This window comes from Paenibacillus vortex V453 (assembly GCF_000193415.1).
In the GTDB taxonomy this organism is placed as follows: domain Bacteria; phylum Bacillota; class Bacilli; order Paenibacillales; family Paenibacillaceae; genus Paenibacillus_AQ; species Paenibacillus_AQ glucanolyticus.
The window spans coordinates 57,672-173,014 of the sequence record NZ_ADHJ01000039.1 but is presented as its reverse complement, the minus strand read 5'-3'; the positions used below and the strand labels follow the sequence as shown (position 1 = coordinate 173,014).

Below are 115,343 nucleotides of genomic sequence, written 5' to 3'. Positions count from 1 at the left end.
ACGACCCCTGATGATTATGTTAACCAATTATATCCTGAAGATGAAGAGCTTCAACTTGTGATAGAGGCCATTCGCGAACATGGCATGCCCGAGGTTTCGGTGGCACCGGCTTACGGCCGGCTGCTGACCCTGCTCGTACAGACAGCCGGCGCACGGAATATTCTTGAGATCGGTGCGCTTGGCGGATATAGCGGAATCTGTCTGTGCCGCGGGCTTCCTGCTGACGGTAAACTCACTTCACTGGAATTGAAGGAGGAGTACGCGGCGCTTGCGGGCACTCATCTGGAGAAGGCCGGCTTCAAGGATCGGGTGGAATACCGGATCGGTCCGGCTGCCGATAGCCTGGCAGCTCTGAAGCGGGAAGGGCGGACATTTGATTTTTTCTTTATTGATGCGGATAAGGAGAATTATCCTCTGTACTTGGAATATGCGATGGAGCTTGCAAATCCGGGTGCCCTGATCGCCGGGGATAACTGCTTTTTGCGGGGAAGAACGTTGAATTCGGAGAAAAACGGACCTTCGGTTCAGGCGGTACGCCGCTTTAATGAAATCATTGCCACCGACGAGAGGCTGGTTAGCACGCTGCTGCCTGCCTATGACGGGTTGATCCTTGCACGCGTTAAATGATTAAACACACCATGATGTTGTGTACTGAACGATAAGATGACCATGGGAAGGAGTGCACCCATTGGACTGTCGACTGGAAGTCAGATTTGGGCCAGTGTATGAATTCTTTAACAGTATCCACACCTATATGTGTCCGTATGCCGTGGATATATGCAAACAGCAGATCCCTGATTTCAGGGAGGTTTCCACAGGTCATTTTGCTGCTTGCCATCTGATCTGATTCATAACAAAGGGGCTGTCCTCGGGTCGATTGTGACCACGGACAGCCCCTTGCAATTTGGAGCGATATTGGAGCGGTGCCATCAGGAATTGTATATCTAACGGTACTTGGGCGAGGGTTTGTCTGAGAACAGCTTCCGCCTCACCCAGATCATGTTGATGATCAGCAGGCAGCCTGAAGTAATAAACAGCCCCTCAATTCCGATGAATCCGGACAAGAACCCGCCGATCACTGCTCCGAGCATGTTGCCAAGCGCAAGTGAGCTTGTGTTGAAGCCGAAGGAGCGGCTTTCCATGCCGTCCGGGGTATAGGAGCGAATCAGCGCGTTGACACTCGGCAATAATCCGCCCATAAAGACCCCCATCATAAACCGTACGATGATGAGCTGCCATACGGACTGCACAAAAGCCTGCGGGATCAGCGTAAGTCCCGTTCCGATCAAGGCATATGTCAAGATCCGGTGTGCCCCGACCTTGTCGCTGAGCTTGCCGAGAATCGGCGAGGCGATCATGTTCGAGAGCCCTGTCACCGCTACAACGAACCCGGCCCATATGGCGATATCAACTGCCGACCCATGCAGCTTCTGAACATACAGCGGGAGCAGCGCCATCGGACTGATCATGGCGAATTGAAGCAGGAACGTGACCGCGAACAAGGACGGCAGCTGCGGAATGTGGCTCAGCTCCTTCAGTCCGGCGATAACCGAAGTCTGCGGCGCCCGGGCCGCCTGCTCACGGTTGAAATTCTCTTTGACGAGGAACAAAGCGAGCAGCGAAGCTGCAAATATCAGTCCGCCCGTAATATAGAAGATTGGCCGGAACCCGACCCAACTGGCCATGAGTCCGCCAATTAATGGACCGAGTATCGTGCCGGCAACTTGTCCGGACTGCATGATGCCCATGGCAAATCCCATCCGGTTCTTTGGCGTGGTCCCCGATACGAGGGAGATAGCCGCCGGGTTAAATCCCGATATGGTACCGTTCAGAAGACGGAGAACGAGCAAATGCCACGGATGGGTGGCAAAGCCCATACACGCAATGACAAGCGCCATGCCGAATCCGGAACGCAGCAGCATCAGTTTACGACCGTACTTGTCCGCGACTTTTCCCCAGATCGGCTGAAAAATGAATGAGGTCAGGAAGTTGGCTGCGAATATCAATCCTGCCCATAGTCCTATTTCCCGGTCCCCTACAACATTCAGGTCCTGCGCCAAATACAATGTCAGGAACGGGGTGATCATCGTCATCCCGGAGTTGACCAAAAACTGTCCGAACCAAAGCACAATGAGATTGATTTTCCAATTGGTCAATGTGCCCGTCACTTCCTTTCTAAGCTGTCGAGCCCGGAATGAACCGGACGAATGGAGTCTTACCCTAAAATTGCCGTTCTTCCAGTATAACATATTTGAAAAATGCCAAAAGCTAACAATGTCATAAGATTGTCATGCGATTTTCATAGGATGTCCATGTAAGACGGTTGTTACTTACTTTTAAAAAGGGCATAATGTTCTATAGGAAACTTTATACACTGATGGGGGCCGTAATCATGACCTATAACGATCAATTTATCCGCGCTTGCCGTAAGCAGGCAGTAAGCCATGTTCCTGTGTGGTACATGCGACAAGCGGGACGCTATGACCCGGAGTATCGAAAGATCAAAGAAAAGTACTCCCTTCTGGAAATATGCAGTCAACCGGAGCTGGCGGCTGAAGTAACCTTGATGCCGGTACGGAAGCTCGGTGTGGACGCAGCTATTTTATATTCCGATATTATGAATCCCGTTGCATCGATCGGGGTAGACTTCGATATTGTGAAAAATATCGGGCCTGTGATCGACAATCCGATCCGATCTGCAGCGGACGTAGAGAAGCTTCGCCCTATTGATGTGGAAGGCGATCTTGGACATGTGCTGGAAACAATCCGCATCTTGGACAAGGAGCTTGAAGTGCCGCTGATTACATTTGCCGGTGCTCCGTTTACAATTGCCAGCTATCTGATCGAAGGAAGACCATCCAAGAACTATCTGCGTACGAAAGAGCTCATGTACAGCGAGCCGAAGGTATGGTTCTCCCTGATGGATAAACTCGGAGACATGGTGATTGCTTATTTGCGCGCCCACGTAGCGAACGGAGGGAAAGCGTTTCAATTGTTCGACAGCTGGGTGGGGGCCTTGTCCCCGCAGGATTTCCAAACCTTCGTGCTTCCTACCATCAAGCGTATTTTTGCAGAGCTTCAGGATCTGCACGTTCCGAAAATTTATTTTCCTGGCGTAAGCTCAGGAGAGCTGCTGCCTACGCTAACGGATCTCAGCGTTGATGTGATCGGCCTGGATTGGAGAGTGTCCATTGCGGAAGGACGCCGCCGTTTAGAGCATAAATATGCTGTTCAGGGTAACCTGGACCCGACCGTGCTGACCGGACCGATGCCGGTCATTCAGCAGTATGCGAAGGAGATCATCGATCAAGGGATTCAGGAGCCGGGCTTTGTGTTTAATCTAGGGCACGGTTTATTTCCGGAGGCTTCCCTGGAGAAGCTGCGTGAGCTGACATCCTACATCCATGAGTATTCGGCACAGGCACTACAGGCAGGTGCACAACGTTCTTAAAAGATGAATATTTTATTAGTCAGAGGTGAGATGGTATGAAGAACAAGATTGGTGTATTGGTTATGTCCTATGGCACACCTGAGAACATGGAAGGAATCGAGAGTTATTATACCCATATCCGTCGCGGAAACAAGCCGACGGAGGAGCAGCTTAAGGAGCTGACCGACCGCTATGAGGCGATTGTTGGAGGTGTGTTTCCGCTCCGTGAGAACACAGATCGTCAGGTTCGGACGCTGCAGGATACATTAAATGTAGATCCGCGCAGTGCCGACCTTGAATTTGTATGCTATCAGGGATTGAAGCACGCTGCCCCTTACATTGAAGACGGTGTTGAGCAAATGGTGCAGGACGGCATTAAGGAAGCTTTCGGCATCGTGCTTGCTCCCCATTATTCCACGATGAGTGTGGGTTCCTATGTGAAGCGTGCTCAAGCCAAAGCGGATGAGCTGGGACTTCAGATTTCGTTCGTGGAGAGTTATCACATGCACCCGAAACTGATCGAGGCTTTTGCAGACCGCGTGTCTGCCAAGCTGAATCAGTTCGAAGAGGCAGGCGCTGATCGGGACAGCGTGAGAGTGCTGTTTAGCGCGCACAGTCTTCCTGAGCGTATCTTGTCCGTAGGAGATCCTTATCAGGAGCAGCTGCTTGAGACTTCTAAAGCCGTAGCCGAAAGAGCTGGCGTGAAGAAATGGCAGTTTACTTGGCAAAGTGCGGGCCGGACAGCCGAGCCTTGGCTTGGCCCGGATATTCTGGACACACTGCAAACTCTGAATAAAGAGGAGCAGGTTGAGGATGTACTGGTTGCACCGGTCGGATTCGTATCAGACCATCTTGAGGTATTGTATGATCTGGATATCGAAGCCAAAAGCATTGCCAAGGAAATGGATATGCGGCTTGAGCGTATCGATTCGCTGAACAGCGATCCGCTCTATATGGAAGCGCTCAGTGATTCCGTGATCACACTGATTGGACTGTAAAGCCGTTATTCGCAAAATTTGAATATGAAACATGGATATAGAACTCCCCGGTGACGGGGGGTTCTATTCTTTGCCGGGAAGCTGGTATAATGGGGGGAGCGACTTATTGCGCTATTGCGCGATCTCATAAGTGAATAAAGGAGTGACCTATGCAACTGTCACGATCAGAGAAGAGCAAGGCCGAGAAGAAGGCCCGTAAGCAGCGAACCGGACAGGTTTGGATCATACTCAACCTATGTCTGATTTTGATGATTGCTGCTTTGCTTGTCTATCATTTTAAATTTAGAGAAGATCCTGTTCAGCAAACGGCACATCTGCCTGGTATGCCGGAATTTGGCGTGGAAGGGAACGATCCGGATCAGCCGGGTTCCGGGCAGCAGTCCGGCGGCGAGGGAACGGATTCAGCCCACCCGAATACGGATGAGCCCGATGAACAATGGGATCCCGATACATCCGAACCTGCAGACAGTGGAGCCGATGAACCAGCCGGCACCAATGACAACCAACGGGTGATCATGCATTTTGCCGGGGATACCTTATTCTCTGGTAAAGTGGAGGATGCGCTGAAGAGACATGGGTATGACTATCCATACAAGCACTTGGGCACCGCATTCCTGGAGGATGATTTGACCGTTCTCAATCTGGAGACCCCGGTCACGACCGGGGGAGTTGGCGCGGCCAATAAGAAATTTGTATTCAAGTCCTCGCCTGAGGTTCTGCCTTCCCTTCGAGAAGCAGGGATAGAAGCTGTTAATCTGGCTAACAATCACATTCTCGACCAAGGTCAGGAAGGACTTCTGGATACCTTGAAACATCTGAAGGACCATGATATCCGCTATGTTGGAGCAGGCCGTAATGAAGAAGAAGCCTTTGCGGCACAGTATTTCGAGCTGCAGGGCATGACGGTTGCACTGCTTGGATTCAGCCGTGTCCTCCCGGAGACGTCCTGGTATGCCCTGGAGAACAGGCCGGGCGTAGCGGGGGCCTATGATCACGTTCTGCCGAAGGCGGTTGAAGCGATTCAGGACGCGCGTTCCAAAGCCGATCTGGTCGTTGTGATCGCCCATTGGGGAGAAGAGCTTCACAAGACGCCAAATTCATACCAGATCAATCTGTCGCGTGCGTTCATTGACGGTGGAGCGGATCTGATTATCGGAGGGCATCCGCATGTGCTGCAGGGCTTGGAGCAGTATAAAGGCAAATGGATCGCGTACAGCACCGGCAATTTTATATTTACCAAATCGGGGAATGCCGATACGTGGAGCACTGCCGTATTCCAAGCCTCGTGCAGCCGTCAAGGAGACTGTGACCTGAAGCTGACGCCATACCGAACGGAGATCGGACAGGTCATTCCGCTGGAAGGCGAAGAAGCTCAAGCTTTGCTGCAGGAGGTACAGAAGCGATCCATCGGCGGTGTCAAAATAGCACCGGATGGTGAAGTTATAACAGGTAAAACAGTGGAATAATGTTAATTCGTTAACAGTTACACCAAGGAGGTCCCACCATGAACAATTTATGTGTGGCTCACCGGGGATTTTCCGGTATCGCACCTGAAAATACGCGCGCAGCCATTCAGATGGCGATGGATGAGCCTTTTGTGCACTGGATGGAAATCGATGTGCAGCTGACTCAGGATGGAGTCCCTGTAGTCATACATGATTTCAGCGTAGATCGTACGACAACAGGCCGGGGCAAGGTGAAGGATCTAACTTGGCAGGAAATCCGGAGAATGGACGCTGGAGAATGGAAGGGACGTCAATTCAGGGGGGAGCAGGTTCCTTCACTGGATGAAGTCTTGCAGCTTGTCAAAGGACGATTGAAACTTAATATCGAGCTCAAGACGAGCGGAGATATGTATCCAGGTCTGGAAGAGGCTGTGCTGGAGCGGGTCCATGCTCACCGGATGCTCCCGGATGTGGTGCTCACCTCCTTCGAGCCGAAAGCCTTGATTAAAGCGAAGGAACTGGATCCCGAAGTGAATACAGGACTTATTATCGATGCTCATCCCCGTAATTTGTTATCACGCTTGAAGCAAATGAAATGCTCTTTTTTATCCATCGGTTATTCTCATCTGGATGCAGCCTTTGCGTCGGATTTGGTGAAGAATGGCATCACTCCCATGGCGTGGACGGTGGATGATGCGAAGAGTATGAGATCACTGGCAAGAATGAATCCGGCCATCATGATCTGCACGAACCGGCCCGATACTTGGGGTCAGATTTTTATTCATAAAATTGCACCGAAAGTTCCATTCTGGCGAAGAAAATGGAGGTTTTAATGTATGTGTGCCCTAGTCAATAACGTATATTGCGTTGGTCGTAATTATCAATTGCATGCCGCCGAGCTCGGCAATGCCGTGCCGGAAGAACCGATGATCTTTCTCAAGCCTTCCCATGCGGTCGTTCCGCTGGACGGAAGCGTGCTGCAGCTGCCCCTGGATCGCGGCAGTCTTCATTTTGAAGGGGAGCTTGTCATTCAGCTCGCGGAGGATTACTCTCCAGGGATGACGGTTGATGAGCTTGTAAAAACAATGGCCCTTGGCATTGATTTCACACTGCGTGATGTTCAGACGGTGATTAAGGAGAAGGGGCATCCATGGACCGCGGCGAAAGCCTTCAAATCCTCTGCGCCCCTTACCCCATCCATAACATTCCCGGGAACCGCAAAGCTGGCGGCTACGGATTTCACCGTATTGAAGAATGGCGATGAGGTGCAGCGAGGGAACGTGAAGGATATGATCTTCTCCCTTCAGCGAATTATTGATTATATTGGCGAATTTTATGGTCTTGGCAAAGGGGATTTAATCTTCACGGGAACGCCGGCAGGTGTCGGTCCAACTGAATCGGGGGATGTATTCGAGTTATTCTGGGGAGACATCCGTCTGGGCCGCTGCGAAATCGGGTAATCTGGCAAGCTATCATGGGAGGGATTGCAGATGGATTGGCTGATTGGAGCCGCAGGCGCCATCATTGTTGCGGGAGCGGCCTACCGGAAACGATCGCTATCGGAATCCGGAGCCGCCGCCGCTATTCTGATGGGCACCATATATTATGGAGCAGGGAACGTGTTTTGGTTCGGGACCCTGCTTCTTTTTTTCATTACTTCTACGCTGCTTTCCCGATATGGAAAGAAACGCAAGGCTGATCTGGAGAAATCTTATGCCAAGACCGGCCGGAGGGATGCAGGACAAGTATTCGCCAACGGCGGTATCGGCATGGTGCTGTGTCTGTTAAACGCATGGGCCCCGTCCGAGTTGTGGGTGCTGTTGTTTATAGGGGTCATGGCTACGGTGACGGCAGATACCTGGGCGACGGAGTTAGGAAGCCTCAGCCGGCGGCCGCCGCGTTCTGTCCTTAACGGAAAGGTGCTGACTGCCGGAGAATCGGGAGGCGTATCCTGGGCGGGCTCCATAGCGGCAGCGGCAGGGAGTGTACTGATCGGAGCCGGGGGATGGCTGCTGGCTGAATGGAGCGGTATGAACGCGGAGTTACTCTCATATGTTCTGGCGGCCCTTGCCGGGGGATTGGTCGGTGCATTTGCTGACTCATATCTCGGGGCGGCTGTACAGGTGATGTATCGCTGCCCGGCGTGCGGTAAAACTGTCGAGGTGGCGCAGCACTGCGGACAGGAGACCGAACGCATGCGAGGATATTCGTGGATGTCCAATGATGCCGTCAATCTGCTCAGCTCACTTCTTGGCGGGGCAGCAGCATATGGGACTGCAGTGCTGGTTGCGTTATAATGCAGTTCATTCATCGATTAACGATTAACGAAATCTATAGATGTAAGTAGGGATCAGACCAATGAATATCTTGACCGTAGAGCAGGTAAACAAAAGTTATGGAGATAAAATACTGTTTCAAGATGCATCCTTCGGCATGGAGGATCAGGACAAGATTGGCATCATCGGCGTAAACGGTACAGGAAAATCTACGTTTCTGCGCGTTGTCGCAGGACTTGAGCCGCCTGACTCCGGTAAAATATCGATGGGCAATCGCATCCGGGTGCGCTATCTTGCTCAGAATCCCGAGTTTGATCCGGATAAAACCGTTCTGCAGCAGGTGTTTGAAGGGGATCTCCCCGAGATGAAGGCCGTCCGGGAATATACCGAAACAATGGAGCTGCTGGAGCTCCATCCGGGCCATGAAGAGCTGCAGCAGAAATTGCTGAAGCTCAATCAGACGCTGGATTCGCTGCAGGCATGGCAGCTGGAGAGTGATGCAAAGACCATTCTGTCCAAGCTTGGAATACGCCATTATGAGGCGAGAATGGGGACACTCTCGGGTGGACAGCGCAAGCGGGTGGCTTTAGCCGCTGCCTTGATCCAACCGTCGGATTTACTCATATTGGACGAGCCGACCAACCATATCGACAACGAATCTGTAGCCTGGCTTGAGCAGTATTTGCAGAAGCGCCGCGGCGCCCTGCTTATGATTACGCATGATCGGTATTTTCTGGACCGGGTGGCCAATGTCATGCTGGAGTTGGATCATGGGCGGCTGTTCCGATATGAGGCGAATTACAGCCGTTTCCTGGAGCTGAAGGCAGAGCGCGAGGAGCGGGAAGCCGCATCCGAACAAAAGCGCCAGAATCTGCTGCGGAACGAGCTTGCCTGGATTCGCAGAGGAGCAAAGGCCCGTACGACCAAGCAGAAGGCGAGAATCGACCGTTTCGAGAAACTGAAGGATCAGGAGATCATACAGGGCTCCGGTGATCTGGACGTATCGGTTGCTTCCACCCGTCTCGGCCGCAAAATTCTAGAGATTGAAGGTCTTCGTAAGACGGTCGGCGACAACATATTGATTGAGGATCTATCTTACATCGCCGTGCCCGAGGATCGGATCGGTATCGTGGGTCCGAACGGGAGCGGTAAATCCACGCTGCTGAATCTCATTGCCGGAAGGCTTCAACCGGATGCCGGCGAAGTCGTGCTTGGGCCAACAGTTAAACTGGGATATTTCACCCAAGAGCATCAGGAGATGGATGGCAGTCAGCGCGTGATCGAGTATATCAAGGATGAGGCAGAGGTTGTTCGTACGGCGGACGGCTCTGCCATTACCGCGGCCCAGATGCTGGAACGCTTCCTGTTCCCGCCTGCGCTGCAGTGGACGCCGATAGCGAAATTGTCCGGAGGCGAGAAGCGCCGGTTGTACCTGCTGCGAGTGCTGATGAGTGCGCCGAACGTGCTGCTGCTGGATGAACCGACAAATGATCTGGACATACCGACATTGTCCGTTCTGGAGCAGTATCTAGATGAGTTTCCGGGTGTTGTCATCGTGGTATCCCATGACCGGTTTTTCCTGGATCGAACCATGGATAAAGTCATGGCGTTTGAGGGCATGGGGCAGATTCGTGTCCATGTTGGCTCTTACAGCGAGTACGCAGAGTGGATGCAGCGTCATGGCAGCGAGGCTGCCGGAAGCAAGACGGATGCAGCCGGTGGCAGTAGCGCTAAATCAGCATCGGGAAGCAACACGGTGCCGGGCAGCAGTTCAGGTAAAGATACACCGCGCGAACGTCTGAAATTCAGTTATAAAGAGCAGCGGGAATTTGAGCAGATTGATGGTCTGATCGAAGCTGCCGAGAACAAGCTTGTATCCGTTCAATCGGAGATGGAAACCGCCGGCAGCGACGCAGCCAGGCTTCAGGAGTTGATGCGGGCTCAGGAGGAAACGGAGCGTGAGCTGGAGCATCTGATGGAGCGCTGGACCTATCTGAACGAGCTTGCCGAGAAAATTGAGCAGAGCAAGAAATCCTGATGCGTCAGGCAGGTTCAAAGAGAAAATAAGGGGCGTCCCCAGGCCTTGTGCCTTGGGGACGCCCCTTACCTATAGAATGGATTATTTCACGTAGGCTGCCAGCAGTTTGACGGTGTTAAGAACCGCCTGTTTGTGCGTTCTTTCCATCGCGTGGGATGCATGGACGCCGGGACCGATCAACGCAGCTTTGATGTTGCTGCCTGCGGAGAGCGCCGCCGAAGCATCGGAGCCGTAATGAGGATAAATATCAACGGCATATGCAATGCCTTCGCTCTCGGCCAGTTCAATCAAACGACTGGTCATGTCGTAGTCATAAGGGCCGGACGAGTCCTTGGCACAGATGGACACGTCGGTTTCCTTGCAGCTCAAATCATCGCCGATACAGCCCATATCCACCGCAATCATTTCATTGATGTCGGCAGGAATGTAGGCTGCGCCGTGTCCAACCTCTTCGTAGTTGGAGATAAGGAGTTTTACATTATATTTGGGCTTCCAGTTATCGCGCTTCATGCTTTCGAGCAAGCCGAAGAGTGCAGCGACGCTGGCTTTGTCATCCAGATGACGTGATTTGATGTAACCGCTGGGAGTAATGACCGCACGGGCATCAAAGGAGACGAAGTCTCCAACGCCGATGCCGAGTTTTTTTACATCATCGGCTGATTCAACTAATTCGTCGATCCGAACCTCCATATTGGCTTCCTGGCGCTTTAAATCACGGGCGTCACTGTATACGTGAACCGAAGGATGGGTGGAGAGGATGGTTCCGGTATATGTCTTGCCGCTGCGTGTATGGATGATGCAGTATTCATTCTCAATGCTGTTCATCATGTATCCGCCAACGGAGGTAAGCCGGAGCGTACCTTCCGATTTCACGGCACGAACCATCGCGCCAAGGGTGTCGACGTGAGCGCTCAGCCCGATCGTACGGCTGCTGTCTTGTCCAGGGATGGACAGGATGGCGCCGCCTTTTTCGTTCCATGTAAGAGGAACATCAAGGGAAGCCGCTTCCTGTTCAATCCGCTTCATAATGGTGTGGGTATAGCCGGTAGGACTCGGTGTATCGAGCAATGCCTTAAGCAGGTCCAATACGTATGTTTCATTCGGTTGTATAGCAGACATTAGATGTCAGGCCTCCTTGTTTCTTTCATTCATATTGATTCATCATCCGGGGACATCAGGGTTCAGCAGGAGTGTCCTTCGGATCTTTTTTCATTTCCTCGTCCGCAGCTTGCATTTCAGGAGTGTATCCCGTTACTTCACGGATATGTATAAGTTGTTCCGCTAACGAACGGATTTCCTTCTGCATTTGATATTGACGGTAAATGCCGAATGTACCGACAATCAGTCCCCCGATCAGAGAGCATCCGATAATGAGCAGAATCAGCGGTACGTTGACAGTACCGAACAACAGGTTTACTGCAACGGGATTGACATTGATCACGGCAAATACGGCTGTAATAAGGGCAAACAATAAAGCTGCGATTAGTGACCATTGAATTTTCATAGGGAACACCTCCTTCCTCAAACAGTATAAAATCCCTTGCCTGTAAAGGGCAAGGGATTTTATTCCACTGGTCAATTGAGAATGATGCATCTCGCTCAAGCGTTGATTATTTTGTCAACTGCTCCATTTGGCTGATGATATCTTCGAACACACTCATGGCCTCGCGGATAGGCTCCGGAGACGACATATCCACGCCAGCCTTCTTGAGGATGTTAATGGAGTAGTCGCTGCCGCCGCTCTTCAGGAATCCGAGATAGCGGTCCACCGCAGGCTGGCCTTCCTCCAGAATCTGCTTCGAGAAGCTGGTTGCAGCCGAGAAGCCGGTTGCGTATTTGTACACATAGAAGCTGTTGTAGAAATGAGGAATCCGTGCCCATTCCATTCCGATTTCTTTATCCACTTGCATCCCTTTGCCGTGATATTTCACGTTCAATTCATAGTAGATGTCGGAAAGATCCTGAGGTGTCAGGGATTCGCCGCTCTCAGCGCGCTCATGAACGATTTTCTCGAACTCGGCAAACATCGTTTGACGGAAGACCGTTGTACGGAACTGATCGGCATAGTAAGTCAGCAGGTACATTTTTTGTTTGGGATCCTTGGCGTTTTTCAGCAGGTAATCCATCAGCAGGGCTTCGTTGGTGGTTGATGCCACTTCAGCCAGGAAGATGGTGTACTGTGCATCCCGATATTTCAGGGCGTTGTCTGAATAGTAGGAGTGAAGGGCATGCCCCATCTCATGAGCCAGGGTAAACATGCTGTTCAGGTTGTCTTTATGATTCAATAATACGTAAGGATGGGTACCGTATGCACCCCAGCTGTATGCGCCGGTTCGTTTGTTCTCGTTCTCGTATACATCGATCCAGCCGTTGTCATAACCTGCTTGCAGGCTGCTCAGGTAATCCTCGCCAAGCGGCGCAAGGCCTTCCTTGGTCATTTGTTTTGCTTCTTCGTAAGTGATGTCCCATTTGTACTCTTCCACGAGGGGAGCGAACAAATCGTACATGTGAAGCTCATCCACGCCCATCAGCTTCTTACGGAGCTCCATGTAGCGGTGCAGGAGCGGCAGACTCTCATGAATGGTGTCGATCAGGTTTGTGTAAACTTCTTTCTGGATGTTATCGCCATACAGGGCCATTTCCAGTACAGAAGGGTATTTGCGGACACGGGAATAGAAAATATTTTTGTTTACGTTGGCATTCAGCGTAGCAGCAAGGGTGTTTTTCTGCTTGCCATAGGTGTCGTAAACCGCTTTGAAAGCACGCTCGCGCACTTCGCGATTCGGGCTTTCCAGGAATTGAATATAGTTGCCGTGTGTGAGTTCAACTTCCTTGCCTTCTTCGTTCTTGATTTTCGGGAATTTCATGTCCGCATTGTTGAGCATGCCAAAAATCGTTTGCGGTGCAGAGGAGAGGTTGCCGACTTGAGCCAGCAGCGCTTCTTCCGTCTTGGAGAGAACATGTGCTTTCTCCCGTTTCATCTCCGTCAGCGTGAACTTGAATTCCTTGAGGGCAGGGTCCTCGATCAATTTGTCCAGCTCCGCTTCAGACAGGGACAGTATTTCAGGCGTGATGAAGGAGAGTGCTTCTCCAGCTTCGACATTCAGTTTTTTGGCTTTGGCGGATAGCGATTGATATGTAGGGTTTGCTGTATCTTCATCATGATGCATGTGAGCATACACGTATAGACGCTCGGCATGATAAGAAATTTCGTCTTCGAGCTCGAAGCATTCTTTGATGGATGCCGCGTTGTTTAATTTGCCTTGATACTCGTCTCGTGCGTTTAAGAAGATTCTTCAATTCCGCAAAGCTTGCATCCCATGCTTTCTGGTCGGCGAACATATCCTCGAGTTTCCATTGATGCTCTTTAGGGACATCCGCGCGTTTCAACAATTGTTCCATAGAGATCCTCCTTGAATGATGTGTATTATTTGGAGTCCGGGTTCCTTCAGATAAGGCTTGGGAGCGGGCAGTAGAAACAGCGATCAGGCTGATAGCAAGTGTAATGCACATCACCTTGGCGCCTCTCATGGCATAACCTCCTCGGATTAAGCTATCCGAGCGATAGTATGCCGCGTACCCGCTACTTTCATCCTAATAAAATTTACGAGGAACCCAGATTAAAGAAACTGTATACAATAAGGTAAAAGGCAAACAGGATGAAGGCGACCGCAGTCACGGCCATCCCTCTTCTCAGTTTTGTTGGAATCCGATCCCGGTTCATGATCATAATGGCACCCAAACTGAAGGCAAGAATAATGAAGATGACAATATTCGTATAATCCATGTTACACCTGCTTAAAGGCAGCCATCATTTGTCGCCATTCATCTTCCCGGCCTTCAAAATCATCCTTGGGGAAGCGGTTTTGAGCCCAGTGCATCAAAGCTGGCCGGCTCATAAACGTATGTGTCTCCTCACCCCATTGGTCAGAAATTTCTCGGAGAACGATGTATCGGCCCTGTACTTCAACCGTCATCATGTTCCATTTGTCTTTTTTGTATATTTCATGTTTTTTGATCATATTCAGTCTCCGTTTGCTACTTAGGCTTTTGGGTAAATGATAACGCACTCGCGGTCTTAAAAGCAAATAATCTTTACATTAAAATAGCGGCCCAAAAAAGCATTGCAGGGTGATTTGACGGATTGCATTGTCATAAAACATGGGATATAATATGGATATTCGCCATAGATGGCGGTATTTTTAGGAGGTTGTTCATTTGAAAGGTACAGTTAAATGGTTCAATGCAGAAAAAGGTTACGGCTTCATTTCCGTTGAAGGTGGCGAGGATGTATTCGTACACTTCTCCGCAATTCAAGAAGAAGGCTTCAAGAGTTTGGAAGAAGGTCAAGCGGTTGAATTCGACATTACTGAAGGTAACCGTGGTCCTCAAGCAGCCAACGTAACAAAACTGTAAGCTAACTCCTGATACGGAGATCTTATAGAATTACCAAGGCATGAAGCGCAGTTCTCCCCCGAGAACTGTGCTTTTTTGTTTTGTAATGGGACAAGCCCATACTTGTGAAAAAAAGGGGAAGCCCGGATTGCCAATCGCCACGGGGTCCGGACTTGCCCTTTTTGAGGTTAAGGCGCAAAGGAATCTGCGCTGCATTATGCGCTTATTCCACTGATATTCATATCCTCCGGTTTGGCAAAAAGGTGCCGGTAGAGAAACCCGACAAAGGCCACGAAGGCTAGAAAGGCGGCAAGCAGGTAAAAGGCCGGTCTTCCCGCAGCTTCAAACAGCAATCCGCCGAAGGCTCCGCTGAGAAGTCCCGAGGCGCTCGACCAGAAGATGATGAAGAGCGCCATGCCTGTCGCCCGGTACTGCCAGGGAATGATCCTTGTAATATAACGGACGGCGGTTACATAGAACACGCCAAAGGTAATGCTGTGAAGCGACTGAACCGCAAGTACGGACAGCGGGTCGGATGCCAGCGACATGAGCAGAAATCGGAGTGCAAACATCAAGCTTGCAAAGCCAAGGAGCGGCAGTTCCTTCATCTTGTCACCATATTTGCTGAGCAGAAAGAAAATGGGGATTTCACTTGCAGCCGAAATCATTAAGGACCAGCCGATGAGACCCTCGCCGGCACCCAATCCGGATAAGGTGAGGGTAAGAAATGCTTCATTCATGCGGTGTGCGATGGCAAGGCAGAACGAGCAGCCGAAGAACCACAATATCTCTTTGGAGCGCAGAATTTTGAGGAGGGCGGACAGCTCCACCGGCTCGGATTTGGTTGCAACTCCGTCGCGGAGAAGAAAGGAACAGAGCAGCGTGAACACACCGATCCCGATGCCGATAGCCAGTGTCGCTGAAGCGCCGGCAGCTCCGACAGCATAGCCAATCGCCAGCGCGAAGAAGGCATACCCGAGAGAGCCGAATACCCTGATGACCGTAAAGCTGCGGCCGTATCGCTGAGCCGTTTGGATGGCCATGGTATCCGCCAAGGGATAAACCGGATAGTAGAAAAAATAAAACAGGCTGATCGTGATCAGCACAACGCCAAAACTGGAAACCTGCCACAAGACGAGCATCGTCACAAGCTGTCCGATAATCAGAATGTTCATGATGCGCTTGATGGTCCGGTACTTGTCGCTTGTGTAGCTCCATATCATATTGGAGAACATGGATATAAGCGGACCGACCGCATACAAATAACCGATTTGCGCGCTGCTGAAGCCGATCTCTTTGTAGTATAACGGAAAATAAGATATGACAAGGGCTGTTGTACCAAATATCGTAAACATAAGGCGCGCAGCCAGTTCTGATCCGGTCTGGACGAAGCGGGAAGTTGCATGATGGGATCTCCGATCTCTAATGAACCCGCTTGTACAGCGGCATTCACGAGGTAAGTGGTCTGTTATTTAGCTCCGATTAGTATATAACATACCACGAAATGGAGATAGTTGGACTAAAGCTGACAATAAACGACATACAGGCGTCAATGATATGTGTTATTTGTGCAAAATGAACGATCATATTATAATAGGTTTGATTTGGATAGGTATAAAAAGACAACCATGTGGAGGCAGAGTTCATTGAATAATCAAGAGCTAAGCCGTAAAGTTCCGCGCAGTCCGGTTGGGCTGATGAGCCGGGTGTACAAATTTATACTTCCGGAAGTGCGGATCGAGTTGGAGAAGTGGCGCCGGGAGGCTGAGCAAATTCAGGATGAGGAGCTACGAAAGCAGGCACTGGCCAGTTTAGATACCAAAAAATTTCACTGCCAGGGCGGTGCAGTTTATGCCGCAGCCAATCTGCCGGAGAGGCATATTCTCATTCCATTGATTGTAGCTTACCAAACAATTAGCGATTATCTCGATAATTTATGTGACCGCAGTACTTCGCTGGACCCAGCGGACTTCAGACAGCTCCATCAGTCGATGCTGGATGCCGTTACACCTGATACGGAACCTGTTGATTATTACGCTCTTCGGACCGAGAGGGAGGACGGAGGGTATCTTCTTCGTCTTGTGCAGAAATGCCGGAATTGCATCGGCGAATTATCAGGATATGAAGCGGCAAAGCCCTACATAAGGGATTTGGCTGGGCTGTACACCGATCTTCAGGTGTATAAGCACATCCATCCGGATAAGAGAGAAACGGCATTATTGGAGTGGTGGTCCCGGCATGCCCACCGTTCACCGCATCTGCGGTGGAATGAGTTCGCGGCTGCAACGGGATCGACCTTGGGCGTGTTCATGCTATTCTTGGCTGCAACTGATCCGTTTTTGGATGACGAGGATGCTTCGTCCATTCATGCGTCTTATTTTCCGAATGTATGCAGTCTCCACATTATGCTGGATTATCTTATTGATCAAGACGAAGACAGGCTGGGTGGCGATCTGAATTTTTGTAATTATTACGAAGATGCCGATACGATGCTGAACCGTATAGCTGCCATTGTGGAGTGGGCCCGGAAGGATGTCAGAACAATTCCCTCGACCCCTTTTCATCGTATGATCATTGAGGGGTTACTGGCGTTATATTTATCCGATCCAAAAGTCAGCGAGCAGCACTTGGTTCGCAACGTATCCAAACGTTTGATGAAGAAGAGTCCGATGACCCGGATCTTTTTCTACGTCAACAGCCGATGGATTCGCAAGCATAAGCATGAGTGACATTGAAGGAGGAATAAGAAACATGGCAGAGGTTAAAAAGATTGCAGTTCTTACAAGTGGTGGCGATTCCCAAGGGATGAACGCGGCGCTGCGAGCGGTTGTACGCAGCGGTCTGTATTATGGTCTGGAGGTATACGGGATTCAGCGCGGATACCAGGGGCTGCTGGAAAACGACATTACACAAATGGACCTGCGCAGTGTCGGAGACATTATTCAGCGTGGCGGTACCATCCTGCGCTCAGCGCGCTGTGAAGAGTTTAAGACACCCGAAGGGCAGCAAAAGGGTGCCGACATTCTGAATCAGCACGGCATTGACGGTCTGGTCGTTATCGGAGGAGACGGTTCTTACCATGGGGCGAACAAGCTCAGCAAGCTTGGAATCAAAACGATGGGTCTTCCAGGAACGATTGATAACGACATTTCATTCACCGATTACACCATCGGCTTTGATACGGCTGTAAGCGTCGTTGTGGACGCTGTAAATAAATTGCGCGACACCATGTCCTCTCATGCCCGTTCGTCTGTTGTAGAGGTTATGGGGCGCCACTGCGGCGACATTGCTCTTCATGCCGGCCTTGCTTCGGGTGCAGAGACGATTCTGGTGCCGGAAGTGGAGTACAACCTGGATGAAGTGGCTGCCCGTTTGCGTGAGAATTTTGCAAAAGGCAAACGCCACAGTATTATCATCGTAGCTGAGGGCGTTGGACGCGGCGAGGATATCGTATGCGACCTTAAAGAGTGCCACGCATCAATCGATGCGCGTGTAACGGTGCTCGGTCATATCCAGCGCGGGGGAGCTCCAACACCTTTTGACCGCAACCTCGCAAGCCGCCTTGGCGACTTTGCGGTTCGCAGTCTGATTAATGGGGAGTCCGATAAAGGATGCGGCATCATCAAGGGTGAACTGGTTCTCACGGATATTGACAAGGTCGTTAACACAAAGAAGGAATTTGACCGCGACTTGTACGATTTGGCACTGCGTTTGTCTCAATAAGCAGGGTCCGGCGTATAACGGAGCAACCCCTAAAAAAAACCGTCTCCAATGGCAGAATGTATTTCTGCATGGAGACGGTTTTTTTATGATGGTGCGGATACGGTCGAAGAGGCTGCCTGGCGTGCAAACTTTCCCTGCACCTTGACCAGGCGGAGGAGCATCAGGACTGCACCGACGGCAAGTCCCGTTATTAAACCGATCCAATAACCGAAGGCCTGCCAATCGGTGTAATTGGCGAGCACATATCCGACAGGCAAGCCGATTACCCAAAATGACAGGAAAGCGAGCATGAAGGCCACGTTGACGTCTTTGTAACCCCGCAGCGCGCCTTGGGTCGGTGTGGCGATGGCATCCGAGATCTGGAAGAAAATCGCGAACAGCAGAAAGTGCTGGATCAACGCTACAACGGCAGGTTCATTAGAGTACAGTCCGGCAACCTGGTGACCGGCCACAAACAGAATGACAGCCGTAATCAGCGAGAGGACAACGGCTGTACTTATCCCGAGCTTCGCGTACTTCCAGGCGTCCTTCATTCGTCCCGAGCCGGCTTCATAACCAACAAGAATGGTCAGGCTCATACATATGCTTAACGGCAGCATATACAGTGTCGTAGCAAAATTCAGGGCTGCTTGATGGGCGGCAATGGTCGCCGTATCAAAGTTGCTCATAAGCAGTGTTACGGCTGCAAACACGGCGGTCTCGAGAAAGATGGAGAAGCCGATGGGGACGCCAATCTTCAGCAAACCTTTCCAGGCGCTCAAGGAAACTCCCCGCAGCTGCCTGAAGACAGCAAACGAAGAGAACGGGTGTTGTCTGTGAATCGTAATGATCGCGATCACCAAGACCGTCCAATACGTAATAGCAGAAGCAAGACCAGCACCTACACCTCCCATTCTTGGGAAGCCCCACAAGCCATAAATGAGCAGGGCATTCAAGCCCACATTCACGGGAAGGGAGATCAGCGTGATCACCATGGAAATCCTGGTTTGCCCCAGCGCATCGATAAAGCTGCGGAGCACCGTATAAGCGAACAGCGGGATGATGCCTAACGATATGGCGGCGAGGAATTGCGAGGCGATACGCCGCACCTCAGGCTCCAGGCTCATCGCACCGAGTATGCCGGGTACTGCGGCATACCCGATAGCGAGTACGACAATGGCGAGTAAAATGGACAGCCAGAGTGCCTGATTGACCTGGTAAGCGACCTTGTTTTCCTGGCGTCCGCCAACGAGCTGCGAAACGATGGGGGTAATCCCCATTAAGATACCGCTAAGGCCGGTCTGAACTGGAATCCAGATGCTTGTAGCTATCGCTACGCCTGCCAAATCGACTGAACTGAACTTTCCTGACATATTGGTGTACAAAAAAAGTAATGGCAGATAAAGAAAGTTGTGTAACCAGGATGGGAATCAGAATGATCGCGAATTGCTTCAGTTTTTCCCAGGTTGTTGTTGTCGGCTGCATGTGTGATTTTGCCCTTCTTTTTTCAAGGTGATTTTATGATATTGCTCTCATAATTCTAGGTGGATCCTATAATGTGTACAATAACCTGTTCATTGAGCGGTGAGAAAGAACTCAACCAGCGGTTGAACGGGAAGTATCAACAAGAGTTCTCAGGGACCTTGTCAGGTCCCAACAACCATCATAGCACCTGCTGTCAAGAGGAATGCGGCCTTCAAAGATACGATAATGATCAAAGGGCCAGCCGTTGGATGGCTGACCCTTTGTTCTGATGATCGATGAATTTATTTATGTGTAACACCTTCGGTGTACCGGTTGGAAGCATTCCAGAGCAAATATTCATCGACATTCGTATCCTTGAGGGCACGAATCTGCTCCTCAATTTCTTTTTTACCGTACTTGGCATAATTTCCGCTTCCGAGCCAGCTGGCGGTAAAGTCCTGAATCCAAGGTCTGATGATCGGTTTCTTCTCTCCCAACTCGTCAAGCTTTTTGTGGGTATCCTCCATGGAGCCTTTAATGGTCTGGTAAGGAGCTTTATCCGGAACGGGGGAGCCGAACCAGCCTGCCGTGTAATGGCTCGGGTACACCATCGGACTGATGATATCCACGTTTTTGGAAATCTTGACAAAGTCCTGGCCAATGCCTTCTGCGGCCGGGACCGAAGCTGCATATCCGAAAATATCTACGGATACGCGGATGCCAAGCGGTGCCAGTTGTTCACGGGTATACTGCACGAAGTCGGATACCACGTCCACGCGGGATTGATCCGTCTTGGTATATTTGAGGGAATCGGCGCGTTTCTCGAAGCCCTCTGGAAAACGAACATAATCAAACTGGATTTCCTTGAATCCGAGTTTTGCTGCTTCTTTGGCAATTTCGATGTTGTAATCCCAGACCTCTTTGCTGTACGGGTTGACGAAGCTGTCGCCGCCGCCATTGGTCCATACGCTGCCATCTCCTTTACGGAAGGAGAGCTCCGGGTTTTTCTTGGCGAGAATGGTATCCTTGAACACAACGACCCGGGCAATAGGATAAATATCGTGTTTCTCCAGACGCTTCATCAATTGGTTGATGTCTTTGATAAAAGGCTGGGATTTACCGAGCTCCTTCAGTTTCGGATTATCGGTCTTGTACGTTATGTATCCCTCATCATCCTTGATGTCGATGACCATGGCATTGAGTTCGGTCTTGTCCATCAGATCGACAAGCTGATTCATTCTGGAGCCGCCTGCGCTATAAGCTGTTACATAAATGCCTTTGACTTTAGGCGCATCAACCTGCGGGTCGATCTCGGTGGTGTTTGGCTTGAGGCCGCTCTGGCCTTGAGTTTGATTGTTTTGATGCATGCCTTGAATCATGGCGGTATTTAATGATGCCTGAAGTTTGGCGGTAAGCGTGCTGTCCTGTGGACTGGAACCGCCGAAGCCCGCTGACGCCAAGATGAATAAAGCCAAGATGATATTCATAATTACTCTCTCCCTTGTGTACATTCACATCATGATTATAAAGGAACGTATGCCTTCAAAAAGAACAGGTTTGTTACAATCGACAATAAACTTAGAAGCGGCGGTAAGCATACCTTGTCTACATTAAACGGTTGAAGGGCGTTTTAAACGATAAAAGGGACTTTTGCTGTAGAAGACCGTGAACAACATGTGAACATGGGGGAGTAACCGTTATAGTAACGACGCGAGAGTTGCGGATAAAAAATGCCGTTATTCACCGGTCGATATATCCCCGGAGAAGAACGGCATTCGTCGTGCAATTTTCACGTATTGCTTAAAATTAATGCAGCGGAGTTTGGTTCTGATGCTCGCAAATGCTGAACTGAATGATTTCAAGAGCGTCCTCCTGCTCCAGAATACTCAGCCCGTCCCGCAAAACGATCATGGAGTTCAGTTCGTTCTGTCTAAAGAACGGTATCATTTCCGGGAACCACTTCATGACGATTTGTGACAATTTTACCGTTTCCATTTCCATAAAAATCACCCTTTCCTTCCAAGTTGGTTAGGTAGGACGTCTTCAGTAAAACGGAAAAACAATTAAAATTGGGCCAGGAGAGATGCCCGGGAAACAGATCTCATGAATTATTGTAGGAACCGCGCACAAATATTATACCACAAATTTGCCGTACCTCACACGCGGCAAATATTTAGTTTTTGCGGAATTGTCCTATTACGGCCGTGGTTTCCACGATATTAACAAAAGCATGCGGGTCCGTTTCTGTAATAATTTGCTTCAGCTCGGCGAGCTCATATCGTGTGGTGACGGTCATAAGCATATCCTTCTCTTTATGACTGAAGGCTCCTTGGGTTTTGATCTTGGTAATACCGCGGGGGCGTTTGAGCAGCTTCTCAAGCAGGGCTTCCGTCTGGTTTGTCACAATGAACACGGTAACCTTGATATGGCTGACATGGAGCATATCCACCATTTTTCCGGCAACATAGATGGATGCCATGGAGGCGAGTGCCAGATTCCAGTCGTTTTCGAGATAAGCAACTGCCATGATGACGATAGCGTTCAAAGTGACAAGCACGCTGCCAACAGGAAAGTCCCGATATTTGGTCACAAGGGAGCCGATGATATCAAAGCCACCTGTCGATCCGCCAACCCGAAAGGAAAGGCCGGTACCGAAGCCGACAAGCACTCCACCGAATACGGAGGACAGCAGCATTTCGGTGGCAACCACCTTAACCGGGATGATCTCGAGGAACAGGGTCGTGACAACAACTGACAGTATACTGAGCCCGACGAATCGTTTTCCCAGCTTGAACCAACCCGTAAGGAGAATGGGAATATTGAGCACAAAATACATGATACTGATATTAAGCGGCGTAAAATAGCCGATAATTAAGGCGAGACCGGAAACACCCCCGCTTAGTAAATGATGGGGAATCAGGAACAGGTTGAATCCGCTCGCAATAATAATGCCGCCGAATACAATCGAGAAATAGGTCCATAGACGCTTCAACATAGGAATCACCTCCCGGTTATTATGTACTTCTTTAAGCTTGCTGGTATTCCAGAATTAGTTTTGTGATATAAATGTATTGGATATTCTTGAGTAGTCCGTTACATTGATAACTTTGCAAGCTTATCAGGATGATTATACATTAACCAGTCCATACACTGGTGATAAGAGAAATATACCGGTTCACCTCGTGCAGAAAATCCTGCTGGCCGGGAAAGCCTATAAACGTTACCACTACTTAAGAATACAGATAAGAAAGTGGATGTCCACAGATAGAAGGAGTATGAACCTATTGAAAAATTTCGCAGATTTTGGCTTGGAGCCGCGCGTGCTGCAAGCAATTACTGAGCTTGGCTTTGAGGAAGCCACACCGATTCAATCCCAATCGATTCCGATTGCTCTTACCGGAAGAGATATGATTGGACAAGCACAAACTGGTACAGGTAAGACAGCAGCATTCGGCCTACCTCTTATCCACAAAATCGCTAAGGAAGAAGAGCGTATCGTCTCTCTCATCATGACGCCTACCCGTGAGCTTGCCATTCAGGTTGCAGAAGAAATTGGCAAGTTGTCCCGCTTCAAAGGAATTCGTTCCTTGGCTATTTACGGCGGACAAGATATCGGGCGCCAGATCCGCGCTTTGAAAAAGAAGCCTCAAATTATTATCGGTACACCAGGTCGATTACTTGACCACATCAACAGAAAAACAATCCGACTTGACGATGTACAAACCGTTGTACTGGATGAAGCGGATGAAATGCTGGACATGGGCTTCATGGAAGACATTCAGTCGATCCTTAAGCTTGTTCCTGAAGAACGTCAAACCTTGCTGTTCTCCGCAACTATGCCGGCTAACATTCAGAAGCTCGCTTCCCAGTTCCTGAAAGATCCTGAGCATGTATCCGTTATTCCTAAGCACGTAAGTGCACCTCTGATTGATCAAGCATATATCGAAGTTCCTGAGCGTCAAAAATTCGAAGCGTTGAGCCGACTTCTGGATATGGAGTCTCCTGAGCTTGCGATTGTATTCGGACGTACCAAGCGCCGCGTAGACGAGCTGGCAGAAGCTCTGCAAAAACGCGGATATTCCGCAGACGGCCTTCATGGCGACCTATCCCAGCATCAACGTGATACCGTTATGCGTAAATTCCGCGATGGAAGCATCGATGTCCTGGTGGCAACAGATGTGGCAGCACGTGGTCTCGACGTATCGGGCGTTACCCACGTTGTGAACTTTGACTTGCCTCAAGATCCGGAGAGCTATGTACACCGTATCGGTCGTACAGGCCGTGCGGGTAAAGAAGGTACGGCATGGTCTTTCGTAACTCCTCGTGAGATGGATCACCTCTATTTCATCGAGCGCGTTACACGTCATCGTATCCCTCGTAAGCCTTTGCCAACGATTGCTGAAGCGATTGAAGGCAAACAGCGCATCATCGCGGAGCGTGTGCTTGAGATCATCGAGCAAGGCGAATTGACGGAATACAAAGGTCTGGCTATTCAATTGCTGGAGCAGTATGACTCCGTACAATTGCTGGCAGCAGCGATGAAAATCCTGACTGGCGACAAGAAGGAAGCATCTGATATTCATCTGACACCAGAAGATCCGATTCGTGCGAAGCGCCGGAAGCCGGATATCCGCAGTGGCCGCAAACCAAGCGGTGGCTATGGTGGCCGCAACAACAGCGGTGGCGGCGGATATCGACGTGAAGGTGGCAGCGGCAGCAGTGGTAACCGTGGCGGCTACTCCAAAGGCGGATATAACCGTGATGGCGGCAGCAGCTATGGCGGCAATCGCGACGGTGGTGGTTACAACCGTGACCGTAACAACAGCGGTGACCGTAAGCCGCGCTCTTACAGCGGAGGCGGCGAGCGTCGTCCTAACCGGAGCGGAGACGAATAATGGGTTCTGACGGTTAATTCTTTTGACCGAAATAACTGAATTCAAGACGAAGCAGCTCCCCGTCTAAGGTGGAGCTGTGCTTCGTCTTTTTTTCATGGTAAAAGAAGGTACACCACCAAGGGTGTACCTTCTTTTTAACCGCGCAGTTTTACGCATAACAGCGGATCTGATTCATTACATCATTCGGGAGACATTAGATATAGAATGTGCTCAGAATAATTACAAGCAGAATGAACAGAACCAGGACAATACCAACATTATTTCCGTAGCCGTAACCGCCTACACCTTCACAAGACATACATAATCCCTCCTCTTAATTTTAAAAATTGAATCTTGTTAAATGGATTACGTGATATCCTATGGAGAAACAGCGGCATTGGATTGGATATACACCTAGCACTCTTCAAATTAGGCTCTGGCAATGCATGTGCAAAATAAGGTATATTAATAGATACATGCATGATTTGAGTGAGGAGGAAACGGATTTGGAAATGAAAGGAGCCATGGGTGGCTTATATAAGCTCACCGAGTGGATTACCCGTATTGCTTTTTCTAACATCTTGTGGGTTATTTGTACATCGCCTTTCCTGTTTATCGTACTAACCAAATTCCTGATGGCCGTTCAGACACCGGATGCGCATAATGAGCAGCTGTTGTCGAACTGGATGCTGGGAATCTTGTCACCGTTTGTGTTGTTCCCGGCTACAGCAGCTTTATTCAACGTTGTACGCAAATGGGTTATGGGTAATTCGGATGTATCCGTATTCAAAACATTCTTCAGGGGTTATAAGGAAAACTACAAACAGAGCATGATCGGCGGCATATTTTATACGCTGCTGTTCGTGATTATGTATGTGGATTACACGGTTTATATGACGCAGCTCGATGGCTTCCAGCTTGTCGGCATTGTCATGCTGGTGCTGCTTATTGTGTTGTTTGTCTCCTTGTTCAATTTCTTTTCCATGACGGTTCATTATGAGATGAAGACCCTGCAATTGCTGAAAAACGCAGTGCTGTTGACCTTGATTCGTCCGTTTCGTGTATTTTCGACGTTGATCGGAAGCGCTGTCTTGGTGTATATCGGTACACAGATGCCGGTGCTCTTCGTGTTCTTCCTGTTCTGCCTGATGGCATTGTTTGCATTCTTCAACTTCTATGCGACCTTTACGAAGATGCAGGAACAGCAGGAGAAGATGAAGAAGGCCGAGGAGGAGTCGGAAACGGAACAGGCGCTTCTGGAAAGCATGGATTCCGTCAAAAAGGAAGAGAACGGGTCGAAGCCTTAAATAACGAGAGGTTTACTTTTCCGGCAAAACCTCCTATAATAAGACTACATCCTGCGATGTTCGTTTCGGTTTTCCGTTGTTTTGAACCAATGACGATGTCTAGGGAGATCAATACGTAATCGTGGCTGGAATGCCCTGTCTATATGACAAGGGGAATTCATAAGCGATTCTGCGGTCACCCACCTGCTAATGCAGGTTCGAAGACAATGTTTACCGGACGGCATAGGCGGGTTTCGTTAAACCAATGAATAGGCATCTCTTCTATTTCGAATTCGAAGTGAAAGAGGTGCCTTTTTGCTGTATATAAAGGTTTGCTGAAAGCATAAACAATGTTAAACTAGAGTATGGAAAGGAACGGTCATTTATAAAGGAGGAACGGTCTTTGTCATTAAAACGAGTTCTAATTGGTATCGTGCGCAGCTATGACGGCACAAGCGACCGTGCTAAAGATCCCAAGCTGAAGACGCGTTATTACAATCTTTCAAAAGAAAAGTGTTTTGAAGAGGTTTCCTCGACACTGAAAAAAATTCCGGGCTACAAAGTTCTGCATGAGGTTAAGTCCGTTGGAGAAATCACACTCGAGAAAAGAACCTCATTCGGACGTACACTGGACATTACCGTATCCGTGCTCGGCATCAGTCCGGTTCGCAGTGCAGTTGATATGTATTCGGCGTCTCGCGGTTCCCTAGGGGATCTGGGGGCGAATTACCGGGTCATCCTGAACCTGTACGCCGTACTTGACAAAAAACTGAGCAAGTATAAAGTGGATGCTTAGTAGAATAAGAAAAAAGCGGGAGAGCTGCTCTCCCGCTTTTTAAAAGTGTACAGTGTATGTAGCCTTTGGCGGTGTTATCTAAGAGATTTAACCGCTTCTACGGCAGCCTCGTAATTCGGGTGCTCTGTCATTTCGCCAAGGTATTCTACATAGGCGATTTTATCGTTGGCATCCACTACGAAGATCGAACGCATGTCGAGTTGGAATTCCTTAATGAGCACGCCATATGCTTCGCCAAAAGAGCGAGATTTATAATCGGACAGCGTGACGACACGGTCAACACCTGCTGCTCCGCACCAACGGGCTTGGGCAAACGGAAGGTCGGCACTGACGGTGAGAACAACAACGTCATCGCCCAGTCCAGCGGCTTCTTCATTGAAACGGCGTGTCTGCGCGTCGCATACCCCGGTGTCGAGGGAAGGGACTACACTGATCAGCTTGATTTTACCTGCAAAATCTTTAAGAGATGCGTCTTCCAGCAGGTTTTTGCTCACTGTAAAATCTGGAGCGTTGTCACCAGCCTTGAGCTCTGGTCCGATGAGTGTAATAGGATTGCCTTTAAAAGTGGCAGCTCCTGAACGTTCTTGAGCCATGAAAAATCTCCTCCTTGGATATCAAAGTTTGGTGATCAGGTTCATGGTACATTATAATCTTTTTAAAAAGGGAATGTCCACTAAGGGCGCCCTTGGCCTGGTTAGGATGAGGAGGATGCTATGATTTTCGTACGTTATGAAAACTGGAAGAGTTATTTGCGTTATTATCCTGTGACATCGCTGCTGCTTGTGATCAACCTTGTAATGTTTGTGATTACAGCGTTTGACGGAGGATCCAGAAATCCGGTTACGCTGCTGAAATACGGCGCTTTGTCGGATTTGCCGGAATTCGTAGATCAGGCATGGAGATATGTCACGGCGATGTTCTTGCATAACGGCTTTGATCATCTATTGTTCAACAGCTTTGCACTGCTGGTATTTGTTCCTCCGCTGGAGAGAATCATGGGGAGCTGGAAGTTTGCTATTCTGTATCTGCTCAGCGGTGTTCTCGGTAATGTAATCGGATTGGCTTATTATGAGCGCATGGAACACTACACATTCCTAGTAGGCGCATCAGGAGCCATCTACGGAGCTTATGGCGCTTATCTGTACATCGCCCTGTTCCAGCGGCATGTCATTGATGAGTCGTCCCGCAAGACGCTGTATACCCTGCTTATTCTGGGGATTCTGTTCTCGTTCACCCCTGGGGTCAGTCTTGTAGCCCATGTCGGCGGATTGGTAGGCGGATTTTTCCTCTACGGCCTCATGATTCGATTATTTAAACGTCGGACATAATCGGACCTTAGAGGGTCTGTTATAATAGAATTGGATGATTTGGATAAAGTCTTCAAGTCTTCTAGGGAATAAGAATGGAGCGATAAAAGGCGTGGAATTACGACAGTTGCAATACTTTGTAAAGGTTGCGCAAAAGGAACACGTTACCCAAGCGGCAGAAGAGCTTCATGTGGCTCAGTCAGCCGTCAGCCGTCAAATTCATCAGCTGGAAGAAGAGCTTGGTGTTAATTTGTTCATGCAAAAAGGCCGGAATCTGCAGTTAACTCCGGTAGGTCAGCTTTTTTGCAAACGGGTGGAGAGCATCATGAAGGATTTGGACCGCGCGGTCGTCGAGATACATGAATTTCTGGATCCGGAGCAGGGAGAGATTCGCATCGGTTTCCCTCACAGCCTGGGCATTCATCTGATTCCGTCCATTGTGGCTGAGTTCCGCAAGAAGTACCCGAACGTGAAGTTCCGCTTCAAACAGGGGATGTTCCCGACATTGATCCGGGACGTGGTCGGGGCCGAGGTGGATTTGGCCTTTGTATCCCCTTTTCCGGATCGACATGATCAAGTGGATGGGGATATCGTGCTGACAGAGGAGCTGTTTGCGATCCTGCCGCCGAATCACCCGCTTGCCGGAGAGCAGTCCATTAAGCTGGAACAATTGAAAGAGGAGCGCTTTGTGCTGTTCAGCAAAGGATATTCCCTGCGTCCGATTGTGTGGCACGCATGCCTGGAAGCTGGATTTACGCCGAAGATTGCCTTTGAAGGCGAGGAGACGGATACGATTCGCGGACTGGTTGCTGCCGGCATGGGGGTCAGTCTGCTTCCTGAAATGGCGCTCTTCCAGACGAACCCGCTCCAACCGGCTCGCGTTCGGATTTCCGAGCCGAAGGTAACGCGTTCGATCGGTCTGATTCACCGTGCCGATGAGAAGCTCCCGCCGGTTGCTCAGGCTTTCCGCGCGTTCTTGCTTCAATACTTTGGTATTGACCCGTCACCAAAAAAGGAAGGGAAAGCGGACACCGCTTCAGCTCCCTAGGTTGGCTTCATTAAATTACGAGAAAAACATCATCAAATATAAAAAGAGGGCTTTCCTCTCCACCGATCAATGGTGAGAGGAAAGCCCTCTTTGTTTGTTCTTATACCGATGTTATGTTAGTCGCGGTTGCTTGTAAAGATCATAATATAACGAATCAGCTCCAGCAAGGAGATCAATGCAGCAGCGACATAAGTCAATGCAGCAGCGTTCAATACCTTAGCAACTCCACGTTCTTCGTCATTGGCAATGTAACCTTCCTGTACCATGAGCTGGCGAGCACGGTTGCTCGCGTTAAACTCGACCGGCAGGGTGACAAGCTGGAAGGCAACGGCACAAGAGAAGAAGATGATGCCGAGACCGACAAGGTTCATGGCCTGGAACAGGAAACCGGCAATCAAGAGAAACGGCGCGATACCGGATGCAATGTTAACGACCGGGAACATCTTGTGACGGGCAACGAGCATCGGATAATGCTCGGCATGCTGGATGGCATGGCCGACCTCATGACAAGCAACAGAGACAGCTGAGATGGAACGCTCGTAATATACAGGCTCTGACAGACGGACAACACGCTTGGTCGGATCGTAGTGGTCAGACAGCGCGCCTGGCACCGGTTCAATGGGAACATCGTGAAGACCGTTGGCATCCAGCATACGCCGGGCTGCATCGTAGCCGGTCATGCCTGTGCTGTTCTCAACCTTGGCCCACTTATTAAATGTGCCTTTAACACGGAATTGAGCCCATAGTGAGAAAATAAACGCGATTATAATGAGAATAAACATCCAGTCAGAATACATTTATCATACCCCCATACTAAGTTGTAATTTGGCGCGGCATTGTTACATCGAAGTGAACTGATTCAGCAAAATTTGAAGTGACTCGATACAAGCAGCTCCTTTGGGAAGAATATTAGCAAGTACCTCCTTGGCTTGACTGGGCTTTAGTTCGCTCAGGAGTGGATTGAGTTCCTTAACATCCCGTTCCAGCTGTTTCATCTGTATTTCGAGCTTGGTCAGCTTTTCCGTCATTTCGGAATCATCGGCAACTGACTTCCACCGATCCAGTCTTTCCTTAATCTCATCGAGAGTATATTTCTCTTGCTTTAACTGATTAATACGTTCGAGAGTGCTTAAGGTTTCAGAACTGTACAACCGGTAGTTTTTTAACGTCCGTTTTTCAGGGGAGATCAAACCCAGCTTAGTATAGTAGTCAATGGTTCTTTCGCTGATTCCGGCAGCCTTGGCCAGTTCGCCTATCCGGAAAAGGTTTCCGCTCATGATCCCCATAATCATCACCTCACAAGCCTTCATTGAATTGGACATTAATGAATGCATTTATATTTTCATTTTAATAGAAATATGATACATGATCAGGAACCATACAGTCAAACGTCATAGTTGTGACGAAAAAACCTTGCAGTTAAGCCTTTTTTTAACTACATATGATGTAAGGTCATTTGCACTGTATGCGCTTAATGTTATATTACATTACATAAAAGACGTATTTTGGACTTTTTTTTGTAAAAAAACCGTTAGCGAATTTTCAAGCGTCCCCCTATAATGACAATATGAATTCAAGGAAATGTTATATTAGTTAACACAAAGGGGAGTGTAAAACATGAAAAAAAGATGGCTAGGTTTAATGGCGGGAGTAATCTCACTACTCGCATTCCCGGCGAGCGCGTTCGCCGCTGATGGGGGAGCCACAAACGTTGAATTAACGGCTGGTTTGAATTCCGTGTTCGTATTCTTAGCAGCTTTGCTCGTATTCTTCATGCAAGCAGGATTCGCTCTGCTGGAGGCCGGATCGGTTCGTATGAAAAATGCGGGGCACGTTGCAGGTAAAACATTCCTGACTTTCGGTATTTCGATCGTAGCATTCTGGGCGCTAGGATTTGGTCTAGCATTCGGTAACGGGAACAGTTTTTTCGGATTTGAAGGTTTCTTCTTAAGTGGTGACAATGCATCGGGTTCATTCGATTCATTATCGGCTTATGATGTGCCTACCACGATAATGTTCTTGTTCCACTTATCCTTTGCGGCCGTATCCCTGGCTATCGCTTGCGGCGGTATGGCTGAACGTGCAAAACTGAGCGTTTATATCGTGTTCGGCTTACTGTTCACCATCGTGATTTACCCGATTGTTGCTCACTGGGTATGGGGCGGTGGATGGCTTGGGGCTCTGGGCATGCAGGACTTTGCCGGATCGACCGTTGTTCACTTGACTGGTGCTACGGCAGCTTTGGTGGCTACCATTCTTCTGAAACCTCGTCTGGGCAAATATAATAAAGACGGGAAGCCTAACAGCATCCCGGGCCACAACCAGGTCCTATCTGTCCTCGGCGTATTCATCATCTGGATCGGCTGGTTCGGATTTAACCCAGGCAGCACCATCTCCGCACTTACGGACGGATTCTTCGGTTTCGTGGCATTGAATACAAACATCGCCGCTGCGGCAGGTGCACTTGCAGCGCTGCTGATCTCGTGGGCGGTTCTTGGCAAAGCAGACATTCCTAGCATGCTGAACGGTATCCTTGCTGCATTTGTTGCGATTACAGGCGCTTGCGCATTCGTAGAGCCGTGGGCGGCCGTTGTTATCGGTGCGGTTGCGGGTACGATTACTTTCTTTACCGCTCAGTGGTTTGATCGCAAAGGCATTGATGATCCGGTATATGCATTTTCCGTACATGGTATTGCGGGTATGTGGGGCGCAGTGTCCACCGGCTTGTTCGCAGCACCAAGACTTGTTGAAATTACGGGTGTAGGTAAGGCAGGGCTGTTCTACGGCGGCGGCTTCGGACAGCTTGGGGTTCAGCTTCTGGGTCTGATCGGTACGTTTGCATTCGTTCTTGTGATCTCATTCATTATTCTGTACATCATGAAAGTTACGATGGGTATCCGTGTAACGGAAGAAGAAGAATTGATGGGTCTAGATATTAGTGAGCATGGTACTTATGGATATCCGGAGCAAATGAAACTCCTGGTGGAATCGGAAGGCAAATCTCCCGAGTTTCGTTCCGGAAGCAAAACAACTCCTGGAAGCGATGCGTCATTATAAGTCCTAACCATGAATTGCTTATGAAGCATGTAATAAGGAGGCCGCGGCATGAAACCTCTGAAATCCGTAAATCTGTTTCCGGTATTCTCGGAAATTCAGAAAGCAGTATCAGCCCAGCAATTACGAGATGAACGGATCGCTTGTCAGAATCATCTCCTTGAGAAGCGTAGTGACATGGAGCTTAGAGAATGGATCGCTTCTGTGAATCGGATGCACGATCTGATTGGGCAGCGTGCCGCGGCTATCTGTGAGCAGGACATGTGGGAGGCTGGCTACGGCCGGCCTCCTGCACGTTATGCGTTTGTTGCTTTTGGCAGCAGCGGAAGGCAGGAAGCTACGTTGTGGAGCGATCAGGATAACGGTCTGATCCTTGGCGATGAGCTGGGTGAGGAAGACCTTCCATTTTTTTGGGAATTTGGACTTCGTCTATCGGATCTGTTGGAGTATACAGGCTACCCTAAATGTTCGGGAAAGGTGATGTGTTCCGAACCGTTGTGGAGTAAACGCCTAGAGGATTGGAAGAATCAGATTAGTGATTGGTGCAGCGACCAGCAGTGGGAGCCGATTCGCAATTTCATCATCGCTGCGGACCTGCGCCACATCTCGGGTGCTGGCGAGCTTACGGAAGCCTGGACGGAGCATTTCCGCAGTTCCGTTGAACAGCATCCGGACATCGGCAATGCCGTGCTTCGGAACACTGTCAAGCACAAAGCAACGCTTAATGTGATGGGAAGGATTGTCACGGAACGGTTTGGTGAGCATGCCGGAGATTTTGATGTGAAGTATGGTGTGTATATCCCTCTTGTAAACAGCATTCGAACGATGGCATTACAGCGAGGCATCATCGAAACCTCCACGCTGAAGCGAATGGAGAGGGTCATGCTGCTGGAAGGAGGCAACCTGCTTCTGGAGAGTGTCCAGCGTGCCTTCCTGACGGCGCTTCGTTTAAGAAACGACACACCGTATCGAATCGAGAATGGACTGATCACAAGCAGCGGTTATATCCCGCAGGAGCAGCTTAAGAGCAAAACCATGCAGTATGAGCTTCGCGATACACTTGGTGTTGTCAGGCGGATACACCGGTCATTGCAGCGCGAGCACCGTTTTGCGGAAAGGAGGAGCCCATGACGGAACCGGTACAATCAAACGGCGGCTTCTGGAGATCGCTGCGCTCAGGTAATATTAATTCCGCAATCGCCTCCATGCGCGGGGCACAGACAGCGCAGCAGCTCGCCTTCATCCGGTCCCAGATGAAGGATAACCGGAGACCGGAGGTCCTTGGAACTCCGCTGGACGAGCTTGAGGTTGTTGTATTCGATCTGGAGACAACAGGGTTCAATCACCAGCATGGCGACGAGATTTTATCATTCGGTGCAGTCCGGGTCATTGGGGAACAGGTTATCGAGCAGGAGTCCTTTCATATGATCGTGAACAGTGGTTCCCCAGTCCCTCCATTTATAACCGAGCTGACAGGTATCACGCAGCATATGGTTGATGCAGCCCCGCCTTTAATGGAGGGGCTGCATGATTTCATGGCTTTTGTAGGGGGCAGGGTTCTGGTCGCCCATGCAGCTGCGCATGATCGGGGATTTCTGAATGCAGCTCTGTGGAAAACTTCAAAGGTTCGCTTGACCCACAGGCTGCTCGATACGATGATGCTGGCGCAGAGGCTATATCCGGAACAGACGGATTACAGCCTGGATGAACTGCTGCGAAACTGCAGCATTCCGGTGGAGGGCAGACATCACGCACTCTCGGACGCGCGCATGACCGCCAGGCTGTGGGCGGACTATATAAAAGAGATTCAGGCGCGCGGGGATGCAACTACACTGGGAGATATGTACGTTTATTTAAGCGAGGCATAACAGCGGGGAGCCCGTTATCCTTCCTGGATATCAAAAGGAATCGGGGCAAGGGCGTACGACTCCGCATTGTGCTGTGCCAATGTGTTTACTTTACAAGGGTCAGGGGATTCCAGGCGTGTTTTTCCCCTGGTAATCTTGTAAGTATGAAGCTGAAGCGAATGGTTGCCAGAGGCAGCGGAGACTGTCGGTGCTGCGATGACATACACCTGAAGCAATCCACCGAAGGATGGAAGCTGAAGCATATCTTCTCGGGATGGCTCGGGTGAAGTGTGCGGGTGGCTGTGAAACAAGCCGACGAGTCCTTTTTCGGTTAAAGCCAGACGGGTCCAATGAACCGGATCCAGATGAAATGAATGCAGCGGAGACTCCGCTGTATTTTTTACGGGAATAAATTGTGTAACGGTCAACGTCCGGCTTGCCGCCCGTGAATGCCCGATAAGGACCCCACAAGCTTCCTGCGGCAGGCAACCGTACATATGCTCCGTTATATGTTCAATAACCTCTGCGTGCAGCAGGAGCTGCTCCAGGGGCGCGTCGCATGGTGTCATCTTTTTTCCTCCAGATAAAATTCAGGTCGTGGTGTGTTTGAAAGATTAGGGTTTCAGGGTACAATAGGGACTATAACTAAGATAAGCAAAGGAACCTATGCCTATGAAACGTAACCTGATCATTATCGCTCTGCTCATCGTCGCAGCAGGTGCGGTTATCTATAATCAAGCCGGTGATCAAATTCAAGCCGTATTCATGCAGGAAAAACCGCTCCCGACAGAGACCGGGGCCCGGGCAGGGCTTCTGGCTCCTGCATTTACCCTGAAGGGGATGGACGACAAGTCTTATGCCGGCGGCGGAGCGCGCGATAAAGCCATGATCATCAACTTCTGGGCATCCTGGTGCGAACCATGCAAGCAGGAAGCCCCAGAGCTTGACAAGCTGGCAGAGAAATATGCAGATGAGCTTGAAATCTATGGCGTGAACGTGTCCAAGTACGACAATGAGAAGAAAGCTCGTCAATTCGTCAAGGATTTTAAACTTCGATATCCGATCCTGCTTGATCCGAAAGGAGAGGTGTTCGAGAATTTGTATAAAGGGCAAGTGTTCCCGACCAATGTCCTTATCGATCGAAATGGCGTGATCCAAGAAATTATTCTTGGCGCTCCTGCTCCCGAGGATCTTCACAAGAAGGTTGCCAAGCTGGTGAAGTAATCGTCAGATGGAGGTAAGACATCAAAAAGCGCGTTCCCTATGTTCATAGCGGATACGCGCTTTTATTTATATTTCAGAAATCAATGATTAATCAAGCCTTGCCTTGCGGCGGATTCATGTGTCTGCTCCGGTGAAATCTGGCCTAGCAGCGCATAGCGCATACTATCCACAAGCGCTTCCCAGCTCGCCTCAATGACGTTGCTGGATACGCCAACCGTGTTCCAGGCATTCTCGAAGTTCTTGGATTCGATCAGAACCCTTACTTTAGCAGCGGTTGCGTCCTTGTCATCCAGCACACGGACCTTATAATCAGCTAGATGCATTTCCTTGAGTGTCGGGAAGTATTGGACCAGTGCTTTACGCAGTGCATTATCGAGCGCGTTGACAGGACCGTTGCCTTCCGCTGCGGTATAGATGCTCTCGCCGGCCACGTTGACTTTGACGAAGGCTTCGGAAACGACCGGCTGCCCGGCTGACTTCTCCACCAGCATTTTGAAGGATTCAAACGTGAACAGCTCCTGAAGCTCTCCGTTTGCTTCCCGAAGAAGCAGCTCCAGCGAAGCATCCGCGCCTTCGAATTGATACCCTTCGTGCTCAAGCTCCTTGATCTTGCCAATAATATGCTTGGATTGCTCGCTGGCCGGATCAAAGGCCAGACCCATGTCCTGCGCTTTGGATACGATATTGCTCTGTCCTGCCAGCTCCGACACCAGCACACGCTGCTTGTTTCCGACTTTCTCCGGCTCGATATGCTCGTACGTTCTGGAATCGCGCAGAATCGCAGAGACATGGATGCCTCCCTTATGGGCAAAGGCAGCGTTGCCAACATACGGCTGATTAACCGGCATATTCACGTTGGCGATTTCGCTGATATAACGTGCGGTATTTGTCAGGGTGCGGAGTTTATCGTCCCCGATGCAATCATAACCCAGCTTCAGCTGGAGATTCGGAATGATGGAGCACAGATTTGCATTGCCGCATCGCTCTCCGTATCCATTCATGGTGCCTTGGACATGCTGGACACCAGCCTGTACAGCGCTCAGGGTGTTGGCAACGGCAAGCTCGCAATCATTGTGTGTATGAATGCCGAGTGGAGCGCCAGGGAGCTGCCCGGTTAAAGAAGTGACGATGTCCGAGATTTCATGCGGCAGACTCCCTCCGTTTGTGTCGCACATAACGAGCCAGTCAGCACCTGCATCCCGTGCCTTGGACAAGACGGCAACGGCATATTCCGGATTGTTCTTAAAGCCGTCAAAAAAGTGCTCGGCATCAAAAATCACTTCCAGGCCTCTCTGTTTAAGAAAGGCGATGGAGTCATAGATCATGGCCAGATTCTCTTCAAGTGTCGTCTGAAGTGCGGTGTGAACGTGGAAATCCCAAGACTTCCCGACCAGGGTAGCCGCTGAGACTCCGGATTCCAGTATTCGAAGCAGATTGGCATCCTGATCAGCAATGGAACCTTTGCGGCGGGTGCTGCCAAAAGCGGTTACTTTTGAAGTCAGGCCGAGATCCTGGACTCTTTTGAAAAATTCGATGTCCTTGCTGTTGCTTCCCGGGATACCGCCTTCAATATAATGAACACCAAGTGCATCGAGTTTCTTGGCGATTTTGACCTTGTCGTCCGCTGACAAGCTGATTCCTTCGCCTTGGGTTCCGTCGCGAAGTGTCGTATCAAAGATGGAAATGGACTTAGACATGATGTCCTCCTTTGGGTGTCCGGGATTGGACCGCATTGTTTATAATTTTGTATTATAGCATTTCTTTGCGGGAAAGTAACAGAGTAAAAAACTTTTCACAAAGCGTCTCCATTGTTGACCATCGTCAGGCGTGAGCGTTATGCTGAAGGCATTGGTACCGTATTCTTTGATTCCTGATGAAATATAACATAGACACTCCGATGTCTAAACCAAATATAATGGAATGGAGTTCTTGCCATGATTCAATAATTCTGATGATCAGGTGACGGTTTTTCAAAGTGCGTTATTTCAGACCACTTCAACGGTCATCCAGCTTGATGAGAGCATCATTATCATCGATCCGAACTGGCTGCCGCACGAAATCGATGAAATCCGTGAACATGTTAACGGGGTTCGGGGAGGCAGGGATTGTTATCTCATCTTCACGCATGGAGACTATGACCATATAATTGGATATAAAGCTTTTCCGGATGCCAAGACGATTGGAAGTGCCGGACTCCGAGATCACCCGGACAAAGAGCGTAAACTGAAATTAATTCGTGATTTTGATGCTTCCTATTATATTACTCGCAACTATCCCATAGAATTCCCTGTGCTTGATGTCGTTATCGAGGAAGATGGACAGCAGCTCGCACTAGGTTCCACGACACTTACGTTCTATAAAGCGCCGGGACATACGGCTGACGGTCTGTTCACCGTGATTGACTCCGTGGGCGTATGCGTATTTGCATCCGGTGACTATTTATCCGATTTTGAGCTCCCGTTTATCTACCACAGTGCATGGGACTATGAGGAGACGATTCGCCAAGCTGCAAGGATACTGAAAGAGCATCCGGTAACTCTACTCATCCCGGGGCATGGCCAGCATACGACAAGCCAATCGGAGATGGATCGAAGAGTGGAGATCGCCCGGAGCTATCTGGAGCGGCTGCGTCAGGCTGTGGTTGATGGCGATGATATGGCCCTTGATCAGCTGCAGGAGGAGCACGGATTTGTCTCCGAATTTACGGCGGAGTGTCACAAGGAAAATGTGAGAATTATTCAAAATGAGTTTCAAGCTGAGGGCAGTTATCAGAGTTAAGTAGAACCGAACCGAAAGAAAGAAGGAATCCGTCCGTGGGACATATCGACCATTATTATCCGGCCAGCGGCCGCGTTATTCTTCATGTGGATATGAATGCTTTTTACTGTTCCGTGCATGAGGCGGAGGAGCCGGAGATCTATCGGGGCAAGCCTACGGCTGTTGCAGGCAGCATCGAGCTGCGAAAAGGCGTCATTGTGACATGCTCCTACGCCGCACGGTCACTCGGCATACGCACCGGAATGAATGTGAGACAGGCCCTGCGGATCCACCCTGACTTGATAATTATCCAGCCTGATTTTCATCTCTACCGCAAGTATTCCAATGCGTTTATGAATATAGCTTATGCGTATACCCCGTTATTGGAAGCGACTTCGATTGATGAATGTTATCTGGATATTACGGGCTCGAAGCAGTTCGGCACGCCGCTGGATATCGCCCGGGAAATCCAGGAACGCATTCGCGAGGAGCTGTCACTGCCATGCTCCGTCGGCATTGCTCCCAACAAACTGCTTGCCAAGATGGCCTCGGATATGAAAAAGCCTAACGGGCTGTCCGTCCTGCGGATTCGGGATGTGCCGCAGGTGCTGTGGAACAAGCCATGTGCGGAATTGTTCGGCATCGGCAGCAAGACCGCCGAGAAGCTGCGGAAGCTGAATATTCAGACCATCGGCCAGCTCGCCGCTGCTGAAGAAAGCCTGCTAACCGCCACGTTCGGTGTCATGGGATCGTGGATGAAACGCGCGGCCAGCGGCATAGACCATGCGCCGGTGGTCGCAGAACGGGAGCAGAGCAAATCGATCGGGCATACGACCACGCTCCCGCAGGACGTTACCTCGGCACATGAGGCGAGAAGGGTGCTGCTCAATCTGAGCGATCAGGTGGCACGCCGGCTTCGCAGGCAGGGGCTGATGACCAGCGGTATACAGATCACGCTCCGTACACCGGATATGAAGACCATTACCAGATCCAGACATCTCGCTATCCCGACGGAAACGACGGAGGATATCTACCGCGAGGCGTGTAAGCTGTATGATCGGCACTGGAAGCAGGACAAGCCGCTCCGTCTTCTCGGCGTTACGCTGCAGCAGCTGATCGCCAAGGAGGAATCTGCGATTCAGCTGGACTTGTTCGATTATGAGAAACAGCCGAAGAAGGAGTCGCTGACCCGGGTCATGGACGAACTGCGCAATAAATTCGGCGAGAGTGCGGTGCTGACCGCGGGAATGCTTGGCGATGATCCATCGTCACTCATCCGCAATCATAAACGGCGAGGGACTTCCTTGCAGATGGATTTTGTAAGGGATCTTGAGCAGGGTAACAAAAAGACAGAGCGACCCTCCTCCGAGGAGGCAGATCGCAAATCATTTGACAACTAGTTAAAGTTGTTGATTTCCTTAGGTGCAGAGCCGATTTTTGTCGGAAAATCTTAGGGAATATATTTGTATTCCTAAAAAAATTGTATTAATATATGTAGATGGTGACGGGTGACCCGTCATATTATACTATGTCTTATAGAGATGTTTATAGATATACAGGAGGAAGAGAGACTATGGCGAAGTTTACTTGGGTAGATAAAGATACCTGCATCGCTTGCGGCGCATGCGGCGCAACGGCACCCGATATTTATGATTACGACGACGAAGGCCTGGCAGAAGTTATTTTCAACGGAGACAACAACCGCGGGGTAACCGAAATTCCGGAAGATATGCATGACGATATGCTGGATGCTTGCGACGGCTGCCCGACGGATTCAATTCGGATTGCAGACGAGCCGTTTGACGCAGAATAAGAACACCGCTCGATCCCTGATATTCCATCTTAATTGAACTTATACCGACGTCCTCTGCTCCTCAACGGCAGGGGGCGTTTTTTCGTATATAGGCATTCATACATATTTGGTGTCATTATACCGATATACAGGATAATAGAGGTAAAAATGTCATATAGGAGGCTCTCGAATGAACAATTCGCTGTACCTCAAAAGGTATGTGGAGACGCATCCTGATAATAAAATGGCCTGGTATTTGCTGGGCAAGGAATATGAGCAAGCCGGTGAACAGGGGAAGGCCAACTATTGCTACAATAAGGCGGAGGGAGTCTACGAAGCCTTTGAGCTCAGTCAGGTTCCGTCTGATATATGGAAAAATTATGAGCAGCGTTTATTGGAGATGGAGAGGGATAAGGACCTCAAACGGAAACGCATCCGGCGTTTGCTTGCAGCGCTGGTGTTATTGCTATTGGTATTCATTCCGCCAACCCAGGCGCCAGGCTCTTCTTCAGCGGAAGTTGCAGAAGGCGGATTCCCGCCGGATGAGCCGGTTTCAGCTTCTTCCGCCAATAAAGGGAAGAATCATTCCCGTAACGAACCCCTATACATAGCCGTTGCATCCGGTCAGGCGAATAATTCCTCCGGCATGCTGCCCTCACTCCTCCAGCAGCCTCGGCAGCTGCCTGCCTGGTCTGTTGCGCTTGGAATGAAGCGCTCGGGCAAATGGCTGCTATGGAGCAAGGATATGGAGCGATTATACGGACTGCACCGCAATGATCAAGGGGCTATCGCCATTCAGCCTTATGAAGGAGCAGCAGGAGAATGTAATTGTGAACCCGCGAGCAGCTCGGCGCTTAAGCGGGGGGCGGAACGATGGGCGAACTTGCAGGTCGAAACGGCGGTTCTGCAGGAGGCGGCCAACAGGTATAAGGCCAGGCATGACCAGCTGCCGAAGAGCTTGAATGATCTGACACAACCGTATCCTGACAATTGGCTGTCGGGACGCTCCAAGGCGATGGAGGACATGTTCGGGGCTCTGATGAAGCAGCAGTCGCAGGGAGCAGGCGGACAAGGGAATCAACAAGGGCACATGACAGAAGAGCCGGGGTACTGGGGAACTTCACCGAAAGGCGATCCTTTTTTTGAGCAGCCGCTTCAGGTTATCATTGATCGCAAGCATCATCGTCTTGCCGTTGTAAGCGGCTCTGTCCTGCTGCGTAATTATGCTGTCGGGCTAGGCGGAGCGAAGACGCCGCTGGGCGATTTTCATATCAGTGATAAGGTTGTGAATCCGAACGGGACCACGAAGGGTCCCTATGGCACGCGGGGAATGCAGCTTTCCGATACGTTATACGCTATACACGGCACTGAAGATGTGGACAGCATTGGAGCGAATGAATCCGAGGGGTGTATTCGAATGCTCAAGCAAGATGTGGAAGAGCTGTTTGACATGATTCCGATGGGGACAGCCGTGAAAATCCGGGAAGGGGTCCTTCCTGAAGAACTGTGGACGCCGAAAGAGCGCTTTAAGCTCAAGCATTCCCAGGGTCAGACTAACCCCGGCAAGGTGTACCACTGGCTGGATTAAGGCTGGGCAATAACAATCAGAACGATAATCAGGATAATAAGAAGAGCGATGCCGGAGCCGATCCATACGAGGGCCTTCTTATTAACCTCTTCTTTTTTCTGCTGCAAAGTTGGAGGTTTACGTTTGGCTGACATGGTCTTTCCCCTCTTTCTCTTATAATCGCGAAAATATTTATACAACCTTCTATTATTGTATAAGGTTTGTCCTAAAATTACCATATCACTTCCTCATTAGTCGATAGCCTGGTTTATGCTGAAGAACTTTCTTTTTGTAGACAGAAACGGATAAACTGAAGGATAGAGAAATAACTGGATGAGAGGAAGAGTGGATGTGCTGTACCGCAACATAGGCAAACCTATATTTTTTAAACTGGATCCCGAAAAGGCTCACCACCTTGTCGTTGGCGGGCTTGGACGTGCCTCCGGCGTGGTCGGCGCAGACGCTGTCATGCGGGGGATGTACGGTGTTAGCGAAACACCGGATTTGGCTGTGGACCTGTTCGGGCTTCATTTCCCGACACCGGTCGGACTTGCCGCCGGGTTGGATAAAAATGCACAGGCCGTCAAAGGATTCTCCTCCATCGGCTTCGGATTTATGGAAGTAGGCACGGTGACCCCGAAGGGACAACCGGGCAATGAACAGCCGCGATTGTTCCGGCTTCCTCCGGATGAGGCGCTCATCAATCGGATGGGCTTCAACAACGAAGGTGCAGAGGCGATGGCAAAGAGGCTGTCAGCACTCAAGGAACGCCGTATTCCGGTTGCCGTGAATATCGGGAAGAACAAAGCGACTCCGAACGAGAAAGCCAACGGTGATTACGAAGCTTGCATCCAAGCTTTATTTCCGTATGGTGACTTTTTTGTTGTCAATATCAGCTCACCCAATACGCCGGACTTGCGCAGCCTTCAGCATGGAAGCGAATTGGCATCTTTGCTGGAAGCCGTTAAGAACGAAATGTCACGGCAAGCCCAAATCCATGGAGGCGATAAGGCCGTTCTGGTGAAGATTGCGCCGGATGTAAGTGATGCCGAACTGGAGTTCATGGTGGATACGATTAGCACAAGCGGCGTTTCGGGTATTATCGCAACAAATACAACGCTTTCCCGGGAGGGTCTGACTCACGGTCATGCCAAGGAAACCGGCGGCCTTAGCGGGAAGCCGCTGCGTGAGCGCTCTACAGAGATTGTATCCCGCATTTATAAGCAGACGGGCGGTTCGCTTCCGATTATCGGGTCTGGCGGGATTTTTACGGCGAGAGATGCATATGACAAAATACGCGCAGGCGCAAGCCTGGTGGAGATTTATACAGCACTTATCTATGAAGGGCCTGAGGTGAACCGCAAGCTGCATTCCGGTCTTCGGGATCTGCTTGCACGGGATGGATTCAACCATATTTCCGAAGCCGTCGGGGCTAATCATCGGTAAAGGGGTTAAAGACAGGAGGCAAGGCGATGGACGTTAGAGACTGGGGGACATTTTTGCTTCCGTATGAGCAGACCGTTGAGGAATTGAAGGTCAAATTCAAGACGATGCGCTCCGAGCTGAAGAAGCGGGAGGAATACGCACCTATCGAATTCGTAACGGGTCGGGTCAAACGGATCTCGAGCATACTGGACAAGGCGAAGCGCCTCAATGTGCCGATGGACGAGTTGGAAACCGGGATTGAGGATATCGCAGGCATTCGAATCATGTGTCAGTTCGTGGAGGATATCCGGCGGGTTGCCGAATACATCCGGGCACGGAAGGACTTGACCGTATTATTTGAGAAAGATTATATTACCAACTTCAAAGAAAGCGGCTATCGTAGCTTTCATATGATTATCGAGTACCCGGTGCAAACTGCCCTGGGACAAAAGAAAGTTCTTGCCGAAATCCAGGTCCGCACATTGGCCATGAACTTCTGGGCGACGATTGAGCATTCGCTCAGCTACAAGTACCGGGAAAGCCTTCCGGATGATATCCGGGCACGGCTGAAGAAGGCCGGAGAAGCAGCCAACACGCTGGATACGGAGATGTCGAGCATCCGCGAGGATATTTTGGAGGCACAGCGCAAGTTCGAGGATGACTCGAATATTACGACGCAGGTGCTGAATGCGATTCACAAGCTGTATTTCTTTCATCTGGTTAATGAGGCGATTGCATTTCAGAGCCGGTTTAACGTGATTTGGCAAAATCACGACATGGATGCGATGAAGGTACTGCTCGACGAGGTCAAAGAGCTGCTCTCCGAAGCGAAGAAGAAAGTAAACGAACATGAGTTATGAACCGTTATACGTAGCTTACCTGGTATATTTCAACCGCGATCAGGATTATTTCGAATGTCATGAGGTGCTTGAGGAGCTGTGGCTTGAGCAGGACCGCGATCCAAGATATAAGGGACTGCTGCAAGTGGCTGTGGGGCTCTTTCATTTTCGGAACAACAATGTAAGAGGAGCGTACAAGATGTTCACCAGCGCCGTATCCTGGCTTGAGGTGTATCCTGAGGATGAACTGGGAATCTCCCTTGGGAAGCTGGTGAGTGAGGTGCGCCGTTATGCCAAGCAGCTGTCATCCTATGACGCTCATCCTTTTCCCTATAGGGATCTGACCATAGAAATTGGGGATACTGAGCTTAGGCAGGCGGTTGAGATGGCTTCGGAGAATATAAAACCCAACATTCCGCAGCGGCGAAAGCCGGAACGGTCACATTCCCATTGAATGGGAAGTGCCAAGGGGAAACAAGGTGAAAAAAAGAGCTGCCCGTCTGTAGAGTGATCTACTCCGGGCAGCTCTTTTATGCGGAAATGCAGCGATCAGGATTCGGTGCCTTTGTATTTGTTATCGATGAACTCTTTGATCTCCTCGACGGATTTTCCTTCATCATGAAGCCGCTTGGCATCCTGCAGCTCGGTCAGACAGATGCCGCATTGGGCGCCATGGTCCGTCCATTTGACTTCGCCGTCCTTGCTCTCGGCGATGAAGCAGCGGTGGAGGGAATCGTGATAGCCGGTTTCCTCATCCATACAGCCGCAATAACATTTGATATCCTTGATGATGTCCTCTAATTCGGCGACCGTGGCATAGGTTGCTTGCGTATTGTCGGTATAACTCGACAGGAATTCCGGCATGACCGTCAGGCTCGCAGTTGTCTCGTATCGTTCAGAATCGGCGCCGTGCTGATGCCCCACAGCGGATTCTTTGCCGCCGCAAGCGGTAAGCAGCATGCCTGAAATGACGAAGGTAAAGAGTATAGCGCGAGTGCGGTTCATGGCGTCACGCTCCCCTTGTATTTATCAAGGAATTGCTTGAAGTCATCCACCGAGTAGCCTTCACTGGAGCCTTCCGGCTTCAATCCGCCAATCATGCGTTCTTTCTCCACACCGTTCTCATAGTAGACAAGCGTTGGGGTGAACTCAATGTTGTATTCCCTCCAGCCTTCCTGGTACTCACGGAGGTTATACTGGTGCATCGTAATGCCGGCATCATCTGCTAAAGGCATCAATTCCGGGGTTGTCGCCCGGCAGTGCGGACAGTCGGAAGCAAAGAAGTATACGAAAAAGTTCTCTTTGTTGTCTACCTTGCTCTTCAGCTGATCCGGCAAAATAATTTGCTGGTAGTTCGGATCATTAAGGAGTTCCTGCGTGGCTGGGTTCAGGCTGGAGACCTTCTTACCGCCATACAATTCGCTTGCTTCTCCTTGACCGTTCAGGAAAAAGAGTGCAGCGACCAATACAATGAAGACTCCGCCAAAGGCGTATAACGCGGTGTATTTATTCTTTTTTTTGCGGTTCATGGATCCACCCCCTAATGATTAATAATAACAAGGACTTGTCCTTTTTAATGTAGTTTATTATACAATATTAAAAGTCGGAGCGGAACATGCGAAAGTCCGCTTCGGTAATGCGAAAATATCATTTAAACCGATACGATACAGAACAGGTAGGTACTTAGTATGGCATTACGTCTGCCTTCGCCGTTTCTGGCGAAGATGAAATCGCTGCTTGGCGAAAACTATGACAATTTTATGAAGTCGTATGAACAGCTTCCGTATGCAGGCATTCGGGTCAATACGCTGAAGATCAGCAGAGAGGAATTCCTGAAGGTATCGCCCTTTGAGCTGGAGCCCATTCCCTGGTGTTCTACCGGTTTTTATATTCGGGATGGGGAACGCCCGGGACGGCACCCTTACTATCATGCAGGGCTTTATTATATACAGGAGCCCAGCGCCATGGCGCCGGTTGAATTGCTGGGCGTTGCCCCTGGGGATATCGTGCTGGATCTGTGCGCAGCCCCTGGCGGCAAATCCACGCAAATTGCGGCCAAGCTGAAGGGGGAGGGAGTACTGGTCAGCAATGATCTTCATCCCGACCGGACGAAGGCGCTGGCCAAAAACCTGGAAATGTACGGCGTCCGGAACGCCGTCGTTCTTAATGAGGACCCGGAGCGGATTGCCGGGGCTTTCCCCCGATTTTTCACGAAAATATTAATTGATGCTCCCTGCTCCGGCGAAGGAATGTTCCGTAAAGACGAATCCATGCTGAAGTATTGGGAAGAATCGTCTCCCCTTAAATTTGCAGAGATGCAGCGGGAAATCTTGACGTCGGCTGCAAAAATGCTTACGCCTGGAGGTCGGCTCGTGTATTCCACCTGCACCTTCTCACCGGAGGAGAATGAGGGGATGATTGCGGAGTTTCTGAACAACCATCAGGATTTTCGCTTAGTCCCAGTGGAGCATTCGGACTATTTCTCCCCGGGTGAAACCAAGTGGCTGACAGGACAAGGGCACGTGGGGGACGACGTACTGATACAGCTGACCGGAACGGCCAGGTTGTGGCCGCATAAGGTGAAGGGTGAAGGGCATTTTATGGCTGTGCTTCAGCGGGAGGGCGAGCTGACTTCAGGGGATGACGAATCGAAACGGGCTGCCTTGATGCTGCAGGACCATTCGAACGACGGGACGCTTGCCGTCTCCTCCCGAACTGATAAACCGCGCGAGCGCAAAGGGAAACTGTCACTCCGGGAAGAAAAGATGGGGCAATCCGGGAAAAACAGTAAAAGCGGTAAAAGTGCTGCTCGTCAGCAGACATCACGCCGGGGCAGTGGGGATCGTCAGGCGGATTACATCTCAATCGATCCGTTTTATGACTTTATCCGCGAGCAGCTGCATGGAAGTCTGTCAGGATACCCTGTGTTGTATGGAAACCACGTGTATATATCTTCGCTGCCGGAAGATCGGCTGAAGCAACTGAAGGTGATCCGTCCTGGATGGTATATGGGACAACTGAAGAATGAACGGTTCGTGCCCGGTCATCCCCTGGCGACGGCGCTTCATCCGGAGGAGGCTGCAAGATATGTGAGTCTGTCCTCCGAGGACGGGGAAGCGGTACGTTATTTGAAAGGCGAAACCCTGTCGATCTCTGAGGAGCGCGTGGTATGCCGTCAGGGTGCTGAAGCTAAGGGTTATGTGTTAGTCTGTATAGACGGGTACTCAGCGGGATGGGGCAAATGGCAGGCAGGCATGCTGAAGAATGAGTATCCGGCAGGTTGGAGGTGGACATCGGTATGAGTGCAAAGGGAAGAACAACGCAAAGATTGGACAAGGTGCTCTCTAATCTGGGTTTCGGCTCACGTGCCGAGCTGAAGAAAATGGCCAAACAAGGAAGCATTGTTGTTAATGGCACGGTGATGAAAGATCCCGGCAAACATGTTGATCCTTATACGGACATCATTGAGTTTGAGGGTGAGACCATTCAATACCGGGAATACGTGTATATAATGCTGCACAAACCTCCGGGTGTCGTTTCGGCAACAGAAGACCTTCGGGATCGAACGGTGCTGGATCTTCTGGACAAGGATTATCTTGTCTTCGAGCCGTTCCCGGTGGGCAGACTGGATAAGGATACGGAAGGACTGCTGCTGCTGACAAACGACGGTAAATTGGCCCATGAACTACTGTCACCGCGAAAGCATATCCCCAAAACCTATGAAGCGATTGTAGAAGGCCGCGTCGGGGAAGAAGATGCCCGGCTGTTTGCTGCGGGGGTCACCCTGGATGACGGGTATGCTACCATGCCAGCGGAGCTGGTGATCCATTCCCATGAGGAACGGGATGACGGAGTCATTCTGTCGCGCATCTCACTGACGATTCATGAGGGAAAATTTCATCAGGTAAAGCGGATGTTCGAGGCGGTCGGCAAGAAGGTCGTGTATCTCAAAAGAGTCAGCATGGGTGAGCTTCGACTGGATAAAAGTCTCGAGATCGGGACATATCGGGAGCTGACCGAAGAAGAGCTGGCTTTGATTGGAAGAACAGCGTCATTATAGAGAAATAGATATTTAAAAGGATGGATGGAGAATGGCATACAAGTTGGTGGCACTGGATGTTGACGGAACGCTGCTGAACGATGATCATGAAATTACGGAAAAAACCAGAAACACCGTCATGGAAGCTGCAAAACAAGGGGTAGAAATTGTACTGTGCACAGGAAGAGGTCCGCTGAATTCGATTCCTTTTATGAAAAGTATGGGTCTTGGCGGTTATGTTATCAGTCATAACGGCGCGGCAACGGTCGAAGTGGAGACCCAGAAGATTGTGCATCAGTTCGGCATGGATCCCCTTCAGCTCGAGCCCTTCATGAAATACTGCCGTGAGCATGGCGTGCATTTTGACGTGAATACTGCATTTGAGATGTATGTGGACCAAGTGGAGGAGCTTGCTGGCCCTGTTCGGTTTATGTATGAAAACTACTTGATGCTGCCAAGCAACCTCCCGGCATGGGAGGAGCTGTCGGGCCCGGTGGTGAAACTTACGGCTTTCGGCGAGTCGGCCGATATGGACCGGGTTTACGGGGATTGGAGCAAGTGGAACCTTCCACTCAACATGCTGCGAAGCGGGGAGTTCTTTATCGATCTCATGCATCGTGATGCATCCAAAGGAAATGCGCTGAAGCAGCTGGCAGCCAATAGAGGTTATCAACAGGAAGAGGTGCTTGCCATCGGCAATTACTTTAATGATATCACGATGCTGACTTTTGCCGGTATGGGTATTGCGATGGATAATTCTCCTGTGGAAGTAAAGGCTGCTGCCAATGCGGTGACGACTTCAAATAACGAGGATGGCGTACACGAAGCGCTGGTAAAATACTGCTTGTCATAAATCGAATAGGCTAAACAATGAACCCCGCCACAGACACTTGAATCAAGTGCCTGTGGCGGGGTTTTTGTGTGGAATGGGTCTCTTCACAGAGTCCATTCGGAACCGAATGTCATGCATATCCTTCCAAATTTGGATTGACACCATTATGTTGGCATGCTATTTTTATGAATGAAAATGATAATCATTATCAATTATTTCGAGATGGAGAATACATCTGTTCATCGATTTGATCCAAGGGAGGCTGCTCATGCGTACAGAAGAAGAGCTGAAAATAGAAGATTACATGTTGGATTCGGACCGGAATGGAAAAACCAGCCTGGTTGAGATTAAGGAATATATAGATCGTCATTATAACGAAGCGTTATCCATTTCCCAATTGGCGCAGATGGCTAATATTTGTCCTAAATATTTTGTGGATCTGTTCAAGAAGACCTTTGGTCAGACGACCATTGATTACTTGACCGATGTGCGTATTAATCACGCGAAGCGCCATTTGGTTGAATCCGACGATCGGCTAAGAGATATTGCGCTGAAGGTCGGTTATAAGGATGAATTCTACTTCAGTCGTAAATTCAAGAAGAAGGTGGGCATGTCCCCGACGGAGTATGTCAGAAGTTCAAGACAGCTGATTGCGGCTTGCTCTTCGTCCATCATTGGGCAGCTGGTGGCACTGAATGTCATACCCGCGGCCGCGCCTCTTGACGCCAAGTGGACCCCGTACTACTACAATGCCTACAACTCGGAGATCAAGTCCCGGCTGAAACTTACGTCCCCCTACCCGGATAGCCGATTCGAAGAGAATATCGAGCAGTTATTTCGCGCAAAGCCTGATGTCATTATCGGTATGGATCATCTTGGTCCAGACGATATCAGCAAGCTGAAGCATATTGCTCCTACCTTGATCGTTTCATCCCGTGCAGGATGGAGGGATCAGCTTAGGACGATCGCCGCTTTTTTGAGCAAAGAAGAACAGGCGGCATTATGGATCGAGCAGTATGAACAGAGAGTCCGGTATGCTCGCTCGCAAATACGGCAAGTGGTTGGAAAAGAGAAGGTCATCGCGCTGCGGATATACGGCTCGAACCTCTATATATATGGTAACCGGGGGCTTGGGGAAGTGCTGTATCAGGATTTGCAGCTGATTGCTCCCTGCGCTTTGGATGCCAACCATAATCAGCCGATTTCGCTGGATGATCTGCTGGAGTGCAATCCTGACCGGATCCTGATTGCGGTATGCCCTGAAGCCGCCTCTCGACGCAGTTGGCTTGCGCTTCAGTATTCTGCCAAATGGCACAAACTCAGAGCCGTCGCTCAAGGTGGTGTATATATGATCTCGTCCGATCCCTGGTTTGAATATTCTGCGCTTGCGGTTACGAGAATGCTGGACGAGGCGCTGCTGCTGTTTACAGGAGATAGTCCAAATGGAGTTCTGGATAAATGCCATGGTGAATCTTTTGCCACATAATATATACTCGACTTAATTGAGAATCATTATCACAGGAGGAGATTGATTGTGGCAAAACGTGTGAACCGTGTAAAGGGTAGTTGGAGAATCAAAATATCAGCACTTGTGTGCTGTGTACTCGTCATAGGCTTGCTGTCAGGCTGTGGGGACAAGGGCGATTCCGGGACAGCGGATGGTGATCAGCAGGCAACAAAGAATGCAGCGACTGAAGTCTCTAATGCAGGAGAAGGCGGCGACAAATCGACAGAGGAAACGCAGACGCCTGATGAGGTGGCAGCTGCAGGGGAGGAACGGACGGTTACGGATGAACTTGGGCATGAAGTTAAAATTCCGGCCGACGTGAGTAAAGTATTCGCACCTAATATGGAGGATTCATTGTTGAAGCTGGGTGTGAAGCCTGTTGCACAGTGGGCTAACGGCAAGATCGGACATGCCTATTTGCAGGAGGAGCTGAATGGCATCCCTCTGATTGATTTTTCAGGAGGCTTGCCTTCACCGGAAGCGTTAATGTCCTATGAGCCGGATCTTATCGTACTGCATACAGAAACTTACGCAGCGGATGGAACTTATGAGAAATATGCCAAAATCGCGCCGACGTATGTGTTTAAGAATGCCTCCGGCAATGTTGAGAAGTCTCTGGCAACGCTGGGGGATCTGCTGGGGAAAGCTCCAGAGGCTGACGAAGCCCTGGCCAACTATAGGCAAAAAGCAAGCGAAGCGAAAGATAAGCTCAGTCAGGTGGTTGGGGACAAGAAGGTTGCCATTATTCGTTTTGCACCTAGAGGTGTCAGTCTGATGGGCGGAAATTATCTGTGCGGGTTCGTTATTCATCAGGATCTAGGGCTTGGCAAGTCCAAGCTTGTCGAGAACGAAAATGCGGCTAACATCTCATTAGAGATCCTTCCTCAGCTGGATGCGGACTATGTTTTTGTAATTAACGCTTATGATCAAGGAACCGAGCGCATGAAGGAAATGACGGAAAGCCAGATCTGGAAGAGCATGCCTGCTGTCAAGAATGGGCAGGTGTATGAAGCAAATAACGCTTACTGGCTTGGAAGTGGCCTCATTGCATACGAGAAAATCGTAGACGATGTCGTTCGCTCCATTACGGGTCAATAGGGAGGGCATCATGAGCAATCCTATACTCCAGCTGGATATGATGCGTCGCAGTGTCGAGCTGCCAAATGCAGAGCATTGGGTAAAACAGTCGAGTGCAGGGCATCGCCGCTATCGGATCATGGCCGCTCAGCCGATGGGGCAGGCTCCGCCGGCAGGGTATCCAGTCATCTATTTGTTAGACGGCAACAGCGTGTTCCATACGATGGTCGAAACCCTGCGTCTGCAGTGTCATCGGCCGGATAAAACGGGGATTCTGCCTGCTGTCATCGTCGGTATCGGTTATGACACGGAGGGGCAGTACGCCCCGGACCGGTTCTATGATTACACGCCTTTTCCCAATACGAAATTCAGGAACAAGTTTGATGGCAACTCGGTACCGGAACAGGGGGGAGCGGCTGAATTCCTGCAATTTATGGAGGAGGACGTGAAGCCGCAGATCGAAAGCGAGTTTAACATTGACCGTAATCGCCAGGCGATATTCGGCCATTCACTTGGCGGATTGTTCACGCTGTATGCCATGTTCAACAAACCGCAGGCATTCAGATATTACATTGCAGGGAGTCCTTCCATTCATTGGAATCAGGAGTATCTGCGTGAGATGGAACAGCGCTTTACCGAGCGTGTGAAGGAAGATCCGCTCCAGGTGCGGCTGATGCTTGGCGCGGGAGAACTGGAGAGGTCTCATGTGACTGGCAATTGCATAAGCGCTTGTCAGCTCGCAGAACGCTTGGCTCCTCTGTCGGGATACGGCATTCATGCTGAATTTAAGGAGTTTGAGAGCGAAGGGCATCTCTCCGTGCTGCCCGTCCTCATAAGCAAAGCCTTGAGGTTTGCGCTCAATCCTGATGACTAAGGAGTTGAATGATATGGAGTATGAAGGTATCCGAGGAAAAGTGGCACTCGTGACCGGGGCTGCCCAAGGTATTGGGGAGGCGGTGGCACGAGCTCTCGCTCAGCAAGGAGCCATTGTGGCGGCTTGCGATCAGAAGGAGGCTGAGCTGATCAGCCTCGCCGCTGATTTAAGCCAATCGGATGCGCTAGCAGCCGCTTATCAAGTCGATGTCGGTCACAGCGCCGATGTCGAAGCCGCTGTTGAGCGAATCGAGAGCGAGCTTGGTCCGATTGATATTCTCGTTAATGTTGCGGGTGTGCTGCGAATCGGCGGGATTGATTCACTGGATGACGAGGATTGGCAGACGCATTTTAACGTCAATACAAACGGCGTGTTCTACACGTCGCGTTCCGTTGTGCGGCGTATGGCGAGACGCAATAGAGGGGCTATCATAACGGTCGGATCGAATGCGTCCAAAGTTCCGCGTGCACAGATGTCTGCCTATGCTTCCTCCAAGGCAGCATCGACCATGTTCACGAAATGCCTGGCACTAGAATATGCCCGTCATCACATCCGATGCAATGTCGTTTCTCCCGGCTCTACCGATACAGAGATGCAGCGTTTGTTATGGAGGGGCGGTCAAGGGGCAGAGTCTGTCATTGAGGGTTCGCTTGAATCCTTTCGTGTCGGCATACCGCTGGGCAAAATCGCACTTCCTTCCGATATTGCGGATGCTGTTCTGTTTCTGGCATCCGATCAGGCAGGACATATTACGATGCAGGATTTATGCGTAGATGGCGGTGCGATTTTGGGCTGCTGAGGATTCTCGGATTGTACGAGATTCCAAAAAAAATATGGGTAGGCTCATAAGCAGAGAGGAGACTGTAATGTTACGCTATGATGCTCCAACCGCAGCCGAGGCTGCGAAACTTATGGAACAATATCGGTCGGGTTCGTCTTTCTTCTTCTCATCGCCGCGCAAGACGTTATTAACGCATGGAGAGTATTCGAAGCTGTCTATCCCCTCGGGAAACGACAACAGGTCGCTGCCGGAACGTGTAGCGGAGCTGTTGGGAGCAGCGAAGCAAGCGGGACGAACGGAAGCCGTGGTTGTAGGTGCCATCCCTTTTAACACATTGCAACCGGCAAACCTGTTTATCCCCCTTACAGCACAGTGGTATGACTCACTTCAATTCACAACGGGAGAAGCGCCCGAAAAACCGCAAATTTCCGGTTATGAAGTACAGCCTGTTCCGGGACCCGCGCAATTCAAGCAAGGCGTGGACCGTGTGCTGGAGCTGATCCGGCAAGATGTACTCCAGAAAGCCGTGCTTTCCCGAACATTATACATCCATCTTCCCCAGGCCTTGCAAATTCCTCAAATCTTGTATCACTTAGCATATTATCACGCTCATGGTTATACCTTTGCGGTTCCATTGCTGCCGGAATTATCGCTCTCCACCAGTCCTGATGCCATTGCATCGACACGAACGCTATTCGGTGCAAGTCCCGAGCTGCTCGTTACGAAGAAGGGGCTCCGGATTCAAGCTAATCCATTGGCCGGCTCTGCAGCGCGCAGTGAGGATCCGGTTGAAGATGAGCGGCGGGCGGCGGCGCTGCTGTCCTCCGCGAAGGACAGATACGAACATGCGGTTGTCATTGATGCGGTGGCAGCTGCTTTACAGCCTTATTGCAGCAAGCTGGACGTTCCCCCAGGCCCTTCGCTTATACAGACGAAGGCCATGTGGCATCTGTCTACTGAAATCAACGGCGTGCTGAAGGATGATGCGGTGACGTCACTGGATCTTGCCCTGGCAATGCATCCGACACCAGCGATATGCGGTACGCCCAGCAATGCGGCCCGGAATGTCATTCAAGAGATCGAGCCGTTTGATCGCGGCTTCTATTCGGGAGCCGTGGGCTGGTTGGATGCAAACGGGGACGGAGAGTGGGCTGTCACGATTCGCTGTGCGGAAACGGAAGGGCAATTCATGCGGGTATTTGCGGGGGCCGGCATTGTGACAGGCTCAGATGCAGATGCAGAGCTGGCCGAGACGTCAGCTAAATTCCGCACGATCCTGGCTGCTATGGGCTTGAACGAACAACAACCGATGACTCTGAAGGAGGAATAAGCCATGTTGGCAGGATGGAGGGCTTGGCCTGAGGAATTTGCGAACCGTTATCGCGCGGAAGGATGCTGGCAGGGAGAAACCTTCGGACAGCTGCTGCGGAAGCGGGCCGCAGCAGACGGGGAACGGATCGCAGTCGTGAGCGGTGATCAGCGGATCAGTTATGCGGAGCTGGACCATCGAGTGGACCGTTTGGCTGCCGGTTTTCTTAAACTCGGAATTAAGGCCGAGGATCGAATTATCGTTCAGCTCCCGAATATAGCGCAATTTTTCGATACGATATTCGCGCTGTTCCGGATCGGGGCGCTGCCTGTCTTTGCTTTGCCTGTTCATCGCAGGAGCGAAATCGTCTATTTATGCGGGTTCAGCGAGGCGGCTGCCTATATCATTACAGACAAGGACTCGGGATTTGATTACCGGGAATTAGCGTCTCAAGTCCAAGCATCGGTCCCATCGCTTCGTCATGTCATCGTGGCAGGCGACCCGGGTTCGGGGGCATTTACCTCCCTGGACGATTTGTATATAGATGACGCGAACGAAGTGTACGACCGGTTAGACGCGGAGGGTCCTGATTCTGGCGACGTTGCATTCTTGCAGCTGTCGGGAGGAACGACCGGGCTTCCAAAGCTCATTCCGCGCACGCATGACGATTATATATACAGCCTGCGCGTTAGTGCGGAAGTATGTGCTCTCCATAAGGAGAGCGTCTACTTGGCCGTACTTCCGGTCGCCCATAATTTTCCGCTCAGCTCGCCGGGCGTGCTGGGGACATTGTATGCGGGAGGTTGCGTGGTGCTTGCCCGTTCAGCCAGTCCCGATGTCGCATTTCCTCTAATAAGATCAGAGGCAGTGACGATTACGGCTGTCGTTCCGCCACTGGCCTTGATCTGGCTTGAGGCGGCTCAATCCCGTCATTATGATCTGTCTCATCTGCAGGTGCTGCAGGTTGGCGGGGCCAAATTCAGTGCCGAGGCAGCCAAGCGGGTGAAAAGGGTCCTGGGCTGCACGTTACAGCAAGTATACGGAATGGCGGAAGGCTTGGTGAATTATACCAGGCTGGATGATCCTGAAGAAATCACGGTGAATACACAGGGGCGACCGATGTCGCCGTTCGATGAAGTGCGGTTGGTCGATGAGGATGATGTTGAGGTACCTCCAGGTGAGGTAGGGGAGCTGCTGACACGAGGACCCTATACCATTCGCGGTTATTATAAAGCGGATAAACATAATGAGAGGGCATTTACGTCAGACGGCTTTTATCGTACGGGCGATCTTGCAAGCATGACGCCTTCCGGTTACTTGGTGATTGAAGGCCGTTCGAAGGATCAAATTAACCGTGGAGGCGATAAAGTAGCGGCAGAGGAGGTTGAGAATCATCTGCTTGCCCATCCGAACGTGCACGACGCAGCTGTGGTAGCCATGCCGGACGAGTTTCTTGGCGAGCGGACCTGTGCTTTTGTGATCGTGCATGATCCTGCCATCAGCGGTAATGAGCTGAAGGCTTTTCTTAGAAAAAGAGGGCTAGCCGCATATAAAATCCCCGATCGGGTGGAGTTTATGGAATCCTTCCCCCACACCGGGGTAGGCAAAGTGAGCAAAAAGAGTCTGCGTGAACTTGCGGCACAACAGCAGGATGAACGGGTGAACGTTTCAAAATAAACGAGAAAAGAGGAGATAGGATGGCACTTCCTAAGATATTACCTTATCCAATGCCTGTGGAGACAGATTTACCCAAGAACAAGGTGACGTGGACGGCGGACCCGAGTCGTGCCGTGCTGCTCATCCACGATATGCAGCAATATTTCGTTGATGCATTTACACCTGATCAATCTCCTGTCGTGGAGTTGATCGCCAATATTCAGAAGCTGCGTCTTTACTGTACAGAGCTGGAGATTCCGGTTATCTATTCCGCACAGCCTGGCGGCCAGGCGCCCGAGCAGCGCGGCCTGCTGCAGGATTTCTGGGGGTCCGGCATCGATGACGGACCCTATCAGAAAAAGTTCGTTGATGCGGTTGCGCCTGCTGAACAAGATATGCTCCTAACCAAATGGAGATACAGCGCATTCCAAAAAACGAATTTGCTGGAGATTTTGCGCGAGCAAGGGAGAGACCAGTTGATGATATGCGGCATCTATGCGCATATTGGCTGCTTGTTGACTGCCAGCGAGGCCTTTATGAAGGATATTCAGCCCTTCTTCATTGCGGATGCACTTGCGGATTTCTCGGAAGAGAAGCATCATCTGGCGCTTACCTACGCTGCAGAACGATGCGCTGTAACACTGACGACGGAACGCCTTGTCACCTCGCTGACCCAAGCTTACCGGCCCGAGTCTGAGGGGGTTGGATCGTTCGGCGGAGGAATGGATGAAAGGGTAGCTGTGGAAGAACAACCCCTGCTGACACTGCAAAGACTTCGAGATGAAGTGGCAGCCCTATTACAGGAGGAGTCTGCTAATCTGGGCGAAACCGACAATCTGATCGAATACTGGGGACTGGATTCCATTCGAATTATGAGTTTGACCGAGCGTTTGCGTCGCGACGGCATCGATATCAGCTTTGTGGAATTAGCTGAACATCCCACACTGGCCGATTGGTGGAAGCTGCTCTCAATCAAGATGAGTGTGTCGCCGCCTAATTATGATTACTATACGGTATAGAGGGAGGGGATTTATATGCTTGAGGAGAAGAGGGGGCGCTGGTCTCTGTCCGGAGCTCAGCTGGGTATTTGGTTTGCGCAGCAGCTTGATCCAGACAACCCGATATTCAACACAGCGGAATGCATTGAGATACGCGGTCCTGTAGATCAGACTCTATTCGAAACGGCTGTACGACAAGCGGTGGGGGAGGCGGAAGCCTTACACGTTCGCTTCGGTGAAGATGCGGACGGTCCTTGGCAGTATATCGTTCCTTCCCCGGAGTGGCAGCTTCAGGTTATCGATGTCAGCGGGCAGGATGACCCGGCTCATGCTGCCCAATGTTGGATGGAGCACGACCTTGCCCAGGTTGTAGATCTGAGCCGAGGGCCGTTGTTCACGGAGGCACTGCTCAAGCTGGCATCCGATCGCTACTATTGGTATCAGCGCATTCATCATATCGTAATCGACGGTTTCGGCGTATCGCTGCTGTTAAAAAAAGTTGCCCAGGTTTATACGGCATTAGCAGGCGGTGGATATTCTGAACCAGCTGCTTTTGGCCCATTTCGTACGATCCTGGAAGAAGATACGGCTTATCGCATGTCCCAACAGGTCGAGGCGGATCGTCAGTTCTGGCTGAAGCGCTTTGCTGATGAACCGGAGGTTGTCAGTTTAGGCGGCCACGCCCAGCGGTCTGCACGGAGCTTCCTGCGCCGATCTGCGCAGCTTCCCGAATCTGCGCTGCATCGCTGGCAGTCAACCGCTCAAGCAACAGGGACAAGCTGGCCGGACGTCGTTGCAGCTGCAGCGGCTCTGTACGTACATCGTATAACAGGGGCAAATGAGGTTGTGCTTGGCTTGCCGGTCATGTGTCGACTAGGCTCAGCCTCGATCCGTGTTCCAGGCATGATGATGAATTTGCTGCCGCTTCGCGTGTTTGTACGGCCCGTATATGAGTCTGATGGAGCTGCTGCAGCAGGTCGCAGCAGAGATTCGCGACATCAAGCGTCATCAACGCTACAGGCATCAGGACATTCGACGTGATCTCAAGCTGCTGGCGGATAACCGCAGGCTGTTCGGGCCGATGGTGAATGTGATGCCCTTTGTAGAGGATTTAAATTTTGGAGGATACGGCGGCAGTGTCCGCAATCTTGGCTCCGGTCCCGTGGATGATCTGTCATTGAACGTGTATGGTAGCATGGATGGGAACGGGCTGAGGATGGATATGGATGCCAATCCGTCCATTTACAGCGAAGAGGAGTTAGAGTCCCATTTACACCGCTATTTGTATCTGCTTGATAGTCTTGCAGACGCTGAACCGGCTGATCCTGTCGGAGGCTTGTCGATTATCCTGCCAGAAGAACGGGACAGAGTGCTCCTGGAGTGGAATGATACAGCGCGTCCATTACCGAGGCTAAGTATACCGGAATTGTTCGAAATGCAGGCCGCACGCACCCCGAAGGCGGAGGCGGTCGTATGTGAAGCGTTAACGCTTCGTTACGAGGAGCTGAACAGGGACGCTAATCGCCTGGCTCATATGCTTATTGCTCGCGGTGTAGGTCCTGACCGAATCGTTGCCCTATCGCTGCCGCGTTCTCTGGATATGGTTGTTGCGATTCTGGCTGTGCATAAGGCCGGAGCGGCCTATTTGCCGATAGATCCGGATTATCCGTCCGAACGGATCGCTTACATGCTTGAAGATGCGAAGCCGATGTGTCTGATTACGGCACAGGAGCTGGCTGAGGATTTTGGCAAAATGATAAGAACAGAAGCCATTGTAGCGTTGGATGCACCGGCCACCCTCCATGATCTGGAGCGACAGGCCGTTCATAATCCCGGAGATGACGACCGCATTAGCTCGCTGTTGCCGCTTCACCCTTCCTACGTCATCTACACCTCCGGTTCGACAGGGCGCCCCAAAGGGGTGATGCTCACTTTTGAAGGACTTGCCAATCTACTTCTGGATATGCAGGAGCACATTGAGATCGGTGAACAGGATCGCCTCCTGTCGGTTACTACCATTTCCTTCGATATCTCGGTGATGGAGGTGCTCCTGCCGCTGACATGCGGCTCGACACTCGACATTGTCATGAGGGATACCATTCTCGACGCACCGGCTCTTATTCGCAGAATCCATGAGACGGGCGCTACCATTATGCAGGCTACTCCGACGTTATGGCAGTCGATTGTTGCTTGCCGTCCCGGGAAGTTTAAGGGGCTGAAAGTCATTACAGGCGGCGAAGCCCTGCCGGTTGGACTTAAGCTTGCGCTTCAGGAACTGAACTGCGAAGTGAATAATCAGTATGGCCCGACCGAAACGACGATTTATTCAACGGCTGCCAAGCTTGACCATGAACGCGAGAAGCCATCCATAGGGGGGGCGATCTGGAACACGAGGTTATATGTGCTCGATACGTCACTCTCTCCGGCACCTCCTGGCGTAGCTGGCGAGCTGTACATTGCAGGATCCGGACTGGGCCGGGGCTACTTGGGCCGACCCGACCTGACCGCAGAACGGTTTGTGGCCGATCCCTTCGGTCCACCCGGATCCCGAATGTATAGAACAGGCGACCTCGCCAGATGGCTGCCGAACGGCTGGATTGATTATTTGGGGCGTGCCGATCATCAGATCAAGCTGAGCGGATTCCGTATCGAGACCGGAGAGATTGAGTCTGTGCTTGTCACTCATCCGGATGTGGAGCAGGCTGCCGTCATCGTTCGCGAGGATCGTGCAGGTGATCGCCGGCTAGTCGCTTACATCGTACCGGCATTATCAGCTTCATCTGGTTTGATAGATACAGCAGAACTGCGGCGCTACGCCTCCCTGAAACTGGCCGAATATATGGTGCCGTCTGTCATCGTAAGACTTGAGACCATGCCGTTAACTCCGAATAAGAAGGTGGATCGTAAAGCGCTGCCTGTGCCCGATCATCATGCGGCGATTGGCCGTATGCCGCGAACTCCGCAAGAGGAAATGCTCTGCAGAATTTTTGCTGAGGTGCTTGGCTTGCCCCGGGTAACGATAGATGATGATTTCTTCGCGCTTGGCGGTCATTCCTTGCTTGCCGGTAGGGTGATGGTTCGTGTCCGCGAGGCTTTCGGCGTAGAGCTGAGCATCGGAAGTTTGTTTGAAGCTTCAACAGCAGCGAGTCTGGTGAAGCGGCTTGACCATGCACAAGAGGCAAGACATGCGGTTCGCCCGGCTGAACGGTCAGAGCGTCTCCCGCTGTCGTTTGCCCAGCAGCGATTATGGTTCCTGTATCGACTGGAGGGGCCAAGCCCAACCTATAATATTCCGCTTGTGGCTCGCCTGTCGGGTACGCTGGATCTGGATGCATTGAAGTCGGCACTGGGGGATGTAGCCGCTCGGCATGAATCGCTGCGTACGATATACCCGGATGATCTGGGTGCTTCATATCAGTTTATCTTAGCCTTTGAGGAGGCAAGGCCTGAGCTGATTGTATCCGAAATAAGCGAAGCAGACCTGCCTGAGCGGTTAGCTGAGGCTGTCCGATACCGTTTCGAGTTAGCAAGCGAGATTTCCTTGCGCGTAGAGTTATTCAAGCTGGATGATGATGAATATGTTCTTCTGCTGCTGCTGCATCATATTGCAGGAGATGGCTGGTCGCTAACCCCGTTAACACGGGATCTGTCCCACGCCTATGCGGCACGGTGCCAGAGGAGTACCCCTGGGTTGCCTCCGCTTCCAGTTCAATATGCAGACTATGCGATCTGGCAGGAAGAGCTGCTTGGCAGCTCAGGAGACGAGAGCAGTCTGATCAATCGCCAGCTGGATTATTGGAGAGGCGCACTTCGCGGCTTGCCGGAGCAATTGGATCTGCCAACCGATTATCCAAGACCGGCAGTGGCCAGTTATCAGGGAGGAAGCGTGTCGTTTCCGATTACGCGCGAGCTGCATCAACAGTTAAATGCGCTGGGGCAGAACAACAGGGCTACTTTATTTATGATATTTCAGTCTGCCATGGCGGCACTGTTCACCAACCTCGGCGCGGGAACGGACATCCCGATCGGCAGTCCTGTCTCGGGCCGGAACGACGACAATTTGGACAACCTGATCGGCTTCTTCATTAATACGCTTGTGTTTCGTGTCGATACCTCAGATGATCCGTCATTCACTGAACTGCTGCAACGCGTACGGGAGATGAGCCTGGCTGCGTTCGAGCATCAGGACGTGCCGTTCGAACGCCTAGTAGAGGCACTGAACCCACCGCGTTCCCGGGCACGGCACCCGCTCTTCCAGGTGATGCTGGTTCTGCAGAATACACCGGAAGCCTCGCTTGATCTGCCTGGAATTACGTCCAGCTTGCAGCTGCAAAGCGTGGGTACGGCGAAGTTTGACTTAACGTTCGAGTTGACCGAGCGCCGGGATGCAAACGGCGAGCCTGACGGATTGGACGGATGGATCGAATTCAGCACAGACTTGTTCAAACATAGTTCTGTGGAAGTGATGGCGGAACGGTTTGTGCGTGTGTTGGAGAGTGCTGTCATTGAACCAAGTAAATCAATCAGCAAACTTGATATTTTGACTGAACAAGAACGTGAGGAAATGAGACAGCAGTGGAGCACTCCGCTGCCTGTCTCGAAGCAGGCTACCATACCCCAGCAGTTTGAAGCACAGGTAGGCCGCTCGCCTCTTTCGACAGCCATCGTCTATGATGGCGAATCGCTGAGTTATGAGGAGCTGAACGAGCGTGCGAACCAGCTTGCTCATATGTTAATCGCGTCAGGTGTCGGTACGGAACAGATTGTGGCTCTGGCACTCCCGCGTTCTATCGAAATGGTGATTGGTATTCTGGCTGCACTCAAGGCGGGAGCCGCATATCTGCCGCTGGATCCGGAATATCCGGCGGATCGACTGGCTTATATGATGGAGCATGCTTCTCCAGTATGTCTCCTGGCAAGTGTTCAGGTGATGGATCAGCTCCCGAATTCAGCAAGTGTGCAGCGTATTGTAATCGATGAGCCTGAGCAGGCTCTGCGACTGCAGCGCTATTCCAAGCAGAATCCAAGCGATCTTGAGCGACACCGGCCGCTTATGCCGCAAAGTGCGGCCTACATCATCTATACATCCGGATCTACGGGCAAGCCCAAGGGTGTGCTTGTACCGCATCAGAATGTCATCCGGTTATTTACGTCTACTGAGCATTGGTTTCATTTTGATGAGACGGATGTGTGGACTTTGTTCCACTCCTATGCCTTTGATTTCTCGGTATGGGAAATATGGGGACCGTTGTTGTACGGCGGGCTACTTGTAGTTGTTCCCCATACGATCAGCAGGTCGCCGGATGAAATGCTAAGCTTGCTGTCCCAAGAAGGCGTAACGGTGCTGAACCAGACTCCATCGGCGTTCTATCAATTGATACAGGCGGATCGGGAGCAACCGGAGACGGGAAGGAATTTGGCGCTAAGGTACGTTGTATTCGGCGGCGAGGCTTTGGAGCTTGGGCGGCTGGACGACTGGTACCAGCTTCATGCTGATGATGCCCCGCGCCTTGTTAATATGTACGGCATAACGGAGACGACCGTTCATGTCAGCTATTTGGAGCTGAACCGATATAGCGCGATGCCGGGAGCTAGCAGCCTCATCGGAGAATCCATCCCGGATCTTCGGGTATATGTGCTGGATTCCAAACTCCAGCCCGTTCCGTATGGCGTAACCGGCGAGATGTACGTCGCGGGGGCGGGGCTGGCACGTGGTTATTGGGGGCGTCCCGACTTGACAGCCGATCGGTTTGTTGCAGATCCTTATGGTCCCCCAGGTACGAGAATGTATCGGACCGGAGATTTGGCAAAGCGATTTGCCGATGGCACACTGGATTACTTGGGACGTTCTGATCATCAGGTCAAAATACGCGGCTTCCGCATTGAGTTAGGGGAAATTGAATCGGTTCTGATACGCCATGCTGACGTCGCCCAGGTTGCCGTTATCGTGCGTGAAGATCAGCCCGGAGATAAACGGCTTGTCGCCTATGTCGTCAGCCATTCCAATGAGACGTCCTCGGGTGCAGAGCTGCGCCGTTATGCCGCTTCCCTGCTGCCTGACTACATGGTTCCGTGGGCGATCCTATTCATGGACAAGCTGCCGCTTACGCCCAACGGCAAGCTGGATCGCAAGGGGCTGCCAGCCCCGGATATAACGTCTGATGCAGACGGTCGTAATCCGAGAACTCCGCAGGAAGAAGTGTTATGCGAGTTGTTTGCCGAAATATTGGGTGCCAAGAGGGTTGGCATTGACGACAGCTTCTTTGAGCTCGGCGGCCATTCCTTGCTGGCCGTTCGATTGATCAGCCGTGTTCGTGAAGCGCTGGGGAAAGAATTAAGCATTGCAGCTTTGTTCGAAGCACCCACGGTTGCGGGGCTTGTTGACAAGCTCGAGATGGGTGGCGGGAACAGCGCGCTGCAGGTCGTTCTTCCGCTTCGGACACACGGTAATCAAATCCCGCTGTTCTGTGTGCATCCGGCCGGGGGATTGAGCTGGTGTTACGCCGGCTTGATGAAGCATCTTGGCATGAACTATCCGATTTACGGCTTGCAGGCAAGGGGGATCGCCCAAGCGGAGGAGCTGCCGCAATCTTTGGAAGAGATGACGGCAGATTATATCCGCCACATACGTTCCATTCAACCAACGGGACCTTACCGGCTGCTTGGCTGGTCCTTAGGCGGTAACGTCGCTCAGTCCATTGCGGTACAGCTGCAGGAAGCGGGCGAAGACATCGAGTTACTCGCCATACTGGACGCTTATCCCAGTCATTATTTGCCGATCAAGGATGATCCCGATGAAGACGAGGCTTTGACCGCGCTGCTCGCTCTTGGCGGTTTTGACAGGGAAAGTATTGAGGAGGGGCTCGGCGACACGCCATTAACCATTGCGACGGCGCTTGAATTATTGCGTAACGAGAGCAGTGCACTGGCATCCCTTGAAGAAGAAACGATGATGAATCTGAAAACGACCTATGAGAATTCGGTTCAATTGTTGAAGGCCTACGTTCCGAAGCGATTCGAGGGGGATATGTTATTCTTCCATTCCACCATCATTCCCGATTGGTTCGATCCCATTGATCCGGAGATGTGGAACCCTTATGTGGGCGGAGTGATCGAGCGGCATGATATCGAATGCCGGCATAAGGATTTATGCCAGCCGGGTCCGCTTGATTATATCGGCAAGTGTATTCTAGGCAAGCTGGAGGCAGCTGCACATCAAAAGCAGACAACTGATGACGGGAGGGAGCTAATTTATGACAAATCCTTTTGAACAAGCCGATGGCAAATATGTCGTATTGATGAATCATGAGGGACAATATTCGCTTTGGCCGGCTTTCGCGGCTATTCCAGATGGCTGGACTCAAGCGCTGGGGCTTAGCACACGAGAAGAGTGCATGACCTACATCAACGAAAACTGGGTCGATTTACGGCCGCGGAGTTTATATGCGAATGCCGGATCGGCACCGGAAAACAGGCCATGAGCCGTTGGATGAATCCGAAAAAGGTATTATGCATCGTCTATGTGGCAGCGATGTTTGTTGTTGCTATGGACGCCACCGTACTGAACGTTGCACTTCAGACGATCAGTCAGGAGCTTGATGTACCGCCAGCGGCTTCGGGTATTCTGAACGTCGGTTACTTGGTCAGCCTCGCCATCGTTCTGCCGATGGCGGGCTGGCTTGGCGACAAGTGGGGGACGAAGCGGACGTTTCTGCTGGCGCTGGCCATATTTACCGGAGCGTCCGCATTATGCAGTTTTGCCGACAGCTTAACGTCCCTGACGTTATTCAGGGTAATTCAAGGCATCGGCGGAGGTTTACTGACACCGGTCGGCATGGCGATGCTGTTCCGTACATTTCCTCCGCAGGAGCGTGCAAAAGTCTCCCGTTCACTCATTCTGCCGATTGCAATAGCACCAGCAATCGGACCGATTGTGAGCGGTTTGATGGTTGAGCATTTTACTTGGCGGTGGATCTTCTATGTGAACTTGCCAATTGGAATTCCAGCGCTATTGTTCGGGCTGTTCTGGTTGAAGGAACATAAAGAACCGAATGCGGGCAGATTGGACGTACCCGGTTTTCTTCTGTCCGCGCCGGGTCTTGCGCTGCTTATGTACGCGCTCAGCCAGGGACCGCTTCATGGATGGAATGCCCCGCGGGTATGGATCGCAGGACTGGCAGGCATGATATTGCTTGCTGCATTGGTCAAGGTAGAACTGAGCGTCAAGCAGCCGCTGCTGGATCTGCGACTGCTTGGCAACCGCTTGTTCCGAACGACGGGCTTCATTGCGATGTGCGCTTCCGCAGGGCTGCTAGGCATGCTGTATGTATTCCCTTTAATGTATCAGAACGCATTGCATGTCTCAGCGCTGGAAACGGGGCTGACCACGTTCCCTGAAGCCATCGGTCTCATGATTGCCTCACAGCTCGTGCCCTGGACGTATCCCAGGCTTGGTCCGAGACGCGTCATTATCATGGGACTCTTGGCAACGTCGCTTATCCTCATCCTGCTCAGCATGGTGGACGCAAACACAAATCCGTGGTTTATCCGCTGCTTGCTGTTTGGCGTGGGCATTTTCCTGGGCCAAACCGTCGGATCTGTACAGATTGCTGCCTTCGCTACCATTCCGCCAACCTCAATGGGGCGGGCTTCGACTTGGTTCACCGTGCAGAACAGGCTGGGCCCTGCAATCGGCTTGGCTGTGCTGTCTGGCATCCTGGCGGCTGTCGGTACGGGAAGTGTGAACGCAGCAGGGGACATGGAGCCGAATCTGATGGCTTACCGGGCGGCATTGCTTGGAGCAGCAGGATTCCTGCTCATCGGTGTCGGTTTTGCGTGCTGGATTCGGGATTCGGATGCCGCGGCTACGATTCGCAAGCCCGTTGCTTCGAAGCCGGTGAAAGAACAGGCATCTCCGGTTGAAAGTTAAAACAAGATAAAAGTATTTTAGGGTTAGTGATGTTAAGCTCGAGCAGATCGTGTGCAAATGTTAATGATGAGAGCGGCCTTGGTAAGTTGGACAAGGTGGCTTTTTATCATTGATTGTACATCGTATGGACTTCTCCTCATCCGCACGATGCGTGGTTTTGGGGCATGCTTGGATGGCTGTCGACCATTGTTACTCTTTCGATTCAAGAGATAAGATCAGCAAGCTATCTGCATAAAATCTTTAATTAAAGATTCTTTGACTTGACTTATAATCAGTTAACTGATAAATTGATAATAAGATAAAGCAACAGCAGCATGGAGGAGGGATGGGATGATATGGCGATGAACTTGATGACTCGGGGAACTCGGTTACGATTATTTCTATCCGCCCAGAACGCAGCTAAAGCTTGCAGAAGCGGTAATCCATGCCCAAGGTAGGCATGAGCTGGATTAGAAATTGCATATCCCTTAACCTCATGAAAGCTCGGATGCTGACTAAAGAATAAACGGTATACAAACAGTGGAATACGAAAATCATATGTTATCAATGTGAAAATTAAATCGTCCTAATATGTGCCATGACGCCGTGGCGGGCGTTATAGATCGGTGTCGTAATGGATATATATTTTTTTACAACATCACTTAATTAGTTAATTGAAAGAGGTGGGAATTGTTATGCATCACATTCCAGGGCATCATCATATATCCATGCTCACGAAGAACGCTCCGTTAAATCATGAGTTTTATCATAAGAAATTGGGTTTGCGCAGAGTAAAGAAGACAGTCAATCAGGACAATCCTTCCATGTACCATTTGTTTTATGGGGATTTAACTGGAAGTGCCGGGACCGAGCTATCTTTCTTCGAAATGCCTGCTGCAGGCAGAACGGTCCGCGGCACCAATGCGATTACGCAAATCGGGCTGCTTGTTCCCTCCTCAGATAGTCTGAAGTATTGGAAACAGCGGTTTGAACAATATGAAGTTACCCATGGTGACATGACCGAGTACGCAGGCAGAGAAGCGCTTCCATTCGATGATCCGGAAGGACTTCGCCTCATTCTGATTAACCATGACGGTGCCGAGGTACCGGCTGGTTGGGCAGCTTGGGAAGATTCCACGGTTGAACAGGAGCACCGCATTCTGGGAATGGGGCCGGTTGAGATGACCGTACGCAATCTCGGAAAAATGGCGGCAACACTCACGGAAGTTCTTGGATATACCGAAGTTTCACGTTCGGAACATGAAGCGATATACCAGTCCGTTGAAGGGCAGGCGCTTGGTGAGATTGTAGTTAAGCAGCAGGATGGGCCAAGCGAAAGACCAGGACGGGGCAGCGTACACCATCTGGCGATCCGTGTAAACAACGAGGAGGAGCTCGCTTATTGGAATGAGGCTGTCATAGAACGGGGGTTCCAGTCGACGGGAATCATCGACCGCTTTTATTTCAAGAGTCTGTATTTTCGCGAAGCGAACGGCATCTTATTTGAAATCGCGACGGACGGACCGGGCTTCACAGCAGATTCCAGCGTAGAAGAGCTGGGCAAGCGGCTGGACCTGCCGCCATTCTTAGAGGGCAAACGTGCTGAAATTGAAGCAAAACTGACACCATTAGATTCATAAAGGAGGCACCACATCATGAAAGAATATCGTATTGATCCGGATAAAGGACTCGAAATCGGCATTTATTCCATCGGTGAGCATATGATCAATCCGCTGACCGGAACCCGCATTAGCGCTGAACAACGTATACATGAACTCATCGAGGCAGCGAAGCTGGCGGATGAAGCCGGATTGGACGTAGTTGCGGTAGGGGAAAGCCATCAGACTTATTTCACCACGCAAGCACATACGGTCATACTGGGCGCGATTGCCCAGGCAACAAAGAATATAAAAATCGCAAGCTCGGCCACGGTGCTGAGCACATCGGATCCGGTGCGTGTGTACGAGGATTTTGCTACGCTTGACCTGATCTCGAAGGGTCGTGCCGAAATTGTAGCCGGTCGCGGTTCACGTGTTGGGGCGTACAGCCTGCTTGGTTATGACGTGCGTGATTACGAGGAATTGTTTGAGGAAAAGATGGAGCTTCTGCTCAAAATCAATGCGGAAGAAACCGTAACCTGGGAGGGGCAGTTCCGTGCGCCGCTGAACCATGCGGCTATACTTCCGCAGCCTCAATCCGGAAGATTGCCGATCTGGCGCGCCGTCGGAGGACCGCCCGCGAGTGCAATCAAAGCAGGTTATGCCGGGGTTCCGATGATGCTGACCACGCTGGGCGGCCCGGCCAGGAACTTTAAGCTTGCGGTTGATGCGTACCGTGAAGCGCTGCAGCGCAGCGGATATGACCCTGCTCTGCTTCCGATAGCAACCACCGGCTTGTTATATACGGCAGAGAACTCGCAGGATGCGCTTCGTGAATATTATCCGCATATTAATTCCGGCATGATGGCGCTCAAAGGCGGCGGTTATCCGAAGGCGCAATTCGCACAGTCAACGGATCACCGTGATGCGCTGATGATCGGGAGTCCGCAGCAGATCATTGAGAAAATGCTCTATCAACATGAGCTGTACGGACAACAGCGCTTCTTGGCGCAGATCGACTTTGGCGGACTGCCATTTGATAAAATCGCCAAAAACATTGAGCTTATTGCTACGGTCATAGCACCGGCGATCCGAAAGCATACGGCTAAAACAAAGGAGAATATCGGATGAAAATTGTAGGAATCGCCGGCTCGAACGTCGGCACCAAAACCAAAACGGCGATGGACTATACTTTGAATGCAGCCCGCGCTCAATATCCGAATGCCGAGATTACTTTGCTGGATTTGGCGGAATACACCATCGTGTTTGGGGATGGAAGGGATTATCGCGAGTATGATGGAGATACGAAATATGTGGCCGAAACGATTATGGAGGCAGACGCAATCATCATCGGAACGCCTACTTTCCAAGCTTCGATTCCGGCAACGCTTAAAAATATCTTTGACTTATTGCCAGTGAACGCATTTCGCGGCAAGGTGGTCAGCATGCTGGCGACAGCAGGATCAGCCCGGCATTTTCTGATGATAGAGCAGCAGTTAAAGCCGATTCTGTCTTATATGAAGGCACATATCATACCAACCTACGTGTTTATCGAGGAAAAGGATTTTCACCGCAATGAAATCGTAAATGACGATATTCTCTTTCGGATTGATCGGCTGGTGGAAGATACGGTAATGCATCTGAACGTGCTGACAGCCATTCAGGAAGCCAAAGATGCAGCCTATGATTTTTGATAAGATGAAGACACACAATAGATAAGGTAAGATGAACAAGGGGTTATCCTCTGCGTAATTGCAGAAAGGATAACCCCTTTGTTGGTGTTCCGTTGGACTTAAGATATCGGGAGATAATCATTCAGGCTCAGCGAACCGTGTCATTCTTGCAGTTCGTTGAATCAGAATATCACTTCGGATTCCGCAGGCCTTTAGGCAGATGATTCTTAAGCTGACCGCCGCTGGATTTGCCCCAGCCGATGGGGAGTCCATCTGTAGTCACTAAAGTCCACCCCCGGTATTCGGAAGGAATCGAAAGCACCTCTCCCCGCAGATAGGCGGCTACTTCCGCCGAATCTGAGGCCAGATCCCAGCTTCTCGCAGCTTGGTCGCGTTTCAAGGACATAGCAAGGGCATGTGCGGGCTCGATCCGGTTCTTCTTCAGATGCGCCAGGTGAAGTCCTGCACGGGGCATCTTCAGTCCCTTAAGCTGCTGGTCATTCCAATCCCAGCCTTCGCTGACCGGGAGCCAGTACAGCTCCTCGCCAAACAAGATCGGTCTGCCGCCGCTAAGCTCAAAGCCGGGGATGTCCTGCTTCGCCCAGTCCAGAAACGCGTCCAACGCGGACTGCGCAGGGGGTTGATTGCCGCTCTGTCTTGATTTAGCCGGAAGTTTGCTGTTTGTTGACAACGACTCCATGTTCTGACTTACAACTCCGGCAGCCGATTTGGTCAAGACGGCAACAAAATGCCCCTCGCCGCGTTCCAGATGCGGCCATAAACGCTTCATTTCTCTCAGTTCCATGTCGGGATACTGCTTGAGAATACGCCCGACCATTTCCTCGTTCTCGGCTTTATTGAATGTACAGGTGGAATAAGCCAGCGTTCCTCCGGGTTTGAGCATGTGGTAGGCCTCCTGGACAATGTCCCACTGCCGGGAAGCACACAGTTCCACATGATCGTGGGACCATTCGGCAATGGCTGCGGCGTCCTTTCGAAACATGCCTTCACCGGAGCATGGAGCATCAAGCATGATCCGGTCAAAGCAGGCAACGAAACGGCGGGATAGCTGGTCCGGGGCCGCACTCGTAACAACAGTATTCTTAATGCCCATACGCTCCACGTTCTCGGCCAGGATCCGTGCCCGTTCGGGGTGGATTTCGTTAGAAACGAGCAGCCCTTGCCCCATCATCTTGGACGCAATATGGCTTGTCTTACCGCCGGGAGCCGCTGCAAGATCCAGGATGGTCTCCCCGGGCTGAGGATCCAGCAGTTCTACTGCGGACATTGCAGAGGGCTCCTGAATATAATATAGTCCGGCGGCATGGTAGGGGTGCTTGCCTGGACGCTCGTTATCATCATAATAATATCCGCTGTCACACCAAGGCACCGCTGTCAGGTGGAATTGGCGAATCAGGTTCTTTAGGTTGTCTGCGTCATGAACCGCTTTCAGCCGGTTTAGGCGCAGTCCATGGGTGCGGGGCGAATCGTAGCTGTCCCAGAAGTCATATGAAGCATCTCCGAGTATTTCATTCATACTGGTAACATAGCCTACAGGCAATAGTTCCTTTCTCATTCGTTAAATAGCTCCTTCTATAGAATAAATAAATAGCATCTTGAAGTGTAAAGGCAAAAAAACTCCTGTTCAGAGTTGATCGTTCTCTGGCTTTAAGGAATCGGTCATTAGTTTATCACGTTGTTGCGGTACTAGTAAAGAAATGTCAAGCTAAAAAAGGGCTGCCCTCTATACGAAGAGGGCAGCCCTGCCGCCTGTGTTATCCGGCAGATTCCTTCGGTTCTGCTGACGCGGTTTTCATGGACCGGTAATCGGACACCTTGTTCTTGCCGTTTGTCTTCGAATGATACATCGCTTTGTCTGCCTGTTTCATAAGCTCGTCACCACGAACGCCTTTGCGCAGCACGCTGTACCCGATACTGAGGGTTACGATGGTTTCGCTTGCCACCCTGGCCCGAATATTCTCGGCAACCTGAGCGGGCTTGACCTTGCGGTCAACCACCAAGGCGACCAGTTCCTCGCCGCCATACCGGCCTGTAATCCCGATTCCTTCAAGCTCTTCCTCCATAATGGCGGCGACTTGCTTCAGCACTTCATCGGCTCTGGCATGGCCCTGCGTATCGTTGAGTTTCTTGAAATTATCGATGTCACAGAAAATGGCGGATATTTTCAGTTCCTGCGACGTGTAATGATCAAGATACTTCATAAAATGCCTTCGATTGTATAGCCCTGTCAATCCGTCTGTGATGGCAGAGCGGTATATGGATTGCATCAGCTCGACGATGCGTCTGAATAAAATGAAAAATACAATGCTGTAGAACAGCACCGGCAGCGCGAGCGCAAACCCTTGAAGTACAGAAGCCAGGGTGCCTGAATAGGTATGTATGGATTGCAAAATACCCCAAACGGTGTACACGGCAAGCCCCATCGCATATTTAACCGGTTGTCCGATACGAGGGGTTACCTTGACAAAAGCCAGGTAGAGGGCAACGAATTGAAAACAATCAAAATATATGCTCTGCCATATCGGATCTAGGGTGAAAGGAAGGAAAGAAGGAAGAATGAGCGGAAGCACAAGCAGTGCGGCTGACAGCAATGGAAGCCAGTAATGCATGGTCTTGATTTTACGGTACAGCATGACAACCGAGACGTTCAGCAGGACAAACGAAAAAAGCTGGATAAAACGTAAAATGTCCGATTCCGGTGAAAAAACAGGCATTCCCGTCAATGCTGAATGGATGTTCAGACCCTCGTATGTCATAATAAAGAGGAAAGCTGCCGCCATATAAAGGTAAGCATTCTTGCGCTGCTTGCTGTACATAAACAGACACATGATCAGCATCATGAGGGCGATATACGCTCCGCATACAGCAAATATGGTGGGTAGTGGAGAAGTGGACCAGTAGCTCAATTCATAGGACAAATCGATTCACTCCTGAAAAGGGATAGGTTTCCTTTGCATGAAACATATGTTCTAATATATCATATCGAAAAAGAATCTGAAAAGAGATTTAGAGAAAGGGGGATCCCCATGAAACTTCTTCAGGCATTATTTTTTCCTCCAGAACAACCAGGTGGCGTCTCGTCCATGATTCCTTATTTGCAGGAGCGTTTTCATTCTTCCCGTTGGGAGATGGAGATGTTCTGGCTGCCCAAGCGGATCCGCAACAAAGGCCATGAGGATCCAATATTCCATACCTTTGATTGGAGAGAATACGAAGAAAGTCCGATAGTTGCAAAATACCTTCAAACGTACCGGGACTATCTGTGGTGGACGCGTCTGCGCATTCAAAAGCCTTATGATCTCATTCATAGTCATCATCCCATTGCAGGCATGGCCATGAAAGCCGTATTCCCCGAGGTTCCGCTGATTCAAACCGTGCATTCCAGTTACGAGCGTGAGCTCATTCTGAACGGAAGGATCAAGGAGGGGGGGCTTGAGCACCGATTCCTGGTTTCTTTGTACAGGGAGCTCGAATATATCAGTGACCGCCTGCTGACGGTATCAAATTCCTTCAAGGCTTACATGTCGCCCTATGTGAACACCCCTGAATCGATCGGGGTTATCCATAACGGATTTGACGATAAGCGATTTAAGCCGGTTCCTCATGAAAATGCGGTGCCACAGCTTATTACGGTATGCCGTCTGGTGCCTGCCAAAGGATTGGATACTCTGCTTCAAGCCTGCGCGGAGCTGAAACGGAAGGGATACGATTACGTCCTTCATATTATCGGCGACGGACCTTCCCGTCAGGAGCTTGAGGAGATGGCGAAGGAGCTCGACATTTACCAGGAGACGATTTTTTATGGATATACGCTGCATCCCGAGGAATTTATGCCGTTCTTTGACATCTTTGTTCTGCCTTCAAGAGCGGAAGCGTTCGGCTCGGTGTTTGCAGAGGCTGCGTTAAGCTCGCTGGCCCTGGTCGGCACTGACGTTGGCGGTATTGCCGAGCAGATTGAGGACGGGGTGAACGGCTTGCTTGTACCGGCGGAAGACCCGATGGCATTGAGTGTTGCACTCGAGAAGGTCATCAGTGATCCGTTGTATCGTTATGAGCTTGCCCGAACCGCTTCGGATAAGGCGAAGAACCAGTACTCCCTGGCCAGGTCGGTGAATGAACTGAAGAAAATGTATTTGAAATTTCAACCTCAGATAGAGAGTTAGGGATCGGCTATGGCTTCTTTTCGATTTATTCATACCGCAGATTTACACCTGGACAGTCCGTTTATCGGCATAAGCGGACTTGATGACAGCTTGCGGTCTTTCGTTCAAGATTCGACTTTTCGCGCGCTGGATCAGCTCGTTCGGCTCGCCATGGATCAGCAGGTTGATTTTATCGTGATCAGCGGGGATATCTATGACAGCTCCAACATCTCGCTTCGGGCACAGCTCCGATTCATGGAGGTCCTTGAGCGTTTGGGTAAGGAAGGGATTGCGGTATATGCGATTCATGGCAACCATGATCCGCTGGACAGCACCAAGCTCTCGATGACGCTGCCCTCCCATGTCCATGTGTTTGGGGGCGAGCCTGCCAGCGTAACGGCGGTTCGTCGTTCAGACCGTGAAGAGGTGGCGGTCATTACCGGGATGTCGTATCCAACCTCGAAGGTAACGGATAATATTGCGATACGATATCCAGCCCCAACCAGCGGGTTGTATCAGATTGGACTGCTGCATGCCAATGTGGACGGAGACCCGCAGCACGAAACCTATGCGCCCTGCTCAAAAAAGGATTTGATCCACGCCGGATTTCATTACTGGGCGCTCGGACATATTCATTCCCGTCGTACCTTGCAGGAATCTCCTTACATTGTCTATCCGGGCAATATCCAGGGACGCCACGTTCGGGAGACCGGCCCCAAGGGTTGTTATGTCGTCGATGTTGATGAAGATTTCAACACGAAGCTCTGTTTCCATGAGCTGGATTCCATGCGCTGGAACGTTGTAGAAGCTCCTATCGATTCTACCCAGGACGTCGATGCGTGGAGGCTGTCGCTGGAGCGGATTCTTACGCACACGGCCCGGGAGAACCCGGAGCAGCTGAGCATGATCCGGGTTCGGATCACGGGTCGAAGCCCGGTTCATCGCCAGCTTGAAGGCGGATATGTGCTGGATGAGCTGCTGGCCGATCTGCGTAGAAGAGAGGCTGCGAAGGGACGGATGTCCGGTTATCGCGGCTGCGTCTGGATTGAGAGCTTCACGCTTCAATCGGGGGACGCAATCGATACAGAGCGGCTGCTGCAGGAGGACAGCTTTGCGGGGGATTTGCTTCGGCTTGCCAGGCAGGAACAGGGAAGGCTTCATGAGCCGGATGGAGTTGCTGCCAGGAGTGTGGAGCCTTTGCTCGAGCACGCCGAAATCCGGTCTCTGCTCGATGACACAAGCCCGGAAGAGATGCTGGATTGGCTTCGCAGGGCAGAGGAACTGACGCTGGGGTTACTGCTGCGTGACCGTTCGCAGGGGGAAGGTGCCGGAGCATGAGACTTGAGCGGATGAACATCCAGGGCTTTGGAGCAGTGCGTGACAAAAGACCTGACGATTGAAGCACCGGTAACCGTGCTTTACGGACCGAATGAAGCGGGAAAAAGTACCGTGCTGTATTTTATCAGAGCCATGCTCTACGGTTTTCCCGGCAAAGGCTCACCGGCGGAGCGCGGCGCGCCTGCTGATGAAGGAATTCATGGGGGTGAGCTGCGCTTTTTGGATGAAGAGGGTGTGCCATGGGTCATCAAGCGCTACAGCCGGTCCAGGGAGACCGGCTCGGCGGCTGGCAATGGTGACCGTTTACATATTCATAAACAAATAGCAAACGGTATGGTCATGGAGCTTGGACAGCAGGAGCTGGAGCAGTATGCTCTAGGCGGCGTATCCAGGGATATGTTTCGTCAGCTGTTTGCCATATCGTTAAGCGAGCTGCAGGAAATCCGCAGCCTTCAATCCGCGGAGATGAGCAGCTATCTGTTTCATGCCGGAATTGGCGGCGGCGCCAATATACTGGATGCTGAGCGCAAGCTGTCTACGGAGATGGACAAGCTGTATAAACCTCGCGGGAAAGTGCAGCAGACGGCCAAGCTCCTGCAGTCCATAGAGCAATTGAGGGCACAGGTTAGGGAGAGCCAGGCCTATGTTCCCCGCTATAACGAGGTTGCTGCTTCCATCCAGGAGGCTGAGGAACGGCTGGATTTGCTGGAGCAGGAGCGCGCCAGGAATGCTGGAGATTTGGCATTGCTTCGAAAAGCGGTGGAGATCCGTTCTGTTTGGCTGGAATGGCGTGAGGCCAGGCTGGAATTAAAGGATCTGATGGACAGTGATGCCTTTCCTGCTGATGGAATAACCCGATACGAAAAAATAGCAGGAGGAAGAGCGTCTTCTTCTTGCTCAGTCCCTTCGTGCCGAACGGGCGATAGAGGAAATAGAGGATAAGCTGAAGGCATTTGCCTCGAACGCTTTTATGGAACAGTATGGCGAAGCAATTGAGGATCTGTGGTCGAGGCGCAATATTTATGAAGCAGCGAATCGGGAACTCGCAGAGCTCACGGCCGAATATAAGTCGCAAGAGATCAGGCTGGAGCAGCTGCTTCGGGATATAGATCCGGCATGGACTCAGCAGGAGCTGCTGGCCTTATCGATATCCGCCGCTGAGCGTGACGAGGTGCGGAGAATCAGCGCCGCTTTCAGTGGATATGACCGCCGGATGGAGGCGTTGTTCATTGAACAGCGAGGCGCCGAGCGTTCGGCGGCATCAGCTGAATCGGCGCTCCGGGAAACCCGGCGGCAGCTGCGTGAGGAGGCGGAGCGGGGGGAAGAGACGTTTGCCATAATAAAGCCGGCAGCGCCGAAGGAAACCGCTGCGCTATGGAATCAGCTTCAGCTGGAGATCGAGCGTTGGCGTGAAGCAAGATTGAGCCGGACTCAGCCTGAAGCGGCTTCCTCTAGCAGGCCGGTGAACAGCCGATTACCGCGAATGCATTCGGTGCTGCTTGCGGGTATGGCGGTCATGACACTGCTGCTGGCAGCGGTTTTGTTCTGGACGGCGACCCCGGAAGCCGCAGTAATCTCCAGCATTATGATGCTGCTCGGTATGGGGTATGTATACTGGAGCGGTCGCCGCGGGCTGGCCGTTGATGGAGTACCGCCTCAGGAAATATCCGCTCATGACAGGTACGGAACAGAAGAGATCAACCATCTATATTCCATGCTGATCGCTGCCCCCTATGCCGCTGCGAGCTCGAATCTGGGCAGCCGAAGGGACAAAACCGCAGCGATGGCACATGATCCCTTAACGGTAGAGGCACAGATGCGCGAGCTTCGGTCTGTGATGGAGGGATGGCAGGCCTGGCGGCAGCGGCTGGATCGATTAAGCTCGGACTGTGCGGCGGCCGAGGAGAAAGCCGCACTTCAAGCTGCTGAACTCAAAACGGTTCTTCAAACGATTCAGCAGGAGGAGCAGCGATACTTCGAGTTGGAGCGGAAGTGGGAGTCTTGGCTGATGTCCAGGGCTCTTCCACAGAAGCTTTCTCCGGATGTGATGCTGGATGTGTTCGTTCAAGTGGAGCAAGGGCAGGAGCTGATCCGCCAGAAGAGATCGCTTGGACTGAAAATGGATGTCCTGTTAAGAGAGACGGAGGATTACGTGTTCCGATGCCATGAGATATTTGCGGTTGATTCGGAAGGTGACCTTAACGATAGCAAGAGCCTGACAGTGGCTGAGCTTGGGAATCTCCATTCCAGATGGAAGCAATACCAAGAGGATATGCGGCAGCGTAAGGTGCTGGCAGAACGGATTGCCGAGCTGCGCAAGGAAGCGGCAGCGATCAATGAAGAGACAGATGAACTGCAGCAGCGCAAAGCGGGCCTGCTTGCGCAATCCCAGTCGCCTGATGAAGAATCGTTTCTCCGAATGGGGGCGGCTTCCAAGCGGCGGGAAGAGCTGATTCGCATCATCCGTCATCATGAAATTACGATGTTCAGCGGCTGGAACGATGCAGGCCGCGGGCAGCTGGAACACCTGCTGGAGCTGACGGATGCTGCGGAGCTGGAAGCTCTGTGCAACCAGAAGGAAGAGTCTGCTTCAACTGAGGCCCGTCTTCGGGATGAGCTTCAGGAGCGGCGCGGGCGGCTGCTTCAGGAGCGGGAGTCACTGGAATCCTTGGGCAATCAGGATTCGGCCCTGCAGCAGCTCGAGGAATTGCGATCCGCACTAAGGGAGTTAGTCTCCCAGTATGCGGTTCGTTCGATGGCCTCCGAATTCATAAAGCGCACACGTCGTTTATATGAAGAGGAGAAACAGCCTCAGGTGTTACAGCTGGCTTCCCGCTATTTCTCGATCCTTACCGGCGGCCTGTACAGCCGGATTGTGATGCGGATGGGAGACCAGAGTCTGCTGGCAGAACGTCCGGAAGGCGAGCTGATTGAAAGCAGCAGATTAAGCCGAGGCACGGCGGAGCAGTTGTATCTGGCCATGCGTCTTGGGCTGATCCAGTCGATGCCTCATGCAAAAGGCCTGCCGCTGCTGCTGGACGATTTGTTTGTCAATTTCGACGGTGAACGGCTGGGGCATGCACTGCGGCTGATTTCGGAGTTATCGCGTACCCGGCAGGTTGTGATGATGACCTGTCACCGGCATGTGGCTGAACAAACGCAGGCACAGATACCCGGTGCGCAGCTGATTTCATTGCAGTCATAAAGAATGGGGTTGTCCCAAGGCACTTGATGACGTGCTTTTGGGACAGCCCCATTTATTTTTATTTATTTGCTCCTTATTTATCCCTCACCTGAGGTGTTCCGAACAGAGTCAGACGGAGCACCCACAGACAGGCACAGTCCTCCGAACGTGGGGTAGAGCAAGGAGAGCAGGGGAGCTGAAACCGAACTGGCTGAAGAAATAACAGAACACCATGATACCCAGGGTAATCACTCTTGGCGAGAGGGAGGTGCGCTGCTGCACCTGCAGCGTGATCCCGTAGATGTTGGCAACAAACGTGCTGAATATTTCAAGGAAGATCAGAATGAGATAGATGATCTGAACAAGCCAGCCCAGCTGATTGGCGATGCTGCCCATCGGAATTTCATATTGGGAAATGCCGGGCATATGGGCGGACATCGCAAAATGGGCTGCCATCAGCATAAATCCTACGCCTGTACCTCCGATGATGCCGCCCCATTTTACGGTGCGAGCGCTCTCCGTTTGACTGCCCAGCGGGACCAGCACCGGCATCGCCATCACCAGGTTAAAGGCCGTGTAGAGCAGCGGCGCAAGCCAAACCGAAGGGAGACTGTGGTCGGTCGTCAATGTTAAGAACCGGGTGGCTCCCGGTGTGTGAATCGTTTGAGAGACAATAGCAACCGATAGGGTCAGCATCATGGGAACGACGAGACTGTTCATCGTCATGATGGACTGAATGCCTTTTCTAAGAATAAAATAAGTTCCGATCATCGTTACAAACAATCCGGTCTGATAATTTAAATTCAGATGCTCCACAAAAACGGATCCGGCACCGGCAAGCATAATGCTGTTCACACCAAGCAGGATGATAAACATAAAGAGGCTGATCCAGCTCCCGGCTTTCTCCCCAAACAGAAACTTGTTCAGGTCTTCGAAGGATTGGGCGCCGATCCGTTTGGATATCGTCATGATTTTGGTGCCGAGCCAGATAAATAATCCGGTAGTCAGTAGAATGGTAAGTGTTGCCCAGTGCCCATACTGGGTAAAAAATTGAAGGATTTCCCGACCGGTAGCAAAGCCAGCGCCCACAATCGTTCCAATATATGTAAAGGCGATCTGTAAAACACGCATATAATTACGCAAGCGCCGCGGCCCCCTTGAAAGTTATTAATTCTGCATAGTACAAGGTATGCCTCACACAGCTGGGACATGACTCCAACCTGTCCGAGCGTACGCTTAATAAGGGGGTTATGTCATTGGTTGGTCTGTTTATGGAGCTTGATGTTAGGATTTATGACGGAAACCGTACACTTAAATGACGGAGTGATCGTTTGTACTTGCCGTACAGGGAGGAATATGTTACTTTTACGACAAAGGAATCGTGGGAGGGTCTTTTTGATGGAATGGTTGAAAGAGCGGATCATTAAAGAAGGTGTCGTGTTGTCGGAGCAGGTGCTGAAACTGGATGCGCTGCTGACACATCAGGTTGACCCGGCTTTAATTATGGAGATGGGCCGAGAGTTTGCGGCAAGATTTAAAGAAAGCGGTGTGACCAAGGTGGTTACGCTGGAATCCTCCGGCATTTCAGTGGCATTTGCTGCGGCTTTTGAACTGGGAGTTCCTATGGTATTCGCCCGACGCAAGAAAACACTGCTGGCTGACCCCGATGCCTTGTGTGAGCGCGTCCCGTCTTTCACCAAAGGAATTGTTACGGATATTATGGTGTCACGCCAGTTTATAGGGGAACATGATAAGGTGCTCTTCATTGATGACATTATTGCCAACGGGGATGCAGCAAGAGGTCTGATCAAAATCATTGATCGGGCAGGCGCTGAATTAATCGGGCTGGGCGTTGTGATCGAAAAGAGTTTCCAGGCTGGGGCAAGAACCCTGCGTGAGCAAAATGTTCATGTGGAGTCGCTAGTTACGATTTCCTCACTTGAAGATGGTAAAATTTCGTTCAGCTAAATCGGTAGAATCGGCATAGGCGACTCAACGTGCAAGCGAAGAGGGCTAGGCCTTAGGTCATGAACGTTTGTACCTGTGCCATGAGATATGAAATATGGAAATTCGTAGTTGATTTTAGATGGATTTCCGCCTAAAATCGCAACAAATTCTTTTCGCCTCCGTGATTTTCGCTTATAATAAAGAGGTAGGCAAGAGAGAGGAGGCAGCACCATGGGGAAACAACCTGTAACCGAGCCGTTTTTGATTGATAAGCTGAATGAAGCAAAGGTACATTTTGAACGTGCTTTGGATTGTAAACATACGGAGTTTGATGATCTATATCCCTATATGATTGAACATCCTCAGTTTTTCTGGTACAAACGCTATGTTGCCTGGTCAGAACTGCTGACGATTGCCGGATTGTGTGAGGAGGTTTCCTTCGAGTGGAAGGAACAGTTCACACCTCAGCAAGTGGAATATATCGAGAAGCGTGTGATGTCTTCAACCGTTCTGGACTTCTGGTACGAGAAGAATGACAGCATCGAGCCGGCACAGCGTTAATGGGTATATAGAACATCCCTTAATCAGGATGTTTATCGATAGCGTATGGCATCGCATTCAAAAGACCTAAATGATATTCATTTAGGTCTTTTTTTGCAGAGTAAGATGATGAAGGAGGCATGGCGATGATTAGTGATGAAAGACTTGATGAATTAAGGGTTTCCGGTGAGCTGGTTCGGGTTGTGCGGGACGGCTTGGAGAGCAATGATATTATCGGCTTTGTTGTCGCCTGGGACCCGGAGCAGGTTATCATCCGCCGCCGAAACCGGCGTGTAGTCAAGCTGGATCGCAGGTACAGCTATCAGTTGAAAAAAGAGCCGAGAGTAAGCCCAATTGAAGAGTAGGCATAGATTTGGAACTCGTCGGACAACTTAACCTCTAGAATATTTTATTTAGAAGAGGTGTCCAGACGATGGAAATGTCCAACGATAAGATCTCGGCATATAAAAATGAAATCCTGAATTTAAAGCAGAGCATGCCCGAAATGGCAGAGGCGTATCATCAGTTTACCGGCGTCTGTTTTTCGGATGGCGAGCTGGATGAGAGAACGAAACAGCTGATTGCGCTCGGGATTGGGCTGTTCGCCAATAATGAGCTGTGTACCTTCTATCATATGGAAGAGGCCCGTGCCAAGGGAGCTTCGGATGCTCAAATTATGGAGGCCGTAGCAGTAGCGTCTGCCGCTAGTGCTGGACATGCTCTCTCGCAGGGATTGACCCGTGTGCAGCATAACCTTCACTAAGGCACGATCAAATTAAACCGTCTTATCCGGCGTATTGTGCAGCCGGGAAGACGGTTATTCTCTGTTGAACGGCCGCAATTAGCGGGCGAATGCAGCGGCAGGAGCAACCGGATGCTCGGTCGTCTCGGTCTCAGGCGGAACCAGCCCGAGATAGGCGCGCATGCGGTCCATCATCTCCTCGCGGAAGGATGGCCATAGAATATTCATCGATCCGATGTAACCCCGGCATGCATACCGTGCCTGAATTCCGTCCTGGCTCTGTACGATGTCATAAACCTTGATCGTTCGCTTGGCGAACTCCTGCTTCACTTCACGAAGAAGGACAGCTGCCCGTTTGGCACCGTTACCTACCATTTCCACATACAATTGAGGGGTCTTGAAGACACCGCTCTCCTGGATGATCCGGCAATCCCGCTCAAACACTTTATGGATGAACCTCAGAAGCAGATAACTCTTGATCAACGCTCGCTCTTCCGTCGTAACAGCCGGTATGGCCATCAACTTCACCGCCTTTATATAGTAAATGGTTATTTAATGAGAACTTATGTTCTTATTTTAACCGAAAATCAGGTTTTTAATCAAGCTGAAAAAAAGTGTTGACTCCATTTATTCAGCGTGATATTATATATCTTGTCGCCGCTGATTAGAGATTGACTCGAGGCAGACAGGCAATATGCGGTCGTGGCGGAATTGGCAGACGCGCACGGTTCAGGTCCGTGTGGGCTAACCCCCGTGGAGGTTCGAGTCCTCTCGACCGCATCCTAAAGAAAAAAACTCGTAAACTGCTTTGCAGTTTACGAGTTTTTTTTGCGTGGAGATTCTATGGGACAGGGTTAATGACTTATACCAAAGAGATGGAATGCACGTATTATATTAGATAGTGATATAGATATAGGTAGTTGAGAGTAGGTGATTGCCTTGTCAGCCAAGGATTTGAGTCTCCAAGAGCAGCTTGCGGCTTATGCTTGGCTGCAAGCGTTGGGAACGAATATTGCTGCTCTGGGTCAAACCAAAAAGTTGTCCAAACGAAAGAAATTGCAGGCTGAAGGCCGAAGACTCTCTGTTCTTGGAAATGCGATGCAGTCGATAGCCAATGCGGCTCAGGCAGAGATTAGCACAAAAATGAGGGGCACAGCCATGAATAAGAAAGCTAACGATCTTACGGCTGCCGGCAATCTTCTGCAATCCGTCGGAAATGCGCTGCAGGTTATTGCGGGAGAGGAGCATCCTTGAATGAAAACACTTTTAACACTTCTGAAGGAAAACTGAACATACTCAAAAAAGGAAACAAGGCGTTTACCTGTGACGGGAGGTGTCTTGTTTTTATTTTCTTGAACGGAGAGGTTTCTTGTGCCTGGTGTCCTAATGAATGTTAACATTCAGCTGCAGTGTTACATATTTGAATAACTTTTCTCAAATAATACGGTTAGGTCTGGTAAGTATGATGGTGAAAGGAAAGGGGCGTGAACAATGCGGAAGGTATTTAGAAATTCGGTTGTCTTCTTGCTGTGTATGATATGTGGGATCGCAAACGGAACACAGGGGGGCGGATATTTTGCAGGGACGGCCAACGCCGCTGAGCCTCCTGTTCAAGTAACCAGGCAGTTACGTGAGGAGCCTCTGAACAACCAGTCTGGTGAAGGGCAGAAAATAAGTAAATTAGCGGTCATCATTGATGACTTTGGCAATGGTCAGAAGGGCACTCAGGAGATGCTGAGTCTGCCTGTCAAGATTACGGTTGCCGTGATGCCTTTTTTGCCAACAAGCAAAAAGGATGCAGAGTCCGCGCATAAGATGGGACATGATGTTATTATCCATATGCCCATGGAGCCTAAACAGGGACGAGCTTCCTGGCTTGGACCTGGCGCCATTCTGAGCTCGCTTACCGATGAGGAGATTCGTAAACGAATGGAAGAGGCGATCGATTCCGTACCGTATGCGATTGGGATTAACAATCATATGGGCTCCAAGGTTACAGGTGATGAACGGATCATGTCGATTGTGCTTGATGTGTGCAAGGAAAGAGGATTGTTCTTTATGGATAGTAAAACCAATTACCGCAGCGTGGTCGGCAAGCTGGCGGCAGAGAAGGGGATGCCAGCGATTGCCAATGATATTTTCCTGGACGATGTTCATACGGTACAGCATGTAAGCAAGCAGCTCGTGACGGCGGCACAGCATGCGGAAGAAAGAACATCCTGCATTGCCATTGGGCATGTTGGTGTATTCGGCACCCGAACGGCAGAAGCACTGAAAGTTTCCATTCCGGAGCTGCAAAAAAAGGTTGAGTTTGTTGGTATTAGCGATTTGGTTAGAGAGCGTTCAAGCTGGAGGCCTAATCCGCTGCCGACGTATTAATGCGTCCCGTTTAATTGCTGGATTAGTCAAAATCGGTACGAAGATGAGGGAGGCTCGGGCTTAGATGCCCGAGCCTCCCTCATTGTTATAAACAAACAGCCTTCCAACAAGACACAGGCTATTACCGACTTGATTGAAGCATGAAGGCCTGTTTAATTTGGTAAAACTGCAATTAACGGATGCGGGAATCGTTGAGCTTGAATTGTCCCACCAGCTGCTGCATGGAATTTGCAATGACTTCTACATTGCCGGAGGTGTGTCTTACGCTTTCGATTTCCCGGGAAAGCTCCTGAACCCTGCTCTCCACATCCTTGGAGATCTTGCGGTTCTCCTTGCTGACCGAAGCAATCTTCTCCATCAGCTGAACCACTTCATCCACAGCCTGATGCTTCCGAAGATCATCCTCGGCCGCCGCCGTTAACAGCTCGGAGGCTGCGGAAACCAGGAGATTGCCTTCCTGCACCACCTTGGTCCCTTCCTCCATGGATTGAAACGCAAACTCGGCATCTTTGTAGATATGACTGATAATGCCATGGACTTCCTCTGTGGACTGTCTCGTCAGGTCGGACAGCTTACGGATCTCGGATGCAACAACGGCAAAGCCTTGGCCATGCTCTCCGACTCTTGCGGCTTCAATCGATGCATTCAGGGCGAGAAGATGTGTTTGTGATGAGATTTGCTCGATGACATGCAGCACACCTTTTATCTCCCGAACGGTTTGCATGAAGATGCGGATGGTATGGTTTGTTTCCTCGACTTTGGAAGAGATGTGTGACATCTTGTCCCCGATGCGGACCACCTCGTTCTTGGCCACATCGATCTGTTCATTGGCCTGCTGTTCAAGCTGGCGCAGCGTCTCCCGCATGTGCTCCGCGCGCTCCTTGACGGCATCAATATCCAGAAGCTGGCTGCGCATGCTGCGGATCATCTCGCTGATGTTGCTGCTGACCCGCTGTGCGGACGTCACAGTAACTGCGGTTGTGTCATTCATGATCTGTTGACTGGAGGAAACATCGCCTGCGGTCAATTTCACCTGCATCATGATACTCTCCAGCGAATCGATCATATTGTTGATCCATTTGGCTAACTCGCGGGTTTCGTCATGGTCGAAGTGACGGGTATCCAGCCGCTGGGTAAGGTCGCCTGTGCCTTCGGCATTAATGCGGATGAATCGGCTTAGACGGCGAAGGCGATCCGCCACCCGTTCAATTTCCTTGCGCCCCACCAGAGCAGAAGTGAGGAAACCGGTAATTAGACATGCGGCCAAGCCAATAATGGCGGCAGCTAGCGGAGATAAATGGGAGGCGGCAGCATATACAATCGCAGCAGTCAGTACGCTGGAGAGAAGCGTGGACGCGCTGTGCAGCCTGGAATGTCTCCATCTTATGCTGCGAATCCGGTAGACCTCCTCCAAATCGCCTTCACACATCATCCCCCAGTCATCCGGACAATGGGGCAAGCGAAAAGTCACGCCCTTGCCAATCACCGGTATATGGCGGTAATCGGAGTAACCGGGAAAGGCAACAAACAGATTGTCGCCGTTGCGGATGGTGCTGGCCACCCCTGGATGGAGTTGACCTGTTGCCGGATCGGTGAACATAAGCTCAAGTTCAGTATGCTCTTTGACTGATACCGTACCCCAGTCGGTGGTAACGCCATCCTTCAAATTCTCGCCGTGGGTAAAGGTGCGATCTTCAAATCGGCTTCTTGAAAGGGCCGTCCCCGGAGCGATGTGAAGATTCAACTCAGGCTTCGCCATAAAAATATAGTTGTCACCGGAGTCAGGGTATATGTGTCCGGATTCCCGTTGAATTAAATCCCCTATGACGTCATTAGGCACTCGCCCGCACAGAATACCTGCAAAAGCTCCGTCTGTATGGAGCGCATTCATGAATAAAAGTGTCATTTTGTCGTGAAAAGTGGAGGTTCGAGGACCGATGGTTACTGTGATGGGGTCGCCGTAAGGTCCGAAGAGTAATTTGCCGGTTCCAAGACCGGTGAGATGATGGATAGCACGGCCCAACTGACTTCCGTCATCATAGGTTGTACCAATATGTGAAGCGTATGTAGAATACGTGACCTCACCGGAGGGGTTCAACACAAACAATTCAGTGAAGTCGGAAGCGCGCGAGTAAAGGGCAGAGAACAGCTGCTCTTGATTCATTCGAGAGTCTGAAGACAAGGAATGCGCGCTGCAATCTCCTGAAGCATGAAGCTTGTCCAGCTGCTCCTTGAGGCGGTCCAGATGCCCCCAATATTCATGACTCCACGAGAACAGCAGCTCTTTGCGTGTCTCGGCAATGCCTTCAAATATCTCTTCAACATCTTCCTTCAACTTACGATTCAGACGCCATGAAATCCAAAGCGGAAGTCCCTGGCGATAGCCAAGCCAGTCAAACATAGCGATCTCCCCCAATCCCTATTTGAGTAATGTATCTTTATACATGTTAGTTATACTACCACAATTTCCTGAAATTTCTATAAGGAATTTTGAAAAAAATGATACTTTTTTCATATTGATGTTAGATTTATTAACGTATGATCGGGTTTTAGGTCCTAGATCGTTAGAAGTTCCCCTGTCTAAACAAAAACAGCTCTGAACTACAGAGCTGTTAAATAACTTATGATCCCGTCGGCAATGGCCTCGGCAATCTTCATTTGGCCGTTGCGGCTGGTCAGCAACGTCCGATCCTCCACATTGCTCAGAAAACCGGTCTCTACAATAACCGCAGGCACCTTGGTTTGATTCAGCAGATAATAGGGCTTGCCCAGCATGATGTGATTGCTGTTGTTATACACCAGATTCAACTGTTCCTGGATAGTATCGGCAAGCAAAGTGCTCCGGCCTTCGGATTGATGGAGCACAATCCCGCCCCGTTTGGAGGAATTCTTCCCCCAATTCACGTGAACGCTGACCACGAGCTTGGTCGGAATTTCGCTGCTGAGCTGCTTGCGCTGCGACAGATCGCGGCGGTGTCTGGAGGAGGTTCGATGCCAGCGGTTGTCATCGCTAAGTGCATAATCGGCATCGCGATTCAGCACGGCATGATAGCCTTCTTGGCGAAGCAGCATGAACAGTCGGCGTGAGATGGCCAGATTGATATCTTTTTCTAGAATGTCGCCATAGGACGTACCGCCATCGATTCCGCCGTGACCTACATCAATCAGAACGACATCATAAGGAAAAGGGTGCAGATGCCGAAGCTGGGTGCGGTCGGTTTCTTTACCGGAGGATTGGGTGGATTCCGGCGTTTCTGACAGAAGCTGGGTTGACTGTATTGAACTTTGATAAACGGATTGAGCGGGGGGCGCCATGGCTTGTTCTTTTGCTTGGCAAGCCTCCGCGACAGAACTCGGAATTGCCAGTGCAAGGAGGAGCATGCATACCCCTGCTGCCTTAACCATGATGGATTCCTTCTTTCACGTAAAAAATTTCGGCTTGATTAGAATGTGCATTTTGCGGAAAATTCATGCCGATCATATTCCAGCGTCTAGAATCCATTGAAACGGAGCAAACTGATAATGGGATGTGGATAAACCATAAGGAGTGAATTCATATGGCTAGCGGCGATGAATTAATTAAGTACATTACGGAGCGCGTAGTTCATTATATAGATACACCTAAGGATATCCGGCGCAAGGCAAGGGTCAAGGAATCCTGGACCACCCGTTGGTTCGGTATGATTCCGTTCTCTATGTCGTTATGGAAAGAAGACGTAACCTCCAAACGTAAAAAAAGGCAAAAGTAGCTGGAGCTTCATGCTCACAAAATTCCGGATTTACATCTTATACAAGGACGCTGCCCTTCAGAGGGCAGCGTCCTGTTTAGTCTGTATGTTTATAACGATGAGGGCAGATGGTTGAATTACATTTCAGAAGGAGTGCTTAGATTGAAACCCTCTATTCCGGCTGTGCATAGAATTGGCCTTGCCCGATCAGATGAGATGCTGGCAAAAAGCGAAGGGTGTCGCTCTCCCGCAGCGGAACCGACACATAAATCGCAGCCGGATTCTGCTGATTCCCAGAAGACCAGCGATGCCAGCCAGTTAAGCTGAAAGGGGATCCGAAGGCGGCATTGCTTTTTTTTGGATTTGAATATCAGAGCAGAGTGCTCCTGTAGTAGATTCCGGAGATCGGCACTACTGCCAGCATTTAGATGGGCTGACGTCAGCCAGAGCAGATTATCGTAAGGATCCTCGGAGGCTGCGGCTGATAGATTGGGTGTCTCGGCAAGCCAAGCATTCGAAGATGTCGAAGTGACGATCCCTTTTGTCGCTGCTAACAGAGGTGTTGGTAATGCCTTGATTCTGCTCGACTGAGGTTCATCCGGTAATGCCTCACTGTTCAGCGCGCTAAAATAAACTGGCTTCTTGCCAGGAAGCTGAACCTGCCACACAGGTGATACATCATACAGTTTGCGGACGATACTTCCTTGGGGTAATACCCCGCCTGTCTTCAGAAGACCTTCTGCTGCGAGGCGCTCATTCAGCGGCGCCTGGCTGAAGGGAAGGGTGGAGCCGATCCCGTACTCGCTTAGGATGTAACTACCATCGTCTGCTGCACTAATAATCATATATCCTTGCGGAATACCCTCGCTCGAAATTGTGATCAGCCAGCCGTGTGTGCCCGGACCGAGGGGGGTGAATTCCATCTCTGCTTCGTCCCAAGCGGTAAACGGTGCATGAACCGCTAAATGATCCACGGTCTCCTCGGCAAAATCAACCAAACTGCCCGGTATCTGAGCCAGAATGGGGCTGCTTGACGTTGGCGTACCATGGATACCTCCATTACTGGCTGCAGCCGTGCTGGTCAGTGGATTTACCGCACCTAACCACAGAATGGCCGTTATCATGACAGAGGCTGACAACAATTTATAACGGAGAGACCGGTAGTTGCAGGGTGAATCCGATTTGCTGAAGATTCTTACGTTCCAAAGCTTCAAATCATCAACCGCCTTTCCTTGGCTCTACGCGCCGTGGATGTGATAACAATGATCATATCGGACAAGCTCCAGCAAAGGCTGTTAGCAAGCTGTCGCGGCAGGGGAAGGGGGACAGGTTCTTTTTTTGCCTGCTTTTGTAGAGGGGCGTCATGAAGAGGCATCCACGGGCGAACAGAGGTGAAACAAGCCGCAGGTTATGACGGACAAGCTCACTTTTGGCTCGTACTGCCACTGCATTTCGGACCTTCTGTTCCGGTATTGCTCCTCAATGAGTACCTTTTTCTCTTCGTCCTGCTCCTTGAGCAAGTCCTCGTAATAGCCATCGATCACCAGAAACTCATCCTTCAGACGTTCTCTTGCCTTCTCAGCCCAGTCGTAATCCAGCTTGCTCAATTTGTCGATCAGATGGTTCTCCAGCGTGGATACGGCCTGCTGAAGGGTAAGCACGGCAGGGCGTACATGAACGCTCTCCGGTAATCGGGGCGTAAGGTCGCGGCCCTTCAGGATAGCCGGGAAATCTTGAGCAATCGTTCGGCTGGATAGTGAGATTCCTAGAAAGAACAGCTCCTCACGCTTCAGATCGCAGCTGAACTCTACCTTAAAGCAGACGCTAAGCCACTGCTCATAAGGGGTCGAGCGCCCTCGGGGGCGAGGCTCGGTATCGCGCTGCTGGAACAGATAAACGCATTTGCCTTCCTCGCGGGCTGCATTCCAGATTTGGGCGAGCCGGCTGCTGCCATAACCGATATTTTCCCGTTGAATCCGGCCAGGTCCAAGGACAGGGAGTACCGGCGCATTTCCGTAATAGCGGGCCAGCAGCGGATCCTGCACTGGTGCCGCGAGCTGAGCTTTGACTTCCGCCTCTTTTGTCTTCGCGAGCCGTTCATCGTATTTATCCGGATCAAAGACGAAGTTGAACGACAACGTTTCGGCTGGAGCGCCGGTACGTTCCACAAAGCCCCAGTAGTACGGGCGGTTGGTGAGCATTTTATCGGCCTGCGGGGACAGTTTCACCGTGACATGCTCAGGTGATTTTTCAATGACGGTGCATTCGGTGGCTTCCAAATAGGCCATGAAGTGCTGCTGCACCTGCTGCGGCGTCATGGTCATATTAGGCCTCTTCCTCTCTAAGGGTTTCTTCTTCGCTGCTTTCGAGCTCGATATCCTGTTTGATATGGTGTATCGTTTCGCCCAGTGTGCTGATGCGCTGCCGGATTTCATCGTCGTTGCCGGATTCCAGCATGATTTTGTACAGGCTCTTCTCAATGGATTCCTTCTTCTCAAACCGCTCCAGAATGACATCCAGTCCGCCGATGACCATCTCGAACATGTTGATCTTCTCATGCAGCAGGTTCAGGATATGTTCTTCAATCGTTCCGGAGGTGGATAAATTGAAGATTTGCACATCGTTGGTTTGACCGAGACGGTGCACGCGTCCGATCCGCTGCTCCACCCGCATGGGATTCCACGGCAGGTCAAAGTTGACCATATGGTGGCAGAATTGCAGATTAATGCCTTCTCCGCCCGCTTCCGTAGCAATCATAACCTGTGCTTTACCGCGAAAGAGATCCATCATCCAGTCCTTCTTGCCTCGGTTCATCCCACCGCGGTAAGGAACGGAAACGAGACCGTGATCACGAAAATAATTAAGCAGATATTCCTGCGTTGCCCGGTATTCCGTGAATACAATAACCTTCTCATTCATTTGTTGAATGAGCTCAATGGTTTTCTCGGCCTTGGTGTTCGCTTTTATGGCCTTGATCAGATAAACCAGCTCCCAGATTTTATCGCGGAGGGGGGAGTCCTCCGGGAGCTTCTTGGACAAATTAACAAGCGTAACGAACACCGCATCCCGGCTGCTGCACACCTCCCGCTGCAGCGTAACGAGGGACAGCATACTGCTTAAATTTCCCCCGGCTGCCTGATACTGATCTTTGACGAAGGATGTGACCCCGTCGTATAATGACTGTTCTTCTGGCGAAAGGCTGAGCCCTACATTGCGGACGGACCGCTTCGTGAATTTCACTTCGCCTTCGCCGCGGCGGTTGCGGATCATGACCTTGGACAGCTCGTCCTTGAGCTGGTCCTGATTCTTGGGTCTCCGTTTATCGACAACGAAATTCGCGGCAAACTGTCCTTGGCCGCCAAGCTGGCCCGGTTTCAGCAGCGTGATGAGATTGAAGAGCTCACTCAAGTCATTCTGCACGGGCGTGGCCGTCAGCAGCAGGCAGTATTTTTTGCGCAGCTTTTGAATGAATTGATAATTGGACGTTTTCTTGTTCTTGAGTTTATGCGCTTCATCGATGATGAGCATATCGTATTCTTCGTTTAGCAGAATTTCCTGATGAGGATCGCGTTTGGCCGTATCCATGGAGGCGACAACGATATCGTTGCCCCAGGAGTAGGCTTTTTTCTGTGCGACCGCAGGTATGCCGAACTTGGAGTTCAGCTCACGGACCCATTGCAGCACAAGGGAAGCGGGAACCAGTATCAGAACTTTGGATACGAGTCCGCGCACGAGGTATTCTTTTAAAATAAGACCGGCTTCAATTGTCTTCCCAAGTCCCACCTCATCGGCCAGAATCGCTCTGCCCGACATCTCGAACAAAACGCGTCTTGCCGTATCCGTCTGGTGGGGAAGCGGGGATAAGGTGCCAAGATGCTTGAGGCATTGCAGCTCTTCGAAGCTTGTAACGAGGCGGGATTTCTCGCCTTCTACGGCAAGCTGGGCCAGTCGATAGTCACCCCAAGGTCCGCCTTTGTCCAGGCGTCCGGCGAGATCGTCAAACCAGGAACGGTCGATCTGCAAGGGAACGGGAATGCGCGGGTCGATGATCATGCCTGAATCGGCAGATGGCTGATGGTTCATGTCGATCTCCTCCTGTTGTGAAATATTCCGGGCCAGCGGTGTATATGTAGTATGGACGAAAAAAGAAGTCTTCATAACCTTGCTTGGATTTGGGAGAAGCGAAATCCCCTGAGGGTGCGCGGCTGCTGGAATTGGATATTTTCATCCTTTTTTTCATAGGGAAGAGTGAAAAAGAGAGCGAGAGGAAGAAAGCAGAAGCTTGCGAGCGGGAGCTTGGAACAGTCGGCTTAATTTTCACATTATCGGCATAGTTAACCTATATATAGTGTAGTATAATGAATAAATAGCACTATATATAGTGTATATAGTGGTTTCGGATGTTTGACCGGCTACATAACAGGTTATGTTGTTGGTGAGCGCATACACTTGGGAATCTTTTTGATTTTATAACTTATATAGGAGGTAGTTGCTCTTGACTACGATGCAGAATCAGCGGCTGGAAGGTTTAAGCGAGAAGATCTTTTTGGACCGGTATGCCTGGAAGGATGCGGACACCAACAACGCGAAGGTCGGCGATGTGGTGCTTGTTCTGACGAAGGATGATCCTAAATTTCCGACTAAGGAAGTTGGCGAAATCGTGAAGCGCGAAGGCCGCAAGGTCACGGTGAAGACACGGAAGGGCGAGCTTGTGGAATCGGATGTGGAGAAGCTGACGTTAACCATCGAGAAAACGCCGGAAGAAATGTGGGATCGACTCGCAGCTGCTATGTCATCGGTGGAAGCAACGCCGGAACTGCAGGAGGAGTGGCGCGGGAAATTCCGCGAGATTCTGGATGATTGGAAGCTGGTGCCGGGCGGTCGGATTGCGGCTGGTGCGGGTGCAAGCGATGAATTGACGCTGTTCAACTGTTACGTGATTCCTTCGCCGAAGGACAGTCGGGGCGGGATTATGGAAACTCTGTCCGAAATGACCGAGATTATGGCGCGCGGCGGCGGTGTCGGCATCAATTTGTCCTCCCTGCGTCCTCGGCGGGCGATTGTGAGAGGTGTGAACGGTTCCTCCAGCGGTGCGGTATCGTGGGGCGGATTGTTCAGTTATACGACAGGCCTGATCGAGCAGGGCGGAAGCCGCCGGGGCGCGCTCATGCTAATGATTAACGATTGGCACCCGGACGTGGAGGATTTCATTACGGTGAAGCAGACGATGGGACAAGTTACAAATGCAAACCTGTCAGTATGCGTCAGCAATGATTTCATGAAAGCCGTGAAGGAGGATCTGGACTGGGAGCTCGTGTTCCCGGATACCACCGATCCCGATTATGATGAGTTGTGGGACGGTGACCTGGAGAAATGGAAGAATGCCGGACATAGCGTTATTCCATATAAAACGGTAAGGGCACGCGAGGTATGGCATACGATTATCGAATCTGCATGGAAATCCGCGGAGCCGGGTGTTGTCTTCATGGAATACTACAACCAGATGTCCAACAGCTGGTATTTCAACCCGATTATCTGCACGAATCCTTGCGGTGAGCAGGGACTTCCTGGCTGGGGCGTATGCAACCTGTCGGCGATGAACCTGTCGAAGTTCTATGATGAAGCGAATCATGACGTCGCTTGGGAAGAGCTGGCTACCACGACGCGTTACTCCGTGCGCTTCCTGGATAATGTCATTGACCGGACGCCGTACCATTTTGAAGAGAATGAATTGAACCAGAAAAAAGAGCGCCGCGTGGGCCTTGGAACGATGGGTCTGGCCGAGCTGATGATCAAGCTGAATATCCGTTACGGCAGCCCGGAATCACTGGAATTCCTGGATAAGCTGTACGGCTTCATCGCACGCGAGGCGTATCTGGCTTCCGCCGATATTGCCGAAGAGAAGGGTTCGTTCCAGGCATTCGATGCCGAGCTGTACCTGCAAAGCGGCTTCATGAAAAATATGGCTGAAGTGTATCCAGAAGTGGCGGATGCGGTGCGTGAAAAGGGCGCGCGCAACGTGACCGTGATTACCCAAGCGCCGACGGGCAGCACGGGTACGATGGTTGGAACGTCGACGGGCATCGAGCCGTACTTTGCCTTCAAATACTTCCGTCAAAGCCGTCTTGGCTTCGACGAGCAGTTCGTGCCGATTGCTCAAGATTGGCTGGACAGCCATCCGGGCGAGGAGCTGCCGGATTATTACGTCACGGCGATGACACTCTCCGCCGAGGACCATATCCGCGTGCAGGCGGCGATTCAGCGCTGGGTGGACAGCTCCATCTCGAAGACGGCCAACTGTCCGGCTGACTTCACGGTTGAAGATACGAAGCGCCTGTATGAGCTGGCATTCGATCTGGGATGCAAAGGCGTAACGATCTACCGTGACGGCAGCCGCGATGTGCAGGTGCTGCAGACGGAGAAAAAAGAAGATAAAGCAGCCGAAGCAGTGACCGCCCCTTCGGCGGAAACGGCCTTGGAGCAAAGCGCGGCAGGGCAAGCGGCAGAGGATGCGGCGAGCGTGGAGCAAGCGGGTGCAAGCGTAGCAGTGACAGCATCCGCAAGCAAGAGCGGGCTGGATAAACAATACAAGAAGCGCCCGCAAGTCCTGCGCGGAGCTACCTATAAGATGAATACGCCGTTTGGCATGGCGTACATTACGATCAATGATCTGGATGGCATTCCCAGCGAAATCTTCCTGAATGTCGGCAAGGCCGGCTCAGATGTATTCGCGATGGCGGAAGCCTTGGGCCGGGTCTGCTCCCTGTTCCTCCGGTACGGGGACCACGGCAATAAGGTGGAGCTGCTGATCAAGCACCTCAAGGGCATCGGCGGCACCGGCGCGATCGGCTTCGGTGCGAACCGCGTGGAATCCATTGCCGACGCCGTAGCGAAGGCGCTGGAAACGCACGTGGCGAACAACGCGGAGGCGGATCATGACCATGATCCGGCACCGGTTGCAGCCACGATGGCGCCTGCTGATGCAGGCGAGGCTGGTGCACCGGCAGCCGCAGGGTATGGCGGCCACAGCTCGCACGCAGGCGGCGGCTCCATGTCGCTGGATCTGTGCCCATCCTGCGGCGGGGCATCCCTGATTAACATTGAGGGATGCAAGACGTGCGGTAACTGCGGGTACAGTAAGTGTTCTTGAGGGATTGCCAAGACTTAAAATCATTTTGAAGACTACGGTAGAATAGAATCTGCACCCGAATCGAATATTCAAAAGCTGGAAGCACCAGTTCCTCTGCCATGCAGATGGAATTGGTGTTTTTTGCAATAGATTAACCGTACCATTAACACCCAACATTTATTATTCGGAAAATTTAATATATATGCATAAAATCTTTATTTTGATATAATAGTTAAAATATTACTTATGATATGACCATTACATAATTTCTCTACTGACGTTCTAAATCAAGAAGGAAAGAAGGGAGGTGAATGAATGAAGAAAGTAGTATTGATCTTGTTAATAGCATGTTTCTCTTTCTCTACTAGCGCATTTGCTGCGTATACTGCAACATCGCATGATTTGACAGTTTACCAACCAGCTCAACATAAATTAAGTGTTGGCCTATGGAGTTCTACGAATGAAACCGTTGAGCTAACGCTATATTCCAAAGGACCAGCCGGTCAACTTAGTACAGTCTTCACGACAACCGTGAATATCGGGCCAACCTCACCAAGTCCTGTCGAGTATTCAGTAGGGTATCTTAGTCCCGGAACTTATGTACTCAAAGGACAGTTCCAAGGGTCTTATGGTAGTCTGGGACCTGTTAGTTTAAACCAAGTCTATTAATAATAAATTCATAGAGATCCAAACGGCCAAGCCCCATCGATTGGCCGTTTTATTTTTTAAATTGAAAAAGGATCGGTTCCTAAACGGAGTTTGAGCGAGCCCAATAAAGGTTCACCCTTCGGGTGGCATTCGTCGCCCCCCGGTCCACCAGAGTTTTTTTAAGGAAGTGGAATCAGCCGGACATACTTGCGTGGCTAAGTCCTGTCTGACCTGGTCGCAACGCGACCTTAAGACTCTCGGCGCCGTGAATCGGGAAAATGAAAACTATGGTTATTGCAGTAAGCGGTTACTCGGGAGCAGGCAAAAGCACCGTAGTGTCAGCTTTGAGTAGAAGGATACACGGTTAAGGAATGATTCAGAAGTTCTAGTGAACATGCTGGATCATTTTTTATATGATTACTTATATCAAGGAGTAAAAGACATGTATATGAAAGTCGGAAAGAAAGTGAAAGCAAACGCTGATCTGATCATTAATGCAAATAAAAATATGGAGGACATCATTTTTGAGGTATCGGAACTGATGGGAAAGAAGATAGGGCTTTGATGGTATAATCAGGAAAAAGGTAGTTCAGGTAACCAAATTTGTATAAGAGGGGGTCATCAGCATGAACATCCATAGTGTTTATGAAACAAACAGCTCTTATTGGAATACCAAAGGAAATGACCACTTAAGAGCAATTGTGCTTCCTTTTTATGGAGCATTCATCACGGAAGAAAAATGCCAACTTTTTGGCGATGTCTCAGGGAAAAAGATGTTAGAAATAGGCTGTGGAAATGGACAATCCTTGCAATATCAAGGGGAGCGTCATGCATCTGAACTATGGGGGATCGACATATCAGAAAAACAAATTGAAAAGGCAAAACAGCACTTGACGGCGTGCGGGCTTTCAGCAAAATGGATCTGTTCTCCGATGGAAGAAGAATGTAGCATCCCTGTGGATTATTTTGACTATGTTTATTCGATTTACGCCATAGGATGGACAACCGACCTTGAAGGTACTTTTCGCCGGATCGCTTCTTATTTAAAAAAAGACGGCATATTTATTTTCAGTTGGTCTCATCCGATACACAAATGTGTTGTTGAAGAAAACAATACATTTTCGTTTAACAAAAGTTATTTCGATGAATCTTGGTATTCGGTATCTCCTGATTTTTGTCAAGGCGTGCTAACTTTATCAGATCGCAAACTATCAACCTATATAAATGCGTTGGCAAAATCAGGGTTTGTTATTGAACAAATGGTTGAAGAAACCGAGAATGAAATCACACAATTACACGATGAAAATAACGATTTTGTCAAAAGAGCCAAGATGTTTCCTGTAACTTTCGTTATTAAAGCGAGAAAACTTTAAAACTTCGCCCGTCGTGTGAATAGGGGAAAGGAGAATACAGATGAGCCCTCCGAAACATATTGTTTCTGCAGCTGCAATTGTAATAAATGATAACAATGAGATATTACTTATTAAGGGACCAAGAAGAGGTTGGGAGATGCCTGGGGGCCAAGTTGAAGAGGGAGAATCATTGAGTAAAGCCGCAATCCGAGAAACCAAAGAAGAGTCAGGAATTGATATTGAGATCATCAGATTTTGTGGGATATTTCAGAACGTTGGAAATTCAATTTGCAATACCCTATTTCTCGCAAAACCAATAGGCGGAGAATTGACACCATCATCTGAAAGCTTGGAAACGGGATTTTTTCCGATTGATGAAGCGTTAGCGATGATTACATGGAAAGATTTCAAGAAGAGAATTGAGTATTGTCTAAGAGCAGAGGTACAGCCTTTTTGCATCGAGTTTAACGACGAGATGAATATTTGAAAGGATCACAGGAAGTGTCACTAAATATAGAGTCCCGACTGACTTGTTACAAGCTCAGCAGCTCCTTGCGCAGTCTAAATCAGGGGGCTTTTCTAAACCTATGGAAATCAACGAACAGCTGTGTAACATAAAGGAGTTAGTTATGAAAATTAAAATCAGTGCCTTAAGCACATATATGATCACTCTAAATTTTATAATATTTCTTAATCTTTTGAATATGACTTACAACTTTGTTCGTAATATTACGAGCGATTTTAAACTTATACAATACGAGGGTTTTGTTATTAATGATGTTGAATTTAATAATTTATCTTTTAGGATACATACAGATTCCGAGGTGTTCAGTCATTTTTGTCACCCAATGCTACTAATCCTTTTTGGAATAACATTAAATATTGCTTATTACATAATCAAAGTAATAGTCGAAGGCAAAAAAGCAAATTCTGATAAACCATTCAGCGTAATCAAATAGTGTATCGAAATCCAAATCACCTGAAGCGGAAAGGATGGAAGGCAATGAAATTTGAGATTTTAACGGTACCCTCGTTCTGGAAAACGGACATGAAACAAAAGTATTATCAGCTATATGAGGAAAACAATAAACTCGTTGTTCTGTTTCCCGGAAAAAACTATCCTTGTGATAAGCCATGTCTGCATTTTGCTGGAACTTCCTCAATACCAAAGTGGTTTCGATTTATTGGTACTTGAATATGGATATCAAGCAGCGAGAACGGATTTGGATATGAATGAGCTGCAAAGAGTAATAGAAGATAGCTATGAATCGGTTCAACGAATCATTAGCAAGTATAATCAAGTTGTTTTTATCAGTAAGAGCATTGGAACAATAGTTGCTGGAGAAGTGCATGAACAACTTGAAATCCCAGTAAAACATCTGTTCTTGACACCAATTAAAGACACCATTCACTATGTTAACAAGTTTAATGGCCTTGTGGTTTATGGAACAAAGGATGAAGTGTTCAATCATGTGCTTGCCAACCAAATTAACATAGACAAAGTCAGAGAGGTAATTGAAATTCCGAATGCAAGTCATTCTTTAGAGGCCCCTAGTGTTGAGGAAAGTATTGAGATTCTAAGTAAACTTGTAAAGATATATGTGAATTTTCTAAATAAGTAATCCCATTAGTAAGGCAATATCAATAAGGAGCTGATATAAATTGCCAGAACGTCTTAAATATCATTTCGAGCCGAAAACCGGTTGGATCAACGACCCCAATGGTCTAGTCTTCTTTAAAGGGCGATACCACGCTTTCTTTCAGCATTATACCATTTGCTCCCCGTTGGGGTCAGATGCACTGGGGGCACGCTGTTAGCGATGACCTTGTTCATTGGGAAGAATTATCGATAGCTCTCTACCCTGACCAGGAATACGAAGACAGTGAGCAGGGTGGGTGCTTCTCCGGCTGTGCTGTCGTCAAGGACGACATCCTTTATCTCATCTATACCTCGGTATCAGATGTGCACGGTCAGACACAATCGGTTGCAATTAGCCATGACGGAATACACTTTGAGAAGTACAGTGGTAATCCTGTTATTAGGGAGTTTCCTCCAGAGGCGAGTGCTGATTTCCGTGATCCCAAGGTCACCTTCATGGACGGAGTTTACTATATGGTAATCGCGTCAGGCAAGGAGGACATTGGTAAAATACTTCTTTATCAATCACAAAATCTGCTGGATTGGGACTATGTAGGAGTCCTGTTTGAGGGCTCTGAATATGGAGGCGTCTTGGAATGCCCTGACTTCTTCCCTTTTGAAGGAAAGTATCTGCTGATGTTCTCACAAATAAACCGTGACACCCGTGCGACGATGTTTGCTTATGGTAATTTTGACGGAAAGCAGTTGACTGATTTTTCATTGCATACGCCTCATATTGGGCCGCACTATTATGCACCACAGACTTTTCTGGATCCTAAAGGCCGCAGGATCATTATCGGCTGGTTATTCAACAAGGATGAGAAACTAAACGGGGGAGCCGATTATGCTGGGGCATTGACGATTCCATGCGAGCTAAGCATGAAGGACGGTAAATTGCTCGCCTACCCTGTAGCCGAAGCACAAGAGTTGCTAAACAATTCTGATGAACTGGTTGTTATCGAGAACGATAAAGTTTGGATCAAAGCAAACAATACTACCTTCCCTGTAGAATACGGCGGTGCAATAAACTCTATCAAGGTGCTGCGTGACACAAAAACCATTGAGGTGTTTGTTAACAAAGGAGAGGCCGTGTTTACCTACTGGTATGCAAAATAAATAAGCCGAGGAAAATGTGTGATAAGCACTTTATCTAACAATCTATATAAACTGAGGGCTTACCTTTTATGTTAGCTTGAACAAAATCCCCAAGTATTGACATGGAAATTTATCGTATGTTAGCATTGCTGTATCTGGTACGAACGGAGGGGTTACGTGTGGCAAACTAATTCTCGATATTCTTCGCACAATGAATTGGATAGTGGTTTAAGGCTATTTTGTGTGCAAAGTAATCGAAGAATGGTTTGCCTTCACGGTAACCTAATTTAGTTATATGCGATTAGAGACGGGGGATTTTACTCTCCTATCGCGTTGACTGGACTTGAAGAAAATGTAATGAACCCTTTAAGGATCTATCTGGTGACTGGACTGCGAGTCTATCATAGGGTGATTATCTTATTTGTTCATTTTCAAATTCTTTTTCGATTACAGTATGCATAGGCCGATATAGCCTGTGTTTTTTTATTTCGTATAACATATTGGAGGTAGGAATTCACATGAACGAACGATTCATAAATGCAGATGGAATTAATATATGTACAGACAGTTTTGGAGATCCCGTTAACCCGGCCATTTTGCTGATTATGGGTGCCCAATCCTCCATGATTTGGTGGGAAGAAGAATTCTGCCAGCGTCTAGCTGATACAGGGCGTTTTATCATTCGTTATGATAACCGCGATGTTGGACGCACAACAACTTACGAACCTGGTCAACCCGATTATACTTTCGAAGACATGGCAGATGATGCTATTCGTGTGTTGGATGCTTATAAAATGGAGAAAGCGCATATCTTAGGCATGTCGATGGGCGGCATGTTGACTCAAATGATAGCTCTGCGTCATCCGGAGAGAGTTCTAACGATTACCCTCCTATCCACGTCCAATTTTGCTCCACATCTTCCCCCGATGGAGGAAAAGATAATGGACTTTTTCTCGAAAATGGGGGTTATCGATTGGTCCAACGAACATTCGGTAACGGAATTTGCTGTGGAGAGATCGAGAATTCTAGCAGGTTCAAAGCATCTTTTCGATGAGAATAAAGTTGGCATTTTGGCTAAACGAGAATTTGCAAGAAGTAATAATATCGCGAGCATGAGTAATCATGGCTTAATAGCAGGTGGCGAATCGTACTTGGCTAGGACGAGTGCAATAAATGTACCCACTCTGGTTATACACGGTACGGAAGATCCCATAATTCCTTATGAACATGGTGAAAATCTTGCTAACGAGATTCCTGGTGCGGTTTTACTAACATTGGAGGGGACTGGACATGAGCTTCATTATGATGACTGGGGTTTAGTCATCGATTCGATCTCAAAGCACACTTCAATTTCTGAATAGTTCAACTGACGGGTACGATAGCAACCATTGAGCGGAAGGGAGCCTATATTATGAAAGAATTACTTGAAGAGCCAAAAGGGACAACATACAAAGACCTGTTAGAGGTAGCGTTTAGCACATGTGACGAGTTTCTGTTAGTTAAAAGGGACCAACTTGATTTAAACAAAAACGCTAAACAATGGATTGAAGAGATAAAGCCGCACATAAAAGAAATAAGAAGGCAGGATGCATGGCCAGGGACAACTTTACTTGGACACTATGCGGATGTTTATTATTTTAATTGCAATCAAGAATTGAAAGAAGTGCTGATAAGGAAAACTGAACGCTTATATCAATGGCTCCAGCCAGAATTGCTTGAAGACATATGCTTCTATAAAAACGGGAAAGAATGGTTGGCTACTGTAGCACATGAACAAATAGGTGTTATTATGACTGAAGATGAAAATGAAATTGAGAAAATTAGAGGAATAAAAGGAATTAAAATGTCATGAAAAATTAAAATGATTCAGTATTTTATAACAAGTCTTATACGCATATAAAACAAAGGTGATATATAACAATAGTCAACAAGAGGAAGTAAGAAACCCACCCAAAGGTCGAGGCCAGAGGTGGGTTTTTTCACAGAAGAAAGTACTTATGTAAATTGTGAAGCATAGTTTTTTTCTAAACACGAATGTCAATACCCATATTACGTTGTTCTTGCAGGTTATTATTCTTGTTCTTGTCAGTATCCTGATTCTGCCCTAGCCTATCGGCAGTGTGTACAGGTTGATTAGATACCGGTAGATCCTCCTGGTTATCAACCTCTCCGGTGACGATTTTCTTATCATCGTTCTGAATATCCTCTCTAGTGTCTTCGATCTTTTCACTGATTTTACGATCCAATTCAGTAATTTTCCTCTCGATGTTTAATGCGTCTTCGGTTTTGGATTTATTAACTGTCAATTCCAAGTTCATTCTCATTTCCGATTTGCCTGGGTCGCCGGGTTCATTCTCACCTCCAAGAAGCTCTCTTCCCTTTCTTACTTCCTGCCTAAGGGTGTCAGATTCCACTTTCAGTGATCTACGCACACTTGCCATTTTGGTCAATTGGTCATGTAAATTGCTGGCTTGTAAAAACTTTTCCATCGGTATGCCGGATAGATCTTGTTTACCTGTATCCGTTTCGGTTTTTTTAATTGAATCTTCCTTTTGAGAAGAAGCACTGTTTTTATTTTTAGTATCCTCAGTCTTCTCCATTCTTTTCTGCATAATTTGAGATTCAAGTAATTGCATGTCCACGGTTAACAGTTTAATTCTTTCATCTTTTTGTTTAGAGTCCAGTTTTTCGTCGGATCTAACACTAGCGATTTTTTCATTAATCATTCCTTTTTGATTGATTAGCTGCTCAATCTCCCGGTCAATGGGTGACATGATATTTGCTCTGGATTTTACAGGCGGTGTAGATTGTGATCTGCTTGAAATACTTGAGATTTGAGCCATGTAAACACTTCCTCTATAATGTAATGGTAAATATTTCTTTACAACTATTATCGGCTGTTCATCATATAAATATTATGAAAAATATGGATAACCGTACACGTTTTCATTCTTGCTTTTATTCTGGCGGATGGGTTTGGTACTTTAATGGGATTTCGGTAATCTAAGAGGGGAGCAATTGAAGATGACAATTTTTCTAAAGAAGTTTTCATTTTTTCAGAAAATGATGATAAAAACATGAAGACTAAAATTTTAATAGCAATTGTAATAGCTCTAGGAATATTCTTAATTTGGTACCTCACACCTAGACAATATACAGCTACTTTAGATGGCGTTTATTATCAATTAGACAAAGAAGAGGTGATCGAGAATGTGAAATTGCATTTCGAGGGGAAGCTGCAAAACGTATGAATGGTAAAAAAAACTTTAACGGTGTAATTAACTTTGAGGGAATGAAAATTCCTCATCTCCCGCAATATCGAACTGAACTGATATTACAGTATCAGGGTGATAATTTTAGCACCATATTTTCCGGATTTCGTGTCATAGATGAGAAAGGTAGAGTAGTGCCTGATATTTATACTTATGGCGGGATATATATAAATGATGACTTCACTCAATTTACGATAACTGTTTTTATAGATGGAGATTCTCAAACCTGGTCTTCATCTGACGGACTTATGATAACGGCACCTGCAAAAGACAGAGTAGAAGCATCGAATTTATCTAGAAAATTAATGAGCAGGTTGGGAATTACTTCAAACAATTGAGCTGACGAAGAACGCTAACTCATTTCAAAGATGGTATAAACATCAGATAACAATGTGTAAATACTATGTTGCAAGGCTATAGAAATGAAATGTTTTTTCGAAAATACATTAGACTTGTAGCAGCGCTTTCGCTCCCTTCCTTAGGAAGGGAGGTTCTCAGACATAAAAACGTAAACTGCAATGGGTCATTAAGGGTGAATTGAAATGATACGACTATACATAAGATTAATACGTCCTCCATTTTTTAGTGTTATAGGGATAATAATATTTATACTAGCCGTAATAATGAAATTATGTTTTATTTATGCGACCGATATAGGTGTGAAAATATTAACCTCCACATTATTTGCGGTTTTATTATGGTGCAGTACTTTTTGGGGGATTTTTGGATTCTATGAATTTTTTATTTTGATGAAGGTATGTATACATTTGAGATTGAGATATACCAATGGGGAAATCGATGGAACAATTTATCATGACAAATTAAGGGCCTCAACATCAAATTACATAATCAATACGATTTATATGATAATTGTAGTTCTTTCATCTGTTTACGTTGTATTTAATTGGGAAGAGATCAATATCTAAAGAAAGCACAAATGGAATTAAAATTACATTTATGCTGGATTAGATAAGTATCAGGAGGCTTGGCGCTTGGGGACCGTTTTATAGTAAGCTTATACTTAGTGATTTTTAAACTTGGGAACTGTGAGGAAATGAAGATGACGAAGAAGCTGTATTACGAGTCCGCTTATGTTAGGGAGTGGGAAACAAGAATCACGCAGAAGTTGGAACGGGAGGACGGCATCTATCTGGTATTGGAGGAGACCGCCTTTTATCCCCATGGCGGGGGGCAGCCCTGCGACCTGGGGTGGATCGATAAAATTCCGGTTCTTGATGTCGTTCTAGAAGAGGGAGCGATTCTGCATAAAGTCGAGTTTTTTCCGGAAAAGGAAGAGGTTGGCTGCCATTTGGACTGGGACCGAAGGTTCGACCATATGCAGCATCACAGCGGCCAGCATCTGCTGTCAGCCATGTGCCTGGAGGCATTCCAAGCCGAGACGCTCAGCTTCCATCTGGGTCAGGATTACGCGACTATTGATGTCGCGCGATCGGGTCTGTCTCAGGCTGAGCTGATGATGCTGGAGCTGGAGATCAATGATCAGATTTACCTGAATCGAAAGGTATCGAATTATTTTGTGAGCCGGGAGCAGGCTGCTGTTCTGCCACTGGTGAAGCAGCCGAAGGTAACCGATGATATCCGGATCGTTGAAATCGAAGGTATCGAATATAACGCTTGCGGCGGCACACATGTCTCCGCAACGGGTGAGATCGGAATGATCAAGCTGCTTAGAGCGGAGAAGCAGAAGGGGCACGTGCGTATTTATTTTAAGTGTGGATATCGAGCGTTAAAGGAATTTAATATTGGAATGGAGATTCTCGGCAGCTTGTCGGCCAGGTTCAATACCGCCAAGGAAGAGATTCCGGACCGGATAGCGAAGTGGGATCTGGAACAGAAGCAGCTCCAGGCTGAATTGAGTGCAGTGAAGGCTGAGAATGATGTTTATTTGGCTGAAAAGCTATTGGCTGATCGTCAGGGCAGGCTGATCCAGCACGTTTTTGCGGACAAGCCGCTGAAGGATATGCAGAACCTGACGGCCAAGCTCACCGAACAAGCTGACGTTATCGCACTCTTCGTGTCCAAAACAGACCATAAGGTAGTTCTCGCCCAAGGAGAGAGGGGACCTGCTTGCGGAGCTTTTTTCAAGTTGCATCTGGCCGATTATGGCGGTAAAGGCGGAGGCAGCGATAAGATGGCACAGGCCGGTTTTGCCACTGCGGAGGATGCCATGTCGTTCTATCATTTTACGTCGGAGTCATTAATGGCGCTTGAAGAGGAGTAAGCGGCTTTGGTTGAAAGCTTCATCTGAGGGCATGCTCGAAACCAGGGTTGGCTGTGTTCACGGTTTATTAATTAATATAGTGCAGAGTTATCGCGGATGACCTGCAGCGATGTCATGGAGATGACCTGCTGCGGGTCTTTTTTTCGATATATGATACGAGATATTCCGGTTAATCGTAATATACACGGGTATTTACGAACTGCAAGAACAGGGATATTATGGAAGTGTCTAAAGAAGAGGATAGGGATGCCAAGTATTTTTAAAGGAAGGATGTGTTAGGATGCTTCACGATTTACAGGGCGAAGAGAATATGTCAACGATTGTGGGGATGTTATATGGCGCGGTAAAAGAGAATAGTCAACGACTAAAGTCCATATCGGAAGGCATGCTGCAAGAAGAAGTAGATTACAAGGGGCCAAGCAACCATTATAATAGCACCGCTCAGTTAATCCAACATCTCCTGTACGTTGATCTGAATTGGGTTTATAGAATAAAGGGACAGCCGCTTCCACAGTCATTAAAGGACAAATATGGGCCCATGATCGATGATATTAACAGGCTTCCGATGGTCAAAGGAATACCTCTGGAGACACTTATGTCTAATTACGAAGATGTACTAAATAGGTTGAAGGAAACATGCACGCAATTAACGGATGCTGATCTGGATAACATCGTCACATTTGGTCATGAAAATGAAAAGCAAGCAACCATCCGCTGGGGATTATGGCATATCGCAGATCATAACCGCTATCATCAAGCCCATATCAACCAGCTTAGAAAGTGGTACAGTGAAAAGTGAAATCGATTTTTCATACACTAATGGACAGGTATTGAACAACCCTGTTAGGGATAATTAACCCCGAGGAAAGGACATATCCCCATGATGACACAAACAGAAATGCTACATATCGTGCAAACACAGCTCGCTATCGATTTGAACTGTACCGTTGACGAACTGAACGGAGAAAAAGACAGCGTTATTTTTGTTGACGCCAAAGAAAATCCCGGACGCAGGCCGTATCCGAGGAAAGAGCGTTATTTTGAAATTTTGTCCATGGGTAAGTCCATTGTGGTATCGGCTACGCCGGAACGACTGGAGATTGCCAAAGCGCATATGCATGGCAAAGATAGAGACGCTATTTTTTCCTCACCGTTCATTAGAGGTCTCTACCTACACTTTCTCCCTGATTTGGAGAGAATCAAGCCGGTGTCGCCACCAGCCGGTTTTTCATATGAAGTGGCCGAGAAGAATGAGATTGCGAATTTCATGGGGATTAAGGGACTGGAAAATGCTATTATATCTGATGCGAATCTGCCCATACAGACGGTGTTGGTTGTAGTTGCCAAGCAAAATGGGAAGGTCGTTGGTTTGGCAGGGGCGTGTAATGCATGTGCCAAGATGTGGCAGATTGGAATCGAGGTGCTTCCAGAGTACCGCCATTTGGGATTGGCCTCTTATCTTGTAAGCAGCTTAACTTTTGAAATATTAAATCGGGGCTGCGTACCAACATATGATGTCATCTCAAGCCATATTGCCTCACAACGAGTGGCTTACCGGGTAGGATATTATCCGGCATTCGTGACGGATTGGCGAGTTGACTTCAAGGATTTTGAAACTGGGGCAAACAGATAACGAAGAATTCGATACATAGTAAATGAAGTTAGCTGTCAATCTGAAGATAAAAAGAATACTTGGTTCGGGTATGCATTAGTTAGCCCCATTGAATCAATGAGGCTTCGGTCTATGCGGAGGTTGCGTTTAATGAAAAAGGTACGCCTTCTTGTGTTTAGTGTAGCTGTATTATTAATTGGAATTGGACTAGTTTGGTATTATGTTTATCCCATTAAGATTCAAGAGGTTATGAGACATACAAACAAGATTGAAAAGATGGATTTTGTATCGATTTCAGAGGGTGAATCCAATCATTATTCTATAGCATTTCATGAGCAAGACAATACGAATGAGTTGATCGACATCCTAGATGCTGTAACGTATAGCCGAGAATTGAACCATTATAAAGGAAGTACGGACAGGGTAATTATGATGATTATCTTTTATCGGAACAGGGATGGAGAAATAAGTAACTATTCCTTCGATATCAATGAATCCGGAATCATTATTAGTCATCATAAACAATATCAGATGAATGGGGATACACGAAGGGTTTTTGACCGTCTTTCTGGATGGATCGAGAATAAAGGTACATACATTCGAGTGCAATAGAGGCTCGTTCCATCAACCAACAACCCGGAGGGATATTCCCTGCCGGGATGTTGTCCGCCCCCGGGACCTACTCCCTTACATACTCCACCGAGTAAATATGCGTCTTTGTTAAATCAATGACCTCTTTAATAAAATCCTCCCGGGATTCCCTGAAACCGTTTCGGATCCAGCTCAGAATCAGCCCGTGGAAGCCGTAGGCCGTATACTGTTTAAAATAATCCATGTTAACCGGGATGTTGTTAATCGTTTCGAATATGAATCGTTCCTTGTAGATTTTTAGAATCGTTTGAGGGAATTCGGTGTGCAGACCCGGTAAGGTACATCCTCGTAAGGTAATCTAGCTACAAAAAAATCACGATTCTCGTAAATGTAGGCAACGATATTGAAGGAGGGTGTACCCAGGATTTGCCGTATATACTTTGTGTCCAGGTATATAAAGTTTGCCCACCGATTCTTCCAGACCCCGGAGCATGGAAGCCCGTAAATCCTCGGCCAATTCGATTTTATCCTGGTAATGCACATAAAAGGTGCTGCGATTATATGCGGCCTTATCCACGATGTCCTTCACCGTTACGGCATGATATCCCTTTTCTTTTACAAGTTTGATAAAGGCCGATTTTAGATGTTCCTTTGTACGATTTTTTCGCTCCGATGTTCCGGTTTGTTCATGATTCACGAGATGCGTGCCCCCTAAAAAAAGACAGTTTTGTTGTAAGTGTTGACTAGATAGACACTTCATAACATCTTACTGATTGTTAAATGTGAACAGAATAGTACAATTAAATTGTAGACAAAATAGTACTAAATTTAAAATCTTAAATTGATTCCATTTGAAGTGAGTTAGTACTATTTTAATAAATTTTACGGGGGTATCCAAGATGGGCAAATTACAAAACAAGGTTGCTGTAATTACTGGTGGTGCATCCGGCATCGGTGCAGCGACTGCACGCCTCTTCGCTGAAGAAGGTGCCAAAGTGGTGCTGGTTGATCTGAATGAGGAAAAAGGCAAGGCGTTTGAAGCTGAATTGAAAGCGCTGCATTATGAGGCGCTGTTCGTGAAAGCGAATATTACGAGTGAAGAAGAAGTAGCGAACATCTTCAAACAAGGTATTGAAGCCTTCGGCAAAGTGGATGTTGTATTTAACAATGCAGGCATCGGGCGCGTTCATTCTTCGCATGATCTGGCGTACTCCGAGTGGCGCAACACCGTAAACGTGGACTTGGACGGCGTATTCTTGGTTGCACGCGAAGCAATCCGCGAAATGTTAAAAGCAGGAGGAGGCACAATCGTTAATACGGCATCGATGTACGGTTGGGTCGGCTCTCCAGGTTCCGCGGCTTATAATGCCGCTAAAGGCGGTGTCATCAATTTGACACGGTCCCTGGCGCTGGAGTATGCCGAGCATAATATCCGAATCAACGCGCTATGCCCCGGGTTCATCGATACACCGATCATTCCGGAGGAGAGCAAACAAGCCTTGGCTGCGGTCACGCCGATGAAGCGTCTGGGACAAGCCGTGGAAATGGCGAAGGCCGTTCTCTTTATGGCTTCGGATGACTCTTCTTTCATGACGGGAAATACCCTGACGGTTGACGGTGGATATACAGCCAAATAAGGATAGGGACCCAGACACCTAGAGAAGGATAAATCAAACAGGGAGGTCTATACAAATGAGCAAATTTGATGGAAAAGTGATTGTCATTACAGGTGCAGCAGGTGGGATCGGTGCGGCAGCAGCGAAGAAGCTGGCGGAGCAGGGTGCCAGCCTTGCGCTTGTTGACTTGAACCTGGAAGCCGTTCAACGAGTCATCTCCGATCTGGGTATTGACGATTCCAGAGCGATTGCGCTGCAAGCCAATGTGGCCAAAGAGGAAGAAGTCAAAGCTTATGTGGATGCCACGATTGAAAAGTTCGGCAAAATCGACGGTTTTTTCAATAATGCGGGGATCGAAGGCATCACTGCCAATGTAGAGGATTATCCGACCGAAACGTTTGAAATGGTCTTTAATGTCAATGTTAAGGGTGCCTTCCTTGGGCTGAAATACATCGTTCCCGTCATGAAAAAACAAGGGTACGGCAGTATCGTGAACACCTCATCCGGTGCAGGTCTGATCGGTTCGCCCGGATTTGTCGGTTATAATAGCTCCAAGCATGCCGTAATGGGCATGACGAAAGTGGTTGCCTTAGAAGCTGCTCCGTTCGGTGTGAGAGTAAATGCGGTTGCGCCTGGGGTGATCAATACCCGCATGATGCGCCAAATCGAGAAAAATACAGTTCCTGAGGATGCGGAAGGAACAAAAGAAGCATTCGGTGCCGCTGTACCGCTGGGAAGATACGGAGAAGCGGAAGAGGTAGCGAGCGTAGCTGTCTTCTTGTTATCCGACGATGCCTCCTATGTAACGCAATCCATCTATACGGTGGATGGGGGTCAAATCAATCAGTAAAACAGATTGGATTCCGAAGGTCTTGGTCAGGTGTTGTATACCTGACTGAGGCTTTTTTGTTTAGCCTGCGTGTGGCTCAGGGGGGGCTGTGAGGTTGGCATTCACCTGAATAGTCAGGTACAGCTCTAAGCTGATTATAAGTATGAAATTATGAAATTCCATCCAGACAGATGAATTGCAGCTTGTGGGATTTTTTGCTATACTTTTTTGAATAAAATATGATTGGGGGTTATATAGATGGCAAAATTGAATTGCTCATTAGCTAGGGAGTCCTCACGCAAAGCCTAATCTGGGGCGATACTTTGTGTGAGGTGCGATAGGATGAATTCGGTCGCCCAAACGAACTTTATCGTTTCTAATAACGGGCTTTGCACCTTATGGATTTTTCATAAAAAATAAGGGGCTGAAGACCTATGAGTACAGCATTTATTAGAAACTATCAATTCAACATCATTAAAAAACAAGCGGAATTCCTTCTGAAAACATTGCGAACCGTGGCGGATCGGAAGGTTATAGAGACCGTAAGGTATCGTTCTGCCGTAAACGTGATAGAGGTGTTCCCTTACCTTGAAGGGGATCAGCAGCAGATGCTGGAACAAATTTCGGCACTCGAGACGGCATATGATTTCCAGAGATATCTTGAGTCATTAGAACCGTATCTGGATCCATTTCCGCCGATTACGGTGAAGCAGATTGAGAAGCTATTCCCTAAAAATAAAAAATTGAAAGTGCCTGATCTTCAATCCATTGATTTTCGATATGTGACGTATCTAAGCTGGGTTGATATTGCCACGAACAGACTATTCATTGTGTATCCGTTCGAAGGACGGTTTATCGGTATTGAGGGAAGAATCACGCCGACAAACAAGAAAGGGTACTGCCTGTTCTGCAATCGTCATCAGGAGCTTGCTTTCTTCTCGGTCAAGACCAAGCCTGCGAACGCATCACCGGATAATTACGCTGCGATTGGTCATTACGTATGTATGGATAACCATGGATGTAATCAGGTGATTACGGATACAGGATCACTGGAGAAGTTCATTCTCTCCGTACGTAAATAACGCTATAACCCCAAATACGGCTGCCCTGAAGGCAGCCTGTTTTATTTTATAAACAAAGGATGATTTCGGTAGCTGAGCGTGGCAGACTATAACTACGCATAACAACATGCTTTGGCATGCTGCGAGGGATGAAGTCATAAAAATTCTTCATATAAACGAGTTCACCATCAGTTCACTTCATGTAACAATATCTTGACAACTCAAAGCAGCATGTTATCATATTACCGACAGGCAGTCGGTCTATGCAAAAGGAGGTGTAGCCATGAGGGTCGTAAAAAAAGCGGAGGATCGCAAGAACGAAATCCTTGACGCGGTGGATGAGCTTTTTGGACAGAAGGGGCTTTGACGGAACAAGTACCAACGATATTCTTGAAAAGGTCGGCATTGCCCGCGGAACCTTGTATCATCACTTCAAGTCGAAGGAGGATATTATGGATGCATTGATCGATCGGTATGCGATCCGATTGATAGATGGGGCACAGGAAGTTGCCGCAGACAAGAGCATACCAATCGTCGAGCGCATCATCCGTGTTGTAATGGCACTGAACCTAAGCGGGGGAAGCAGCGAGCAAATTATGGAGCATATTCATAAACCCCAGAACGCACTGATGCATCAAAAAATACAAAAGGTTATCATCAACGGCGTCCCCCCGATCCTGACAGAGATCATCCGCGAAGGCATCCAGCAGGGCCTGTTCAGCACACCCTTCCCGTACGAATGCATGGAGATGGTTGTGATTTATGCGAGTACCGTTTTTGATGATGATCTGGTCGTTATGACAGAGAAGGAGCGCAGCTCGCGAATTGTGGCCTTTGTTTGCAACGTGGAGAGGCTGCTCGGAGCAGAAAGCGGAAGCCTTATGGACGTTATGGGGATGTTTGGAGAGGGAGATGAAAGCAGCCGTGATTAAACCAGGGAAGTCTTTCAAGAAATTTCTCCTCTTATGGTCGGGACAGCTGGTTTCAACAATAGGAAACGGTCTGACGTCGTTCGGGCTTGGGATCTATGTTTTTCAGCAGACGGGAAAGGCATCGGCTATGGCGCTGGTAACCTTGCTTGCGTTTATGCCGTCGCTCTTTTTGAGCGCTTTTGCCGGAGTGCTCGCGGACCGGTATGACCGCAGGCTTTTAATGATATTAGGGGATAGCCTTTCCGCGATAGGGCTTGTATTCATCCTCGTTTGCTTGCTTCGCGGAGAAGCGCAGCTATGGCAGATATGCGTCGGGGTTGCCATGAGCTCCGTGTTTTCATCACTGCTTGATCCTGCATATAAAGCTACGGTTACGGATTTGCTTACCGAGGAGCAGTACACACAGGCAAGCGGTCTTGTCCAGCTGGCGGGCTCGGCCAAATTTCTGATTTCTCCGATCCTTGCGGGTTTTTTGCTCACGATTGCAGACATAAAGCTGCTGCTTGTTATCGACATTTGCACTTTTTTTGTTACCGTGGGTACTACGCTCGCTGTCCGCAGCGGCATTGCTTCCAAGACCGGTCATCAGGTTACATCGTTTATTCGCGAATTTATAGACGGGTGGAATGCGGTTTCCAGAAACAAGGGTGTGTTTGTTCTGGTGATCATGACATCGGTGCTGACATTTTACCTTGGGGTGATGGAGACACTCACGATACCGATGCTGCTTACCTTTACGAACAGCTCGATGATCGGAACGTATTGAAACTATTGTGGCTTCAGGAATGCTCGTGTCCAGTATGATGTTAGGATTTCTTCCGATAAAAAAAGATTATGTGAAAATCCTTTCGATTTCGCTGTTTTGCGTAGGCGCTTGTATGGCAGCTTTTGGAGCTCGTGAAAATATCGTCTGGATATGTATTTCGGGATTCCTGTTTTTTGCCATGCTTCCGTTTGCCAACATGAGTCTGGATTTTTTGGTTCGCACCAACATGGATAATGCGGTTCAAGGCAGAGCGTGGGCGTTTATCGGAATCCTGTCCCAGCTTGGATTTGTTGCCGCTTATGCGCTATCGGGTGTTATGGCAGATTATGTGTTCACTCCATTATTGGTTGAAGGCGGAGCGCTTGCTGGGAGTGTGGGGAAAGTCATCGGCATCGGCCTTGGCAGAGGAATGGGATTTCTCATCATCATCGCCGGGGTGCTGTTATGCGTAACTTCGGCCGTTCTGTATAAGCTGCGATCGGTCAGAATGCTAGAAGACAGAGGTGGCTTATGTATTCCAGAATAATTCGCAATGATATATCCAAAAGCAAATTAATCACGTTGACAACCATGATATTTGTTGCAGCAGCAGCGATGCTCGTTTCGCTGGCCGTGATACTCGTTGTCAATCTTTCCGGTGCGATAGATACACTTATGAAACGGGCGGAAACGCCGCATTTTATGCAGATGCATTCGGGTGAGATCAATACGGATCGACTCACAGCTTTTGCGGAGCAGCATGGGAATGTTGATGAATTTCAGGTGCTTGAATTTGTCAACATGGACGGCGCACGCATCATATTAGGCGACAACTCGCTTACCCATAATGTTCAGGATAACGGGTTCAGCATGCAGAGCGACAAGTTCGATTATCTTCTTGATCTTGACGGAAACGTCATCCATGTATCCGACGGCGAGTTATATGTTCCCATCCATTATATGAGGGACAACACCACGAAGGTCGGTGACAAGGCACGAATAAGTGGAAAGGAATTTACCGTTGCGGGATTTCTCCGCGATTCGCAGATGAATTCCACACTCTCCTCCTCCAAGAGATTTCTTGTAAGCAGCCATGATTACGCGGCAATTAAAAACCTCGGGACCACGGAGTATCTGATTGAGTTCAGATTAAAGGATTTGTCAGCGCTTGGCGCATTCGAAACCGATTATGCCTCTGCAGGTCTTGAAGCGAACGGACCCGTGATTACATATCCCCTATTCAAAACAATCAACGCCATTTCCGACGGGATGATGATTGGGGTTATCCTTCTTGTGAGCGTGCTGGTCGTTGCTATCGCTTTGATGTGCATACGCTTTACGCTGCTTGCCAAAATCGAAGACGATTACCGCCAAATTGGCGTTATGAAGGCAATGGGGATGCGTATATCCGACATGAAGAGGATGTATCTTGCCAAATATGCGGTGATTGCGGCTGCGGGCAGTATTCTCGGGTTTGCACTTTCATTGGTGTTCAAAGGCATGCTTCTTGAGAATATCCGGCTTTACATGGGGGAAAGCGAACATTCTTCTTCAGCATTGTTGTACGGAATCTTCGGCATACTGCTGGTATTCCTTGCAATGATGGCTTATGTAAATGGAGTGCTGAGGCGCTTTCGAAAAATATCAGCCGCGGAAGCCATACGTTTTGGCAATTCACAGGGGCATACCGCAGGCGCTAGGCGTCTGAGCTTAAGCAGGAACAGGCTGCTTAACACGAATGTTGTTCTCGGTATCCAAGACGTTCTCGCAAGGAAAAGACTTTACGCCACCATGCTAACGGTGCTGGTCATTTCGGCATTTATCATGATTGTTCCCCATAACCTGTACAGCACGATTTCATCGAAAGGCTTCATTCAATATATGGGTATCGGAAACTACGATATGCGTATGGACATTCAGCAGACTGACAATATATCCGAAAAAGCCGCAGAAGTACTAAAAAAGATGACAAGCGACAGTGCCATTTCACAGTATGCCGTGCTTGCAACAAAATCGTTCAAAGTGAAGACATTGGATGGCACGGAAGAAAATATAAAAATTGAGCTCGGCGACCATTCGATATTCCCCATTGCGTATTCCCAAGGCAAAGCACCCGCCGCAGAAGATGAAATTGCGCTTTCTTCTCTGAACGCCGATGAACTGGGCATAGGGGTCGGAGAAACCATGACTGTAGTTGTTGAAGGGAAGGAGAAAATTCTCACGGTTAGCGGCATCTATTCCGACATCACCAATGGAGGCAAAACCGCAAAGGCTGTTTTCCCTGACCAATCGGCGGATACGATGTGGTACGTGATCTGTGCGGAGCTTTCCGATCCATCTCTCATCAATAGCATGGTTTCGGAATATGCGAGCAAATTTAATTATGCAAAGGTTTCGGACATTGACAAATATATTGCACAGACATTCGGCTCGACGATAAGCGCCGTCCATAAGGCCTCCTATGCCGCCATTCTTGTCGCGATAATGATAACGGTACTGGTTACTCTGTTGTTTATGAAAATGCTTGTTGCAAAGGACAGATACTCCATCGGCGTTATGAAGGTGTTAGGCTTTACAAGCTCAGATATTAGGGCGCAGTATGTCACGCGTTCGGTATTCGTTCTGATACTCGGAATGGTGCTTGGCATACTTCTGGCGAACACGCTCGGAGAAATGCTGGCGGGGGTGGTCATCTCCATGTTTGGAGCGTCGACGTTTCATTTTGCGGTCAATCCGCTTTCGGCGTATCTGCTTAGCCCGCTGATGATGATCGGCTCGGTACTTATTGCAACCATAATCGGCACATCGGGCATGGGTCACATTAAAATTTCTGAAAACATAAAGGGGTAGGCATATGAAAAAGATGTTGATCGGTGACCATATCGTAAAATCTTTTGGCGAGGGTGATGAGAAGCACCATGTTCTGGACGGAGTGTCCGCCTATATCAATGAGGGCGAATTCGTTGCGGTTATGGGACCTTCTGGCTCGGGAAAATCAACGCTGTTGTTTGCGCTGAGCGGAACGGATGTCGTTGATGACGGTAAGGTAGTATTTGACGGCAGGGATTTAACGACGGCTTCGGAGAATGAGCTGGCTGATATACGCAGAACCCAGATGGGGTTTGTGTTTCAACAGCCGACGATGCTGAACAACCTGAATATCCTCGACAACATCATTCTCCCGTCTCTGCGGGACAACCGAAAAAACGTTGCAAACATAACGGCAAAAGCAAGAACGCTAATGAAAAGGGTAGGTATCGCGGAGCTTGAAAAGCGCGACATTACCCAGGTATCGGGAGGCCAGCTCCAGCGTGCCGGAATATGCCGCGCGCTGATGAACAATCCGAGAATCATCTTCGGCGATGAGCCTACGGGCGCGCTCAACTCAACGTCCGCGCAGGAAATGATGGACTTGTTTTCCGAGATCAACGCGGAAGGTACGGCGGTTATGCTTGTCACTCATGACGCCAACGTGGCTGCCCGAACGGAGCGAATTATGTTTATGCGCGACGGCAGCATTGTCAGTGAGCTCCAACTTCCCAAGTATGACGGAACGGATATGGAGGGCAGGATTGAACACGTTACAGTGAAAATGCGTGAAATCGGGATATGACACGATCTCATCGATAGGGTCAATATGAACTTTTGAATGCATTCAAGGCGCAGCCCTAGCGTCCTTTATTCAACGGATGTATAATCATGGAAAATGCTCGAAAAGGGAGTGTTTTCCATGGAGCTTCAAG

At 49.5% G+C, this 115,343-nt stretch carries 102 protein-coding genes, 1 tRNA gene, 1 other RNA gene and 6 pseudogenes (2 of these 110 cut by a window edge); 79 read left to right on the top strand and 31 right to left on the bottom strand.

Annotated elements, in window-relative coordinates:
* Window positions 1–627, top strand: the 3' portion of a protein-coding gene (locus tag PVOR_RS22160; RefSeq protein WP_006211726.1) for an O-methyltransferase. Its footprint begins 6 nt before the window's first position; only the last 627 of its 633 coding nucleotides appear in the window; its start codon lies beyond the left edge, outside the window; it ends in the stop codon at window positions 625–627.
* A 317-nt stretch (window positions 628–944) separates the two neighbouring features.
* Here PVOR_RS22160 and PVOR_RS22155 read toward each other — a convergent pair whose 3' ends face one another.
* Complete coding sequence (locus tag PVOR_RS22155; RefSeq protein WP_006211725.1) at window positions 945–2,156, bottom strand: MFS transporter; 1,212 nt, start codon at window positions 2,154–2,156, stop codon at window positions 945–947.
* A 236-nt stretch (window positions 2,157–2,392) separates the two neighbouring features.
* On the opposite strand from PVOR_RS22155, the gene hemE reads away from it, so the two are divergent.
* From hemE to PVOR_RS22120, 7 genes are all read left to right on the top strand, one after another.
* Window positions 2,393–3,451, top strand: a complete 1,059-nt coding sequence (gene hemE, locus PVOR_RS22150) for a uroporphyrinogen decarboxylase (RefSeq protein WP_006211724.1) — start codon at window positions 2,393–2,395, stop codon at window positions 3,449–3,451.
* Between the two features lie 35 nt (window positions 3,452–3,486).
* A complete protein-coding gene (gene hemH, locus PVOR_RS22145; protein WP_006211723.1) occupies window positions 3,487–4,428 on the top strand; it encodes a ferrochelatase in 942 nt (313 codons plus the stop codon).
* Between the two features lie 149 nt (window positions 4,429–4,577).
* Window positions 4,578–5,894 carry a CapA family protein gene (locus tag PVOR_RS22140; protein WP_006211722.1) on the top strand — a complete coding sequence of 439 codons (1,317 nt, stop codon included), beginning with the start codon at window positions 4,578–4,580 and terminating at the stop codon, window positions 5,892–5,894.
* 38 nt (window positions 5,895–5,932) lie between these two features.
* Window positions 5,933–6,706, top strand: a complete 774-nt coding sequence (locus tag PVOR_RS22135; RefSeq protein ID WP_006211721.1) for a glycerophosphodiester phosphodiesterase — start codon at window positions 5,933–5,935, stop codon at window positions 6,704–6,706.
* Window positions 6,707–6,709: 3 nt separating this feature from the next.
* Complete coding sequence (locus PVOR_RS22130; protein WP_006211720.1) at window positions 6,710–7,333, top strand: fumarylacetoacetate hydrolase family protein; 624 nt, start codon at window positions 6,710–6,712, stop codon at window positions 7,331–7,333.
* 30 nt (window positions 7,334–7,363) lie between these two features.
* Window positions 7,364–8,170, top strand: a complete 807-nt coding sequence (locus tag PVOR_RS22125) for a DUF92 domain-containing protein (RefSeq protein ID WP_006211719.1) — start codon at window positions 7,364–7,366, stop codon at window positions 8,168–8,170.
* Between the two features lie 61 nt (window positions 8,171–8,231).
* Window positions 8,232–10,187, top strand: a complete 1,956-nt coding sequence (locus PVOR_RS22120; RefSeq protein WP_006211718.1) for an ABC-F family ATP-binding cassette domain-containing protein — start codon at window positions 8,232–8,234, stop codon at window positions 10,185–10,187.
* An 81-nt stretch (window positions 10,188–10,268) separates the two neighbouring features.
* On the opposite strand, the gene PVOR_RS22115 is transcribed toward PVOR_RS22120, so the two are convergent.
* The 5 genes and pseudogenes from PVOR_RS22115 to PVOR_RS22095 all read right to left on the bottom strand — a co-directional run bounded on the left by PVOR_RS22115 (window position 10,269) and on the right by PVOR_RS22095 (window position 14,209).
* Window positions 10,269–11,306, bottom strand: coding sequence for a M42 family metallopeptidase (locus PVOR_RS22115; protein ID WP_006211717.1), 1,038 nt, complete (start codon window positions 11,304–11,306; stop codon window positions 10,269–10,271).
* Between the two features lie 55 nt (window positions 11,307–11,361).
* Window positions 11,362–11,691: a LapA family protein gene (locus PVOR_RS22110; RefSeq protein ID WP_006211716.1), complete on the bottom strand. Its 330-nt coding sequence runs from the start codon at window positions 11,689–11,691 to the stop codon at window positions 11,362–11,364.
* 106 nt (window positions 11,692–11,797) lie between these two features.
* Window positions 11,798–13,589 (bottom strand): annotated as a pseudogene (pepF, locus tag PVOR_RS22105) (oligoendopeptidase F).
* 202 nt (window positions 13,590–13,791) lie between these two features.
* Window positions 13,792–13,974, bottom strand: a complete 183-nt coding sequence (locus PVOR_RS22100) for a hypothetical protein (protein WP_006211713.1) — start codon at window positions 13,972–13,974, stop codon at window positions 13,792–13,794.
* A gap of 1 nt (window position 13,975) precedes the next feature.
* A complete protein-coding gene (locus PVOR_RS22095; RefSeq protein ID WP_006211712.1) occupies window positions 13,976–14,209 on the bottom strand; it encodes a hypothetical protein in 234 nt (77 codons plus the stop codon).
* Window positions 14,210–14,405: 196 nt separating this feature from the next.
* Between PVOR_RS22095 and PVOR_RS22090 the strand changes: the two genes are divergently transcribed.
* The gene (locus PVOR_RS22090; protein WP_006211711.1) at window positions 14,406–14,603 is read left to right on the top strand and encodes a cold shock domain-containing protein; all 198 of its coding nucleotides are present in this window, start codon (window positions 14,406–14,408) and stop codon (window positions 14,601–14,603) included.
* A gap of 194 nt (window positions 14,604–14,797) precedes the next feature.
* Here the strand turns inward: PVOR_RS22090 and PVOR_RS22085 are convergent, their stop codons facing one another.
* Window positions 14,798–15,937 carry an MFS transporter gene (locus tag PVOR_RS22085; RefSeq protein ID WP_006211710.1) on the bottom strand — a complete coding sequence of 380 codons (1,140 nt, stop codon included), beginning with the start codon at window positions 15,935–15,937 and terminating at the stop codon, window positions 14,798–14,800.
* Between the two features lie 291 nt (window positions 15,938–16,228).
* Between PVOR_RS22085 and PVOR_RS22080 the strand changes: the two genes are divergently transcribed.
* The gene (locus PVOR_RS22080; RefSeq protein ID WP_006211709.1) at window positions 16,229–17,311 is read left to right on the top strand and encodes a tetraprenyl-beta-curcumene synthase family protein; all 1,083 of its coding nucleotides are present in this window, start codon (window positions 16,229–16,231) and stop codon (window positions 17,309–17,311) included.
* 22 nt (window positions 17,312–17,333) lie between these two features.
* Complete coding sequence (pfkA, locus tag PVOR_RS22075) at window positions 17,334–18,305, top strand: 6-phosphofructokinase (protein WP_006211708.1); 972 nt, start codon at window positions 17,334–17,336, stop codon at window positions 18,303–18,305.
* Window positions 18,306–18,388: 83 nt separating this feature from the next.
* Here the strand turns inward: pfkA and PVOR_RS22070 are convergent.
* The 4 genes and pseudogenes from PVOR_RS22070 to PVOR_RS22055 form a co-directional block, all read right to left on the bottom strand.
* A pseudogene (locus tag PVOR_RS22070) lies at window positions 18,389–19,769 on the bottom strand (MATE family efflux transporter).
* A gap of 281 nt (window positions 19,770–20,050) precedes the next feature.
* Window positions 20,051–21,235, bottom strand: a complete 1,185-nt coding sequence (locus tag PVOR_RS22065) for a putative glycoside hydrolase (protein ID WP_006211705.1) — start codon at window positions 21,233–21,235, stop codon at window positions 20,051–20,053.
* Between the two features lie 319 nt (window positions 21,236–21,554).
* Window positions 21,555–21,749 carry a hypothetical protein gene (locus PVOR_RS22060; protein WP_006211704.1) on the bottom strand — a complete coding sequence of 65 codons (195 nt, stop codon included), beginning with the start codon at window positions 21,747–21,749 and terminating at the stop codon, window positions 21,555–21,557.
* A 172-nt stretch (window positions 21,750–21,921) separates the two neighbouring features.
* Window positions 21,922–22,743, bottom strand: a complete 822-nt coding sequence (locus tag PVOR_RS22055) for a YitT family protein (protein ID WP_006211703.1) — start codon at window positions 22,741–22,743, stop codon at window positions 21,922–21,924.
* A gap of 289 nt (window positions 22,744–23,032) precedes the next feature.
* Between PVOR_RS22055 and PVOR_RS22050 the strand changes: the two genes are divergently transcribed.
* Window positions 23,033–24,643, top strand: coding sequence for a DEAD/DEAH box helicase (locus tag PVOR_RS22050; protein WP_006211702.1), 1,611 nt, complete (start codon window positions 23,033–23,035; stop codon window positions 24,641–24,643).
* A gap of 193 nt (window positions 24,644–24,836) precedes the next feature.
* On the opposite strand, the gene PVOR_RS31100 is transcribed toward PVOR_RS22050, so the two are convergent.
* Window positions 24,837–24,941 carry a hypothetical protein gene (locus PVOR_RS31100; RefSeq protein ID WP_006211701.1) on the bottom strand — a complete coding sequence of 35 codons (105 nt, stop codon included), beginning with the start codon at window positions 24,939–24,941 and terminating at the stop codon, window positions 24,837–24,839.
* A gap of 187 nt (window positions 24,942–25,128) precedes the next feature.
* On the opposite strand from PVOR_RS31100, the gene PVOR_RS22045 reads away from it, so the two are divergent.
* The 3 genes from PVOR_RS22045 to PVOR_RS22040 all read left to right on the top strand — a co-directional run bounded on the left by PVOR_RS22045 (window position 25,129) and on the right by PVOR_RS22040 (window position 26,704).
* Window positions 25,129–25,929 carry a YesL family protein gene (locus tag PVOR_RS22045; RefSeq protein WP_036641578.1) on the top strand — a complete coding sequence of 267 codons (801 nt, stop codon included), beginning with the start codon at window positions 25,129–25,131 and terminating at the stop codon, window positions 25,927–25,929.
* A 45-nt stretch (window positions 25,930–25,974) separates the two neighbouring features.
* Window positions 25,975–26,166, top strand: a non-coding RNA gene (gene ssrS, locus PVOR_RS29850) — 6S RNA.
* A 145-nt stretch (window positions 26,167–26,311) separates the two neighbouring features.
* The gene (locus PVOR_RS22040) at window positions 26,312–26,704 is read left to right on the top strand and encodes a DUF1499 domain-containing protein (protein WP_006211699.1); all 393 of its coding nucleotides are present in this window, start codon (window positions 26,312–26,314) and stop codon (window positions 26,702–26,704) included.
* Between the two features lie 74 nt (window positions 26,705–26,778).
* Here PVOR_RS22040 and tpx read toward each other — a convergent pair whose 3' ends face one another.
* Window positions 26,779–27,297 (bottom strand): thiol peroxidase, encoded by a 519-nt coding sequence (gene tpx, locus PVOR_RS22035; protein WP_006211698.1) that lies wholly within the window; start codon window positions 27,295–27,297, stop codon window positions 26,779–26,781.
* A 120-nt stretch (window positions 27,298–27,417) separates the two neighbouring features.
* Between tpx and PVOR_RS22030 the strand changes: the two genes are divergently transcribed.
* Both PVOR_RS22030 and PVOR_RS22025 read left to right on the top strand, forming a co-directional pair.
* Entirely contained in the window at window positions 27,418–28,032 is a 615-nt protein-coding gene (locus tag PVOR_RS22030) for a rhomboid family intramembrane serine protease (protein WP_006211696.1), read from the top strand.
* 91 nt (window positions 28,033–28,123) lie between these two features.
* A complete protein-coding gene (locus PVOR_RS22025) occupies window positions 28,124–29,059 on the top strand; it encodes a LysR family transcriptional regulator (RefSeq protein WP_006211695.1) in 936 nt (311 codons plus the stop codon).
* Between the two features lie 116 nt (window positions 29,060–29,175).
* On the opposite strand, the gene PVOR_RS22020 is transcribed toward PVOR_RS22025, so the two are convergent.
* A complete protein-coding gene (locus tag PVOR_RS22020; protein ID WP_006211694.1) occupies window positions 29,176–29,856 on the bottom strand; it encodes a zinc metallopeptidase in 681 nt (226 codons plus the stop codon).
* A 42-nt stretch (window positions 29,857–29,898) separates the two neighbouring features.
* Window positions 29,899–30,381 (bottom strand): MerR family transcriptional regulator, encoded by a 483-nt coding sequence (locus PVOR_RS22015; RefSeq protein WP_231888223.1) that lies wholly within the window; start codon window positions 30,379–30,381, stop codon window positions 29,899–29,901.
* A gap of 295 nt (window positions 30,382–30,676) precedes the next feature.
* On the opposite strand from PVOR_RS22015, the gene PVOR_RS22010 reads away from it, so the two are divergent.
* The 3 genes from PVOR_RS22010 to PVOR_RS22000 are packed head-to-tail and all read left to right on the top strand — an operon-like array spanning window position 30,677 to window position 33,981.
* Window positions 30,677–32,116 (top strand): ammonium transporter, encoded by a 1,440-nt coding sequence (locus tag PVOR_RS22010; RefSeq protein WP_040680856.1) that lies wholly within the window; start codon window positions 30,677–30,679, stop codon window positions 32,114–32,116.
* Window positions 32,117–32,164: 48 nt separating this feature from the next.
* The gene (locus PVOR_RS22005; protein ID WP_006211691.1) at window positions 32,165–33,244 is read left to right on the top strand and encodes a DUF294 nucleotidyltransferase-like domain-containing protein; all 1,080 of its coding nucleotides are present in this window, start codon (window positions 32,165–32,167) and stop codon (window positions 33,242–33,244) included.
* A complete protein-coding gene (locus PVOR_RS22000) occupies window positions 33,241–33,981 on the top strand; it encodes a 3'-5' exonuclease (RefSeq protein ID WP_006211690.1) in 741 nt (246 codons plus the stop codon). The genes PVOR_RS22005 and PVOR_RS22000 overlap by 4 nt, the downstream gene beginning before the upstream one ends.
* A gap of 14 nt (window positions 33,982–33,995) precedes the next feature.
* Here the strand turns inward: PVOR_RS22000 and PVOR_RS21995 are convergent, their stop codons facing one another.
* Window positions 33,996–34,529 carry a M67 family metallopeptidase gene (locus PVOR_RS21995; RefSeq protein ID WP_006211689.1) on the bottom strand — a complete coding sequence of 178 codons (534 nt, stop codon included), beginning with the start codon at window positions 34,527–34,529 and terminating at the stop codon, window positions 33,996–33,998.
* Window positions 34,530–34,632: 103 nt separating this feature from the next.
* Between PVOR_RS21995 and PVOR_RS21990 the strand changes: the two genes are divergently transcribed.
* Entirely contained in the window at window positions 34,633–35,184 is a 552-nt protein-coding gene (locus tag PVOR_RS21990) for a TlpA family protein disulfide reductase (RefSeq protein WP_006211688.1), read from the top strand.
* A gap of 80 nt (window positions 35,185–35,264) precedes the next feature.
* On the opposite strand, the gene cimA is transcribed toward PVOR_RS21990, so the two are convergent.
* Window positions 35,265–36,881 carry a citramalate synthase gene (cimA, locus tag PVOR_RS21985; protein WP_006211687.1) on the bottom strand — a complete coding sequence of 539 codons (1,617 nt, stop codon included), beginning with the start codon at window positions 36,879–36,881 and terminating at the stop codon, window positions 35,265–35,267.
* 262 nt (window positions 36,882–37,143) lie between these two features.
* Here cimA and PVOR_RS21980 point away from each other — a divergent pair, with 262 nt between their 5' ends.
* The 4 genes from PVOR_RS21980 (at window position 37,144) to PVOR_RS21965 (ending at window position 41,321) form a co-directional block, all read left to right on the top strand.
* Window positions 37,144–37,962 carry an MBL fold metallo-hydrolase gene (locus PVOR_RS21980; RefSeq protein ID WP_006211686.1) on the top strand — a complete coding sequence of 273 codons (819 nt, stop codon included), beginning with the start codon at window positions 37,144–37,146 and terminating at the stop codon, window positions 37,960–37,962.
* A gap of 35 nt (window positions 37,963–37,997) precedes the next feature.
* Window positions 37,998–39,341, top strand: coding sequence for a DNA polymerase IV (locus PVOR_RS21975; RefSeq protein ID WP_006211685.1), 1,344 nt, complete (start codon window positions 37,998–38,000; stop codon window positions 39,339–39,341).
* Window positions 39,342–39,514: 173 nt separating this feature from the next.
* Entirely contained in the window at window positions 39,515–39,754 is a 240-nt protein-coding gene (locus tag PVOR_RS21970) for a ferredoxin (protein ID WP_006211684.1), read from the top strand.
* A gap of 169 nt (window positions 39,755–39,923) precedes the next feature.
* Window positions 39,924–41,321, top strand: coding sequence for a L,D-transpeptidase (locus tag PVOR_RS21965; RefSeq protein WP_006211683.1), 1,398 nt, complete (start codon window positions 39,924–39,926; stop codon window positions 41,319–41,321).
* On the opposite strand, the gene PVOR_RS31095 is transcribed toward PVOR_RS21965, so the two are convergent.
* A complete protein-coding gene (locus PVOR_RS31095) occupies window positions 41,318–41,455 on the bottom strand; it encodes a hypothetical protein (protein WP_006211682.1) in 138 nt (45 codons plus the stop codon). The genes PVOR_RS21965 and PVOR_RS31095 overlap by 4 nt on opposite strands.
* A 196-nt stretch (window positions 41,456–41,651) precedes the next feature.
* On the opposite strand from PVOR_RS31095, the gene PVOR_RS21960 reads away from it, so the two are divergent.
* From PVOR_RS21960 to PVOR_RS21950, 3 genes are read left to right on the top strand one after another with little or no spacing between them, the layout of a single operon-like run.
* Window positions 41,652–42,746 (top strand): quinone-dependent dihydroorotate dehydrogenase, encoded by a 1,095-nt coding sequence (locus tag PVOR_RS21960; protein ID WP_172964037.1) that lies wholly within the window; start codon window positions 41,652–41,654, stop codon window positions 42,744–42,746.
* A 26-nt stretch (window positions 42,747–42,772) separates the two neighbouring features.
* A complete protein-coding gene (locus PVOR_RS21955; RefSeq protein WP_006211680.1) occupies window positions 42,773–43,585 on the top strand; it encodes a GTP pyrophosphokinase in 813 nt (270 codons plus the stop codon).
* Window positions 43,575–44,018, top strand: coding sequence for a DUF309 domain-containing protein (locus PVOR_RS21950; RefSeq protein WP_006211679.1), 444 nt, complete (start codon window positions 43,575–43,577; stop codon window positions 44,016–44,018). Before PVOR_RS21955 ends, PVOR_RS21950 begins: the two co-directional genes overlap by 11 nt.
* Before the next feature lie 95 nt (window positions 44,019–44,113).
* On the opposite strand, the gene PVOR_RS21945 is transcribed toward PVOR_RS21950, so the two are convergent.
* Both PVOR_RS21945 and PVOR_RS21940 read right to left on the bottom strand, forming a co-directional pair.
* Window positions 44,114–44,569 carry a PCYCGC motif-containing (lipo)protein gene (locus PVOR_RS21945; RefSeq protein ID WP_006211678.1) on the bottom strand — a complete coding sequence of 152 codons (456 nt, stop codon included), beginning with the start codon at window positions 44,567–44,569 and terminating at the stop codon, window positions 44,114–44,116.
* On the bottom strand, window positions 44,566–45,093 hold the full coding sequence (locus PVOR_RS21940; protein ID WP_006211677.1) for a thioredoxin family protein: 528 nt from the start codon (window positions 45,091–45,093) through the stop codon (window positions 44,566–44,568). The genes PVOR_RS21945 and PVOR_RS21940 overlap by 4 nt, the downstream gene beginning before the upstream one ends.
* 159 nt (window positions 45,094–45,252) lie before the next feature.
* Here PVOR_RS21940 and PVOR_RS21935 point away from each other — a divergent pair, with 159 nt between their 5' ends.
* The 16 genes and pseudogenes from PVOR_RS21935 to PVOR_RS21860 all read left to right on the top strand — a co-directional run bounded on the left by PVOR_RS21935 (window position 45,253) and on the right by PVOR_RS21860 (window position 68,837).
* A complete protein-coding gene (locus tag PVOR_RS21935; RefSeq protein WP_006211676.1) occupies window positions 45,253–46,866 on the top strand; it encodes an RsmB/NOP family class I SAM-dependent RNA methyltransferase in 1,614 nt (537 codons plus the stop codon).
* Window positions 46,863–47,624, top strand: coding sequence for a pseudouridine synthase (locus PVOR_RS21930; RefSeq protein ID WP_006211675.1), 762 nt, complete (start codon window positions 46,863–46,865; stop codon window positions 47,622–47,624). The genes PVOR_RS21935 and PVOR_RS21930 overlap by 4 nt, the downstream gene beginning before the upstream one ends.
* 31 nt (window positions 47,625–47,655) lie before the next feature.
* On the top strand, window positions 47,656–48,456 hold the full coding sequence (locus PVOR_RS21925) for a Cof-type HAD-IIB family hydrolase (RefSeq protein ID WP_006211674.1): 801 nt from the start codon (window positions 47,656–47,658) through the stop codon (window positions 48,454–48,456).
* A gap of 247 nt (window positions 48,457–48,703) precedes the next feature.
* Complete coding sequence (locus PVOR_RS21920; RefSeq protein ID WP_006211673.1) at window positions 48,704–49,921, top strand: AraC family transcriptional regulator; 1,218 nt, start codon at window positions 48,704–48,706, stop codon at window positions 49,919–49,921.
* Between the two features lie 48 nt (window positions 49,922–49,969).
* Entirely contained in the window at window positions 49,970–51,040 is a 1,071-nt protein-coding gene (locus tag PVOR_RS21915) for an ABC transporter substrate-binding protein (protein WP_006211672.1), read from the top strand.
* Window positions 51,041–51,050: 10 nt separating this feature from the next.
* Window positions 51,051–51,893: an alpha/beta hydrolase gene (locus PVOR_RS21910; protein ID WP_006211671.1), complete on the top strand. Its 843-nt coding sequence runs from the start codon at window positions 51,051–51,053 to the stop codon at window positions 51,891–51,893.
* Window positions 51,894–51,906: 13 nt separating this feature from the next.
* Window positions 51,907–52,692: a 2,3-dihydro-2,3-dihydroxybenzoate dehydrogenase gene (locus PVOR_RS21905; RefSeq protein WP_006211670.1), complete on the top strand. Its 786-nt coding sequence runs from the start codon at window positions 51,907–51,909 to the stop codon at window positions 52,690–52,692.
* Window positions 52,693–52,759: 67 nt separating this feature from the next.
* The gene (dhbC, locus tag PVOR_RS21900; RefSeq protein ID WP_006211669.1) at window positions 52,760–54,004 is read left to right on the top strand and encodes an isochorismate synthase DhbC; all 1,245 of its coding nucleotides are present in this window, start codon (window positions 52,760–52,762) and stop codon (window positions 54,002–54,004) included.
* Between the two features lie 3 nt (window positions 54,005–54,007).
* On the top strand, window positions 54,008–55,660 hold the full coding sequence (locus tag PVOR_RS21895) for a (2,3-dihydroxybenzoyl)adenylate synthase (protein ID WP_006211668.1): 1,653 nt from the start codon (window positions 54,008–54,010) through the stop codon (window positions 55,658–55,660).
* A gap of 20 nt (window positions 55,661–55,680) precedes the next feature.
* Window positions 55,681–56,658: an isochorismatase family protein gene (locus PVOR_RS21890; RefSeq protein WP_006211667.1), complete on the top strand. Its 978-nt coding sequence runs from the start codon at window positions 55,681–55,683 to the stop codon at window positions 56,656–56,658.
* Window positions 56,659–56,673: 15 nt separating this feature from the next.
* Window positions 56,674–63,907 (top strand): annotated as a pseudogene (locus PVOR_RS21885) (amino acid adenylation domain-containing protein).
* Complete coding sequence (locus PVOR_RS21880; RefSeq protein ID WP_006211666.1) at window positions 63,891–64,118, top strand: MbtH family protein; 228 nt, start codon at window positions 63,891–63,893, stop codon at window positions 64,116–64,118. The pseudogene PVOR_RS21885 and the gene PVOR_RS21880 overlap by 17 nt, the downstream one beginning before the upstream one ends.
* Complete coding sequence (locus PVOR_RS21875; RefSeq protein WP_006211665.1) at window positions 64,115–65,566, top strand: MDR family MFS transporter; 1,452 nt, start codon at window positions 64,115–64,117, stop codon at window positions 65,564–65,566. Before PVOR_RS21880 ends, PVOR_RS21875 begins: the two co-directional genes overlap by 4 nt.
* A 674-nt stretch (window positions 65,567–66,240) precedes the next feature.
* Complete coding sequence (locus tag PVOR_RS21870; protein ID WP_006211664.1) at window positions 66,241–67,185, top strand: ring-cleaving dioxygenase; 945 nt, start codon at window positions 66,241–66,243, stop codon at window positions 67,183–67,185.
* A gap of 15 nt (window positions 67,186–67,200) precedes the next feature.
* Window positions 67,201–68,274 carry an LLM class flavin-dependent oxidoreductase gene (locus PVOR_RS21865; RefSeq protein WP_006211663.1) on the top strand — a complete coding sequence of 358 codons (1,074 nt, stop codon included), beginning with the start codon at window positions 67,201–67,203 and terminating at the stop codon, window positions 68,272–68,274.
* Window positions 68,271–68,837: an NADPH-dependent FMN reductase gene (locus tag PVOR_RS21860; RefSeq protein WP_006211662.1), complete on the top strand. Its 567-nt coding sequence runs from the start codon at window positions 68,271–68,273 to the stop codon at window positions 68,835–68,837. The genes PVOR_RS21865 and PVOR_RS21860 overlap by 4 nt, the downstream gene beginning before the upstream one ends.
* Before the next feature lie 169 nt (window positions 68,838–69,006).
* Here the strand turns inward: PVOR_RS21860 and PVOR_RS21855 are convergent, their stop codons facing one another.
* Both PVOR_RS21855 and PVOR_RS21850 read right to left on the bottom strand, forming a co-directional pair.
* Window positions 69,007–70,392 (bottom strand): RsmF rRNA methyltransferase first C-terminal domain-containing protein, encoded by a 1,386-nt coding sequence (locus PVOR_RS21855; RefSeq protein ID WP_006211661.1) that lies wholly within the window; start codon window positions 70,390–70,392, stop codon window positions 69,007–69,009.
* 199 nt (window positions 70,393–70,591) lie between these two features.
* Entirely contained in the window at window positions 70,592–71,755 is a 1,164-nt protein-coding gene (locus tag PVOR_RS21850) for a GGDEF domain-containing protein (protein ID WP_040680854.1), read from the bottom strand.
* 108 nt (window positions 71,756–71,863) lie between these two features.
* Between PVOR_RS21850 and PVOR_RS21845 the strand changes: the two genes are divergently transcribed.
* The 4 genes from PVOR_RS21845 to PVOR_RS21830 are packed head-to-tail and all read left to right on the top strand — an operon-like array spanning window position 71,864 to window position 77,522.
* Entirely contained in the window at window positions 71,864–73,000 is a 1,137-nt protein-coding gene (locus PVOR_RS21845; RefSeq protein WP_040680853.1) for a glycosyltransferase family 4 protein, read from the top strand.
* Window positions 73,001–73,009: 9 nt separating this feature from the next.
* Window positions 73,010–74,317 (top strand): metallophosphoesterase, encoded by a 1,308-nt coding sequence (locus tag PVOR_RS21840; RefSeq protein ID WP_006211657.1) that lies wholly within the window; start codon window positions 73,010–73,012, stop codon window positions 74,315–74,317.
* Window positions 74,318–74,356: 39 nt separating this feature from the next.
* On the top strand, window positions 74,357–75,259 hold the full coding sequence (locus PVOR_RS32220; RefSeq protein WP_040680851.1) for an AAA family ATPase: 903 nt from the start codon (window positions 74,357–74,359) through the stop codon (window positions 75,257–75,259).
* A gap of 28 nt (window positions 75,260–75,287) precedes the next feature.
* Window positions 75,288–77,522 (top strand): ATP-binding protein, encoded by a 2,235-nt coding sequence (locus PVOR_RS21830; protein WP_040680849.1) that lies wholly within the window; start codon window positions 75,288–75,290, stop codon window positions 77,520–77,522.
* Window positions 77,523–77,595: 73 nt separating this feature from the next.
* Here PVOR_RS21830 and PVOR_RS21825 read toward each other — a convergent pair.
* Window positions 77,596–78,644, bottom strand: a pseudogene (locus tag PVOR_RS21825) (YkvI family membrane protein).
* A 255-nt stretch (window positions 78,645–78,899) separates the two neighbouring features.
* Between PVOR_RS21825 and PVOR_RS21820 the strand changes: the two are divergent.
* The 4 genes from PVOR_RS21820 to PVOR_RS21805 all read left to right on the top strand — a co-directional run bounded on the left by PVOR_RS21820 (window position 78,900) and on the right by PVOR_RS21805 (window position 80,751).
* The gene (locus PVOR_RS21820) at window positions 78,900–79,469 is read left to right on the top strand and encodes a xanthine phosphoribosyltransferase (RefSeq protein ID WP_006211655.1); all 570 of its coding nucleotides are present in this window, start codon (window positions 78,900–78,902) and stop codon (window positions 79,467–79,469) included.
* Between the two features lie 210 nt (window positions 79,470–79,679).
* Entirely contained in the window at window positions 79,680–80,009 is a 330-nt protein-coding gene (locus tag PVOR_RS21815; RefSeq protein ID WP_006211654.1) for a hypothetical protein, read from the top strand.
* Window positions 80,010–80,134: 125 nt separating this feature from the next.
* Window positions 80,135–80,353: a hypothetical protein gene (locus PVOR_RS21810; protein ID WP_006211653.1), complete on the top strand. Its 219-nt coding sequence runs from the start codon at window positions 80,135–80,137 to the stop codon at window positions 80,351–80,353.
* A gap of 68 nt (window positions 80,354–80,421) precedes the next feature.
* Window positions 80,422–80,751 carry a carboxymuconolactone decarboxylase family protein gene (locus PVOR_RS21805; protein WP_006211652.1) on the top strand — a complete coding sequence of 110 codons (330 nt, stop codon included), beginning with the start codon at window positions 80,422–80,424 and terminating at the stop codon, window positions 80,749–80,751.
* A gap of 78 nt (window positions 80,752–80,829) precedes the next feature.
* Here the strand turns inward: PVOR_RS21805 and PVOR_RS21800 are convergent, their stop codons facing one another.
* On the bottom strand, window positions 80,830–81,249 hold the full coding sequence (locus PVOR_RS21800) for a hypothetical protein (RefSeq protein ID WP_006211651.1): 420 nt from the start codon (window positions 81,247–81,249) through the stop codon (window positions 80,830–80,832).
* 177 nt (window positions 81,250–81,426) lie between these two features.
* On the opposite strand from PVOR_RS21800, the gene PVOR_RS21795 reads away from it, so the two are divergent.
* The 3 genes from PVOR_RS21795 (at window position 81,427) to PVOR_RS21785 (ending at window position 83,109) form a co-directional block, all read left to right on the top strand.
* A tRNA-Leu gene (locus PVOR_RS21795) sits at window positions 81,427–81,510 on the top strand.
* A 150-nt stretch (window positions 81,511–81,660) separates the two neighbouring features.
* A complete protein-coding gene (locus tag PVOR_RS21790) occupies window positions 81,661–81,984 on the top strand; it encodes a DUF6944 family repetitive protein (RefSeq protein WP_006211650.1) in 324 nt (107 codons plus the stop codon).
* Between the two features lie 237 nt (window positions 81,985–82,221).
* On the top strand, window positions 82,222–83,109 hold the full coding sequence (locus tag PVOR_RS21785) for a divergent polysaccharide deacetylase family protein (protein ID WP_006211649.1): 888 nt from the start codon (window positions 82,222–82,224) through the stop codon (window positions 83,107–83,109).
* Between the two features lie 172 nt (window positions 83,110–83,281).
* On the opposite strand, the gene PVOR_RS21780 is transcribed toward PVOR_RS21785, so the two are convergent.
* Together PVOR_RS21780 and PVOR_RS21775 are read right to left on the bottom strand one after the other, a co-directional pair.
* A complete protein-coding gene (locus tag PVOR_RS21780) occupies window positions 83,282–85,510 on the bottom strand; it encodes a methyl-accepting chemotaxis protein (protein ID WP_006211648.1) in 2,229 nt (742 codons plus the stop codon).
* Window positions 85,511–85,710: 200 nt separating this feature from the next.
* A complete protein-coding gene (locus PVOR_RS21775) occupies window positions 85,711–86,514 on the bottom strand; it encodes an N-acetylmuramoyl-L-alanine amidase (RefSeq protein ID WP_006211647.1) in 804 nt (267 codons plus the stop codon).
* Between the two features lie 152 nt (window positions 86,515–86,666).
* Between PVOR_RS21775 and PVOR_RS21770 the strand changes: the two genes are divergently transcribed.
* Window positions 86,667–86,858, top strand: a complete 192-nt coding sequence (locus PVOR_RS21770) for a YqzE family protein (protein WP_006211646.1) — start codon at window positions 86,667–86,669, stop codon at window positions 86,856–86,858.
* Between the two features lie 116 nt (window positions 86,859–86,974).
* Here the strand turns inward: PVOR_RS21770 and PVOR_RS21765 are convergent, their stop codons facing one another.
* The 3 genes from PVOR_RS21765 to PVOR_RS21755 all read right to left on the bottom strand — a co-directional run bounded on the left by PVOR_RS21765 (window position 86,975) and on the right by PVOR_RS21755 (window position 90,920).
* Complete coding sequence (locus PVOR_RS21765; RefSeq protein WP_006211645.1) at window positions 86,975–88,051, bottom strand: hypothetical protein; 1,077 nt, start codon at window positions 88,049–88,051, stop codon at window positions 86,975–86,977.
* 147 nt (window positions 88,052–88,198) lie between these two features.
* Window positions 88,199–89,161: a YqhG family protein gene (locus PVOR_RS21760; protein WP_006211644.1), complete on the bottom strand. Its 963-nt coding sequence runs from the start codon at window positions 89,159–89,161 to the stop codon at window positions 88,199–88,201.
* A 1-nt stretch (window position 89,162) separates the two neighbouring features.
* The gene (locus tag PVOR_RS21755) at window positions 89,163–90,920 is read right to left on the bottom strand and encodes a DEAD/DEAH box helicase (protein ID WP_006211643.1); all 1,758 of its coding nucleotides are present in this window, start codon (window positions 90,918–90,920) and stop codon (window positions 89,163–89,165) included.
* 421 nt (window positions 90,921–91,341) lie between these two features.
* Here PVOR_RS21755 and PVOR_RS21750 point away from each other — a divergent pair, with 421 nt between their 5' ends.
* The 9 genes from PVOR_RS21750 to PVOR_RS21715 all read left to right on the top strand — a co-directional run bounded on the left by PVOR_RS21750 (window position 91,342) and on the right by PVOR_RS21715 (window position 100,552).
* Window positions 91,342–93,987, top strand: coding sequence for an adenosylcobalamin-dependent ribonucleoside-diphosphate reductase (locus tag PVOR_RS21750; RefSeq protein WP_228029959.1), 2,646 nt, complete (start codon window positions 91,342–91,344; stop codon window positions 93,985–93,987).
* A gap of 1,069 nt (window positions 93,988–95,056) precedes the next feature.
* Window positions 95,057–95,179 carry a hypothetical protein gene (locus PVOR_RS32650; protein WP_268741808.1) on the top strand — a complete coding sequence of 41 codons (123 nt, stop codon included), beginning with the start codon at window positions 95,057–95,059 and terminating at the stop codon, window positions 95,177–95,179.
* 61 nt (window positions 95,180–95,240) lie between these two features.
* The gene (locus PVOR_RS21745) at window positions 95,241–95,987 is read left to right on the top strand and encodes a class I SAM-dependent methyltransferase (protein ID WP_006211639.1); all 747 of its coding nucleotides are present in this window, start codon (window positions 95,241–95,243) and stop codon (window positions 95,985–95,987) included.
* Window positions 95,988–96,027: 40 nt separating this feature from the next.
* Complete coding sequence (locus PVOR_RS21740) at window positions 96,028–96,453, top strand: NUDIX hydrolase (RefSeq protein WP_006211638.1); 426 nt, start codon at window positions 96,028–96,030, stop codon at window positions 96,451–96,453.
* Between the two features lie 742 nt (window positions 96,454–97,195).
* Window positions 97,196–97,588, top strand: a complete 393-nt coding sequence (locus PVOR_RS32215; RefSeq protein WP_234973056.1) for an alpha/beta hydrolase — start codon at window positions 97,196–97,198, stop codon at window positions 97,586–97,588.
* Window positions 97,589–97,628: 40 nt separating this feature from the next.
* Complete coding sequence (locus PVOR_RS33100; RefSeq protein ID WP_083811719.1) at window positions 97,629–97,784, top strand: hypothetical protein; 156 nt, start codon at window positions 97,629–97,631, stop codon at window positions 97,782–97,784.
* The gene (locus tag PVOR_RS21725; RefSeq protein ID WP_268741809.1) at window positions 97,732–98,721 is read left to right on the top strand and encodes a glycoside hydrolase family 32 protein; all 990 of its coding nucleotides are present in this window, start codon (window positions 97,732–97,734) and stop codon (window positions 98,719–98,721) included. The genes PVOR_RS33100 and PVOR_RS21725 overlap by 53 nt, the downstream gene beginning before the upstream one ends.
* Before the next feature lie 497 nt (window positions 98,722–99,218).
* Complete coding sequence (locus tag PVOR_RS21720; protein WP_006211634.1) at window positions 99,219–100,061, top strand: alpha/beta fold hydrolase; 843 nt, start codon at window positions 99,219–99,221, stop codon at window positions 100,059–100,061.
* 50 nt (window positions 100,062–100,111) lie between these two features.
* On the top strand, window positions 100,112–100,552 hold the full coding sequence (locus PVOR_RS21715) for a hypothetical protein (RefSeq protein WP_006211633.1): 441 nt from the start codon (window positions 100,112–100,114) through the stop codon (window positions 100,550–100,552).
* Window positions 100,553–100,724: 172 nt separating this feature from the next.
* Here PVOR_RS21715 and PVOR_RS21710 read toward each other — a convergent pair whose 3' ends face one another.
* Window positions 100,725–101,543, bottom strand: a complete 819-nt coding sequence (locus PVOR_RS21710; protein WP_006211632.1) for a hypothetical protein — start codon at window positions 101,541–101,543, stop codon at window positions 100,725–100,727.
* A 404-nt stretch (window positions 101,544–101,947) separates the two neighbouring features.
* On the opposite strand from PVOR_RS21710, the gene PVOR_RS21705 reads away from it, so the two are divergent.
* The 5 genes from PVOR_RS21705 to PVOR_RS21680 all read left to right on the top strand — a co-directional run bounded on the left by PVOR_RS21705 (window position 101,948) and on the right by PVOR_RS21680 (window position 106,438).
* Window positions 101,948–102,310 (top strand): hypothetical protein, encoded by a 363-nt coding sequence (locus PVOR_RS21705; protein ID WP_006211630.1) that lies wholly within the window; start codon window positions 101,948–101,950, stop codon window positions 102,308–102,310.
* 722 nt (window positions 102,311–103,032) lie between these two features.
* Window positions 103,033–104,214 (top strand): alanyl-tRNA editing protein, encoded by a 1,182-nt coding sequence (locus PVOR_RS21695; protein WP_006211628.1) that lies wholly within the window; start codon window positions 103,033–103,035, stop codon window positions 104,212–104,214.
* 280 nt (window positions 104,215–104,494) lie between these two features.
* Window positions 104,495–105,013, top strand: coding sequence for a DinB family protein (locus PVOR_RS21690; RefSeq protein ID WP_006211627.1), 519 nt, complete (start codon window positions 104,495–104,497; stop codon window positions 105,011–105,013).
* 81 nt (window positions 105,014–105,094) lie between these two features.
* Window positions 105,095–105,847, top strand: a complete 753-nt coding sequence (locus tag PVOR_RS21685; RefSeq protein ID WP_006211626.1) for a GNAT family N-acetyltransferase — start codon at window positions 105,095–105,097, stop codon at window positions 105,845–105,847.
* A 129-nt stretch (window positions 105,848–105,976) separates the two neighbouring features.
* Window positions 105,977–106,438: a hypothetical protein gene (locus tag PVOR_RS21680; protein WP_006211625.1), complete on the top strand. Its 462-nt coding sequence runs from the start codon at window positions 105,977–105,979 to the stop codon at window positions 106,436–106,438.
* Window positions 106,439–106,505: 67 nt separating this feature from the next.
* Here the strand turns inward: PVOR_RS21680 and PVOR_RS21675 are convergent.
* Window positions 106,506–107,114 (bottom strand): annotated as a pseudogene (locus tag PVOR_RS21675) (TetR/AcrR family transcriptional regulator).
* Window positions 107,115–107,316: 202 nt separating this feature from the next.
* Here PVOR_RS21675 and PVOR_RS21670 point away from each other — a divergent pair.
* From PVOR_RS21670 to PVOR_RS21635, 9 genes and pseudogenes are all read left to right on the top strand, one after another.
* On the top strand, window positions 107,317–108,054 hold the full coding sequence (locus PVOR_RS21670; RefSeq protein WP_006211624.1) for an SDR family NAD(P)-dependent oxidoreductase: 738 nt from the start codon (window positions 107,317–107,319) through the stop codon (window positions 108,052–108,054).
* Between the two features lie 55 nt (window positions 108,055–108,109).
* On the top strand, window positions 108,110–108,883 hold the full coding sequence (locus PVOR_RS21665; protein ID WP_006211623.1) for an SDR family NAD(P)-dependent oxidoreductase: 774 nt from the start codon (window positions 108,110–108,112) through the stop codon (window positions 108,881–108,883).
* A 413-nt stretch (window positions 108,884–109,296) separates the two neighbouring features.
* On the top strand, window positions 109,297–109,944 hold the full coding sequence (locus PVOR_RS21660; protein WP_006211621.1) for a FusB/FusC family EF-G-binding protein: 648 nt from the start codon (window positions 109,297–109,299) through the stop codon (window positions 109,942–109,944).
* Window positions 109,945–110,206: 262 nt separating this feature from the next.
* Window positions 110,207–110,855, top strand: a pseudogene (locus PVOR_RS21655) (TetR/AcrR family transcriptional regulator).
* A complete protein-coding gene (locus tag PVOR_RS32210) occupies window positions 110,824–111,621 on the top strand; it encodes an MFS transporter (protein ID WP_234973055.1) in 798 nt (265 codons plus the stop codon). The pseudogene PVOR_RS21655 and the gene PVOR_RS32210 overlap by 32 nt, the downstream one beginning before the upstream one ends.
* Before the next feature lie 112 nt (window positions 111,622–111,733).
* Entirely contained in the window at window positions 111,734–112,147 is a 414-nt protein-coding gene (locus PVOR_RS32205) for a hypothetical protein (protein WP_234973054.1), read from the top strand.
* Window positions 112,132–114,450 carry an ABC transporter permease gene (locus PVOR_RS21645; protein WP_006211619.1) on the top strand — a complete coding sequence of 773 codons (2,319 nt, stop codon included), beginning with the start codon at window positions 112,132–112,134 and terminating at the stop codon, window positions 114,448–114,450. The genes PVOR_RS32205 and PVOR_RS21645 overlap by 16 nt, the downstream gene beginning before the upstream one ends.
* 4 nt (window positions 114,451–114,454) lie before the next feature.
* Window positions 114,455–115,213: an ABC transporter ATP-binding protein gene (locus PVOR_RS21640; protein WP_006211618.1), complete on the top strand. Its 759-nt coding sequence runs from the start codon at window positions 114,455–114,457 to the stop codon at window positions 115,211–115,213.
* A gap of 117 nt (window positions 115,214–115,330) precedes the next feature.
* On the top strand, window positions 115,331–115,343 hold the 5' end (the start) of the coding sequence (locus tag PVOR_RS21635) for a DinB family protein (RefSeq protein ID WP_006211617.1). 494 nt of this gene lie beyond the right edge of the window; 13 of the gene's 507 nt are visible here — the first part of the coding sequence; its start codon is at window positions 115,331–115,333; its stop codon lies off the right edge, out of view.

Excerpts from the sequence above, each read along its gene's own strand:
- PVOR_RS21990 (WP_006211688.1), top strand. The coding sequence starts at position 34,633 with ATGAAACGTAACCTGATCATTATCGCTCTGCTCATCGTCGCAGCAGGT.
- PVOR_RS22135 (WP_006211721.1), top strand. The coding sequence starts at position 5,933 with ATGAACAATTTATGTGTGGCTCACCGGGGATTTTCCGGTATCGCACCT.
- PVOR_RS21940 (WP_006211677.1), bottom strand. The coding sequence starts at position 45,093 with ATGAACCGCAAAAAAAAGAATAAATACACCGCGTTATACGCCTTTGGC.
- PVOR_RS22055 (WP_006211703.1), bottom strand. The coding sequence starts at position 22,743 with ATGTTGAAGCGTCTATGGACCTATTTCTCGATTGTATTCGGCGGCATT.
- PVOR_RS21740 (WP_006211638.1), top strand. The coding sequence starts at position 96,028 with ATGAGCCCTCCGAAACATATTGTTTCTGCAGCTGCAATTGTAATAAAT.
- PVOR_RS22120 (WP_006211718.1), top strand. The coding sequence starts at position 8,232 with ATGAATATCTTGACCGTAGAGCAGGTAAACAAAAGTTATGGAGATAAA.
- PVOR_RS21860 (WP_006211662.1), top strand. The coding sequence starts at position 68,271 with ATGAAAATTGTAGGAATCGCCGGCTCGAACGTCGGCACCAAAACCAAA.
- PVOR_RS21695 (WP_006211628.1), top strand. The coding sequence starts at position 103,033 with ATGACGAAGAAGCTGTATTACGAGTCCGCTTATGTTAGGGAGTGGGAA.
- PVOR_RS21815 (WP_006211654.1), top strand. The coding sequence starts at position 79,680 with ATGGGGAAACAACCTGTAACCGAGCCGTTTTTGATTGATAAGCTGAAT.
- pfkA (WP_006211708.1), top strand. The coding sequence starts at position 17,334 with ATGGCAGAGGTTAAAAAGATTGCAGTTCTTACAAGTGGTGGCGATTCC.
- PVOR_RS21720 (WP_006211634.1), top strand. The coding sequence starts at position 99,219 with ATGAACGAACGATTCATAAATGCAGATGGAATTAATATATGTACAGAC.
- PVOR_RS32215 (WP_234973056.1), top strand. The coding sequence starts at position 97,196 with ATGAATGAGCTGCAAAGAGTAATAGAAGATAGCTATGAATCGGTTCAA.
- PVOR_RS22095 (WP_006211712.1), bottom strand. The coding sequence starts at position 14,209 with ATGATCAAAAAACATGAAATATACAAAAAAGACAAATGGAACATGATG.
- PVOR_RS21925 (WP_006211674.1), top strand. The coding sequence starts at position 47,656 with ATGGCATACAAGTTGGTGGCACTGGATGTTGACGGAACGCTGCTGAAC.
- PVOR_RS21685 (WP_006211626.1), top strand. The coding sequence starts at position 105,095 with ATGATGACACAAACAGAAATGCTACATATCGTGCAAACACAGCTCGCT.
- PVOR_RS21920 (WP_006211673.1), top strand. The coding sequence starts at position 48,704 with ATGCGTACAGAAGAAGAGCTGAAAATAGAAGATTACATGTTGGATTCG.
- tpx (WP_006211698.1), bottom strand. The coding sequence starts at position 27,297 with ATGGCTCAAGAACGTTCAGGAGCTGCCACTTTTAAAGGCAATCCTATT.
- PVOR_RS21805 (WP_006211652.1), top strand. The coding sequence starts at position 80,422 with ATGGAAATGTCCAACGATAAGATCTCGGCATATAAAAATGAAATCCTG.
- PVOR_RS21865 (WP_006211663.1), top strand. The coding sequence starts at position 67,201 with ATGAAAGAATATCGTATTGATCCGGATAAAGGACTCGAAATCGGCATT.
- PVOR_RS21845 (WP_040680853.1), top strand. The coding sequence starts at position 71,864 with ATGAAACTTCTTCAGGCATTATTTTTTCCTCCAGAACAACCAGGTGGC.
- PVOR_RS21645 (WP_006211619.1), top strand. The coding sequence starts at position 112,132 with ATGTATTCCAGAATAATTCGCAATGATATATCCAAAAGCAAATTAATC.
- PVOR_RS21770 (WP_006211646.1), top strand. The coding sequence starts at position 86,667 with ATGGCTAGCGGCGATGAATTAATTAAGTACATTACGGAGCGCGTAGTT.
- PVOR_RS22065 (WP_006211705.1), bottom strand. The coding sequence starts at position 21,235 with ATGAATATCATCTTGGCTTTATTCATCTTGGCGTCAGCGGGCTTCGGC.
- PVOR_RS21690 (WP_006211627.1), top strand. The coding sequence starts at position 104,495 with ATGCTTCACGATTTACAGGGCGAAGAGAATATGTCAACGATTGTGGGG.
- PVOR_RS21880 (WP_006211666.1), top strand. The coding sequence starts at position 63,891 with ATGACAAATCCTTTTGAACAAGCCGATGGCAAATATGTCGTATTGATG.
- hemE (WP_006211724.1), top strand. The coding sequence starts at position 2,393 with ATGACCTATAACGATCAATTTATCCGCGCTTGCCGTAAGCAGGCAGTA.
- PVOR_RS21660 (WP_006211621.1), top strand. The coding sequence starts at position 109,297 with ATGAGTACAGCATTTATTAGAAACTATCAATTCAACATCATTAAAAAA.
- PVOR_RS21640 (WP_006211618.1), top strand. The coding sequence starts at position 114,455 with ATGAAAAAGATGTTGATCGGTGACCATATCGTAAAATCTTTTGGCGAG.
- PVOR_RS21750 (WP_228029959.1), top strand. The coding sequence starts at position 91,342 with ATGCAGAATCAGCGGCTGGAAGGTTTAAGCGAGAAGATCTTTTTGGAC.
- PVOR_RS22010 (WP_040680856.1), top strand. The coding sequence starts at position 30,677 with ATGAAAAAAAGATGGCTAGGTTTAATGGCGGGAGTAATCTCACTACTC.
- PVOR_RS21905 (WP_006211670.1), top strand. The coding sequence starts at position 51,907 with ATGGAGTATGAAGGTATCCGAGGAAAAGTGGCACTCGTGACCGGGGCT.
- PVOR_RS21840 (WP_006211657.1), top strand. The coding sequence starts at position 73,010 with ATGGCTTCTTTTCGATTTATTCATACCGCAGATTTACACCTGGACAGT.
- PVOR_RS22030 (WP_006211696.1), top strand. The coding sequence starts at position 27,418 with ATGATTTTCGTACGTTATGAAAACTGGAAGAGTTATTTGCGTTATTAT.
- PVOR_RS21930 (WP_006211675.1), top strand. The coding sequence starts at position 46,863 with ATGAGTGCAAAGGGAAGAACAACGCAAAGATTGGACAAGGTGCTCTCT.
- PVOR_RS21705 (WP_006211630.1), top strand. The coding sequence starts at position 101,948 with ATGAATGGTAAAAAAAACTTTAACGGTGTAATTAACTTTGAGGGAATG.
- PVOR_RS22115 (WP_006211717.1), bottom strand. The coding sequence starts at position 11,306 with ATGTCTGCTATACAACCGAATGAAACATACGTATTGGACCTGCTTAAG.
- PVOR_RS21745 (WP_006211639.1), top strand. The coding sequence starts at position 95,241 with ATGAACATCCATAGTGTTTATGAAACAAACAGCTCTTATTGGAATACC.
- PVOR_RS21955 (WP_006211680.1), top strand. The coding sequence starts at position 42,773 with ATGGACGTTAGAGACTGGGGGACATTTTTGCTTCCGTATGAGCAGACC.
- PVOR_RS21830 (WP_040680849.1), top strand. The coding sequence starts at position 75,288 with ATGGAACAGTATGGCGAAGCAATTGAGGATCTGTGGTCGAGGCGCAAT.
- PVOR_RS21870 (WP_006211664.1), top strand. The coding sequence starts at position 66,241 with ATGCATCACATTCCAGGGCATCATCATATATCCATGCTCACGAAGAAC.
- PVOR_RS21945 (WP_006211678.1), bottom strand. The coding sequence starts at position 44,569 with ATGAACCGCACTCGCGCTATACTCTTTACCTTCGTCATTTCAGGCATG.
- PVOR_RS21800 (WP_006211651.1), bottom strand. The coding sequence starts at position 81,249 with ATGGCCATACCGGCTGTTACGACGGAAGAGCGAGCGTTGATCAAGAGT.
- PVOR_RS21970 (WP_006211684.1), top strand. The coding sequence starts at position 39,515 with ATGGCGAAGTTTACTTGGGTAGATAAAGATACCTGCATCGCTTGCGGC.
- PVOR_RS21810 (WP_006211653.1), top strand. The coding sequence starts at position 80,135 with ATGATTAGTGATGAAAGACTTGATGAATTAAGGGTTTCCGGTGAGCTG.
- PVOR_RS21890 (WP_006211667.1), top strand. The coding sequence starts at position 55,681 with ATGGCACTTCCTAAGATATTACCTTATCCAATGCCTGTGGAGACAGAT.
- PVOR_RS31095 (WP_006211682.1), bottom strand. The coding sequence starts at position 41,455 with ATGTCAGCCAAACGTAAACCTCCAACTTTGCAGCAGAAAAAAGAAGAG.
- PVOR_RS21665 (WP_006211623.1), top strand. The coding sequence starts at position 108,110 with ATGAGCAAATTTGATGGAAAAGTGATTGTCATTACAGGTGCAGCAGGT.
- PVOR_RS21785 (WP_006211649.1), top strand. The coding sequence starts at position 82,222 with ATGCGGAAGGTATTTAGAAATTCGGTTGTCTTCTTGCTGTGTATGATA.
- cimA (WP_006211687.1), bottom strand. The coding sequence starts at position 36,881 with ATGTCTAAGTCCATTTCCATCTTTGATACGACACTTCGCGACGGAACC.
- hemH (WP_006211723.1), top strand. The coding sequence starts at position 3,487 with ATGAAGAACAAGATTGGTGTATTGGTTATGTCCTATGGCACACCTGAG.
- PVOR_RS21710 (WP_006211632.1), bottom strand. The coding sequence starts at position 101,543 with ATGGCTCAAATCTCAAGTATTTCAAGCAGATCACAATCTACACCGCCT.
- PVOR_RS22005 (WP_006211691.1), top strand. The coding sequence starts at position 32,165 with ATGAAACCTCTGAAATCCGTAAATCTGTTTCCGGTATTCTCGGAAATT.
- PVOR_RS22060 (WP_006211704.1), bottom strand. The coding sequence starts at position 21,749 with ATGGAAATGGAAACGGTAAAATTGTCACAAATCGTCATGAAGTGGTTC.
- PVOR_RS22110 (WP_006211716.1), bottom strand. The coding sequence starts at position 11,691 with ATGAAAATTCAATGGTCACTAATCGCAGCTTTATTGTTTGCCCTTATT.
- PVOR_RS22020 (WP_006211694.1), bottom strand. The coding sequence starts at position 29,856 with ATGTATTCTGACTGGATGTTTATTCTCATTATAATCGCGTTTATTTTC.
- PVOR_RS21760 (WP_006211644.1), bottom strand. The coding sequence starts at position 89,161 with ATGACCATGACGCCGCAGCAGGTGCAGCAGCACTTCATGGCCTATTTG.
- PVOR_RS21875 (WP_006211665.1), top strand. The coding sequence starts at position 64,115 with ATGAGCCGTTGGATGAATCCGAAAAAGGTATTATGCATCGTCTATGTG.
- PVOR_RS21995 (WP_006211689.1), bottom strand. The coding sequence starts at position 34,529 with ATGACACCATGCGACGCGCCCCTGGAGCAGCTCCTGCTGCACGCAGAG.
- PVOR_RS21715 (WP_006211633.1), top strand. The coding sequence starts at position 100,112 with ATGAAAGAATTACTTGAAGAGCCAAAAGGGACAACATACAAAGACCTG.
- PVOR_RS21965 (WP_006211683.1), top strand. The coding sequence starts at position 39,924 with ATGAACAATTCGCTGTACCTCAAAAGGTATGTGGAGACGCATCCTGAT.
- PVOR_RS21755 (WP_006211643.1), bottom strand. The coding sequence starts at position 90,920 with ATGAACCATCAGCCATCTGCCGATTCAGGCATGATCATCGACCCGCGC.
- PVOR_RS32650 (WP_268741808.1), top strand. The coding sequence starts at position 95,057 with ATGTATATGAAAGTCGGAAAGAAAGTGAAAGCAAACGCTGATCTGATC.
- PVOR_RS21935 (WP_006211676.1), top strand. The coding sequence starts at position 45,253 with ATGGCATTACGTCTGCCTTCGCCGTTTCTGGCGAAGATGAAATCGCTG.
- PVOR_RS21820 (WP_006211655.1), top strand. The coding sequence starts at position 78,900 with ATGGAATGGTTGAAAGAGCGGATCATTAAAGAAGGTGTCGTGTTGTCG.
- PVOR_RS21670 (WP_006211624.1), top strand. The coding sequence starts at position 107,317 with ATGGGCAAATTACAAAACAAGGTTGCTGTAATTACTGGTGGTGCATCC.
- PVOR_RS21910 (WP_006211671.1), top strand. The coding sequence starts at position 51,051 with ATGAGCAATCCTATACTCCAGCTGGATATGATGCGTCGCAGTGTCGAG.
- PVOR_RS22015 (WP_231888223.1), bottom strand. The coding sequence starts at position 30,381 with ATGTCCAATTCAATGAAGGCTTGTGAGGTGATGATTATGGGGATCATG.
- PVOR_RS21775 (WP_006211647.1), bottom strand. The coding sequence starts at position 86,514 with ATGGTTAAGGCAGCAGGGGTATGCATGCTCCTCCTTGCACTGGCAATT.
- PVOR_RS21680 (WP_006211625.1), top strand. The coding sequence starts at position 105,977 with ATGAAAAAGGTACGCCTTCTTGTGTTTAGTGTAGCTGTATTATTAATT.
- PVOR_RS22085 (WP_006211710.1), bottom strand. The coding sequence starts at position 15,937 with ATGTTTACGATATTTGGTACAACAGCCCTTGTCATATCTTATTTTCCG.
- PVOR_RS22125 (WP_006211719.1), top strand. The coding sequence starts at position 7,364 with ATGGATTGGCTGATTGGAGCCGCAGGCGCCATCATTGTTGCGGGAGCG.
- PVOR_RS22100 (WP_006211713.1), bottom strand. The coding sequence starts at position 13,974 with ATGGATTATACGAATATTGTCATCTTCATTATTCTTGCCTTCAGTTTG.
- PVOR_RS21855 (WP_006211661.1), bottom strand. The coding sequence starts at position 70,392 with ATGAGAAAGGAACTATTGCCTGTAGGCTATGTTACCAGTATGAATGAA.
- dhbC (WP_006211669.1), top strand. The coding sequence starts at position 52,760 with ATGTTACGCTATGATGCTCCAACCGCAGCCGAGGCTGCGAAACTTATG.
- PVOR_RS21895 (WP_006211668.1), top strand. The coding sequence starts at position 54,008 with ATGTTGGCAGGATGGAGGGCTTGGCCTGAGGAATTTGCGAACCGTTAT.
- PVOR_RS31100 (WP_006211701.1), bottom strand. The coding sequence starts at position 24,941 with ATGTCTTGTGAAGGTGTAGGCGGTTACGGCTACGGAAATAATGTTGGT.
- PVOR_RS32205 (WP_234973054.1), top strand. The coding sequence starts at position 111,734 with ATGGCAGCTTTTGGAGCTCGTGAAAATATCGTCTGGATATGTATTTCG.
- PVOR_RS21780 (WP_006211648.1), bottom strand. The coding sequence starts at position 85,510 with ATGTTTGACTGGCTTGGCTATCGCCAGGGACTTCCGCTTTGGATTTCA.
- PVOR_RS22000 (WP_006211690.1), top strand. The coding sequence starts at position 33,241 with ATGACGGAACCGGTACAATCAAACGGCGGCTTCTGGAGATCGCTGCGC.
- PVOR_RS22140 (WP_006211722.1), top strand. The coding sequence starts at position 4,578 with ATGCAACTGTCACGATCAGAGAAGAGCAAGGCCGAGAAGAAGGCCCGT.
- PVOR_RS22130 (WP_006211720.1), top strand. The coding sequence starts at position 6,710 with ATGTGTGCCCTAGTCAATAACGTATATTGCGTTGGTCGTAATTATCAA.
- PVOR_RS21950 (WP_006211679.1), top strand. The coding sequence starts at position 43,575 with ATGAGTTATGAACCGTTATACGTAGCTTACCTGGTATATTTCAACCGC.